99 protein-coding genes, 1 tRNA gene and 1 rRNA gene (1 of these 101 running past the window's edge) are annotated in these 115,343 nt (G+C 56.1%); 44 read left to right on the top strand and 57 right to left on the bottom strand.

Going from position 1 to position 115,343, the window contains the following annotated elements:
* Positions 1 to 1,363, top strand: the 3' portion of a protein-coding gene (cphA, locus tag H9I52_RS12030; protein ID WP_187454093.1) for a cyanophycin synthetase. The gene continues 1,283 nt to the left of window position 1, outside the view; the window shows 1,363 of its 2,646 coding nt (coding positions 1,284-2,646); its start codon lies off the left edge, out of view; its stop codon occupies positions 1,361 to 1,363.
* Positions 1,364 to 1,473: 110 nt separating this feature from the next.
* Here the strand turns inward: cphA and H9I52_RS12025 are convergent, their stop codons facing one another.
* Entirely contained in the window at positions 1,474 to 2,421 is a 948-nt protein-coding gene (locus H9I52_RS12025; protein ID WP_139516333.1) for a hypothetical protein, read from the bottom strand.
* 110 nt (positions 2,422 to 2,531) lie between these two features.
* Here H9I52_RS12025 and H9I52_RS12020 point away from each other — a divergent pair, with 110 nt between their 5' ends.
* Positions 2,532 to 3,140 carry a methyltransferase gene (locus H9I52_RS12020; RefSeq protein WP_187454092.1) on the top strand — a complete coding sequence of 203 codons (609 nt, stop codon included), beginning with the start codon at positions 2,532 to 2,534 and terminating at the stop codon, positions 3,138 to 3,140.
* A gap of 111 nt (positions 3,141 to 3,251) precedes the next feature.
* Entirely contained in the window at positions 3,252 to 4,106 is an 855-nt protein-coding gene (gene kdsA / locus H9I52_RS12015) for a 3-deoxy-8-phosphooctulonate synthase (RefSeq protein WP_187454091.1), read from the top strand.
* Positions 4,107 to 4,125: 19 nt separating this feature from the next.
* Here kdsA and H9I52_RS12010 read toward each other — a convergent pair whose 3' ends face one another.
* Positions 4,126 to 4,965 (bottom strand): O-methyltransferase, encoded by an 840-nt coding sequence (locus tag H9I52_RS12010; RefSeq protein ID WP_187454090.1) that lies wholly within the window; start codon positions 4,963 to 4,965, stop codon positions 4,126 to 4,128.
* Between the two features lie 12 nt (positions 4,966 to 4,977).
* Complete coding sequence (apaG, locus tag H9I52_RS12005; RefSeq protein ID WP_139516337.1) at positions 4,978 to 5,364, bottom strand: Co2+/Mg2+ efflux protein ApaG; 387 nt, start codon at positions 5,362 to 5,364, stop codon at positions 4,978 to 4,980.
* A gap of 111 nt (positions 5,365 to 5,475) precedes the next feature.
* Here apaG and ung point away from each other — a divergent pair, with 111 nt between their 5' ends.
* Positions 5,476 to 6,141 carry a uracil-DNA glycosylase gene (gene ung / locus H9I52_RS12000; RefSeq protein ID WP_187454089.1) on the top strand — a complete coding sequence of 222 codons (666 nt, stop codon included), beginning with the start codon at positions 5,476 to 5,478 and terminating at the stop codon, positions 6,139 to 6,141.
* 173 nt (positions 6,142 to 6,314) lie between these two features.
* Here the strand turns inward: ung and lepB are convergent, their stop codons facing one another.
* From lepB to H9I52_RS11970, 6 genes are all read right to left on the bottom strand, one after another.
* On the bottom strand, positions 6,315 to 7,487 hold the full coding sequence (gene lepB / locus H9I52_RS11995) for a signal peptidase I (RefSeq protein ID WP_139516339.1): 1,173 nt from the start codon (positions 7,485 to 7,487) through the stop codon (positions 6,315 to 6,317).
* A gap of 150 nt (positions 7,488 to 7,637) precedes the next feature.
* Positions 7,638 to 8,357, bottom strand: coding sequence for a 4-hydroxy-tetrahydrodipicolinate reductase (gene dapB, locus H9I52_RS11990; RefSeq protein ID WP_187454088.1), 720 nt, complete (start codon positions 8,355 to 8,357; stop codon positions 7,638 to 7,640).
* The gene (locus H9I52_RS11985) at positions 8,354 to 8,995 is read right to left on the bottom strand and encodes a DUF5683 domain-containing protein (RefSeq protein WP_187454087.1); all 642 of its coding nucleotides are present in this window, start codon (positions 8,993 to 8,995) and stop codon (positions 8,354 to 8,356) included. The genes dapB and H9I52_RS11985 overlap by 4 nt, the downstream gene beginning before the upstream one ends.
* A 188-nt stretch (positions 8,996 to 9,183) precedes the next feature.
* Positions 9,184 to 10,149 (bottom strand): ParB/RepB/Spo0J family partition protein, encoded by a 966-nt coding sequence (locus H9I52_RS11980; RefSeq protein WP_187454086.1) that lies wholly within the window; start codon positions 10,147 to 10,149, stop codon positions 9,184 to 9,186.
* A 159-nt stretch (positions 10,150 to 10,308) separates the two neighbouring features.
* Positions 10,309 to 11,115 carry a ParA family protein gene (locus tag H9I52_RS11975; protein ID WP_139516343.1) on the bottom strand — a complete coding sequence of 269 codons (807 nt, stop codon included), beginning with the start codon at positions 11,113 to 11,115 and terminating at the stop codon, positions 10,309 to 10,311.
* A gap of 87 nt (positions 11,116 to 11,202) precedes the next feature.
* Positions 11,203 to 11,883, bottom strand: a complete 681-nt coding sequence (locus H9I52_RS11970) for a metal-dependent hydrolase (RefSeq protein ID WP_187454085.1) — start codon at positions 11,881 to 11,883, stop codon at positions 11,203 to 11,205.
* A 173-nt stretch (positions 11,884 to 12,056) separates the two neighbouring features.
* Here H9I52_RS11970 and H9I52_RS11965 point away from each other — a divergent pair, with 173 nt between their 5' ends.
* A complete protein-coding gene (locus H9I52_RS11965) occupies positions 12,057 to 13,688 on the top strand; it encodes an ABC transporter substrate-binding protein (RefSeq protein WP_316248035.1) in 1,632 nt (543 codons plus the stop codon).
* Between the two features lie 116 nt (positions 13,689 to 13,804).
* On the opposite strand, the gene yidC is transcribed toward H9I52_RS11965, so the two are convergent.
* Entirely contained in the window at positions 13,805 to 15,655 is a 1,851-nt protein-coding gene (gene yidC, locus H9I52_RS11960; protein WP_187454083.1) for a membrane protein insertase YidC, read from the bottom strand.
* A gap of 208 nt (positions 15,656 to 15,863) precedes the next feature.
* Positions 15,864 to 17,510, bottom strand: coding sequence for a CTP synthase (locus H9I52_RS11955; RefSeq protein ID WP_222940496.1), 1,647 nt, complete (start codon positions 17,508 to 17,510; stop codon positions 15,864 to 15,866).
* A 288-nt stretch (positions 17,511 to 17,798) separates the two neighbouring features.
* Between H9I52_RS11955 and H9I52_RS11950 the strand changes: the two genes are divergently transcribed.
* On the top strand, positions 17,799 to 19,148 hold the full coding sequence (locus tag H9I52_RS11950; protein WP_187454082.1) for a D-alanyl-D-alanine carboxypeptidase/D-alanyl-D-alanine-endopeptidase: 1,350 nt from the start codon (positions 17,799 to 17,801) through the stop codon (positions 19,146 to 19,148).
* Between the two features lie 15 nt (positions 19,149 to 19,163).
* Here H9I52_RS11950 and H9I52_RS11945 read toward each other — a convergent pair whose 3' ends face one another.
* The 6 genes from H9I52_RS11945 to serA form a co-directional block, all read right to left on the bottom strand.
* Positions 19,164 to 20,066, bottom strand: a complete 903-nt coding sequence (locus tag H9I52_RS11945) for a hypothetical protein (RefSeq protein WP_187454081.1) — start codon at positions 20,064 to 20,066, stop codon at positions 19,164 to 19,166.
* Positions 20,067 to 20,244: 178 nt separating this feature from the next.
* Positions 20,245 to 20,568, bottom strand: a complete 324-nt coding sequence (locus H9I52_RS11940; protein WP_187454080.1) for a hypothetical protein — start codon at positions 20,566 to 20,568, stop codon at positions 20,245 to 20,247.
* On the bottom strand, positions 20,531 to 21,490 hold the full coding sequence (locus tag H9I52_RS11935; RefSeq protein WP_187454079.1) for a RimK family alpha-L-glutamate ligase: 960 nt from the start codon (positions 21,488 to 21,490) through the stop codon (positions 20,531 to 20,533). The genes H9I52_RS11940 and H9I52_RS11935 overlap by 38 nt, the downstream gene beginning before the upstream one ends.
* Positions 21,487 to 22,308 (bottom strand): hypothetical protein, encoded by an 822-nt coding sequence (locus H9I52_RS11930; RefSeq protein WP_187454078.1) that lies wholly within the window; start codon positions 22,306 to 22,308, stop codon positions 21,487 to 21,489. Before H9I52_RS11930 ends, H9I52_RS11935 begins: the two co-directional genes overlap by 4 nt.
* Positions 22,309 to 22,389: 81 nt before the next feature.
* The gene (locus tag H9I52_RS11925; RefSeq protein WP_222940495.1) at positions 22,390 to 24,285 is read right to left on the bottom strand and encodes a M6 family metalloprotease domain-containing protein; all 1,896 of its coding nucleotides are present in this window, start codon (positions 24,283 to 24,285) and stop codon (positions 22,390 to 22,392) included.
* Between the two features lie 544 nt (positions 24,286 to 24,829).
* Complete coding sequence (serA, locus tag H9I52_RS11920; RefSeq protein ID WP_187454077.1) at positions 24,830 to 26,725, bottom strand: phosphoglycerate dehydrogenase; 1,896 nt, start codon at positions 26,723 to 26,725, stop codon at positions 24,830 to 24,832.
* A gap of 131 nt (positions 26,726 to 26,856) precedes the next feature.
* Between serA and H9I52_RS11915 the strand changes: the two genes are divergently transcribed.
* From H9I52_RS11915 to H9I52_RS11905, 3 genes are all read left to right on the top strand, one after another.
* Positions 26,857 to 28,158 carry a helix-turn-helix domain-containing protein gene (locus tag H9I52_RS11915; protein WP_187454076.1) on the top strand — a complete coding sequence of 434 codons (1,302 nt, stop codon included), beginning with the start codon at positions 26,857 to 26,859 and terminating at the stop codon, positions 28,156 to 28,158.
* 102 nt (positions 28,159 to 28,260) lie between these two features.
* The gene (locus H9I52_RS11910) at positions 28,261 to 28,767 is read left to right on the top strand and encodes a hypothetical protein (protein WP_187454075.1); all 507 of its coding nucleotides are present in this window, start codon (positions 28,261 to 28,263) and stop codon (positions 28,765 to 28,767) included.
* A gap of 21 nt (positions 28,768 to 28,788) precedes the next feature.
* On the top strand, positions 28,789 to 29,355 hold the full coding sequence (locus H9I52_RS11905) for a YceI family protein (protein ID WP_187454074.1): 567 nt from the start codon (positions 28,789 to 28,791) through the stop codon (positions 29,353 to 29,355).
* Positions 29,356 to 29,378: 23 nt separating this feature from the next.
* On the opposite strand, the gene H9I52_RS11900 is transcribed toward H9I52_RS11905, so the two are convergent.
* Both H9I52_RS11900 and H9I52_RS11895 read right to left on the bottom strand, forming a co-directional pair.
* Positions 29,379 to 30,092, bottom strand: a complete 714-nt coding sequence (locus tag H9I52_RS11900; RefSeq protein WP_187454073.1) for a DUF421 domain-containing protein — start codon at positions 30,090 to 30,092, stop codon at positions 29,379 to 29,381.
* 287 nt (positions 30,093 to 30,379) lie between these two features.
* Positions 30,380 to 31,330, bottom strand: a complete 951-nt coding sequence (locus tag H9I52_RS11895) for an aldo/keto reductase (RefSeq protein WP_187454072.1) — start codon at positions 31,328 to 31,330, stop codon at positions 30,380 to 30,382.
* Positions 31,331 to 31,572: 242 nt separating this feature from the next.
* Here H9I52_RS11895 and H9I52_RS23245 point away from each other — a divergent pair, with 242 nt between their 5' ends.
* Entirely contained in the window at positions 31,573 to 31,920 is a 348-nt protein-coding gene (locus tag H9I52_RS23245; RefSeq protein ID WP_187454071.1) for a twin-arginine translocase TatA/TatE family subunit, read from the top strand.
* Between the two features lie 96 nt (positions 31,921 to 32,016).
* On the opposite strand, the gene H9I52_RS11885 is transcribed toward H9I52_RS23245, so the two are convergent.
* The gene (locus H9I52_RS11885; RefSeq protein WP_187454070.1) at positions 32,017 to 32,775 is read right to left on the bottom strand and encodes a LytR/AlgR family response regulator transcription factor; all 759 of its coding nucleotides are present in this window, start codon (positions 32,773 to 32,775) and stop codon (positions 32,017 to 32,019) included.
* Positions 32,772 to 33,848: a sensor histidine kinase gene (locus tag H9I52_RS11880; RefSeq protein ID WP_187454069.1), complete on the bottom strand. Its 1,077-nt coding sequence runs from the start codon at positions 33,846 to 33,848 to the stop codon at positions 32,772 to 32,774. The genes H9I52_RS11885 and H9I52_RS11880 overlap by 4 nt, the downstream gene beginning before the upstream one ends.
* A gap of 403 nt (positions 33,849 to 34,251) precedes the next feature.
* Here H9I52_RS11880 and H9I52_RS11875 point away from each other — a divergent pair, with 403 nt between their 5' ends.
* The gene (locus H9I52_RS11875) at positions 34,252 to 37,272 is read left to right on the top strand and encodes a TonB-dependent receptor domain-containing protein (RefSeq protein ID WP_222940494.1); all 3,021 of its coding nucleotides are present in this window, start codon (positions 34,252 to 34,254) and stop codon (positions 37,270 to 37,272) included.
* A 141-nt stretch (positions 37,273 to 37,413) separates the two neighbouring features.
* Here the strand turns inward: H9I52_RS11875 and H9I52_RS11870 are convergent, their stop codons facing one another.
* The 4 genes from H9I52_RS11870 to H9I52_RS11855 form a co-directional block, all read right to left on the bottom strand.
* The gene (locus H9I52_RS11870) at positions 37,414 to 37,824 is read right to left on the bottom strand and encodes a DUF983 domain-containing protein (RefSeq protein ID WP_230471130.1); all 411 of its coding nucleotides are present in this window, start codon (positions 37,822 to 37,824) and stop codon (positions 37,414 to 37,416) included.
* A gap of 186 nt (positions 37,825 to 38,010) precedes the next feature.
* The gene (locus tag H9I52_RS11865; RefSeq protein ID WP_187454068.1) at positions 38,011 to 38,874 is read right to left on the bottom strand and encodes a helix-turn-helix domain-containing protein; all 864 of its coding nucleotides are present in this window, start codon (positions 38,872 to 38,874) and stop codon (positions 38,011 to 38,013) included.
* Positions 38,875 to 38,924: 50 nt separating this feature from the next.
* Positions 38,925 to 40,280, bottom strand: coding sequence for an alpha-amylase family glycosyl hydrolase (locus tag H9I52_RS11860; protein ID WP_187454067.1), 1,356 nt, complete (start codon positions 40,278 to 40,280; stop codon positions 38,925 to 38,927).
* 247 nt (positions 40,281 to 40,527) lie between these two features.
* Complete coding sequence (locus tag H9I52_RS11855; RefSeq protein WP_187454066.1) at positions 40,528 to 41,973, bottom strand: alpha-amylase family glycosyl hydrolase; 1,446 nt, start codon at positions 41,971 to 41,973, stop codon at positions 40,528 to 40,530.
* A gap of 156 nt (positions 41,974 to 42,129) precedes the next feature.
* Here H9I52_RS11855 and H9I52_RS11850 point away from each other — a divergent pair, with 156 nt between their 5' ends.
* Positions 42,130 to 44,142 carry a M1 family metallopeptidase gene (locus H9I52_RS11850; RefSeq protein WP_187454065.1) on the top strand — a complete coding sequence of 671 codons (2,013 nt, stop codon included), beginning with the start codon at positions 42,130 to 42,132 and terminating at the stop codon, positions 44,140 to 44,142.
* 86 nt (positions 44,143 to 44,228) lie between these two features.
* Here the strand turns inward: H9I52_RS11850 and H9I52_RS11845 are convergent, their stop codons facing one another.
* Positions 44,229 to 44,684, bottom strand: coding sequence for a hypothetical protein (locus tag H9I52_RS11845; protein ID WP_187454064.1), 456 nt, complete (start codon positions 44,682 to 44,684; stop codon positions 44,229 to 44,231).
* Between the two features lie 147 nt (positions 44,685 to 44,831).
* Between H9I52_RS11845 and H9I52_RS11840 the strand changes: the two genes are divergently transcribed.
* Entirely contained in the window at positions 44,832 to 45,215 is a 384-nt protein-coding gene (locus H9I52_RS11840; protein ID WP_187454063.1) for a hypothetical protein, read from the top strand.
* 218 nt (positions 45,216 to 45,433) lie between these two features.
* The gene (locus H9I52_RS11835; RefSeq protein WP_187454062.1) at positions 45,434 to 45,775 is read left to right on the top strand and encodes a hypothetical protein; all 342 of its coding nucleotides are present in this window, start codon (positions 45,434 to 45,436) and stop codon (positions 45,773 to 45,775) included.
* Positions 45,776 to 45,905: 130 nt separating this feature from the next.
* Here H9I52_RS11835 and H9I52_RS11830 read toward each other — a convergent pair whose 3' ends face one another.
* Positions 45,906 to 46,205: a putative quinol monooxygenase gene (locus tag H9I52_RS11830; RefSeq protein WP_187454061.1), complete on the bottom strand. Its 300-nt coding sequence runs from the start codon at positions 46,203 to 46,205 to the stop codon at positions 45,906 to 45,908.
* 191 nt (positions 46,206 to 46,396) lie between these two features.
* Positions 46,397 to 48,148, bottom strand: coding sequence for a gamma-glutamyltransferase (ggt, locus tag H9I52_RS11825; RefSeq protein WP_187454060.1), 1,752 nt, complete (start codon positions 48,146 to 48,148; stop codon positions 46,397 to 46,399).
* A gap of 130 nt (positions 48,149 to 48,278) precedes the next feature.
* Here ggt and H9I52_RS11820 point away from each other — a divergent pair, with 130 nt between their 5' ends.
* A complete protein-coding gene (locus H9I52_RS11820) occupies positions 48,279 to 50,315 on the top strand; it encodes an alpha amylase C-terminal domain-containing protein (protein WP_187454059.1) in 2,037 nt (678 codons plus the stop codon).
* Between the two features lie 101 nt (positions 50,316 to 50,416).
* On the opposite strand, the gene H9I52_RS11815 is transcribed toward H9I52_RS11820, so the two are convergent.
* Both H9I52_RS11815 and H9I52_RS11810 read right to left on the bottom strand, forming a co-directional pair.
* Positions 50,417 to 50,890, bottom strand: coding sequence for a YdeI/OmpD-associated family protein (locus H9I52_RS11815; protein ID WP_139516370.1), 474 nt, complete (start codon positions 50,888 to 50,890; stop codon positions 50,417 to 50,419).
* Positions 50,891 to 51,024: 134 nt separating this feature from the next.
* Positions 51,025 to 52,002, bottom strand: coding sequence for a glycosyltransferase (locus H9I52_RS11810; RefSeq protein WP_187454058.1), 978 nt, complete (start codon positions 52,000 to 52,002; stop codon positions 51,025 to 51,027).
* A gap of 197 nt (positions 52,003 to 52,199) precedes the next feature.
* Here H9I52_RS11810 and H9I52_RS11805 point away from each other — a divergent pair, with 197 nt between their 5' ends.
* Positions 52,200 to 54,629, top strand: coding sequence for a glycoside hydrolase family 31 protein (locus H9I52_RS11805; RefSeq protein ID WP_262386053.1), 2,430 nt, complete (start codon positions 52,200 to 52,202; stop codon positions 54,627 to 54,629).
* A 102-nt stretch (positions 54,630 to 54,731) separates the two neighbouring features.
* Here H9I52_RS11805 and H9I52_RS11800 read toward each other — a convergent pair whose 3' ends face one another.
* The 4 genes from H9I52_RS11800 to H9I52_RS11785 all read right to left on the bottom strand — a co-directional run bounded on the left by H9I52_RS11800 (position 54,732) and on the right by H9I52_RS11785 (position 58,600).
* The gene (locus H9I52_RS11800; RefSeq protein ID WP_187454057.1) at positions 54,732 to 55,820 is read right to left on the bottom strand and encodes an esterase/lipase family protein; all 1,089 of its coding nucleotides are present in this window, start codon (positions 55,818 to 55,820) and stop codon (positions 54,732 to 54,734) included.
* Positions 55,817 to 56,692, bottom strand: coding sequence for a T9SS type A sorting domain-containing protein (locus H9I52_RS11795; RefSeq protein WP_187454056.1), 876 nt, complete (start codon positions 56,690 to 56,692; stop codon positions 55,817 to 55,819). Before H9I52_RS11795 ends, H9I52_RS11800 begins: the two co-directional genes overlap by 4 nt.
* Positions 56,693 to 56,905: 213 nt before the next feature.
* A complete protein-coding gene (locus H9I52_RS11790) occupies positions 56,906 to 57,766 on the bottom strand; it encodes a rhomboid family intramembrane serine protease (protein WP_187454055.1) in 861 nt (286 codons plus the stop codon).
* 24 nt (positions 57,767 to 57,790) lie between these two features.
* Complete coding sequence (locus tag H9I52_RS11785) at positions 57,791 to 58,600, bottom strand: hypothetical protein (protein WP_187454054.1); 810 nt, start codon at positions 58,598 to 58,600, stop codon at positions 57,791 to 57,793.
* Between the two features lie 154 nt (positions 58,601 to 58,754).
* On the opposite strand from H9I52_RS11785, the gene H9I52_RS11780 reads away from it, so the two are divergent.
* From H9I52_RS11780 to H9I52_RS11760, 5 genes are all read left to right on the top strand, one after another.
* Positions 58,755 to 59,078, top strand: a complete 324-nt coding sequence (locus H9I52_RS11780) for a hypothetical protein (RefSeq protein WP_187454053.1) — start codon at positions 58,755 to 58,757, stop codon at positions 59,076 to 59,078.
* A 71-nt stretch (positions 59,079 to 59,149) separates the two neighbouring features.
* Positions 59,150 to 59,431, top strand: a complete 282-nt coding sequence (locus H9I52_RS11775) for a hypothetical protein (protein ID WP_139516377.1) — start codon at positions 59,150 to 59,152, stop codon at positions 59,429 to 59,431.
* A 66-nt stretch (positions 59,432 to 59,497) separates the two neighbouring features.
* The gene (locus H9I52_RS11770) at positions 59,498 to 60,784 is read left to right on the top strand and encodes a class A beta-lactamase-related serine hydrolase (RefSeq protein WP_262386052.1); all 1,287 of its coding nucleotides are present in this window, start codon (positions 59,498 to 59,500) and stop codon (positions 60,782 to 60,784) included.
* Between the two features lie 11 nt (positions 60,785 to 60,795).
* A complete protein-coding gene (locus H9I52_RS11765) occupies positions 60,796 to 61,449 on the top strand; it encodes a M15 family metallopeptidase (protein ID WP_187454052.1) in 654 nt (217 codons plus the stop codon).
* A 110-nt stretch (positions 61,450 to 61,559) separates the two neighbouring features.
* Positions 61,560 to 63,323: a glycoside hydrolase family 10 protein gene (locus H9I52_RS11760; RefSeq protein WP_262386051.1), complete on the top strand. Its 1,764-nt coding sequence runs from the start codon at positions 61,560 to 61,562 to the stop codon at positions 63,321 to 63,323.
* An 84-nt stretch (positions 63,324 to 63,407) separates the two neighbouring features.
* Here the strand turns inward: H9I52_RS11760 and H9I52_RS11755 are convergent, their stop codons facing one another.
* From H9I52_RS11755 to H9I52_RS11745, 3 genes are all read right to left on the bottom strand, one after another.
* Positions 63,408 to 64,667, bottom strand: a complete 1,260-nt coding sequence (locus H9I52_RS11755) for a hypothetical protein (RefSeq protein ID WP_187454051.1) — start codon at positions 64,665 to 64,667, stop codon at positions 63,408 to 63,410.
* Between the two features lie 47 nt (positions 64,668 to 64,714).
* Positions 64,715 to 66,265 (bottom strand): SusD/RagB family nutrient-binding outer membrane lipoprotein, encoded by a 1,551-nt coding sequence (locus tag H9I52_RS11750; protein WP_187454050.1) that lies wholly within the window; start codon positions 66,263 to 66,265, stop codon positions 64,715 to 64,717.
* 126 nt (positions 66,266 to 66,391) lie between these two features.
* Complete coding sequence (locus H9I52_RS11745) at positions 66,392 to 69,547, bottom strand: SusC/RagA family TonB-linked outer membrane protein (protein WP_187454049.1); 3,156 nt, start codon at positions 69,545 to 69,547, stop codon at positions 66,392 to 66,394.
* A 431-nt stretch (positions 69,548 to 69,978) separates the two neighbouring features.
* Between H9I52_RS11745 and H9I52_RS11740 the strand changes: the two genes are divergently transcribed.
* From H9I52_RS11740 to H9I52_RS11730, 3 genes are all read left to right on the top strand, one after another.
* Positions 69,979 to 71,160 (top strand): acyltransferase family protein, encoded by a 1,182-nt coding sequence (locus H9I52_RS11740; protein ID WP_187454048.1) that lies wholly within the window; start codon positions 69,979 to 69,981, stop codon positions 71,158 to 71,160.
* 76 nt (positions 71,161 to 71,236) lie between these two features.
* Entirely contained in the window at positions 71,237 to 72,415 is a 1,179-nt protein-coding gene (locus H9I52_RS11735; RefSeq protein WP_316248034.1) for an acyltransferase family protein, read from the top strand.
* 53 nt (positions 72,416 to 72,468) lie between these two features.
* A complete protein-coding gene (locus H9I52_RS11730) occupies positions 72,469 to 72,966 on the top strand; it encodes a DUF2059 domain-containing protein (protein ID WP_187454047.1) in 498 nt (165 codons plus the stop codon).
* Between the two features lie 232 nt (positions 72,967 to 73,198).
* On the opposite strand, the gene H9I52_RS11725 is transcribed toward H9I52_RS11730, so the two are convergent.
* The gene (locus tag H9I52_RS11725; RefSeq protein WP_187454046.1) at positions 73,199 to 74,821 is read right to left on the bottom strand and encodes a 3-(methylthio)propionyl-CoA ligase; all 1,623 of its coding nucleotides are present in this window, start codon (positions 74,819 to 74,821) and stop codon (positions 73,199 to 73,201) included.
* 158 nt (positions 74,822 to 74,979) lie between these two features.
* Positions 74,980 to 78,165: a glycoside hydrolase family 3 N-terminal domain-containing protein gene (locus H9I52_RS11720; RefSeq protein WP_262386050.1), complete on the bottom strand. Its 3,186-nt coding sequence runs from the start codon at positions 78,163 to 78,165 to the stop codon at positions 74,980 to 74,982.
* A gap of 468 nt (positions 78,166 to 78,633) precedes the next feature.
* Here H9I52_RS11720 and H9I52_RS11715 point away from each other — a divergent pair, with 468 nt between their 5' ends.
* Positions 78,634 to 79,905 (top strand): carboxypeptidase-like regulatory domain-containing protein, encoded by a 1,272-nt coding sequence (locus H9I52_RS11715; RefSeq protein WP_187454045.1) that lies wholly within the window; start codon positions 78,634 to 78,636, stop codon positions 79,903 to 79,905.
* A gap of 193 nt (positions 79,906 to 80,098) precedes the next feature.
* Here the strand turns inward: H9I52_RS11715 and H9I52_RS11710 are convergent, their stop codons facing one another.
* On the bottom strand, positions 80,099 to 80,815 hold the full coding sequence (locus tag H9I52_RS11710; protein WP_187454044.1) for a 3-ketoacyl-ACP reductase: 717 nt from the start codon (positions 80,813 to 80,815) through the stop codon (positions 80,099 to 80,101).
* A 174-nt stretch (positions 80,816 to 80,989) separates the two neighbouring features.
* On the opposite strand from H9I52_RS11710, the gene H9I52_RS11705 reads away from it, so the two are divergent.
* Together H9I52_RS11705 and H9I52_RS11700 are read left to right on the top strand one after the other, a co-directional pair.
* The gene (locus H9I52_RS11705) at positions 80,990 to 81,658 is read left to right on the top strand and encodes an HAD family hydrolase (protein WP_187454043.1); all 669 of its coding nucleotides are present in this window, start codon (positions 80,990 to 80,992) and stop codon (positions 81,656 to 81,658) included.
* 47 nt (positions 81,659 to 81,705) lie between these two features.
* The gene (locus H9I52_RS11700; protein WP_187454042.1) at positions 81,706 to 82,566 is read left to right on the top strand and encodes an urease accessory protein UreD; all 861 of its coding nucleotides are present in this window, start codon (positions 81,706 to 81,708) and stop codon (positions 82,564 to 82,566) included.
* 136 nt (positions 82,567 to 82,702) lie between these two features.
* On the opposite strand, the gene ureG is transcribed toward H9I52_RS11700, so the two are convergent.
* The 6 genes from ureG to H9I52_RS11670 all read right to left on the bottom strand — a co-directional run bounded on the left by ureG (position 82,703) and on the right by H9I52_RS11670 (position 88,079).
* Complete coding sequence (gene ureG / locus H9I52_RS11695; protein ID WP_187454041.1) at positions 82,703 to 83,455, bottom strand: urease accessory protein UreG; 753 nt, start codon at positions 83,453 to 83,455, stop codon at positions 82,703 to 82,705.
* 6 nt (positions 83,456 to 83,461) lie between these two features.
* Positions 83,462 to 84,142 (bottom strand): urease accessory protein UreF, encoded by a 681-nt coding sequence (locus H9I52_RS11690; protein ID WP_139516391.1) that lies wholly within the window; start codon positions 84,140 to 84,142, stop codon positions 83,462 to 83,464.
* A gap of 273 nt (positions 84,143 to 84,415) precedes the next feature.
* Complete coding sequence (gene ureC / locus H9I52_RS11685) at positions 84,416 to 86,131, bottom strand: urease subunit alpha (protein ID WP_187454040.1); 1,716 nt, start codon at positions 86,129 to 86,131, stop codon at positions 84,416 to 84,418.
* 35 nt (positions 86,132 to 86,166) lie between these two features.
* Positions 86,167 to 86,721, bottom strand: a complete 555-nt coding sequence (locus tag H9I52_RS11680; protein WP_187454039.1) for a hypothetical protein — start codon at positions 86,719 to 86,721, stop codon at positions 86,167 to 86,169.
* A gap of 9 nt (positions 86,722 to 86,730) precedes the next feature.
* Positions 86,731 to 87,462 (bottom strand): urease subunit beta, encoded by a 732-nt coding sequence (gene ureB / locus H9I52_RS11675; RefSeq protein WP_187454038.1) that lies wholly within the window; start codon positions 87,460 to 87,462, stop codon positions 86,731 to 86,733.
* 11 nt (positions 87,463 to 87,473) lie between these two features.
* On the bottom strand, positions 87,474 to 88,079 hold the full coding sequence (locus H9I52_RS11670; RefSeq protein WP_187454037.1) for an urease accessory protein: 606 nt from the start codon (positions 88,077 to 88,079) through the stop codon (positions 87,474 to 87,476).
* 360 nt (positions 88,080 to 88,439) lie between these two features.
* Between H9I52_RS11670 and H9I52_RS11665 the strand changes: the two genes are divergently transcribed.
* The gene (locus H9I52_RS11665) at positions 88,440 to 88,715 is read left to right on the top strand and encodes a hypothetical protein (protein ID WP_187454036.1); all 276 of its coding nucleotides are present in this window, start codon (positions 88,440 to 88,442) and stop codon (positions 88,713 to 88,715) included.
* A gap of 236 nt (positions 88,716 to 88,951) precedes the next feature.
* Positions 88,952 to 90,754 (top strand): DUF885 domain-containing protein, encoded by a 1,803-nt coding sequence (locus tag H9I52_RS11660; protein WP_187454035.1) that lies wholly within the window; start codon positions 88,952 to 88,954, stop codon positions 90,752 to 90,754.
* 96 nt (positions 90,755 to 90,850) lie between these two features.
* Here H9I52_RS11660 and H9I52_RS11655 read toward each other — a convergent pair whose 3' ends face one another.
* On the bottom strand, positions 90,851 to 91,564 hold the full coding sequence (locus tag H9I52_RS11655; protein ID WP_187454034.1) for a hypothetical protein: 714 nt from the start codon (positions 91,562 to 91,564) through the stop codon (positions 90,851 to 90,853).
* A 352-nt stretch (positions 91,565 to 91,916) separates the two neighbouring features.
* Between H9I52_RS11655 and H9I52_RS11650 the strand changes: the two genes are divergently transcribed.
* On the top strand, positions 91,917 to 92,435 hold the full coding sequence (locus tag H9I52_RS11650) for a DUF4126 family protein (protein ID WP_187454033.1): 519 nt from the start codon (positions 91,917 to 91,919) through the stop codon (positions 92,433 to 92,435).
* Positions 92,436 to 92,516: 81 nt separating this feature from the next.
* Entirely contained in the window at positions 92,517 to 92,933 is a 417-nt protein-coding gene (locus H9I52_RS11645) for a DoxX family membrane protein (protein ID WP_187454032.1), read from the top strand.
* An 88-nt stretch (positions 92,934 to 93,021) separates the two neighbouring features.
* Here H9I52_RS11645 and H9I52_RS11640 read toward each other — a convergent pair whose 3' ends face one another.
* The 3 genes from H9I52_RS11640 to H9I52_RS11630 all read right to left on the bottom strand — a co-directional run bounded on the left by H9I52_RS11640 (position 93,022) and on the right by H9I52_RS11630 (position 96,240).
* On the bottom strand, positions 93,022 to 93,453 hold the full coding sequence (locus tag H9I52_RS11640) for a hypothetical protein (RefSeq protein WP_187454031.1): 432 nt from the start codon (positions 93,451 to 93,453) through the stop codon (positions 93,022 to 93,024).
* Between the two features lie 160 nt (positions 93,454 to 93,613).
* Positions 93,614 to 94,627 carry an MBL fold metallo-hydrolase gene (locus tag H9I52_RS11635; RefSeq protein ID WP_187454030.1) on the bottom strand — a complete coding sequence of 338 codons (1,014 nt, stop codon included), beginning with the start codon at positions 94,625 to 94,627 and terminating at the stop codon, positions 93,614 to 93,616.
* Between the two features lie 62 nt (positions 94,628 to 94,689).
* Positions 94,690 to 96,240, bottom strand: coding sequence for an HTTM domain-containing protein (locus H9I52_RS11630; RefSeq protein ID WP_187454029.1), 1,551 nt, complete (start codon positions 96,238 to 96,240; stop codon positions 94,690 to 94,692).
* Between the two features lie 142 nt (positions 96,241 to 96,382).
* Between H9I52_RS11630 and H9I52_RS11625 the strand changes: the two genes are divergently transcribed.
* Positions 96,383 to 96,784 carry a hypothetical protein gene (locus H9I52_RS11625; RefSeq protein WP_187454028.1) on the top strand — a complete coding sequence of 134 codons (402 nt, stop codon included), beginning with the start codon at positions 96,383 to 96,385 and terminating at the stop codon, positions 96,782 to 96,784.
* 240 nt (positions 96,785 to 97,024) lie between these two features.
* Here H9I52_RS11625 and H9I52_RS11620 read toward each other — a convergent pair whose 3' ends face one another.
* Complete coding sequence (locus H9I52_RS11620; protein ID WP_165699409.1) at positions 97,025 to 97,408, bottom strand: hypothetical protein; 384 nt, start codon at positions 97,406 to 97,408, stop codon at positions 97,025 to 97,027.
* A gap of 359 nt (positions 97,409 to 97,767) precedes the next feature.
* On the opposite strand from H9I52_RS11620, the gene H9I52_RS11615 reads away from it, so the two are divergent.
* The 3 genes from H9I52_RS11615 (at position 97,768) to H9I52_RS11605 (ending at position 99,621) form a co-directional block, all read left to right on the top strand.
* The gene (locus tag H9I52_RS11615) at positions 97,768 to 98,175 is read left to right on the top strand and encodes a thiol-disulfide oxidoreductase DCC family protein (RefSeq protein WP_187454027.1); all 408 of its coding nucleotides are present in this window, start codon (positions 97,768 to 97,770) and stop codon (positions 98,173 to 98,175) included.
* A 74-nt stretch (positions 98,176 to 98,249) separates the two neighbouring features.
* Positions 98,250 to 99,254 (top strand): zinc-binding dehydrogenase, encoded by a 1,005-nt coding sequence (locus H9I52_RS11610; RefSeq protein ID WP_187454026.1) that lies wholly within the window; start codon positions 98,250 to 98,252, stop codon positions 99,252 to 99,254.
* A gap of 118 nt (positions 99,255 to 99,372) precedes the next feature.
* Entirely contained in the window at positions 99,373 to 99,621 is a 249-nt protein-coding gene (locus tag H9I52_RS11605; protein WP_139516407.1) for a hypothetical protein, read from the top strand.
* A gap of 107 nt (positions 99,622 to 99,728) precedes the next feature.
* Here the strand turns inward: H9I52_RS11605 and H9I52_RS11600 are convergent, their stop codons facing one another.
* The gene (locus tag H9I52_RS11600; protein WP_316248033.1) at positions 99,729 to 101,129 is read right to left on the bottom strand and encodes an FAD/NAD(P)-binding protein; all 1,401 of its coding nucleotides are present in this window, start codon (positions 101,127 to 101,129) and stop codon (positions 99,729 to 99,731) included.
* 242 nt (positions 101,130 to 101,371) lie between these two features.
* Positions 101,372 to 102,337, bottom strand: a complete 966-nt coding sequence (gene rfaD, locus H9I52_RS11595) for an ADP-glyceromanno-heptose 6-epimerase (RefSeq protein WP_187454024.1) — start codon at positions 102,335 to 102,337, stop codon at positions 101,372 to 101,374.
* A 147-nt stretch (positions 102,338 to 102,484) separates the two neighbouring features.
* Between rfaD and H9I52_RS11590 the strand changes: the two genes are divergently transcribed.
* From H9I52_RS11590 to lpxB, 4 genes are all read left to right on the top strand, one after another.
* Positions 102,485 to 103,390, top strand: coding sequence for an ABC transporter substrate-binding protein (locus tag H9I52_RS11590; RefSeq protein ID WP_187454023.1), 906 nt, complete (start codon positions 102,485 to 102,487; stop codon positions 103,388 to 103,390).
* A complete protein-coding gene (locus H9I52_RS11585; protein WP_187454022.1) occupies positions 103,387 to 104,394 on the top strand; it encodes a FecCD family ABC transporter permease in 1,008 nt (335 codons plus the stop codon). Before H9I52_RS11590 ends, H9I52_RS11585 begins: the two co-directional genes overlap by 4 nt.
* Positions 104,395 to 104,498: 104 nt before the next feature.
* Positions 104,499 to 104,921 (top strand): 6-pyruvoyl trahydropterin synthase family protein, encoded by a 423-nt coding sequence (locus H9I52_RS11580; RefSeq protein WP_139516412.1) that lies wholly within the window; start codon positions 104,499 to 104,501, stop codon positions 104,919 to 104,921.
* A 90-nt stretch (positions 104,922 to 105,011) separates the two neighbouring features.
* Positions 105,012 to 106,121, top strand: coding sequence for a lipid-A-disaccharide synthase (gene lpxB, locus H9I52_RS11575; protein WP_139516413.1), 1,110 nt, complete (start codon positions 105,012 to 105,014; stop codon positions 106,119 to 106,121).
* 77 nt (positions 106,122 to 106,198) lie between these two features.
* Here the strand turns inward: lpxB and clpX are convergent, their stop codons facing one another.
* The 4 genes from clpX to H9I52_RS11555 all read right to left on the bottom strand — a co-directional run bounded on the left by clpX (position 106,199) and on the right by H9I52_RS11555 (position 109,973).
* Positions 106,199 to 107,422 (bottom strand): ATP-dependent Clp protease ATP-binding subunit ClpX, encoded by a 1,224-nt coding sequence (clpX, locus tag H9I52_RS11570; RefSeq protein ID WP_187454021.1) that lies wholly within the window; start codon positions 107,420 to 107,422, stop codon positions 106,199 to 106,201.
* A 212-nt stretch (positions 107,423 to 107,634) separates the two neighbouring features.
* Positions 107,635 to 108,336, bottom strand: a complete 702-nt coding sequence (locus H9I52_RS11565; RefSeq protein WP_230471136.1) for a ClpP family protease — start codon at positions 108,334 to 108,336, stop codon at positions 107,635 to 107,637.
* Between the two features lie 111 nt (positions 108,337 to 108,447).
* The gene (tig, locus tag H9I52_RS11560) at positions 108,448 to 109,779 is read right to left on the bottom strand and encodes a trigger factor (protein ID WP_187454020.1); all 1,332 of its coding nucleotides are present in this window, start codon (positions 109,777 to 109,779) and stop codon (positions 108,448 to 108,450) included.
* Positions 109,780 to 109,891: 112 nt separating this feature from the next.
* Positions 109,892 to 109,973 (bottom strand) — tRNA-Leu (locus tag H9I52_RS11555).
* 220 nt (positions 109,974 to 110,193) lie between these two features.
* Here H9I52_RS11555 and H9I52_RS11550 point away from each other — a divergent pair.
* From H9I52_RS11550 to H9I52_RS11530, 5 genes are all read left to right on the top strand, one after another.
* Positions 110,194 to 112,401: a RelA/SpoT family protein gene (locus tag H9I52_RS11550; RefSeq protein ID WP_139516416.1), complete on the top strand. Its 2,208-nt coding sequence runs from the start codon at positions 110,194 to 110,196 to the stop codon at positions 112,399 to 112,401.
* 184 nt (positions 112,402 to 112,585) lie between these two features.
* Complete coding sequence (locus tag H9I52_RS11545; RefSeq protein WP_139516417.1) at positions 112,586 to 113,059, top strand: Fur family transcriptional regulator; 474 nt, start codon at positions 112,586 to 112,588, stop codon at positions 113,057 to 113,059.
* Positions 113,056 to 113,403: an STAS domain-containing protein gene (locus H9I52_RS11540; RefSeq protein ID WP_139516418.1), complete on the top strand. Its 348-nt coding sequence runs from the start codon at positions 113,056 to 113,058 to the stop codon at positions 113,401 to 113,403. Before H9I52_RS11545 ends, H9I52_RS11540 begins: the two co-directional genes overlap by 4 nt.
* The gene (locus H9I52_RS11535) at positions 113,403 to 114,674 is read left to right on the top strand and encodes an adenylosuccinate synthase (protein ID WP_187454019.1); all 1,272 of its coding nucleotides are present in this window, start codon (positions 113,403 to 113,405) and stop codon (positions 114,672 to 114,674) included. The genes H9I52_RS11540 and H9I52_RS11535 overlap by 1 nt, the downstream gene beginning before the upstream one ends.
* Positions 114,675 to 115,270: 596 nt before the next feature.
* Positions 115,271 to 115,343, top strand: a 16S ribosomal RNA gene (locus H9I52_RS11530); the annotation flags it as partial.

Here is a 115,343-nt window from a genome sequence, read left to right as displayed (position 1 = left end):
CTGCGGCATCGACCTTCTGACCACAGATATTGCCATCCCGCTAAACGAAACCCGCGGCGCAGTGATCGAAGTAAATGCGGCGCCGGGCTTCCGGATGCACATTTCGCCTACGGAAGGGCTGCCCCGCAACGTGGCTGCTCCAGTGGTCGATATGCTGTTTCCGCCCACAAGCGAGTCACGCATTCCGATCATTGCCATTACGGGTACCAACGGCAAAACCACCACTACCCGCCTGATCGCGCACATTGTAGCAGCACAAGGCTATAAAGTAGGCTTCACCACCACAGATGGCATTTATATTCAGGGCAAACAACTGCAAAAAGGCGACTGTACCGGTGGCCAAAGTGCTGAGTTTGTGCTCAAAGACCCGACCGTCAACTATGCAGTGCTCGAAACCGCGCGCGGGGGCATGTTGCGCTCGGGGCTGGGCTTTACCAGCTGCGATATAGCCGTGGTTACCAACGTCGCAGCCGACCATTTGGGGATGCGCGACATCCATACGGTGGAAGAAATGGCCAACGTGAAAGCGGTGTTGCCGCGGACTGTCAAAAAGGATGGCTGGGCTGTGCTCAACGCCGACGACGAGCTGGTATTCGGTATGTGCCGCCAACTGGATTGCCGCGTGGCTTTGTTCAGCATGAATGAAAACAACCCCCGTATTCTCGATCATGTGGAGAACGGGGGAGTGGCCGCCGTGTACGAAGAAGGCTACATTACCATATACAAAAACAGCTACAAGCTCCGCATTGACCGGGCTGCGGAGTTTCCGATTACGTTCGGCGGCCGCGCGACATTCAACATCGAAAACAGCCTGGCAGCTGCGTTGGCGGCTTATCTGGCGGGCTTTGGCCGCGATGAGATCAAAACGGCGTTGCGCACGTTTGTGCCCTCGGCCACCAAGACTCCGGGCCGGATGAACGTCTACCGATTCCCGGATTTTGAAGTCATTGTAGATTACGCCCATAATACAGCCGGTATCGAGAAATTCGCGGAGTTTCTCGACAACACGCCCGCGACGCATAAAGTAGGCGTGGTATCGGGCCTGGGCGACCGTCGCGAGGAAGATACCATCGGTTTCTCCCGCGTGATCGGCCGTATTTGCGATGAGGTAATTCTACGCCAAGACCGCGATCTGCGCGGCAAAACTGCCGAAGAAATCCGGTCCTTGATGGAGCACGGCCTTCGCCTCGACAAACCCGATCTGCCGATCACCTACATCGAAGACGAAATGCAGGCCATTGACCACATACTCACAACGGCGCAGAAAGGCTCGGTGATCGTCATGCTCACCGAAAATATTTCGGGGACGCTCAAAAAGCTCGATTCGTACGAAGCTTCTCTTATGGAGAAAACGGGGAAGTAGAGAAAAATAACAAGGGTTTATATCTATTTGATAATCGAATAGATATAAAAATGGCCCGCTGCGTTAGCAGCGGGCCATTTTCGTTACTGAATCCAAGCCTAAGTAGAAGCTTACTTCAGCGTGAAGGTGGTTTTACCGATCATCACGCCGCCTGAATAAAGCTCAACAGTGTGCAAACCCGTTTTGTAAGCCGCGCCTTTGGCATAGATGAATTGCACTGGCTGGCGCGTGTTGTCGTACACGATGTCCTGCTTGGCTGTGTAGAAGGCTTCGGAGCCGTCGATCATGAAGGTGCCGCCGCCGGTGCTCAGGTTGTAGAGAGCTGAGCCGTCGGGCTCAATCAGGCGCATCATGATCTCTTTGGTTTCTTTCGGGGCCACGTCGTTGCGAGCCAAATTGAAAGTTACTTTTACCTTTTCTACTCGCTTGGCTTTGAACTCGTTATCGTCGTCGTCTTTCTCCTTGTTACGGGAGTTGATAACGCCCACGCGGATGTTTTCGGCCTGCAACCGCGACGCGATCGCTACCTTCTCCGACAAATCTTGGTTGGTGCGGGCGATGGTGGTGATGGTGTCGGTCAGCTTGTTTTGCCGTTCCTTCAGGGTGGTGGTTTCGGTGTAAAGTGCTTCGTTATCCGACTTCAGCTGAGCGATTTCTTCGTCTTTCTTTCTAAGCTGATTTTCGAAATTGGCGGCGCGCTCTTTAAAGCGGCGCTGCTCTGCAATAGAAAAGCTGCCGGCCCGGAATGAGCGAAGCTTAATCAAATCAGCATTGACGGCCGCAATGCGTGCTTCCAGCGAGTCGTTGGCTTGGCCCATGGCCTGTACCTCTTGGCTTTGGCGTTCAAAATCGGCTTTGATCGCTTCGTACTGCTTGATCTGCTCTTCCAGCTTAATGTCTTTTTCCTTGACCGTGGCGGTAAGCTGCTCGTTTTGCTTTCCCTTTTGCTGATTCATGTAAAACAGAAAGCCGTTGATGCCCAGCAGCACCAGAATCAGTGCCACAATCAGCAGCACTCGGTTGTTGTTCTTTGGCTCGGGGCTTTGGTTTTGTTCCATAGCAGGAGAATTAAGTTAAGCCGGACAATCCGGACGGTAAGTTACCTTTATGCACAAAAATAGAGGGATTGTCCACTCAGGCAAGTTTCACGCATAAATACTAAGTCTGCATGAAATCGGATTTACTATTCGGACAAGAGTATTGGAGCAGCCGCTACGCGACCGGCCGAACCGGATGGGATGCTGGTATTATAACGCCGCCGCTACGGGATTATTTTGCGCAACTGGGCCCACCCACCGCCCTACGTATTCTGATACCCGGCGCCGGCAAAGGGTATGAAGCTGAGTATCTGTATACTATGGGCTGGCCTAACGTGTTTGTGGCCGATTTGGCGCCCGAGGCATTACAGGCATTGCAGGCGCGGGTTCCGGATTTCCCCGCCGATCATTTGTTGCAGGAAGATTTTTTTGCACTAAGCCCAGAGCCGCCCTACGACCTCATTGTGGAGCAAACCTTTTTTTGTGCCATCGACCCGGCCCGCCGCGCCGACTACGCCCGCAAGTGCTCCGAGTTGCTGCGGCCGGGCGGCAAACTGATGGGTGTACTGTTCGACCGGGAGTTTGGCCCGGCTTCTGAGCCACCCTTCGGCGGTACCCGGGAAGAATATCGCGCTTATTTTGCTCCGTACTTCGAGTTCCTGCACTTCGAAACTGCGTATAACTCTCTTAAGCCTCGCCAAGGTCAGGAGCTGTTTATCTGCTTGAAAAACAGACATTAGCAGCAGGTCAAGTAGCGATAAAACACTACTTGACCTGCTGCCTTCCTTTTCTTTGAACCCCAAAATTGTCCTACCGCGCAGCTGTTACAGCTTGTGCTTTATTTCATTCTCATGCTCGAATCCTTAACCAACGTCCTGCCGCATTTCCGCAATACAAATTCTGGTCAGTTCTTTCTGATGGCAGGGCCCTGCGTCATCGAAGGCGAAGACATGGCCCTGCGCATTGCCGAAAAAGTGAAGCACATCACCGACAAGCTCCAGATTCCCTACATTTTCAAGGGTTCGTACCGCAAGGCCAATCGTTCGCGCATCGATTCGTTCACGGGCATCGGCGACGAAACGGCGTTGCGCATTCTGCAGAAAGTCAGTCAGGAAATTGGGGTTCCGACCGTGACCGACATCCACGAATCGGAAGAAGCCGCTTTTGCTGCCGAATACGTGGACGTACTTCAGATTCCGGCATTTCTGTGCCGCCAGACTGACTTGCTGATTGCGGCTGCCAAAACCGGTAAAGTAGTGAATATCAAGAAGGGGCAATTCCTGTCGGGCGAAGCGATGCAATTTGCCGTTGACAAAGTACGGCAGTCGGGTAATCCGCATGTCATCCTCACCGACCGCGGCAATTCCTTTGGCTATTCCGACCTGGTAGTGGATTTTCGCAACCTGCCCGCCATGCGCAGCTTCGACGTGCCCGTGGTAATGGACGTAACGCATTCGCTGCAACGTCCTAACCAAGCCAGCGGCGTAACGGGCGGCCAACCGGCTCTGATTGAGACCATTGCAAAAGCCGCCATTGCCGTGGGCGCCGATGGGCTGTTCATCGAAACGCATCCCACGCCAGCTACCGCCAAGTCGGATGGGGCGAACATGCTGGCGCTCGATCAATTGGAAGCCCTGCTGACGAAGCTAACCCGCATTCGCCAGGCTTTGCAGGACGAAGGCAGCATTGCGCCGATGCCTGCATAAGTATCTGTCTTTTAAATACTTATGCAGAAAACCATTTGGTGCTGTCCAGAAGCTTATCCAATGGATGGCCAAAGCGCAGCGAAAAGTCTTGTTTGGGTTGGTTCTTCCGGAAGAAAACCAAGCCGATAAAGTATAGGTCAACGGTCAGGCGCACTTCTGGGTGCTGCTTGATCGTTTGCCAGGCACGTTCCATTTCCGAAGACCAATGAATGTCGTCGAAAACGAATACGCTGTCGTCGGTACGGCGCGTGAGGCACTGCTCGAAGTAGCGCACAGTAGGCTCGTAGCGGTGGTTCCCGTCGAAAAAAGCGAAGTCTACCGGGCCGGGTAGCGCCGCAAGGGCAGGAGCCAAGGTGTCATCTAAGTTGCCCTCGACGAGTTGTACGTTGTTTAGCTTCAGCTTATTAAACGTCTGGCGAGCGACCGCGGCCGTATTGGGGCAACCCTCAAACGTCACCGTCTGCGCCCACAAGCAGGGCGAGGCCAGATACGCCGTGGTTAGGCCCAGCGAAGTTCCTAGCTCAAGAATAGTATGGGGCTGGAAATGATTGACCAGCCTGAAAAGCAATTGGCCAAACATGCGTGGCTTAGCCGCTGTGCGGGCAATATCCCGGATGCGGCGCTGACGGCCGGCTCCGGTATGCGAGCCCGCGCCGAAATCCCGGACAGCTATCGAATCGGGGGTGTGAAGCAGCTCACGCCGGCGGGCTTCAATGGGCGCAAAAGCTCGGTAGTTGCCGTCGTGGTTGATGACGTGGTTATAGAGCCCAAAAACGAACGGGGAATGCAGACCGTGCGCATTCCCCGAGCGGAGGTAAAATCGTAAGAAGCTGTATGCCTGAAAGATAAGAGGCGGCACGCGTAACGGATATTAATTCAAGCGGTAAGGCACCACAAGGGTAAATTCAGGAATGTCGACGGTAAACTCTTTGCCATCGACGAGGCGCTCCATCTGGTAGGTGCCCCGCATCTTGCCCAAGCCGCTTTTCAAGTTACAGCCCGATACATATTGGTGCGAATCGCCAGGCTCTAACGTGGGCTGCTGGCCCACCACGCCTTCGCCTTCCACTTCACGCGTCACGCCATTGGCATCGTAAATGTACCAGTGACGACGCAGTAGTTTTACGGTGTATTCGCCGTTATTACGAATATCAATCTTGTAGGCAAATACGTAATGCTCCTGGCCGGGGCTGGAATAATCTGGCAAGTAATTGGTCGTGACGGTTACCGTTACGCCCTGCGTCGTCGTCGTATTCATGGCTCCAATGCGATTCTTTTAAGAGGCTAACAGCCGTTTTCGGAATTTGGTTTATCTACGCAGCTTGCCCCAAAAAAGGCTTACTTAACTCGAAAAAAATCCAATCCTACTATGACCGTAAAGATAGAAGAAAGCTGGCGCAAGGTGTTGCAGTCGGAGTTTGAAAAACCGTATTTCCAGCAGCTCATCGCCTTTGTGCGCGACGAATACGCCAAAGGCCCTGTTTATCCGCCGGGACCACAAATTTTTCACGCTTTCGACGCCTGCCCTTTCGACAAGGTTAAGGTAGTAATCTTAGGGCAAGATCCATACCACGGGCGCGGGCAGGCGCACGGTTTAGCATTCTCCGTCAACCCGGGTGTGCGCACGCCGCCTTCTCTGCTCAATATCTTCAAAGAGTTGCAGTCTGACCTGCCGGGTACGCCGGCCCCGGCCAACGGCAACCTTGACCGCTGGGCACAACAAGGAGTTTTGTTGCTCAACGCTACCCTTACAGTGCGGGAAAGCGATGCAGGCTCGCACCAGAAAAAAGGCTGGGAACAATTTACCGATGCCGTTATTCAGAAGGTTGCCGAGCAAAAGCAGCACGTCGTGTTCATTCTCTGGGGCGCTTATGCCCAGAAAAAAGGCGACTTTATTGATCAGCGCAAACACTTGATTCTTAAAGCCGCCCATCCTTCGCCTTTCGCCGCCGACCGAGGTTTTTTCGGCTCGCGCCCGTTCAGCAAAACCAACGCGTATTTGCAAGATCACGGTGAACAACCTATTCAGTGGTGATCTGAACTACGGATTGCGTGTCATATTTGTAATGACTTGATAATCAATAAATTATAAATATGATGTAAGCAAACAAAAAAGCCTTGGCAGTCGGCCAAGGCTTTTTTGTTACTGAATTAACCGTCGACGAAGTCCGTGAACTCCGCAAAATCCGCCGCAATCCGTGGTCCGGATTAGTCGATGAAGTTGAACAGACGGTTCCAGCGAATTTTGTGGAAGAAGTCAGCATATGGATCAACCGACAGCCAGATGAGTACTGCCTTTCCCACAACGTGGTCTTCCGGAACGAAGCCCCAATACCGCGAATCCAGCGAATCGTGCCGGTTGTCGCCCATCATGAAGTAGTAATTCTGCTTGAAGGTGTAGCTGGTCATCGGCTTGCCATCTTGCAGGAGCACGCCGTTGGCAACGGTTACACCCTTGTTATGCTCGTAGCGGGTAATGATCTTCAGGTAGATGGGCGTGTTTTGCGGCGTGAGCTGTACCGTCTGGCCTTTCTTGGGGAGCTGCAACGGCCCGTAGTTGTCCATGTTCCACTTCAACGCAACGCTGCTTTCACTGGGAGGCGTGCTAGCCGGATAATCGGGGTTGTTGGGGAAAATAGTTGGATCGGGTTTGCCGGCCGGTACTTTATCCAACACAACTCCCTTTATGTAAGGCTGTTGCTTGAAGAAATTGGCAGAAGCGGGCGTAGCATCTACCATGTAGGCAGGGCCGTAGGGCGTGTATTGCGGTTGCGGTACACCGGTCGCGGCGTTGTTGAAATCCGTAATGCCCTGCTCCTTGAAAATCTTGTCGCGCACTGGCTCATTGACTTGCAGGTAATAACGGTTCTGGCTTTGCGGCGGGTTCTGCGCCGGCTTTCCGTTGATGTACACCTGCATGTCCTTGATCTCCAATACGTCGCCGGCTACGGCAATGCAGCGCTTGATGTAGTTGGTGCGCAAATCGGCCGGAAATTGGTTTTCAAACGGCACATTGAAAACGACCACATCGTTGCGCTTGATTTCCGAGAAACCGGGCAGGCGGTAGGAGGGCAGTTGAATGAGATCGGAGTAGCTTGGCAGGCTCGTCCCCCACAGGGTCTGGTGCGTGAGCGGAACCTGCAAGGGCGTCTGTGGCGTACGGGGCCCGTAGTGTAACTTGCTCACAAACAGATAGTCACCTACTAGCAGCGTATGCTCCATGGAGGGCGTCGGGATGGTATAGGCCTCGAACGTAGCCCACCGAATGAGCGTCGCCGCCACTACCGCGAACAGTATCGCATCGCCCCATTCCCGAAAAAAGCCTTTGGGCTTCTTAGGGGTTGCGGTCTCGGGTTGTTTTTCCCAGAATTTTACGGCCATAGGTAGATAGGCAAACAGAGGTACAGCAATGCCCGGCAAATGCGGACTACAAATGAGAAACGGAATATCCGATTAATTACGCGAATCCGATATTCTGGTGCAGTGTGCAACACGCACAACTTGAAAAGAATCCCGAAAAATAAGGCTTGGTTATAGGCCCAGCATATCCTTCATTCCAAACACGCCTTTGCGGCCCACCAGCCACTCGGCGGCTAATAAGGCGCCCTGCACGAAACCGTCGCGGGTGTGCGCTTCGTGCTTGAGTTCGATGGTATCGGCTTCAGAAGAATACGTAACGATATGCGTGCCCACGACCGAGCCCGTGCGCTCAGAAAGCACCGCCAACTCGTGGTCGGCTTGGGAGGGCTCGTTGCGCCACATGGTTTTGGCAGGGAAGTGCCGGATGATGCCTTCTGCTGCCGTAAGTGCCGTGCCGCTCGGCTGATCGACTTTCTGGGTATGGTGAATTTCGCGTACCTGCACATCGTAGCCGCCAAACTGGTGCATTTTGGCGGCGATGTACTCGTTGAAATGGAAGAATAAGTTGACGCCGACGCTGTAATTCGAGGCGTAAAACAGCGCTCCGCCCGTTTCCTTACATAAGTCTCGGGCTTCGGGAAAGTGGTGCAGCCACCCCGTAGACCCGCACACTACCGGCAAGCCCTGCTGCAGGCAGGCCATTACGTTGGCAAAAGCCGCATCGGGGTGCGTAAATTCGATGGCTGCATCAACAGAGGTCGCATCGAAGTCGGAAATATGAACACCGGGCCGCGAAGGGTCCACAATACCGGCAATTTGGTGGTCGCGTGCAATGGCTTGAGCCTCAATGGCTTTGCCCATTTTGCCGTGACCAATCAGCAACAGCTTCATTTGGTAGAGCGAGTAGATTTTAGGTTCAGCGTAATGGCCACGCCGGGTGCGCTTGGCGCCGTCGGAACGCGCAGCAGCGTTGGGTTCCAGTGCACGCTCAGGTCGTCGCTGACGTCGAAGTCGCGCAAATGAGCATCCACCAGTGCATCCACGATTGTCATGCCGTAAGCCAAGAGCGAATAGGCTATGAATTGGTCGCGGTAGCGCCGGTAAAAAATGATACCGGCGCGCACGTTTTCAGCACTGGTTTCTTGGCTCGACCGTGGGCCGGGGTCAGGCAACCCCTGTTGCCGCGCTCGGAAGCCCGTTACGTATTCTTTGTAGCGACTTTGGTAGAAGAATTCAACGCCCAACGTGCCACCGATAGCTCCGTACACGAGGGGAAGTTTCCAGTATTTGTGATTGTATACCTGGCCGGCACCCGGAATGAAAGCCGCCAGCAACACCGCCTTCGTAGGAGGCGTCACCTTCATGCCCAGTAGGCGAGCCGTCTTACGCAATGAATCGGGCACGGCCGGCGCGTCCACCTGAGTTGAGTCGGGCCCTGCGGTAACCACTTGCGCCTGCGCCGTGCCAAGCACAGAAGTTGCCAATACTAGCAACAGCATGAGTAGCAGAGCGCGCGAAGTGACTAACATACAAGGCGTTACCATACGTGGCAAACAAGGTTAAGAAGAAAGCCGACAGCTAAGCAGGTATGCAGGGCTGTGCAGCAGGCAAACGAAAGGCAGTAAGGTCAAAGTGTACCCAGAATGGCCTTGAACAGCAAAAAGCTTGGCACGCGAAGGCGCTAAGCTTTTTGAAGGCGTTCGCTTGCAAACTGCGCTTAGTCGGGGTGGAGGATGTGCAGGATGCGCTGCATGTCTTCCACCGAATCGAACGCGATCTTGATTTCACCGCGGCCTTGCGGACCGGGCTTTACCTGCACGCGACTGCCGAAGCGATCGGAGAGGTGGCGCTCGGTCCGGCGTAACTCTGCCACTGGAACGTGCATCTGCGCGTCTGCAGGTGGTTGAGCTGCAGGCGCATCCGTAGCCTTAGGCGCCGAAAGACCTCCGCGAACTAGTTGCTCTACGCGACGTACCGAAAGCTCTTCGTTTACAATACGCTGAAAGAGAGCTAGTTGCTGATCGGCGTCATCGATGTTGATCAGAGCCCGGGCGTGGCCCATGGAGATCACGGTGTCGCGCAGACCAATCTGGATATCCGGCGGCAGCTTCAACAGACGCAGATAATTGGTGACCGTCGAGCGGTTTTTGCCTACGCGGTCGCCCAGTTCTTCTTGCTTCAGGTTGCATTCGCTGACGAGGCGCTGGTAGCTCAGGGCAATTTCAATCGCGTTGAGGTTTTCGCGCTGAATGTTCTCGATCAAAGCCATTTCCAGCATCTGCTGGTCGTCGGCTTTGCGGATATAAGCCGGAATAGTGTCGAGGCCCGCTAGCTTAGAAGCCTGCAAACGCCGTTCGCCGCTGATAAGCTGATAGGCGTTGGTGCCCATCTGCCGAACCGTCACGGGCTGGATAATGCCCTGAATCTTAATGGATTCGGCCAGCTCCTGCAAGGCTTCCTGGTCAAAATGCGTGCGCGGCTGGTACGGGTTGGCCTCGATCATGCCCACCTGAATCATGCCCACCGAATTGACCGGATGCGGAACCAGACCCAAGCGTTCGCTTTTCTTCTCGTAGCTGCCTTCAATTAAGGCGTTTAACCCTCGGCCCAAGCCGCCGATTTTACGTTTGGCCGCCGCGGGAGCCGCTGCCGGAGTGGGTTTTTCTTCGTTCTTCTCTGACATACCTGCAATCAGCTTCCGCCCAATACCGAGCGAAAGCAGGATTCAAAAATACACAAACGGCGGGGAAGGGCCGGAAATTTTCTGCGACGGCGTGCCGTATAATGAAAAACGGCAGACCATTTTCGTCTGCCGTTTTCTAAGTGCTTCACACGGAAACCCTTATGCCGCCGTATCTTCTGCGGCTTCCGGGTTGGCTTCGATGCTGTTTTTCTCCACAATCTCGCGGGCCAGGTTCAGGTAGCTGATCGAGCCTTTGCTTTCGGCGTCGTGCAGGATCACCGGAATGCCAAAGCTCGGCGACTCGCTCAATTTTACGTTGCGCGGGATGATGGTATCAAACACAAGCTGTTGGAAGTGCAGTTTCACTTCTTCCACCACTTGGTTGGAAAGCCGCAGGCGCACGTCGTACATCGTGAGCAAGATGCCTTCGATTTCCAGGTTCGTGTTCAGGCGGCTCTGAATTATCTTGATGGTATTCAGCAGCTTCCCCAAGCCTTCCAAGGCGAAATATTCGCACTGAACCGGAATAATTACGGAGTGTGCGGCCGTCAGGGCGTTCACCGTAATCAGGCCCAGCGACGGCGAGCAGTCGATGATGATGAAGTCGTACTGATCGGCAAGTGGCCGCAGCGCTTCTTTCATCTTCTCTTCCCGGTTGGGCAAGTTGATCATCTCCACTTCAGCGCCCACCAGATCGATGTGGGAGGGCATAAGGTCGAGATGCGGTAACACATTGGTAGTCAAGATAATATCTTGGGCGTTAATGCCGTCTACCATGCATTCGTAAATGCTGTTCTCAATATCCTTCGGATCGAAACCTACCCCCGACGTCGCGTTGGCTTGGGGGTCGGCATCTACCAGAAGGGTACGGTATTCCAGAGCGGCTAAACTAGCCGCCAGGTTGATTGACGAAGTGGTTTTGCCCACCCCGCCCTTCTGATTGGCTACCGCGATAATTTTTCCCATTAGTACTTAGTTGTCAGTTGCGGGTTGTCAGTGGAGAGAAGCTAGCCGTGAGCGTTTTGAGCCCATATCCAGTTTCTAACTAACAACTTACAAATCAATTGTTTCGCCGATGCGCATGAGCACCAGTTCTTTACCGGCTTGCGTTGCTTTCGTACGGGCTTCGTCGTGGTCGATTTTGATAGGCGGGAAGGTATCGTAGTGCATGCCCACGATTTTAGTGGTGCCTATCCAGTCGGCCGCAATCAGTGCATCGTCGATGCCCATGGTGAAATTATCGCCAATGGGCAGAATGGCAAAATCCAGCTTGTATTGCTCCCCGATCAGCTTCATGTCGTAGGTGAGGGCAGTATCGCCGGCAAAATAAAAGGTTTTGCCTTCTGCTTCTATCACAAAGCCACCCGCCAAACCGCCATACGAACCGTCGGGCATGGAGCTGGAGTGCAGGGCGGCCACCAGTTTCACGGTGCCGAAAGGCAGCTTGGTTTTGCCGCCGATGTTCATGCCGTAGGTCGCTTTTAGTCCCTTCGGACCGAACCATCCCAGCACTTCAAACATTCCTACTAAGTCGGCGCCCGTGCGCTTCCCAATTTCCTCTGCGTCGGCAACGTGGTCGCCGTGGCCGTGGCTGAGCAGGATGAAATCAGCCTCAATTTTGTCCACGTCCACGTCTTTGGCTAACGCATTGGGACGAATAAAAGGATCGAAAAGCACTTTAGCGCCTCCGATTTCCGCCAGGAAGCAGGAGTGCCCGTAGTAGGTCAGTTTCATGGGTGAGTTGTGCGCGGTGGCCGGCGGGCTGTTCGGTTCAGGAAAGCTAAGCTTGCAATGGCAAAGACAAAGCGGATAGCTAAAAGCTAATTGCGATTAGCTTATTTCGTACAAATATACACTGTTTCGCCTTTCTCATGTTTTCGTTTTCACGTCGTTTTGCAGGTTTGGTTGTGCCAATACTCATAAGCTTGGCAAGTTGCAGCAGCCCTACCCAGTCGACCGACGACCGGCGGGTTTTTCGCTACAACCAGCCCGAATCCCTGACTTCCCTCGACCCGGCTTTTGCCCGCAACCAAGCCAACACCTGGGCGACCACGCAGCTATACAACGGGTTGGTCGAGCTCGACGATCAGCTTAAGCCCGGGCCGTCGATAGCACGTCGTTACGCTATTTCGCCCGATGGTTTGCGCTACACATTCACGCTCCGGCCCGACGTTCGTTTCCACGACAGCGAAGTATTTCCGGGCGGCAAAGGCCGGCCCGTGACAGCACAGGATTTTGTGTACAGCTTCAAACGCCTGCTCGACCCTGCTACCGCCAGCACCGGCGGCTGGATTTTTCGGGGCAAAGTGTTGGAAAATGCTGCCGGTGAGCCAGTGGATACGTGCTTTAAAGCCTTGAACGACAGTACGTTGCGTATTTACCTGAAAGAGCCTTTTATTCCGTTTTTAGGCATCCTGACCATGCCGTACGCGTACGTGGTGCCGCGCGAGGCAGTGCAGCGCTACGGCAAGGATTTTCGGGAGCACCCCGTAGGCACGGGGCCGTTTGTGTTTAAGCTCTGGGACGAAGGCAATGCCATCATTTATCACCGCAACCCGCACTACTGGAAAAAAGATGCGCAGGGCCGGCAGCTGCCGTACCTGGATGCCGTGCAGATCAGCTTCATTCAAGACCGCAAAACCGAATTTCTCACTTTTCAGCAGGGCAAGCTGGATTTTCTGTCGGGTATTCGGGCCGGTTCCCGCGATATGATTATGTATCCAGATGGTACTGTGCGTGAGGACTTTAGGGGTAAATTTCGATTGCAGAAGGTTCCGTATCTCAACACCGAATACCTTGGTATTCAGCAAGACCCGACTAACCTGCGCGGCGACAACAACAATCCGGCCTTGCGCGATAAGCGCGTGCGCCAAGCGCTCAATTATGCCCTAAACAAACCCGAACTTATCGCCTATTTCCTGAATAACGTAGGCCGTCCGGGCAATTCGGGTTTTGTGCCGGCGTCTCTGCCTTCGTTCAGCGAAAAGCTGGTGCCCGGCTACACCTATCAGCCCGATAAAGCGCGCCAACTGCTGCGGGCGGCGGGTTATGGTCCGGGCCATCCGTTGCATTTGCGGTTGAACACCGTAGCCGAGACCAAGGAATACTGCGAGTATTACCAGAAAAAGTGGGCGGAAGTAGGCGTACAGGTCGATATCGATGTAAACCAGGGCGCGGCCCACGGCGAAATGATCGACAACGGCCGGGCCGGCTTTTTTACGCGGTCGTGGCTCGGCGATTATCCGGATGCGGAGAACTATCTGGCCCTGTTCTACAGCAAAAACTTTGCGCCCGCTGGCCCCAACAAAACGCACTTCAAAAACGCCGCCTACGATCGCCTGTACGAGCAAGCCAAGCTAGAGCAGAATACCGAGAAGCGCTACGATCTCTACCGCCAGATGGACCGCATCATCGTGGAAGAATGCCCCGTCATTGCCGCCTACTACGACGAGGTGGTTCGGCTCACGCAAAACAACGTGCAAGGTCTCACGCCCAACCCGATGAATCAACTGGTGCTGGAACGGGTGCGGAAAGAGTAAAATGTTCTTTTGAATAAACCAAAAGCGAACGGCGCTCCAACGAAATGTTGAAGCGCCGTTCGCTTTTGATAAGGAAGGATAAATAATTAGATTTATTGTAATCGGCTGATAGTCAATTACTTGCCTTTTGCCTTCGAAGGGCCTTGCTTTTTGGCTTCGGCTTCACGTTCCTGAGCCGTTTTCATGGCTTCGGCGAGGCGGGCCTGGAAGCCGCCGGGCTTTTTGTCTTTGTTCTTTTCCTTGTTGGCTTCGAGTTGCGCGCGGATCTTGGTGTCGTCGACGAAGCGGCGGGTGAGCGCCTGCTGCGCCAGCGTTACAATGTTCGACACGAAGTAATACCACGTCAGGCCCGCCGCAAAGCTGTTGAGCACGAACAGGAAGATGATCGGCATCAAGTAGCTATAGAACTTCATCGGGCCCTGCATGGCCGTGTTGAGCTGGTTGCTCTGCCACGTCATGAGCAGCGTCGAAGCGGTCATGAGCAGCGTGAACAGGCTGACGTGGTCGCCGTACCACTTCACGTAGAAGGGCAGTTTAATGAACACGTCGTACGTGCTTAAGTCTTTGGCCCACAGGAAGTGCTCTTGCCGCAACTCGATGGCGTTGGGGAAGAACTGGTACATCGCGAACAGAATCGGGATGGTAAGTAGTGTGGGCACGCAACCGCTCAGCGGACTCACGCCCATCGAGGAGTACAGCTTCATGGTCTCGCTCTGCACCTTGGTCTGGTCATCGCCGTACTTTTCCTTGATCTGGTCAAGCTCCGGCTTCAGCACTTTCATGCGTGCCTGCGACACGTAGGTTTTGTAGGTCAAAGGCCACGTAACCAACTTGATAAGCACTACCAGCAGCGCGATGATCAGGCCGTAGGAGCTAATGAATTTCTCCAAAACGTGGAACACCGGAATCACCACAAACTGGTTGACCCAGCGGAACAAACCCCAGCCCAAATACACGTTGCGGTCAAAGCCCGGCGCTACTCCTTGCAGAATATTGAGCGTGTTAGGGCCGAAATAGAAGCGGAATTTGGCACCGCCATTTTCCGCATCGGCCACCGGAATGCCCAGCGTCGTGCTCAGCGACTTGATGTAGGTTGAATCTTCCAGATCGACAGTGGAGTTGAACTTACCGGTGCTGAACTGCTTGTCGGCAATGATGCCGGCCACGAAGAAATCGTGCTTGTGGGCAGCCCACTTCAGCGGCTCCGCAACTTTAACCTCTTCCGGCTTCTCCGAAGCCTCCGCCAGCGCGCCGTGGTCGTCGTTGGCGAGGTAGTGGTTGATGGTAGTGTGGTTGCGGTTTTGCTTCAGGTCCTGCTCCGTTTGGCGCACATTGTCCAGAAAGCTGAACGTGATGGGCTCTTGGGCAACAATGCTATTCAAACCTGTAAAACGCAGATTATAAGCCAGTTCGTAGGAGTCGTTGAACAGCGTATATTCTTGCTCGATGCGGCCGCCCGCAGCCTCGGCCGCAAACGTAAGGCGCTGGCCCTGGCGCTCGCCTTCCGTTACGGATTGCGGCGCGCCGGTAGGCTGGAAATACAAATCGGAGAAGCGAACGGTCTGGCCAGCAGTAGTGCGGAATTGCAAGTCAAGCTTGGCGCTTTTGGCGTCAAACAGGTCGAGCGGCTGGCCGAAAAATGTCTTGTAACCATTCAGGCGAACGGCTTCGATGCGGCCGCCTTTGCTGGAAAACGTAACCGAAATCTTGCCGTTCTGTAATTGTGCCTGCTCAGCCGTGCCTTGAGCCGCCGAAGCGAAGGAGCCCAGCGTGCGTGCAGCGGCTACCGAATCCAGCGGAGCGGCGGAAGCTACCGCGGTATCGGTTCGGGCGGCGGTGCTGGCGGCAGTCGTAGGCTTCTTGGCAGCGTCTGGGTTTTCTTTGGGAGGTTTCGGCTGAAAGAAAAACAGGTAGACGAGAAGCAAGGCCGAAATGATAAAGAGGCCTGTTGCTGAGTTTTTGTCCATTTAAAGAACTGGCTGGAAAGTAGAGAGGCGCAGGGCGCCGCGGAAAACAAATGGGAAAGATCGCCCTTCAAAAATCCGGCGAACTTCAGTAAAGTTCGTTGGTGGCAGGCTTTTTCGTTGAGTACCAGATATTTTGTCAGGGGAAGAGCAGAGAACGTCGGCTGCGCGCACGTCAAAAGGCGCTGCCAGACGTGCAAGTGCGCTTTTTCTAAATCTCGTTTTTATGATGCTGGATGGCCGCCTTCACGAAGCGCACAAACAGCGGATGCGGGGTTTGTACGGTGCTCTTGAGCTCGGGGTGAAACTGGCCGGCTACAAACCACGGATGGCCTTGCAGCTCAATGACTTCCACCAAACCCGTTTCTGGGTTGATGCCAGAAGCCACCATGCCCGCCTCTTCGAACTGCTTGAGATAGTCGTTGTTGAACTCGTAGCGGTGGCGATGGCGCTCGCTGATGTGGTTGCGGCCGTAAGCTTTGGCGGCCTTCGAACCTTTGCGCAGCTCGCAGTCGTAGGCGCCTAGGCGCATGGTGCCACCTTTCTGTGTGATGTTTTTCTGCTCCTCCATCATCGCAATGACGGGGTCGGGTGTGAGCGCGTCCATCTCCGTGGAGCTGGCTTGGGGCAAGCCCAACACGTTGCGGGCAAACTCTACGGCGGCGCATTGCATGCCCAGACAAATGCCGAAGAACGGGATGCCGTTTTCGCGCACGTACCGGATGGCCGTCACCTTGCCCTCAAAGCCACGCTCACCAAAACCGGGGGCCACCAACACGCCATCAACGCCGTGCAGCAGCTGGGTGATGTTTTCCGGCGTGATATGGTCCGATTGGATGCTGCGCACCGTCACTTTGCACTCGTTCTGAGCGCCAGCGTGCACAAACGACTCATTGATAGACTTATACGCGTCGGGTAGCTCTACGTACTTGCCTACCAGCGCGATGGTCACTTCCTCAGTTGGGTTCTTCAGCTTGCCCAGAAAGTCCTTCCACGCTTCAAGGTCGGGTATGGAGGCGCCGCCTACTAGCTTAAGCTTTTTGATAACCCGTTCGTCGAGGTGCTCTTTGAGCATTAGCAACGGCACCGAATAGATGCTGTCGGCATCCAGCGACTCGATAACGGAGTTGATTTTGACGTTGCAAAACAGCGCGATTTTCTTGCGCATCTCCAACGGGATCGGGTACTCGGAGCGACACACCAGAATGTCGGGTTGCAGACCCGCGCTGCGTAAATCGCGCACGGAGTGCTGCGTAGGCTTGGTTTTCAGCTCGCCAGCCGCTTTCAAATAAGGCAGCAGCGTGAGGTGAATTACCAGCGAGTCGTAAGGGGGCAATTCCCAACGCAGCTGGCGCACGGCCTCCACAAACGGCAGCGATTCGATGTCGCCGATGGAGCCGCCAATTTCGGTGATTACCACGTCGAACTCATCGCCTTGGCCGAGCAGCAACATGCGCCGCTTGATCTCGTCGGTGATGTGTGGCACGACCTGCACCGTCTTGCCGAGGTACGCGCCTTCGCGCTCCTTGCGGATGACGTGGTCGTAGATGCGGCCGGTCGTGACGTTGTTGGCCTGCGACGTGGGCGTGTTCAGAAAACGCTCATAATGACCCAGATCCAGATCGGTCTCGGCGCCGTCGTCGGTCACGAAGCACTCCCCGTGTTCGTACGGGTTCAGCGTACCGGGGTCAATGTTGATGTACGGGTCGAACTTTTGGATGGTGACGCGAAAGCCGCGGGCTTGCAGCAGCTTGGCCAAGGAAGCGGATATGATTCCTTTTCCCAGGGAGGAGGTCACCCCGCCCGTTACGAAGATGAACTTGGCGGTATTCACGGTTTGAGGGGCGCGGTCTGGCATAACAAATCGCGCGCAAAGGTAGAGGATTAAGTTGGAGAGGCCGCGGGTCGGCCGGTGATAAGCCGAAATGCCAGCCTTCGCCAGCACCCCCGTGGGCTGAAATGTAAAGGTACGACTTATAAACGTAACTACTTGATAATAAATATATTATAAATATTCGATTTCTCTTAACTCCGCGTTATCACCCTGCAACTCACGGCTTTGAATTACCTGTCCGGTGTATGGTTTAGCTACTATTTTATTCTACGCTTCCGCTTGCGCATCTTGCAAAGCCAAGCGCTACCCTAGATGTCCCTTCGTTTTCTTGTTCTGTTCTTTCTGGCTCTGTTGCCTTTGATGGGCGCAGCCGCACATTCCGATGAAGAAGCGGCCATCGACCGGGGCCACCGCGGCAAAGGTCCCAACTGGCTGGAGCGCATGATGGACAAGTCGGAGGTGCTGGCTAAACACAACGTAGGCGTGTGCATCACCGACGTCGCGACGGGCGAGCAACTATACGGGCTGAATGCCGAGCGCTACTTCACGCCGGCCAGCAACATGAAGCTGTTTAGTTTGTATGCCGGGTTGCATTTGTTGGGCGACTCGCTGCCGAGCCTGCGCTACGTGGTGCGCCACGATTCGCTGGTCTTCTGGGGTACCGGCGACCCTACGTTGCTGCACGGCGACGTACCCAGCCGGCGGCAATTCGATTTCCTGGAAAACCGGCCCGAAAAGCTGTTTTATTGTCAAATACCTTGTGTTGAACCCTTTGCGCCCGGCTGGACTTGGGACGACTACAACTATTATTACCAGCCCGAGCGCGGTCCGTTTCCCATTTATGGGCACACGGTGCGCTTTTACGCCAAAGCCGGGCAGGCCAAGCCGCGCATCGCGCCCCGCGACTTTGCCGCATCTGTGGAGCCGGCACCGCCGGGCTACCGAAGCAGCGACCATGTGCGCCGGGCCGTGCTCGAAAATCGGTTTTTCGTGTTGCCGTTTACCAAAAACTGGATTGACGAAACGCCTTTTCGTACCAGCCCGGAGTTGCTCCTGAAGCTCCTGCAAGACACGCTGCATCGGTCGGTCGGCACTGCGCCGTGGCGCCTGCTTCCGCAGGATTCGGTGCGCACGCTGGCGGGCTTGCCAGTCGATTCGCTGTATCGCCGGATGCTGCAAGTGAGCGACAACTTCCTGGCCGAACAGCTAGTGCTGATGTGCTCCTCGAAACTCGGCCGCGACTCGCTCGATACCAACCGCGTGATTCGGCTGGTAACGAAGCAGTATCTGCAAGACCTGCCCGACGCCCCACAGTGGGTCGATGGCTCCGGGCTTTCGCGCCTCAATCTCGTGACGCCGCGCACACTGGTAGCCTTGCTGCTCAAGCTACACCGAGAAGTGCCCGAGCCGCGCCTGCTGAGCTTATTGGCAGCAGGCGGCGGCCACGGTACGCTGCGCCGCGTGTACCACGATGCTAGCGGCCCGTGGTTTTGGGGCAAAACCGGTACGCTCACCAACAACCACAATGTGTGCGGCTACCTGCGTACTAAAAACGGCAATCTGCTGGCAGTCAGCTTCATGAATAACAACTTTTTGCAGGATACCGGCGACATCCGCAAAGAGATGGAGCGCATTCTAAAGGAAGTGCGCGAGCGAATGTAGCCGCTGGCGCGTGCGCTATTCTGCGCTGGCCGAAGTAGCCTTTTTCCTCTTAAACGTGGCCAGCAGCCACGTAATAAGGCCGCCCAACGCCCCGCCGGTCGTGATGATCCAGCCCTGGTTTTCTTTCCAATACGAAAGCACTCGTTCCGGCTTGGGCACAATTACGGCCTTCACCGGCACCACGCCGTTGTACACCTCCAAATCAATCCATTCGGCCACGTCGCCGTCGTAAACCCGCGCGCTGGCCTTGATGATCAGGTTTTGATTGCCGGCTTTCAGCGGGACAACCGACCATTCCCATTTCGTTTCCGTTGTGTCCTGCAGGTCAACGTATTGCTGGGCGTGCGACAACGGCTCAATGCGGAAGGCGGTACTGTCCATGGCGTACAGTTTGGCCACCATTTGTTTGGAAACCTTGATGCGGTCCAGCGTAATCCGCGAGGTGTCGGGCCGGGCCTCGTGCGCGATCGACGACTCCAGCGATCTTTTAAGCGCGGCAGCAGGCTTGTTTTTGGAAATTACCAACGACACCCGACTCGGCACGTTCACTTTCATCGAGTCGGGTACATAATATCCTAAGTTCCCCTTTTTCAAATAGTTATCCACTAAGTCGCGGGGTGTCTGTGGAGGTGGCGGCCCATCGGCTGAAGTAGGGGGAGGTGGCGGCGGGGGCGGCGGAACTGCGGCCGTATCCTCCGAGTCGCTGCCGGTAGCAGGCGGGGTGGCCCCAACAGCCATCGTATCCAAACTGCCCGATCCATCCGTTACTGCTGTGTCCTGCGTGACGGTTGCGGGGGATTCGGTAGCCGTGTCTTCGGTTTTGGCAGAGTTATTATTACAGCCGAACAAAGCCGCAAACAGCAACACCAGCACAGCCAGCCTCTGAAACACCCCCAGAATGTTTTGCCCGCTATTCATTTCGATCAGCACGTTTGTAGCCTTCGTATGAATATATTAAATTATATTTATAATTAAAATAATTATAATAAATTAGGTTATTGCAGTACATGCTTTGCGAAATCAGAGAACACAGCAAACCGCGCTTCGTAAAGCTTATGAGTTCATAAATTATTGATAAATAATAATTTATGAATAGCTAACGAATAGGTGCATCTAAGAAGAGTATTGAGTCGTCCTGCAAAAACAGCTTAGCCATCGGGGCCATCCGAACTGTCATTTCGACTCGCTTACCCGGCAGGCCAGTCGGTAAGCTGCTCCGACGGGCCAGCACTTCTGCGGTGGCAGGACTCTGTCTGGAAAGCAAATCAGCGAATCCGGTAACGGGTTGCACGGTGGCAACTTGCACGGTAAGCCGTACAAAATCAGGTAATTCGGTTTGCTCCTGAATGTCTTGCACAATGCCCGTCACACGGGAACGGTTTTCAATTATTTGCACCATTTGGGGCTTGGGCGGTTCCATATTCCAAATAACGGACGATGGCATCGGAGATGGGCAGGCTGGCTTCGTTCTGGAAGTAGCTGTAACCGGGGCAGGGGTTGGCTTCGAAGCAGAAAAAATCGCCGCCTTCGGTTTCAAACAGGTCGATGCCACACAGCGGCAGCCGCAGCGTGCTAGCCAGCCGGAAGCACTTTTCGGCCACTTCCTGGGGTAAGTTTACGGGCTGCATGGTGGTGCGGTTGCCGTCGTGGCTGGCGTAGCGGTAGTCCACCGATTCACTGCTGATTCGGGCTGCAAACAGCGCATCGCCCACCACGTGCACCCGCACGTTGTGCCCCTGCAAACACTCCTGAAACTGCGTAGGCAAGCTCCGCAAGTGGTGCAAACGACCTTTTTCGTCGATGGTCAGGGGCTTAACGATGGAGCGCACGCCGCTAATGGATTTGTAAATCAACGGACCGTGAACGTCCTCAAAATCCGCCACCGCTTCCGGCTCGTTGGTCAGCAGGGAAGCCGGAACTTCCAGGCCCGCTTCGCGAATGAACGCCAACTGATAAAGCTTGGAAAAGTTGGAGCCCATGTGGTGCGGGCGATTGAGCACGCGGCACGGCAGCACGTCGGCTAGTTGGGCAAACAGATCATTGACGAAGCGCAGCCGTTGCAGCTTGGGTGCCGGCAGCCGAAACGGCGTGGCCGCGTGGTTTTCGGGCAGCGAGGCCGAGTCCATCATGCGAAAATACACGCCCTGAAGCTGCATCAAATCGATGCGCTGGCCCCCCAGGCGCAGCTCAGCGCGAAGCTGCTGCCCCGAAAAATCGACTTGCAATTCGTAATGCAGGGCGTCGCGCTGGCTGAACACGACGTGCGCAATGCCCAGATTTTCAGCGCTTTCTATTACCCGCGCCACCGGCTCTTCTGACGGGATTCCAGCAATCAGGATCATGCTACAGGCTGTAAGTAAGAAGCCGAAACGGACTGGCGCAAGCGACTTTTGGCGAACTCCACAAAGGCGGCGCATTCTTCGTCGGTAGCCCAGTTGAGCAAGAAGTGATAGCCCACGGCTCGCCACGCGCCACCCGTATTGCGGGCAAACGGCACCGCTACAAAAGGCACATCCAACGACTCCTGCAGGCGCTGCAAAGGCGCAATCAACTCTGGGTCAGGAGCGTGAAAAATGGCCTTGTCCACTGCTACCGCCGTCGTGACATCGGGCAAAAGCGGTTCTTGCAGCCAAGTGCCGGTGCGGTTGGGCCACTCCGGGTGCAGGGCCGAAAACGGAATGTCGGGCAGGCCGGCCCACTGCTGCGGGGCCGTGAGGCAGGCAGTAGCGGGCACCGGCAAGCCCGCGGCGGCCATTTGCTGGAGCCGCAGCCAGCCGTTGGTGGGCGGTTGCGCCAACTGTACCGGCGATACTGGCCCCAGCAACGGCACTTCCGCGTTACGTAGCCAGCCCGTTATCAAGGCTTGCAGCTCCGACGCGGCGTAATTGGTGTCCTCGGGGGCCGCGAAGGCGTAGGGGCTCCACACGCCCAACAACCGACAGTATATGCCCGCCACCGTGAGCGGCGACAACACCGTGCCGTCGGCGAGGCCGATGCGCCACATGGTGCCCGCCGTGCTCGTTTGCACGTGCCAGGCAGGTGCGGCGGCCAACTCAACACCCGTTACGACAATAGTAGGTAAGTCGCGCCGACGGCAGAATTCCGCTAGGCGGAAAGCCGCTACGTCGTCGGGCTGACATAGGATAAGCAGAGATTTCATAGGCCTGTGCGGACGAAAAAGCCGGTGGAAGATGCACGCCGAAAGCGGCGGGGCTGCTACTCAAGCAGCCCCGCCGCCGGGCTACTGCGGCATATCCGGCGCCTTCGTATCCATGCTGCGCTTGGCGTGCGGGCCCAGCTCAGGGTTTTGGGCCGCGGCATCATCTTCCTGCGAATAAGCGCCCGTGCTCAGGTCGGGGCGCAGGGAGCGGCCGATGAAGGGCTCCAGCGTGTTCAGGCGGTGCTCCAGCTGATTGAGCCGGCCTTCGACGCTGGGGTGAAGGCCCCCGCCGCCTTCGCCTAATTTATTGTCACCCAGCTTGTTATCGCCAAGCTTGTGCTCGACCAGCCCTTTCTCACCGGCAACACCCTTCTCATGCACGAGGGACTTGTCGGAAATGACGGTTTTATCGTTCGCCGTCGCTTTGTCGCTGATCAGGGTCTTGTCGGGATGGATGTCCTTGATCGTTTCCTTGACGTCCTTGTGCAGGTCCTTGTTTTCCTTCGCGATTTCTTTGTCCTTAATATCCTTCTCCTTGATTTCCTTTCCGTCTTTAAACTCCTTGACAATCACTTTGCACTTCACCTGCAAGGCGGCCGTCATGGTGGCGCCGGGCGCGCTGATGCTCGTGACGCCCACGCAGGTACTCACGCCCGCATAGGAGTTGGAGTTGGGCGAAGAAGACCCGTTGAAGGTGTGGTTGTTGGCCGAGCCGGGGTAAGGGTCGCCGCCGTCGCCGCGGTTGTGGTTGAGCTCCAGGTCTTTTTTGTTATCTGCCTGAATAAGAGCCACTTGGTAATGCGCTTCGTTGGTGTTGCTGGTGACGGCATCGTCGATGTGCCAGATGAGCAGTCCGCCGGCCGGCAGGTTGTCGTCGAAGCCGGTTTTCTGGCGGTTTTCCACCAGGAAGTATTCGGTGCTGGCCGCGCCGTTTTTCCAGAGCCGGTACACTTTGTACCCCGATTTTACATCCTGAATGCTGACCGTAGCGTTGGTGGTCTGGTTGACGACGCTTACCCAGCCCTGCTTGGCTTTGCACCAGGCCGAAGGGTGGGCCGGGCGGTTGCCGCCGCCGTTCCAGCTGCCGCCCGACATCAGGCACCAGTTGCCGATGCCTTCACTCGAATAATCGCTGTCGTACAGGTCGGGGAAGCCAAACAGCAAGTGGCCCAACTCGTGGGCGCACACGCCGGTGCGGCAGTCTTCGGGCACGGTCAGGTACGCATAAATCGTTTTGCCATCGGCGGCGTAGGGCGAGGGAAGTACCCATTTGTGCGACCAGATGTCGTTGACATTGCCCGTCACTTCGCCGCCCGAGCCGGCATGGATCACAATGTAGGCATCGACGTAGCCGTCGCCATCGTTGTCGTACACACCGAAATTGGTGGTGGGATTGGCGAGCTGAGCCGCTTCCTGCGCCATGGTGCGGGCATTGGGCAGCGTGCCGCCCGTGCCGCTGGCACCGTGGGCGTAGTAGCTCATGGGGTGCGACAGCGTAACCGGCCCCACTACTTCGCCCTGAATATCAATGATGTTGTGGCTCACTTCGCGGTAATACTCGCGCACGCTGCCCGTACCGATGACGCCCAACGAGAAAAACAGATCGCTGAAGTGCTTGGCTGGTTGGCCGATGGCTTTATCGCTGAAATTGACGAGCACAACAATCACGCGTACCACGCCGGTGAGCGGCGCGCGTTCGGCCCCGGCACCTCGCGCAACGCTGGCCGATGTGCCCAGCGGAAACAAGTTGCCGGGGTAAATCAGGCCGTCGTCGAGGCCCACGTGTTCTTCGCGCTTGAAGGTGATGGTGTTAGACATCACGATGTCGCGCTTGCGGAGCTTCTCGAGTTCCTTATTCATTTTTTCTTTGAGCTCCGGAGCAGGCGGAACGGGCATGCAGCCTGCAGCCTGCAGTTTGGCGCGGCCAGCGGGCGTAACCAGCTGAGCGGCCAGTAAATCTTGCTTTGCGGTTTTCATGGTGAATAAAGGGTTAGTAAATAAGGAGTTAGCGCGCAATAGGAAGCGGGAAAGCAGTTTTTAGTAGCGCAAGCCGTGGGCTAGGCACGGGTTCGCTAGCCTTCCACGCGCCTTCCTGTCCTGACTGCAAAAGCACAGGGTGTTCCGCCCAGGCGTAGGCCAGCAGACAAATACCCGGTAACTGGGCACGTCGGAGCGGAGCAATAAGGAGGTGTGTAGAGGCTAGCGCAGGTGCAAGCGGGGCGGTAGCAAAGACGCTGGCCCGGCTAAACGTCCGTCAATCGAAGCAGTCAGGAAAACAGCCAGCCCGGCATTGGCCAGCACACGAAGCTCAGCAACTCAGGTCGCAACAGCTCAAGCGGTTACGGCAGACAAATATGTATATTTTAATACTGTAATATAACACCCAGCGCTCACATAATCATGTGATAGCACCTGAAATATATTTGGCCCAAAACCGCCAAAATGCCGGTGCCTGCCAACAAAAAGCGGCCCTTCGAAACACCGTTTCGAAGGGCCGCTTGAGGCATGGACGCGTCTAGGATTAATACAGCACCCGAAACTTAATGGTGTGCTCGACCTTGCGCAACTCGCCAATCACTTCCTGCTCGTATTCCTTGTCGATATCCGTGATCACGTAGCCGATGTGCTCGTTGGTTTTCAGGTATTGCCCCAGAATATTGACGTGGCGGTTGGCCAGCACGTTGTTGATGCGCGCCAGCACGCCGGGTACGTTAGCGTGAATGTGGATAAGTCTATGTGCTTGTTGCTGAGGCAGTTGGATATTAGGGAAATTGACGCTCTGCTGCGTGTTGCCCGTATTGATGTAGCTCATGATCCGTTCGGGCACAAATTCGGCAATGTTGCGCTGGGCTTCGGCCGTGCTGCCCCCAATGTGGGGCGTAATGAGCACGTTAGGCAGGCCACGCAACTCACTTTCAAATACCTCCTGGTTGGTTTTGGGCTCGTGCGGAAATACATCGACAGCGGCGCCGCCCAAGTGGCCGGAGCGCAGAGCAGCCGCCAAAGCCGGCACGTCCACCACGTGGCCGCGGGCATTGTTGAGGAAGAGCGCGCCGGGTTTCATCAGCGCAAATTCCTTGGCCCCAATGAGGTTGGTGTTGTCCTTGCGGCCATCGACGTGCAGCGTCACCACGTCCACCTGCTGGAGCAGCTCTTGCAGCGTGCGGCACTTCACGGCGTTGCCGAGCTGAAGCTTTTCGGCCACGTCGTAATAGTAAACTTGCATGCCCACGGCTTCGGCCACCACCGAAAGCTGCGAGCCGATGTTGCCGTAGCCCACGATGCCAAGCTTCTTGCCGCGAATCTCAAACGAGCCCTTGGCCGACTTGTCCCATTCGCCCTGGTGCATTTTGGGGTTCTTCTCCGGAATGCGGCGCGCCAACACAATGATCTCACCCAGAGCCAGTTCTACCACCGAGCGCGTGTTAGAGAATGGCGCATTAAATACGGCCACGCCCTTTTGCATGCAGCCCACCAGGTCGATCTGGTTGGTGCCGATGCAGAACGCGCCCACCGCAATGAGGCGGTTGGCTGCTTCGAGCACGCGCGGCGTCACGTTGGTTTTGCTGCGAATGCCCAGGATGCTCACGCCTTCGATGCGCTCCACGAGCTCATCCTCGTCGAGGCCACCGGGCACACTTTCCACTTGGTAGCCTTCGGCGCGAAACAGTTCGGCCGCGCGGGCATCGGGGTTTTCGAGCAACAGTACGCGGATGCGGTTTTTGGGGTAAGAGAGCGTCATGGGAAGCTTGTTCTGGTACAAAAACTCGTCGAAAGTAGGCACAACTTCGTCGGCGCGGGCCACCACGGCGTCGCGGCTGACGTTTTCAGTGAAGGCGTAAAAGCGGTCAGCAAGGCCCGATTCGCGCATCTGGTAATCGGTGTAGCCGTCGCCCATCACGTACACTTTGCCTTGCAGATCGAGGCGGCGGAGCTGCTCGATTTTGCCGCCGTCCTGGCTGAGCACGTTCTCAGGGTCGAAGCCCGTGATGCGGCCGTCGGCATCGTAAGTGAAGGTATTGGCCAGCACATGATCGGCGTCGATGCCAAAATCGGCCACTACCGGCTCAATAAACTCCCGAAATCCGCTGCTAACGATGTACACGCGGCCCCGAAACTGCTCGAAAAAGCCCCGGTTGCGCACAATGCTGTCCGAAACCTTGGTTTTAAGTTGCTCCACGAGCAACGGCAAGTGCTCGCGGCGCGCGCTAAGCAGGCCCAGGCGGCGGCGCAGCGATTCGCTGAACGAGATCGAGCCGTTCATGCCGCTATCGGTGAGGGCGCGGATTTCGCCCACAATGCGTTCGCGATCGGGATGGCCTTGCAGGGCAATGTCGGCCAGTTCGTCGAGGCCTTCTACTTGCGTAAACGTGCTGTCGAAGTCGATGAGGAGGTAGGGGAGTTGCGGGTCGGCCATAGTGCGGGCAATATCGGACGGAATCGCCTGACCGCCGCATTAAAAATTACCGAACAGCCAACTCCCACCCGTAGCAAGAGGCCGTTGCCCCGCTTATCTGGGGTTGAATGGGCGTTTGTTTTCATCCTAAAATGCCAGAGCAAATCCTCTTCCTGACCGGGCGTCTGAAGCAACAATTTAGTAGCAGCGATGCAACTGTAAATCAGTGCTTTGCCGAAGGCTTACTGCTTGTGTTTATGCAGGTTAAGGTTACGTTGCTGGTTGTGCTTCTTTTTGCCGTGGTGGCGCAGGCGGTGTTCGCGGCCGGCCTGTTGTGGGTTGCGCGTCACAACCGCTTGCCCAACCGTTTTCTGGCCCTGCTCATGCTGGCCATTGCACTGTGGCTGCTGGATGGCTTTTTTCGAGTTTCTGGGGTGTACAGCCAAGACCCCAATTGGTATTTCGCGCCCATTTTCTACTCGTTTGCGTTCGGGCCTCTGCTATATTTTTATGCACAAAGACTTGTTAAACAGAGCTTTGTATTTAGGCCTCGACACCTGTGGCATTTTGTGCCCGTGGCCATACAGGCGAGTTTGTACTGGTGGCTCCGGACCGAATCTTACGCGTTTCGCACTTGGTTCTGGCAAACGGTGCACCGGCCGTATACCTACCGGATCGAGTTTATCGGGACGTGGCTCTCGCTGCTGATTTACCTGGGGCTCAGCCTGCGGCTGTTGCGGCAGTACCGGCGTTGGCTGGCCGACAACTTTTCTGAAACCTCTCAGCTGCGGCTGCAATGGCTGCGCGTACTCCTGATTGCCTTGGCCGTCGTGAGCGCGCAGTGGCTGGGAGAAGTGGTGCTGCGCGAATTCTTTGGCCGGTATTACACCTACGACTACTCGACCGAGCTGCTGGGAATAGTGGTGTTTATGATCGGTGTCGTGGGCTTGCGGCAAGCGGATATGCAAGTAGTTGACTTTTCGCCCGCCCCCGAAGAGCCCGAGCCGACGAAGGATGCTGCCGCTTTAGCTACCGCCCCCGAATCGAGAACGGCATTTTCTACCACAACGCGGGCGCAGACGGTGGCCGCGTCGCCTGCCCGCGAACCGGCCACCGTCGATCCGGCGGTGATGGAACGGCTGCGGCGTGCGTTGGAAGACGAGCACTTGTACCGCAATCCCACGCTGACGTTGGCCGAGCTTGCGGCGCATCTCGGCTTGCCGCCGCGGCTGATCTCATCCACCATCAACAACGGCTTCAACCAGTCTTTCAACGACTTAGTTAACAGCTACCGAGTGGCGGAAGTGAAGCGCCGCCTCACCACCACCGACGATGCCGCCCGGCTTACGCTGCTGGGCATTGCGTTTGAGAGCGGCTTCAATTCAAAAACCACTTTCAACCGCATCTTCAAGCAGTTTACGGGCGTGGCGCCCCGCGATTTCAGCCGCACGTAGTCCCACATCATGCATCGGTACGCCCCACATCCGGAAGTGGGGCGCGCGGCCTTCCCGGATCTGCCACATTCGGACCGTATTCATCCTCAACACAATACGGTCATGAAAAACTGCTTTTTGGTGCTGGCGCTGGCACTGTCGGCCAGCGCCTCTTTTGCCCAGTCGGCTTGGTCCGACAAGACCCGCGTGCTGCCTGATAAGCTCCGGCAGGTGCCCGTGGGCATCACGCTTTGGCACACGCCCAACCCCAATTATCCGCAGCCCGATTCGGCCCAAGCCGGTCACTACGTTTGGAAACACCAGACTATGGTGCGCAGCGAAGTAGCTGATCTGCAAGTGGTTGAATGCGGGAGCTTTATCTGGTACGACCAACAGGGATGGAAGGCGAACATGCGAGAAACGCCCGAGGAGTTCGCGCAGCTCTTCCATTGTCCGAAAGCCGAGCTGCGCGCTGGCACCACGTACACGTTTGCCAAAAACTACCGCTACGCCACCAGCGCCAAGAGCCTGTATGGAGGTGATGCCCTATGGTATGTGCTGGCAAAAGATAAAAACGGCAACCTCTACAAAGGCATGGGCCTGGTAGAGACAGAAGCTAACGTAAGATAAATAATTGATAATCAAAAAGTTATGAAACATGTATTTCTTATCGTGTTAGCAGTAGTCTGCCTGGCGTTTCGGCCGGTTGCGAGCACCTACCAAATTCAACCTGCTACGAGCCAACTCACCTGGACGGGCTACGCCGAAGTGGGCACGTGGGCTCCTTCCGGCACGCTAAAGCTGCACAGCGGCACTTTCGAGTATGCGGGCAATGCGCTGCGTCAAGCCCGTTTGGAGTTCGACATGACCTCCGTGGCCCACGCCGACGCCAAGTTGCAGGAACACCTGCGAAGCGCAGATTTCTTTGATGTTCAACGCTTTCCCACCGCCGTTTTTGTGTTGCGCAGCGTGTCGCAGGGGCAGGCCTCGGGGCTACTGACGGTAAAAGGCATCACCCGGCCCGTCCGGTTTCCCATGGCCGTGGTTGCGCAAGCCGACGGTTTGCACGTGCAGGGCACAGCCCTGATTGACCGTACGCAGTTTGGTGTCAACTACAATTCGAGCAGCTTTTTCCAGAACCTCGGCAGCTACGCCGTTCGCAACGAATTTCAGCTGAAATTTGACGTGGTTGGCGTTCCGGTCAGCATGAATAAGTAGTTGATTATCAATTGTATATTTTACTACGTTATGCGCTTGGTAGCGCACGTCAGCACCCAAGTGTCCTCTTCGCAATTGAGGCACGCGTGTTGCGAAGCCGGCTCCAGGCGTTCGACGTGGCCGCAAGTGCTGCACGCGTAGCTGCCGGTTTGCTCGATCGCCTGCTTGGCTCTGGCGATCACCTCAGGAAATACCGGCAGACCGGGCCGCATTTGCTCATCCGGGAAGAAGAACACGCTGATGTCGCCGGTGGCTTCGAGGTAGATTTTGTGCACTTGCCCCAAGTGCTCTACCTGCTGCTGGCGAAGCTCCCCGAAAAGCTCCTTTTGGGTAAGATTCTGACCGTCAAGGGCCTTCTTGACAATAACGCCGTCGGCGAGCAGGCACACCGGCTTGCCTTCCAGCCAGTCGCTGAACTTCGGATATACCTCGGTCAGGCGATTGAACAGCAGATACAGCGCCACCACCACCACAAACACCACCAGAATGTGCAGCAGCGGCACGTCGGGGTAAAACATGGCGTCGCCGGCGGCCGAGCCCAGGGCCAGAATAATGCTTAACTCAAAGAGCGACAGCTGCTTAACCTGTCGCCGCCCTGTGATGCGCATCGTGGCAATGATGAGCAGATAGGTCACGATGCAGCGAAAAGCTACTTCCAGCAGAAAAAGCGGCGGCTCCGTTTCGGACCACCAGATGCGGTGCCAATCGAATGGGGTAGTGAGGTCGTCGGCTTGCATGAATTGCTTGTTGGGAAAAAACGCACAAGGAATTTAACGCATAACGCGGTATCGCTCGTCCCTGTTGAGCTCAAGGAAAAACGAGCCTTTATTATTTGTTATAGTACTGATAAAGAGAATATTATGAAAGTGCGACGCTGATGCAGTTAAGCATAATCTACTGCGAAGGAAGAAACGGAAGCATTGCCAAACGCTTGCCGGCAACTTTCGCCTACGGCATTTGACAAAAGCCAAAAGGCCCGCTGCACATGTGCAGCGGGCCTTTTGGCATTGGGGTAATCACCGTTTTAGGCGCTGGCTTGATTGAGTTGCTCCATATCTTCGGCGGTAAGCTGCAACTCCGTGGCTTTCAGCAACTCGGTCACCTGCTCGGGGCTGGTAGCACTGGCGATGGGCGCTGTGAGGCCGGGGCGCGCCATGATCCAGGCGAGCGCTACCTGGGCCGGCGAAGCATGCAGATGCTCAGCGACTTTGTCAAGCGCCGCCAGAATCTTTAATCCTTTGTCATTCAGATACTTCTGGCCCACCCCGCCACCGCGGGCACTTTTCTTCAAATCTTCCTGCGAGCGGTATTTGCCGGTCAGGAAGCCGGAAGCGAGGCCGTAGTACGGAATCACGCCGACGTTGAATTCCTGGCACAGCGGCAACAGGTCTTTTTCAAACTCGGCGCGGTCGTAGAGGTTGTAGAGCGGCTGCAACGATTCGTAGCGCGGAAACCCGTGCTGCTGGCTGGCTTCCAGCGACTCGCGCAGGCGTGCCGCCGAAAAATTGGACGCCCCGATCACGCGCACTTTGCCCTCCTGCACGAGCTGGGCGTAGGCTTCGAGGGTTTCTTCTACGGGCACCGTGGGGTCGTCTTTGTGCGACTGATACAGGTCGATGTAGTCGGTTTGGAGACGTTTGAGCGAGCCTTCCACGGCGCGCAGAATATAGTTCTTAGCCAATCCTTTGTCCTCGGCGTTCACTTCCCAGCCTACTTTGGTGGCTATTACGAGCTCGTCGCGGCGGCCGTGCTGCCGAAGCCATTTGCCGATGATGGTTTCCGACTCGCCGCCCTGGTGGCCAGGCACCCAGACCGAGTAGCCATCGGCCGTGTCGATGGCATTGCCGCCGCCGGCCACAAACGCGTCGAGGACGCAAAACGACGTAGCTTCGTCGGCCGTCCAGCCAAATACATTGCCGCCCAGCACGAGCGGGGCTATTGAGAGGGAGGAGTTTCCTAATTTACGCTGTTGCATAAGTACTTCTGAAATGAATGTTTGCGGGCCGCAAGGCGGTTGGCACCCTTTGTGGCGCAACCACCAGCCCAAACCCGGGTTATACTACTAGCAACCCGGCAAGTTGTTTTGGACGTGGAGAGCACGAAAACGGATGTTCACGTGTTCCTCATCTGCTAGGCGCTAGCTTTCAGCAAATTAGACCGCTGCCGCAGCGTACGTGCCGGGCAGGCATCTTCTCTCACCCACATTTTCATTTTCCTATGCACACGTCCCTTTTGCTTTTCCTCGGCGACATCGGTGGCAGCGAACTAATCCTGATTCTGGTCGTTTTTCTGATGTTTTTTGGCGCTAACAAAATTCCGGAACTCGCCCGCGGCTTGGGCAAGGGCATTCGCGAATTCAAGGATGCTACCCAGGAAATTCGCAGCGAAATTGAGAATTCTGGCCAGCCGCAACCCACGCACTATCAGGCGCCTCCGGTGCCACAGAGCTATCCGGTGACTCCGCCTGCTCCGGCCTACACGGCTCCTCAAACCGAGCTGCCAACGGTAGAGCCCGTGCTCTCGCCTGCACAAGAGCACAACAAGGACTTTAATCCAACTGTTTGATTATCAAATAGATATAATTACAAGCAAAAGGCCTCTGAGCATGCTCAGAGGCCTTTTGCTTGTAGCGCGGATTCGTACCCGGCGCAAGTAGGTAATTTACGTCCAGCGGCTGAGGAACTGCGTGAAGACTTCTTTGTACTGATCGCTGACGGGAATTGTGACTTCGCCGATCTGCACGGAATTGCGCGTCACGGCGTGGATCTGGTCGAGGGCCACGATAAACGAGCGGTGAATGCGCATGAAGCGCCGGGGCGGCAGTTTTTCTTCCAGTGCTTTGAGGCTGGTAAGCGACAGAATGGGCTTCGGGGCGCTTTGCAGATGCACTTTCACGTAGTCCTTTAGCCCTTCGACGTACAGAATATCGTTGAAAGCCACCCGCACCAGCTGGTATTCAACCTTCAAAAACAGGTATTCGTCTTCGGGCTCCGGAGCCGGAGCAGGGAGCGCCGCCGCTGGCGTAGCGGGCACTTGCAGCAGCCCGGCGTAAGCATGGGCTTTAGTGGCCGCCCGCAAAAACTCCTCATAATTAAAAGGTTTCACGAGGTAATCGAGTGCATCGACGCGGTAGCCTTCTAGGGCAAATTGGTTGAACGCCGTCGTGAAAATAATGCGCGGCCCTGTGCCCGGCCGGCCGCGGTCGAGGACGCGCGCCAGCTCGATGCCGTTGAGGTCGGGCATTTGGATGTCCAGGAAAATCAGGTCGATGGCGCCCAACTCGTGCAAACCCCGGAGCGCTTCTACGGCGCTGGCGTAGCGGCCTACCAGCTCCAGAAACGGCGTTTGTTCGATGAAAGCGCATACCAGTCCGAGGGCCAGCGGCTCGTCGTCGACGGCGATGCAACGGAGCTTGTTCATAGGGTTTGCAGGGTTAAATGCACCAGATACTCTTGTTCGGGCGTCTGTTCGGTGACGGCGAGCTGGTACTGACCGGAGTACAACAAGTCGAGGCGGCGGCGCGTGTTGGTCAGCCCGATGCCGTTGCTTTCGTCCAGCGACAGCCGCTTGTCGGAGAATACGGTATTACGCACTTCCAGCTCCAATGTCGGTCCGAATTGGCGCACCGCCACGTAAATGCGGCTGGGCAGCGTGGCGCTCACGCCGTGCTTAAACGCATTTTCTACGAAAGGCAGCAGCAACATGGGCGCGATGGGCACGTCGTGCATGGGTTCGGGGCGCTCAAAGGAAACGGTTACTTTGTCGGTCAGGCGCAACTGCATCAGGGCGATGTAGTCCTGCAAAAACAACAGCTCCTGGCTGAGCAGCGTAGTGCCCGTTTGGGTTTCGTAGAGCACGTAGCGCATCATGCGCGAGAGCGTGTGCAAGGCCTGCCGGGCCAGCTCCACATTTACCACCGTCAGGGCATAGATGTTGTTGAGCGTATTGAAAAAGAAGTGCGGATTGATCTGGGCTTTTAGAAACGAGAGTTCGGAGGTAACCTTTTGCTGCTCAAGGTCTTGCCTGATCTGGGCGTCTTTTTGCCACTTCTGCACCGCCGTCACGCTGGTACTGATGCCCAGCACCAGCAGCGTAATGAGCAAAGCCCCCATGTCGAACCATGGGCCGCCCCGGCGCATGCCGCGGGGCCGGCCTCCTTCGGGGTGAAAAGCTCGGTACATGAGGTCGGGGAGATGCAGCCACGACTCGACCAAGTTGTTGAGCCCCAAAACGATAACGATCGAAACGCTGATGGCCACGATAAACCATGCCGTATGGCCCCGAAACAGCAGCCGCGGCACCCACACAAACGCATTGACATAAAACAGCCCTACCCACAGGCAAAACAGCACGCCCTGCTTCACCCAGAACTGATCGGGCAGCGTCACGCGCCACGACAAGGGCTGAAACAAGAGCAGCATCAGGCCGAGCACACCCCACGCCAGCACCTGAATGAGCGGGGAGATGTAGCGTCGGATGGAGAAAGAAGCCATTAGCGAGAATATAAGGACCGTAGCAAAAACCAGTCGCTAAACTTACGCCAACCTCCGGATAAGCAGTTTCCTGACCGTTCGCCGGGCCGAATGTGCCGACCGAACGCCGGGTTTTATCTGCCAAATGGCCCGTCGAAGCTGGGCTTTACTAGCGACTCAATTTGATCGGCTGGCGCGCCCAAACCATCGGCGTTTGCGGGGTTGCTGTCTATTAGGCTTCTTTCTTGGGAACGCGAGCAGTTGCTTTGAGTCGTCAATCGCGTATTGCTTCGGTACGGAGCGAACGCAAATCGCTCTTGCTCTGCGAAGTGTAAAAAAACCGATTCTACAAGCCGTTGTTGATATGCCGACGGCGCAACCTGAGCCAGGCAATGCCGTCCCTTGGCGCGTGAATACCAAATCCATGAAGAAGCTTTTATTCCTTTTGACGCTGGCCGGTAGTGGCCAACTAGCGTTTGCCCAAATGCCGCAAGTCGGTAGTCCTGCCGGGCCAGCCCGACCCCAGATGCCCGCCGGCGCCATGCCGGCCGCCGAGGGCAGCGGCCGCATCACCGGCACGGTAGTAGACGCCGGTACGCAAAAGCCGGTGCCTTTTGCCACGGTAGCCCTCATCAATGCGGCCACGGGCAAGCCCATCGACGGCACGGCCGCTGATGACGATGGCAAGTTTATCCTCACCAAGGTGCCGGCCGGTACTTATAAGCTCCAGTACAGTTTCATTGGCTACAAAACCATTGAAAAAGAAGGCATTGTCGTAACCGAAAAAGGCGGTGCCTTTCCGCAGGGTACCATTCAGCTGGCTTCCACGAGCCAGCAGCTCAAAGAAGTAGTGGTGCAAGGTCAGCGCGCGCTGATCACGGAGAAAGTGGACCGCACGGTGTACAACGCCGAAAACGACCAGACCACCCGCGGCGGCGACGCCACCGACGTGCTCAAGCGCGTGCCTGCGCTCTCCGTCGACCTCGACGGCAATGTGAGCCTGCGCGGCAACCAAAACGTGCGGGTGCTCATCAACAACAAGCCTTCGTCCATTGCGGCCAGCAGCATTGCCGACGCCCTGAAGCAGATTCCGGCCGACCAGATCAAGTCAGTGGAGGTAATTACTTCACCATCAGCCAAATATGATGCAGAGGGCTCGGGCGGCATTATCAACATCATCACCAAGAAAGACAACCTACAGGGCAAAAGCCTGGGCGTAGACGTCAGCGGTGGTACCCGCGGTGCCAACCTGGGCCTCAACGGCAGCTACCGGGTGGGCAAAATGGCCTTTTCGCTGGGCGGCTTCGGCCGGGCCGGCTACAACACGCCCGGCAGCTTTTCCAACGACCAGCGCACTTACAGCATCCTGAACAATGACCTAAGCACGCGCACGCTGCGAACGCGCACCACGCAAGAGGCCGATACGCGCCAGAATCAGGTATTTGGCCGCTATAACTTCGGCTGGGACTACGACATCAACAAGTACAACTCCATTTCGGCCTCGGTGCAGTATGGACTGCGAAACTCGGTTAACTACCAGGATAACCTGTTGTCTAACACGTACTTGCAAAACGAAACGCAGGCTGCCAGTGGCAGCAATCGTAATGTGCGGACCAACGACAAGTCGAACAACGTTGACCTGAGCCTGGGCTACACGCACACTTCCGAAACGCCGCAGAAGGAATTTAGCCTGCTGGGCGTGTACAGCCGCAACAACCGCAACAACGACTTCACGAGCAACATCCTCAGCGAGTTTGGCAACGCCAACATCAGCACGCTGGCGGCACCCTATCGGCTTCGAAACCTGAACGATAGCTACAACCAGGAACTAACCCTGCAAGCTGACTATCAGACGCCTATCGGAACCAATCAGCTGCTGGAATTTGGGGGCAAAGACATCATGCGGAAGGTGAACAGCACCTACACCTATCTGCAATCGCCGGGTCTGGATGGAGAATTTGAGCCATTGGCCACCGGCGGCACGCGCGGCATCAACCTGAACAACGAGTTCAACTACAATCAAAACGTGGCCGCGGCCTATGCGGCGTATACGGTTAGCTTCCTGAAGAGCTACACGCTGAAAGCCGGCGCTCGTTACGAATACACGACGATCGACGCGAACTTCCGGACCAACGACACGACTTCTATTCCGTCGTATGGCGTGCTGGTACCCAGCCTGAACCTGTCGCGCAAGCTAGCCAACGGCAACGTGCTAAAGGCCTCGTTCAACCGGCGCATTCAGCGGCCTTCCATTCAGTTCCTGAATCCTAACCTGCAGGCCTCTAACCCCAAGAGTGCTACCAAAGGCGAGCCGCAGCTCCGCCCCGAGTACACCAACAACTACGAGCTCGGCTACAATACCTTCCTGAAGAGCGTTTCGCTTAACATGTCGGCGTTCGTGCGCAACACCACGGGTTCGATTCAACCGGTGCGCCGGCCCGTTACGGCCAATGAAATTCTTGCCTATTCCCTGTCTCCAGACGCCATTCTTACGAGCTATGCCAACATTGGCCAGGAGAATGCCTACGGTGTGAGCCTGTTTGCCAACGTGAACGTGGGCAACAAATTTACCCTCAGCGGTGGCCCCGACATGTATTACGCCACCCTGCGCAACAACGTAAGCGACGTAACTCTGAACGCCCGCAACGAGGGCTGGGTCGTGAGCGGCCGCGCATTTGGTAACTACAACTTCAGCAAGGGCTGGGGCGTGCAGGCCTTCGGGTTTATGCGCGGTCGGCAGGTGCAGCTGCAAGGCTACCAAGGGGCATTCGGCATCTATAGTCTGAGCCTGAAGAAAGATTTTGCCGAGAAAAAAGGCAGCATCGGTTTTGGGGCTGAGAACTTCTTTACGCCCAATACCCGCATTCGCAACGAGGTAAACTCGGCGTTGGTGTCGCAGAACAGCACCAACGTGCTGAACCGCATGAACTTCAAAATCAACATCAACTACCGCATTGGTAAGTTGAGCGTGGCTGACCAACGTCCGCGCCGTAAGAAGTCCGTCAACAACGACGACCTGAAAGAAGGCGGTGACGACGCTTCGGGCGGTGGTCTGCAAGGCGGCGGCGGTGCGCAAGGCGGCGGTGCTCCGGCAGGCGGCGCTCGCCCAAGCGGTGCCCCGAGTGGCGCCGGTGGGCAGCGTACCGGTAGCTATCCGGGCACGGGCGCTCCGAGCGGAGTACGACCCAATGCAGCTCCGGCTTCCGGTACGGTACCCGCTTCCGGTACTGCCCCGGCTTCTAACGTAGCTCCTGCCTCCGATAGCACTGCCGCGCCCGTAGCGGCCCCTGCTACTGATAGCACAGCCACGCCCACTACTACGCCGGCTACGCCCGCTCAGCCAGTGGTAACGCCTACCCAAACCGGCACACCCGTACCGACTTCGGCACCTGCTACCACACCGGCCCCAGTTAGTACTCCAGTTCCAACGAAGCTCCAGCCCTAAAACGGCTGATTAGCTAAAAAACAAAAAGGAGCCATCTCATAGCGAGATGGCTCCTTTTTTGTAAATATCTTATAATCAAATATTTACATAGGAGGCTCGTGCCAGCGCCTGTATTGGGAGAGCTGTAAGCAAAAGCGCTTTCTAGTTTCCCGTTTGCGTCAGCATCACCTGATCGTTCCAGTGCGGGTCGTAGTCAACGCCGCCGAACCAATACAGCATGAGGGCGCGGGAATAACGAAATGCCAGCGGCATCGTCACGACGGAGGCTACTGCCACCGTCAGCACATACACCCACACGGCAGGGTCGCCAGCTAGGTAGTAAAGCAGCACGCCGCTGATGGCAAAGATGGCCACCGAGAAGGCGAAGCTTACGTACATCGCACCCCAATAAAAGCCGGGTTCGGGCTCGTAGCGCTGGCCGCAAACGGGGCAGGCTTCAGGCATTTCGGCAAAACCGGTACTGAATGCCGGCCGCGAAAACAGCGGCCCTTCGTGGCAGCGCGGGCAGCGCAACGCCAACAAAGCCAACGTGGAAGAATCTATTCTAGCCATGAGTTTCAGGTGAGTTAAATCGCGGTCGGTAACGTACTATCCTACGCACCCCGCCGAAAAAGGGCGTGTTGCGTTGCCCATTTTTGCGGTAGCGGGCGCCGTCGTCCCAAGCCGCTGATCACCTTACAAAATTACGCGTGCGTTCGCTGCCGGGCACGGACGACATCCGGGTTTGTACAGGACAAATCACGGATGCAGGCGAAAAGCTTCGGGCGTAAGGCCGGTATGCTTCCGGAAATAGCGGCTGAAGTACGACGTATCCTCAAACCCGAGCGCGTATGCCACTTCTGCCACCGTTTGCGACGAGTACTGAAGCAGGCGCTGCGCCTCCACAATCACGCGCTCCTGAATGAGCGCACTGGCAGTTTTGTTGAGCAGGCGCCGACATACTGCATTCAGGTGGTTGGCCGTAATATGCAGCATATCAGCGTATTCGCTTACCGTGCGCTGGGTGCGAAAATGCTGGTTGAGCAAGCTGCTGAACGCCCTGATTTGCTCCTGTCCGTGCGTGGGCGCGTGGCGCGGCTGGCCTTGGTAGTGTCGGGCCGCTAACTCCAAACTCAGGTACAGATAAGAGCGAAACACCTCTGCTTGGTTGTCGTAGGCGCTGGCGTTTTCTGCAAACATCCGCTCGAACAGCAGCCGAAAATCCGGTTCGTCGGGCGGCAGGTACAGCACCGGCGCGTGCGCATTGTCGAAAAACGGGTACTCGTACAGACGGCTGCCCGGATAGCGGAACAGGTAAAAATCGGCGTCGAAAAATACGATAAAGCCCCGTGCCGCTTCCGACAGCGACCAGTTGTGCACCTGCCCCGGCGTCATGAAGAAAAAGCTGCCCGCGCGCAGCTCGTACGGCACCAAGTCGATGGTGTGCTGCCCGTGCCCAGCCGTAACGTACAGCAGCAGGTAAAAGTCGTGGGCATGCGGCACGCTCACGCCCGGAAACTTCGCCACGTGCGTTTCCAGCCGTTCGATGTAGTAGGGTTTGCGCGGCTTCGGCTGCTGCGGAAACGATTCGAGCGCAAAAATCGGGAGGGCCGGAGCTTTCATCGGGTGGAGTCTGCTGCGAAGGTAGTAGTTGCCGAAAACCCACTCGTCGGTTACTCCAAAAGCCGCTCAAATACGCGATAACTGTGGGCCGGCACCTCAACCGACGTGCCCGGAGTCAGTGAAACCACTGCACCCGTAAAAACATCGCGGTAAGAAGTGTTCGGTAAATCGTTGATAATAAGATGATTATCAGCATCACCCAAATTGACTACTGCCACCACAGCTGCTTCTGCTTTCTCGCGCACAAACGCATACAAGCCCGCATCAGATGGCGTAGCAAGCCTCTGAAACCGGCTGGCCCGATCGCCGTTGAGCAGCGCCGGATGACGCTTTTTCATTTGCAGCAGCGTAGTGTAAAAGGCCTCCAGCGGATAGCCCTTCCAGTCGATGGTGTCCTTGTCGAAAAAGGCTAGCCGCTTTTGCAGCGCCGCTTCCTGGCCACTGTAGACGAGCGGCATGCCCGGCAGCAGCACCGTGAGCACAGCCATCGGCAGCACGTTCGGGCCCAGGCGCTCGTACTCGGTACCGTCCCAGCTGTTCACGTCGTGGTTGCTGGTGAAGTGCATCAAATACACGCTCGGCGGGTAAGCCGCGCGCTCGGCGGCCAGGTACGTATCGATCTCATCAACAGACTGTTTGCCTTCCGCGATATGATCGAGCAGGTAATGCAGGCGCAGCCCAAACGTCATGTCGAAGGCTTGCTCCAATAGGCGCGTATTGGGGTCGAAGTTCTCGAAAGTAAGTCCGCCCGACGGGTACAGCTCGTCCCATTCGGCCAGCATAAACACGGGCTTAATCTGCTCCAGCTCCGGGCGCACGGCATTCCAGAAATCCGTAGGCACCAAGCCGGCCACGTCGCATCGATACCCGTCGATGCCCACTTCGCGCACCCAGTAGCACAGGGCGTCGGTCATGTAGCGACGCAGGGCCGGCTGGCGGTAGTCGAGCGCAATAACATCCTGCCAATCCGGTACGGGGGGCACAAACTGGCCCGTTGCGTCCCGCACGTACCACTCGGGGTGCGCTTGGGCCAGCGGGTTATCCCAACTGGTGTGGTTGGCCACCCAATCGAGCAGCACATACAGGCCCAGCGCGTGCGCCGTCTGCACCAAATGCCGCAAATCGTCGAGCGTCCCAAACTCCGGATTAACGCCGTAGTAATCCTGCACCGCGTATTGACTGCCCAGCGTACCCTTGCGGTGCACTTGCCCAATAGGATGAACCGGCATCAGCCAAACGATGGTAATGCCCATCTTTTGCAAACGCGGCAAATGAGCCTCAAAGGCCCGAAAGGTGCCTTCGGGCGTGTACTGGCGCACGTTTACCTCGTAAATGCTGGCGTTTTGCGCCCAGCTCGGGTGTTTGACCTGAAAAAAAGAATCGTCGGAACGGATGAAATCGGGCACGGTAGGGAAGGCTGAGCAGTGAGGAAACCGAAGCCTGCATACGTGAAAAACCGCCCGATAGCTTATGCGCGCCGGCTGGCTTTTTTTTCAATCGGGTGTAATTTGAAAACAGTTGTCATCCTGAGCAGAGCGAAGGACCTTATCGTGCAGCAACGACTTGTTCTGCTGTGATAGAGTCCTTCGCTCTGCTCAGGATGACAACTGTATATTAGGGTAACAGTGATGTAATATTATGATAATCAAGAATTTACCAAAACAACCCTTGTTTCTTCGGATCGGGGAGACGCTCGTACACGCGATAGCCGTGCGCTGGTACCAGCACCTTCGAGCCTGAGCCCATGCGGTTTACCTGCTCGCTGAACACCTCGCGGTAGGTGCCCGGCCCCAGCGTGCGCAGCGCAACCTCGTGGGGCTGATTGCCAAGATTCACGGCTACCAGCACCGCCGCCAACTCTTTGCGCCGCACAAAGGCGTATACCTCAGGGCTTGAACTGGCCGGCAAGCGCACAAATTCACTGCACGGATCGCCGTTGAGCAGGGCGGGGTTGCGTTTTTTGAGCGTGAGCAGCCGGGTGTAAAAATCCTGCAACGGGTAGCCGTTCCAGTCAATCGTGTCCTTGTCGAAGAAGCGCAGCCGCTTTTTCATAGCCGCTTCTTGGCCGCTGTATACCATTGGCATGCCCGGCAGCGTGGCGGTGAGTACAGCCATCGGCAACGCGTTGGTTTTCAGGCGTTCATATTCGCTGCCGTCCCAGCTGTTGATGTCGTGGCTGGTCGTGAACGTCATCAGGTACACGCTGGGCGGATACAGCTTGCGCTCGGCCGCGAGGTATTTGTCGATGGCGTTGGTGGGCTGCTTACCTTGGGCTACGCTGTCGAGCAAGCCGTGCAGACGCAGGGCGTACGTCATGTCGAAGGCACGCTCCAGCAGGCGCGTGTTGGCGTCGAACTCGCTGCGTTTGAGGAAAGTAGGCGGGTAGAGTTCGTCCCATTCGGCCAACATGAATACGGGTTTGGTCTTTTCCAGTTCCTGGCGGGCTTTGTTCCAGAACGCCGTGGGCACAAGGCCCGCCACGTCGCACCGGAAGCCATCGACGTCGGCCTCGCGCACCCAGTATTGCAGCGACCCAATCATGTACTGCTGCAACTCCGGCTTGCTGTAGTCGAGGTCGATAACATCCTGCCAATCAGGCACCGGCGGGCGAAAATGGCCCGCCTTGTCTTTGGTAAACCATTCGGGGTGCTCGCGCGATAGCTTGCTGTCCCAGCTGGTGTGGTTGGCCACCCAGTCCAGAATCACGTGCATGCCGCGCCGGTGGGCCTCCTGCACCAAATGCCGCAGATCGTCGAGCGTCCCCAACTCCGGGTTCACTGCCCGGTAGTCCTGCACCGAATACTGGCTGCCGAGCGTGCCTTTGCGTTTTTCCTGGCCCACGGGGTTAACGGGCATCAGCCACAAAATGCCCACCCCCATCTTTTGCAAACGCGGCAAGTGGGCTTCAAAGGCCCGAAAGGTGCCTTCGGGCGTGTACTGGCGCACGTTTACCTCGTAAATGCTGGCGTTTTGCGCCCAGCTCGGGTGCTTGACCTGGAACTGCGGCGGAATGTCGGCGCAATGCTGGGTAGTGGGCTGGCAGGCCCCAAGCACAATCAGCGACGCGAAGAGTAGGGCAGAAGCAAGGCGGTGAAGCATGCGGAAAAATACAGGTTTCTGGTAGCAGGCACCCGACCGGAGCGGTGCGTGCCGTAAGAAAGCTTCGGGTGTTCATCAAATACTTACGTCGGAACGCGTCTTTTTGTGGGCGCTTTTCGTCTATCTGTTTCTTTGCCCTCCTCGTCTTCTGTCTGCATGAACAAAGCCTCTTTGCTCGGCCTCTTCCTGAGTGCCGCGGCGCCGTTGTTGCCTAATCTGGCAACGGCCCAAACCACTCCAGCTGCCGCCTCCAATTACGACGCGCACACGTTGTTTTCGCCACTTTTTCTGAACGAGCCCAGCACAGCCACCCGCACCGCCGGGGGCCAACCGGGCGCGGCGTACTGGCAAAACTCGGCCGATTACAAAATCAACGCGACGCTGGATGAAAAGCAGAAGTCCGTGCGCGCCGACGTGGACATTACCTACACCAACCGCAGCCCTGATCGGCTGCCATTTGTGTGGCTCCAACTCGATCAGAATCTGTTTAAAGCCAACTCCCGGGGCTCCGCCGCAACGCCCGTACAAGGCGCTCGCAACGGCTCGCGCTTTGGCAGCTCGGCGGCCGGTTTTCAGGGCGGCGACAGCATCCGGACGGTGAATATTGAGCTGCACGGCAAAAAGACAAAGGCCGATTACCGCATCACCGACACACGCATGCAGATTCGGTTGCCCGAAGCCCTGAAGCCCAACGGCGATCAGTTGCACATTCGCATCGCGTATTCCTTCAACATTCCGGAGTACGGCTCCGACCGCCTGGGCCGCAAGATGACCCAGAACGGCGAGATCTTCGAAGTGGCGCAGTGGTATCCGCGCATGGCCGTCTACGACGACATAGAAGGCTGGAATACACTGCCTTACCTCGGGGCCGGCGAGTTTTACCTCGAATACGGCAACTTCGATTACACCCTCAACGTGCCCGCCAACTTCCTGGTGGGCGGCTCCGGCGAATTAGTAAACCCGGCTGAAGTGCTCACCAGCGAGCAGCAGCGCCGCCTGGCCAAAGCCGCCACCAGCAACCAGACCGTGCTCATTCGCACGCCCGCTGAAGTAATGCAGCGCGAGTCGCGGCCGACGGGCAAAAACGGGCGCCTGACTTGGCATTTTCGCTGCAAACAGGCCCGCGACGTGGCCTGGGGCGCGTCGGCGGCTTTTGTGTGGGACGCGGCCAAAATGAACCTGCCCAGCGGCCGTAAAGCGTTGGCCATGTCGATGTACCCCACGGAAGTAGCCCGCGATACGGCCTGGAATCGCTCGACGGAATACGTCAAGAATAGCATCGAATACAACTCGCGCCAGTGGTACGAATACACCTACCCGGTGGCCACCAACATTGCCGGCATCGTGGGCGGCATGGAGTATCCGGGCATCGTGTTTTGCGGGCAGGACGCCTCGAAAGGCTCGTTGTGGAGCGTAACCGACCACGAGTTTGGCCACAACTGGTTTCCGATGATTGTGGGCTCCAACGAGCGCAAGTACCCGTGGATGGATGAAGGCTTTAATACCTTTATTAACATTCTGTCTACCAAGAACTTCCACCAGGGCGAGTACAAGCCTACCGACGACAAGCCGGCCTACGTGCTCGGCAGCATTCTGAGCCCGACTACCGACGTGCCCTTCACCGTGCCCGACGTGACGCAGGCGCGCAACCTGGGGTTTGCGGCGTATTCCAAGACGGGTTTTGGCCTGTATCTGCTGCGCGAAACCATCCTGGGACCCGACCGCTTCGACTACGCGTTCCGTACCTACATCAAGCGCTGGGCGTTTAAGCACCCGCAGCCGCACGACTTTTTCCGGACGATGAACGAGGCCTCGGGCGAAGACCTGACGTGGTTTTGGCGCGAGTGGTTCTACGAAAACTGGAAGCTCGACCAAGCCGTCCAGACCGTGGAATACGTGAACCAGGACCCCACGAAAGGCGCCCTCATTACCATCGAAAACCGCGAGAAAGCCGCCATGCCCGTGATTGTGGAAGTGCGCGAAACCAACGGCAAAACCAGCCGCACGACCCTGCCCGTGGAAATATGGCAGCGCGGCGGCACCTGGACGTTCCGCTACAATTCTACCTCGCCGCTGGCTTTCGTCATCCTCAACCCCGACAACGCCATGCCCGACGTCAACCTCTACAACAACATCTGGCGTCCGCTCCAACTACCCGACGGTAAATAGCTTTTGTAAGTAGTTTATAATCAATTATTTGCGAAACAGCCTCGGCGCCATAAGCGTCGGGGCTGTTTCGTGTTTAGGCGGGTGATTTAGTGAAATTTCCGCAGTCGATTTTTGCTCAATTCGTAGCTGATAATGGCGGGCACATAGAACGTTACGTCCGCCAGCGCTTTCGCCAGCAAAATGCCTCCCGAGAAACTACCGAGCCAAAGCGGCAAGTAATACATCAGGGCCGGGCGAATGAGAAAACTATCGGCCAGCTCGGCCATGCCAAACTCGACGGCCAGCGCGCGTACGTTCTTCAACAACGTGTTTGTAGTGTACGGCTTGCCCAAGGCAAATCCTTGTTGGTGAGTACGATACACGTCACTTGCCAAAATGTAGCCGAAGTACGCCACGTTGCCGCTCCAAGTGCCCGCCAGCGCCGCTGTTACGCGGCTGCCGGTGCCGTGCCACGCCAGCCACGCGGCCACCAACGTCGCTAGCAGCGAGAGCGCTTCGGCCGGCAGATAGCGTTTGAGCCATTCCTTGATTTTGGGCTTCATCTAAATCGGGGGAGTAGCAAGTGGTTGTTATATGTAAGTATTTGATAATAAGCTATTTATATAAAATAGATTTTTGTGCGCCGTTCCCTCAACAACGCAGAGCTTTTTTACGGCGTACAGAGAACCTCAACCAAACTTCCTACCTCCATGGCCGACCACTCCGAGAACCTCAACGACCACCTGTACGCAACCAACTTAGGCTTGGGCAGCATTCTCAGCAACGATACCTTCGCCCACGATCCGACTACTTTTATTGCTACCATCGACGGCTGGCTGCCCATGCTTCAGAACGCCGACAATGCCAAGTTGAAGGCCGCCGCTGCTGATTTACAGCAGCTTAAAGAGTACATGCGCAACGGCGACAAAACCCAGACCGGCGAGTTGCTTCAGCGCTTGGGCGAACAGGCTTCGCGCGAGGCAAGCCACATTCATACGTGGGCCGGCGATCATCTGCACAACGGCATCGGCGACCAGCTGCGCCACTTGGGCCAGATCCTGATCATGGCTTCCGGCAATCTGAAGGTTTCGTAGGGCGAGCTTATTACCACCGAGCGCCGATAAGATTTTGGCCTTTCGGGCCGAGCCATTTTAACCTGTAACGGACTTTCACGCTTGTCAGCATGCGTCTGGCTGCGCGGTGGCTATGCCCGAAGTTTTTTTGCTGGGGATAATGTCGTTTCGCATCAACAAATAAGCGGATGGGGGGTATAGAAGGAAGTACTTGCTTTCCACCCAAGCCCCTGGCTCTTATGAATTCTTCAACTCCCACCGGCAGCGACCAGCTCGAGGCTACCCTAAGTGCGCTCAGTGGCGGCCTCGACGGCGCCGCTGCCGTGGCAGACAGCAACCTTGATGGCTGGATTCAGATTCTGCAAGATTCTGATAACGTTGCGCTTACCGATATCGCCCACGAGCTGGAAAACCTGCAAGGCTACCTCCGCGGCGGCGATCGCGCCCAGATCAGCAGCTCCCTGCACACCTTAGGTCAGCACACAGCCAACGCCGCCAGTGCCGCCGAAGGCGCGACGGTGGAGAAGCTCCACCAGCTAGGGCAAGCCCTTACCTCAGCGGCTAATCAACTGCGCTTCTAACGAGAAAGGGCCGGTGCTGTACAGCACCGGCCCTTTCTCGTTACATGGCTCATTACAAAGTGCTTATGTAGGAGAACGACATTCGGTTTTCCAAGCGTCTTGTAAGCGCCGACACGTTTTTTAGGTGGTCTTAAGCACCTTTAGACGCCAGAATATCTACCATTTCAATGGTCGGCGGAGCCGAAAATAAGTCGTCGGCGCTGGCCATGAGCGCTGCCGCGACTTTGCCTCCGAGGTGGGCTTTACGGCCTGCTTCATCGGGAAAGGTATCGAAGATGCCGAAAGTGCTGGGTCCGAGCTGGATGCCGTACCACGTAAGCGTAGCGGGCTCATCTTCTACCAACGGCAAGCCGCCGCGCAGAAACTCGGCAACGGCTTGTTCTTTTCCGGGCTTGGCTTCCAGCCGTACTAGCAATCCTACTTTGACCATGATGGTGGGGTTGAGGGTAAATGGTGTAACAAGTAAGCCCGGCAGCTACTGAATTGTTTGTGTAGAGCTAGGCTCCAGCAGCAGGCTACGATAAGCCGCTTGTCGGCTAGTACTGCCCAACTCGATGCACCCATTCAAGCAAAAACGGCACTCCTGCTGAGGAGTGCCGTTTTTGCTTTGCAAACGCTTGATTAGTAGCCTCTTGTGGTGTCGTCGCCGCGGGGGTCGGCTCCTCCTTCGAGATGGCCGTCGGGTAGCACTCTTATTTCTTCCATGCGTCCCCACTTACCGCCCGGATTGATGGTATAGCCGCGCCGGCGAAGCGTATCGGCGGCGGCGGGCAACAGCGCCTTTTCCTCCGCGTCAATCTGATCGGGGAGCCACTGATGGTGCAAGCGCGGCGCGGCCACTGCCTGTTGGGCGTTCATGCCGTAGTCCAGGGTATTGATGATGCCTTGCAACACGCTGGTAATGATGGTGCTACCGCCCGGCGTGCCAATGGCCATCTGAAGCTTGCCGTTTTTGGTCAGGAGCGCGGGCGTCATCGAAGACAGCATGCGCTTGCCCGGTGCGATGGCGTTGGCAGCCCCGCCTACCAAGCCATAGGAGTTAGGCGTGCCGGGCTTGGAAGAAAAGTCATCCATCTCATTATTAAGCAAAAAGCCTGCGCCGGCTACCACTACTTTGCTGCCGTATGCGCCGTTGAGCGTAGTCGTGCACGACACGGCATTGCCCTGGGCATCCACCACGTTGTAGTGGGTAGTCTGGTCGCTCTCGTAGCCGGGAAGGCCGGTGCCGGCCGTCACCTCTTTGCTGGGCGTGGCACGGCCATTGGCATGTATAGTGCTCATCCTCTGGCGGTTGTATTTCGGGTCGAGGAGTTGGGCTACCGGCACCCGGCCAAAGTCAGGGTCGCCGAGGTAGGTGGCACGGTCGGCGTACACACGGCGTTCGGCCTCGGTCAGCCAATGCACCGCCTGCGGCGAATGCCAGCCTGCTTTGCCCAAATCGTAAGGCTCCAGCATTTGCAGCATTTGCAGCAGGGCCACGCCGCCACTGCTGGGCGGCGGAAACGTGAGCACGTCGTAGCCACGGTATTGGCCGTGCAGCGGCGTGCGCCATTTGGCCTGATAGCCCTGGAGATCCTGCTTGGTAATCAGTCCGTTGCCGCGCTTCATCTCGGCCACGATCAGCGTAGCGGTTTCGCCTTCGTAAAAGCCCGCCCGGCCTTTGTCGCGGATGCGCTGCAAGGTGCGGGCGAGGTCGGGGTATTGCACCACATCGCCTTCCTGCCATGGGCGGGTTTCACCATCGGCCCGCACGTAAGCCGGTGCCAAGCTGGCGTTGTACTTGACAAACTCGGGACGAACGCGGTTGAAGCCGGCAGCTTCTTTGGCGGTGAGGCGCACGCCCCGCGCAGCCAAGTCGAGCGCGGGCTGCACGAGGTCGGCCCAGGGGAGTTTGCCCAGTTTTTTATGCACGACTTCCATGCCCGCCACAGTGCCGGGGATGCCCACCGCCAGATGGCCAGCGGTGCTACGTCCTTCTACCACATTACCTTGCGCGTCGAGGTACATATCGCGGGTGGCTGCGGCGGGCGCTGTTTCGCGGAAATCAAGCGCCCCCTCAGTGCCATCAGCGCCGCGGTAGAGCAAGAAGCCGCCGCCGCCTAAGTTGCCGGCCACGGGGAAGCACACGGCCAGCGCAAACTGCACGGCCACGGCCGCGTCGTAGGCGTTGCCGCCTTTCTGCAAAATTTCCAGCCCAATTCGCGAAGCCTCAGGATGTGCCGAGATGACCATGGCCTTGGTGGCCGTAACAGGAGCCGCCGCAGTGGGTGGCGTAGCCGCTAGCACGGCCGCGGCCTCGGGCGCAGCTGTGCGCGTAGCCGTAGTACAAGAGAGCAGCGCAGCGAGCGCTACGGGGTAAAAACGAACCTTCATAAGGGTGAAGATAGCCGACAAAGCGGCAATTGCGTTGGAATAGGTCTTACTGATTTCGGTTATACTTTTGATTTGGTTCGTGCAATTTCGCTAACTACGTAGCTTTACCTTCGCTTCAACCTTCAACGCTATGGAACCTACTGTATCTCCTTTCACGCCGGCGCTGGCCCTCGTCGAACAAGACCCGTGGCTGGCGCCTTACGAACCGGTGCTGCTGGCCCGGCAACAGCGCCTCAAGCAGCGCCTCGAAGCCATTGCGCAGGAACATGGTTCACTGGCCAAATTTGCGACCGCCCACCAACGCCTAGGCCTGAACTACGATTCGCGCCGCAAAGGGTATTGGTACCGCGAGTGGGCACCGGCCGCGCAGGCCCTGTCGCTGGTCGGCGACTTCAACGGCTGGGACCGCCAAGCGACGCCGCTCCAAAAAGGCGCCGATGGCGTGTGGGAGGTGTTTTTGCCCGACAAGCAATACCGCGACGTGCTCACCCACGGCAGCCACTACAAAGTGCATGTCGTGACGGCGAAAGGAGCCAAAGATCGCTTGCCGGCCACGTTGCGCCGCGCCGTGCAAAACGACCAAACCAAAGATTTTTCGGGTCAGGTCTGGCGCCCCGAAACACCGTTCATATGGACTGATCAGAAGTTTCGGGTGCAGAACTACGTGCGGGAACCCTTCATCTACGAATGCCACGTCGGCATGGCTACCGAAGAAGCGCGGATCGGCACGTACGTAGAATTCGCCGAAAACGTGCTCCCGCGGGTGCAGGCGCTGGGCTACAACTGCATCCAGCTGATGGCCGTGATGGAGCATCCGTATTACGGGTCGTTTGGGTACCACGTAGCCAACTTTTTCGGGGTGTCGTCGCGGTTCGGTACGCCCGAAGAGCTTAAGCATCTGGTGAACGAGGCACACAACCGCGGCATTGCGGTGCTGCTGGATGTGGTTCATTCTCATGCTGTTAAGAACGAAGCTGAAGGCCTGGCCGACTTCGACGGCTCGGGCGGGCAGTACTTTCACGAAGGGGGTCGGGGAAACCACCCCGGCTGGGATTCCAAGCTGTTTGACTACGGAAAGACCGAGGTGCAGCAGTTTTTGCTCTCCAACCTGCGCTACTGGCTCGAAGAATTTCACTTCGACGGCTTTCGCTTCGACGGTGTCACGTCGATGCTGTACCACCACCACGGCGAGGGCACTGCTTTCTCAAATTACGACCAATACTTTGGCCCTGAAGTAGATGACGATGCCATTCTGTATCTGCAACTGGCCACTACGCTGGTGCACGAGCTGCGCCGCGGGGCGTTGCTCATCGCCGAAGACATGAGCGGTATGCCCGGCTTGTGCCGCCCGGTGGCCGAAGGCGGCGTCGGGTTTGACTACCGGTTGGGCATGGGCATTCCGGATTTCTGGATCAAGCTGCTCAAGCACACCCGCGACGAAAACTGGAACTTGGGCGAACTCTGGTACACGCTCACCAACCGCCGAACCGGTGAAAAAACCGTCGCCTACGCCGAATCGCACGACCAGGCGTTGGTCGGCGATAAAACCTTGTCGCACTGGTTGATAGATGCTGACATCTACACCCACATGCAGCGCAACGACCCCAGCCCGGTGGTGGCGCGGGGCATTGCCTTGCACAAAATGATTCGGTTGGTGACGCTGGCCCTGGGCGGCGAGGCGTACCTGAACTTTATCGGCAACGAATTTGGCCACCCCGAATGGGTCGATTTTCCGCGGGAGGGCAACAACTGGAGCCACCATTACGCCCGGCGGCAGTGGTCGCTGGCCGACAACCCCGACCTGAAATACCAATGCTTGCTCGCCTTCGACAAAGCCATGGTGCTGATGGCGCGGCAGCGGCGCCTGCTCGCGGCCCCTCATGCGCACCAGTTGAACATGGACACCAACAACCAAGTGCTCATTTTCGAGCGCGCCGGCCTGATTTTCATCTTCAACTTCCACGTCGATCGAAGCATTCCGGACTACCGCTTCTTTGTGCCCCACCCCGGCCGCTACCGCATCATCCTCAACTCCGACGACTCGGCCTTCGATGGCTTCAACCGCGTCGACTCTACCCTGACCTACGATACCTTCGTCGAAGACGAGGTCAACAAGCTGAGCCTCTACATTACCAGCCGTACGGCATTGGTGCTCTCCTTGGGGTAACTAATTGATAATAAAGTACTTGCAAAATAAAAGTGGGCGGCTTCCCTTTATTTTAGGGAAGCCGCCCACTTTTATTTTGTAAACTATTTGTAAACCAGAACTTAGCTCAGTTTGCGTCCTTCAGCAACGAGGTTGATCGCCTCTTGGATGCGTTTGAAACGGGCTTCTGGCTTTTTGGCGCGGCTAATCCAGAGGGCGAATTTCTGCCGCTGGTTGTAGGCCAATTGGTCAAACTTGGTGCGCAGACCGGCTTTGTCGAGGGCGCGGGCCAGATCTTCGGGTACTTCGATGGCGCTTTCCTCGGTGTCGGGAGCCAGCACGACGTGCACCGTTTCACCCCAGGTTTTGCCAATTGTGTTGCGGATTTGCTTGCGGATGGTCAGGATGTGCTCGCCGTCGGCGGCAGGAGTGAGGGGCAAGCGAAACGGAAAGCCATCGATGGTGCCGCGTACGTGCAGCAAGCCGCGCTGTCCATACACATCGGGCACGCTAAACGGCACCGTTAAAAACACACCTCCATCCGCGTTGTGCAGTTCGAGAGGCGCGTCAAACGCTTGTTCTTGGGAATCAGACATAAAAGCGAAAAGCAGAAATCAGCTGGCAAGGCAATAAGGCACTTGAGCGCCGAAGGTAACGCCTTTCCGCGGCGTTCGCTGCGCCGTGGGGTGCGCCTAAAAGCCGAGCCAGGGGGTAAGCGCTTGATCCATAATTAGATACCGTTATGCGCTGATGCTCTTTGCAAGATGCCCTGCACCACGCCGCCCAGGTTTTCAGCCGAAATATTGGCGGGTTGCACGCTGATACGTTGTGCCGGCACTGCGTAGCTGTTTTGGAGGCGCTGCGAGATCTCCTCGGTAGCCGCCAGCACAACGTCGGCACGGCGCAACGCAAGGCGCTCGAGAGCCAGCACCCAGCCGCGGTCGTCGTGCGAGTCGCGGTCGAGGGCCAGCGATTGCACGTGCAGCACCAGTGGGCGCCCCGTCAACTGACGGATTTCCAGCGCCGCCAGCCACGACTGCCAGTCTGCCGCGTAGATCACGCCGAAGCTCTGGTTGGTGGCCAAGCGCGTAGCAAACCGGGCGTACTGAATGACTTTGAAATTGAGTCCGGAGCCATCCGAGAGGTCGGAGCGCAGAATGGCCACCGCTTCTTCTGCCGACGCATGCTCAGCCACCGTCAGAATAGACGTTAGCGGCGATGCTACGGTGTCGGTAGCCGGCGGTATGTCGGTTTCGTTCGGAATAACATCCGGGGTGATGTTGTCCTCCGGTTGCGATAAGTCGTTGGCTTCGCCCGCGTCGGGCTCGGCTGGCTGAGCAAATTCATCGCTGTTTTGCAGATCAAGCAGGGCGACGGAGCTAGCTTCGCTGGCTTGAGCAAGATCTTCGGAGCCTGAAGCACTGCTGCCCACATAAGGCGCCGAGGGACTTTGCCAGGCGCCGGCCGTATCGCGAACGGGGAAAAGCTGCAAGGCCTCCAGTTCTGCCATCGACAAGTCGCCGAGGCCAATGACGCGGCCATTTGGCAGCGAGTAACCCGACGCAGGCAGGTGAGGTAATACGAGCGACAGATCGGTTTGGGCGGCCAGGGCTTGCGCCAAGGGGAGAGTAGCCAGATGGGACCGATCTTGGGTCTTCGGCGTATCATCCCAGCCCAACAACAGCACCTTCAGACTTGGCATTTCCATGAGCAGGCGAAACAGAGATAGGGGGATAGGGACAAGGTAGATAAAAAAATGTGTTGCAATGACGCCACAAGGTCTTTTATATCAAGCTCAGCAGCAGGATAAATATTTTCGTCCCAATCGTTTTTACCTTGCGGTCTTAACTGGGCAGTACGAACCGATTTACACCCTTTTAGCCCACCCTTCTCGATAGCATACCCATGGCGGATACAGTCCAGGAACACAATTACATGATCAACGACCTGGCCACCCGGGGGAAGCAGGAGCACTTCCCCGGTCAGGTTTTAACTTGTCAGCAGGATGGCAACACGTTCATTTTCATATGCAATAACGGGGTAAAGCTGAGCTTATCCGTCGTGACGGACAAAATTCTGCGGTTTCGCTACGCCACCGACGGCCGTTTTGCACCCGACTTTAGCTACGCCGTGCCCGCCGACCTGCCGCGGCCGAAAGTAGAATTTCTGGAGTTTCGCGAAAAGCCTGATCACTACCGCATTACCACCGACCGCCTCATCTGCACCATTGCCAAGCAGGATACGCACACCCGCGTGCTCGACCGCTCGGGCAACGTGCTGTGCGAAGACGAAAAAGGCTTTCACTGGGAACACAACGACGACACCGGCAACGACATCGTGAAGATGAGCAAGCAGGTGCAAAGCGGCGTGCATTACTACGGCCTCGGGGATAAGCCCGACAACATGAACCTGCGCGGCAAGCGCTTCACCAACTGGGGCTCCGATACTTACGGCTACGTCAAAGGCTCCGACCCGCTGTACAAGAACATTCCGTTTTATCTGGTTCTGCATCAGAAGATTGCGCACGGCATCTTCTTCGATAACACGTTCAAGTCGTTCTTCGACTTTGCCGCCGAGCGCGCCGATGTGACCAGCTTCTGGGCTCAGGGCGGCGAGATGAACTACTACTTCATCTACGGCCCCGCGCTCACCGAAGTCACCCAGGAATATACGCGCCTGACGTGCCCACCCGAACTGCCCCCGCTGTGGGCGCTGGGCTACCACCAGTGCAAATGGAGCTACTTCCCGGAAAGCACGGTCAAGCAGATTACGAATGGGTTTCGGGAACGCAGCATCCCCTGCGACGCCATCTACCTCGACATCGACTACATGGACGGCTACCGCTGCTTTACGTGGTCGCCGGCACATTTTCCGGAGCCGAAGCGCATGGTGCAGGAGCTGGCGAAGGACGGCTTCAAAACCATCGTCATCATCGATCCGGGCATTAAAATCGACCCGAACTATTCGGTGTACACCGAGGGCTTGGAGAAAGATTATTTCTGTCGCCGCGCCGATGGGCCGCTGATGAAAGGTTCAGTGTGGCCCGGCTTGTGCAACTTCCCCGATTTCACCCGCCCCGATGTGCGCGAATGGTGGGCTGGCCTGTTCAAAGGCCTGGTTGCCGAAGACGGCGTGAAAGGCGTGTGGAACGACATGAACGAACCCGCTGTATTTGAGCGCGGTACCTTCCCCGACGACGTACGTTTCGACTACGACGGCCACCCCAGCTCGCACGCCAAAGCGCACAACATCTACGGCATGCAGATGGCACGCGCCACGGCCGATGGCGTCAAGCGGTTTAGCTATCCCAACCGGCCGTTTACCATCACACGCAGTACCTATTCTGGCGGGCAGCGGTATTCGTCGGCCTGGACTGGCGACAACCTGGCTTCTTGGGAGCATTTGTGGCTGGCCAACATTCAGTGTCAGCGCCTGAGTATCAGCGGGTTCTCGTTTGTGGGCTCCGACGTGGGCGGCTTTATCGACACGCCCGATGCGGAACTGTACGTTCGCTGGATAGCGCTGGCGGCGTTTCATCCGTTCTTCCGCACGCACAGCTCCGGCGACCACGGCGACCAAGAACCTTGGTCGTTTGGCGAGCAAGCTACCGATCTAGCGAAGCGCTTCATTGAGCTGCGCTACCAGCTGCTGCCCTACATCTACACGGCTTTTTGGCAGTACGTGCAGGAAGGTACGCCCATGCTGCGCCCGCTCACATTCATCGACCAGGCCGATACCGAAACGTACCTGCGCATGGCCGAATTTGCCCTCGGCGATCATCTGTTGGTGTGCCCCATCACGCAAGCCGGCGCCGACGGCCGCTGGATGTACCTGCCCCGCGGGGACTGGTATTACTACTGGACCGACGAGCCCAAATCGGGCGGCGCCGAAGTATGGGCCAGCGCGCCCGTCGATCGTATTCCACTGTTCATCAAGGCTGGAGCCGTAATTCCGTTCTACCCGGTGATGCAATTTGTGGGCGAAAAAGTAGTGGAAGAAGTGACTCTGCACGTCTACTACAAAAACGGCGCGGAAAGCAGCGTCCTCTACGACGACGGCGGCGAAGGCTACGGCTACCAGGAAGGCAACAGTACCACCCGGCGCTTCACCGTAACGGGTAATGATAATCAATTGACTGTCAAACAGATAGCAGAGGGTGGATATCAGCCCACATACAAAACCTACAAGCTGATTGTGCACGGACTGCCTTTTGCGCCGGCCACCATCACAGCGGACGGGACGGAAGTGGAAATCACTGAGTTTGCTTCGGAAAGTGGCTTTACGCTACCTCAGGCCGTAATGACAGTGGATTTTAAAGAAGTTATCCTAAGATAATATATTGATAATCAGTGGATTAACAGAAGCCCCGATTCCATTGGAATCGGGGCTTCTGTTTTGCTGCTAGCAGCAGTAAGCAATAAGGGGGCGGCGTTATTGCTATATGTGTTCCTGCAAATACTGATATACCTCGGGGTTTGAGAGCAGCGTGCCGTGATTGAGCTTGGGAAATACCTTGGTAGCAACTTGGTTATCAGCGGGTAAAGCTGGGTTTCCGAAGATGCGACCAATGGCGCTGCCACCGCCCACGAGGCCGTCGCCGAAGTAGTGATCGAGGGCCGAGCCGGCCGTTTTGAGCAGCGAGCCCACCAATACGTGATAATGCACGCCGGGCAGCGGCGGCACCGTGGTGCGCGGCGGAAACAAGTCGTCGGCGTGCGGATTTTGCCAGTCGTCGTCCACCAGAAAAGCGTGGCGCAAGTCCTTGATGCCGCTGCTGCGCTGGTCCATGGCTTTGCTTAGCAGGCGCGTGGGCACAATGTCGATTTTGCGCAGCACTACGGAAGTCAGGTGGCTGTTTTGCTCCAGGAAAGAGCCTTCGTTGGGCACGCCCAGCAAAAATACCGACCGCAGCCGTGCTATCCAGGGCGCGGGTTGTTTTGGCTCGCGGGTGCCGTAGTAACCCGCGCTGCGAATTACCAAGCCTCCCATTGAGTGCCCGATCAGCACTAGCTCGCTAATCAGCTCGGGATAAGTGGTAACTAAACCGGTCAGCAACTCATTTAATAACTGGCCGTTATGCGATATGTGTAAGCCGCTGTTATAGCGCACATACAGACACCGAACTCCAGCTTCGCGTTGTAGCAAAGGGCCGTAGCGGGGCGCGTTGGGGGCTCCTGCCTGCCAGATCTGTTCATCGCCCATTAGGCCGTGTAGAAACACCACCGTTTTTTGCCGTTCACGGCCCAACTGCAACCGGGCCACCGGCACATCGGCGTTGTGCTGGCGGAAGCTCATCTGGATGGCGCGCCGATCGTGGCGCGCCGCCAGCTGGTCGCCGATGGCACCATTGAGAATAGGGAGGGTGAAGTGCTGGTAAGTTTGCCCGGTGCGGTACAAATAATCGAGCCCGTTGAATGGCAAGCTCACGGCGCGCCGGGCGGCAGCCGTAGCGCGGCGCCACCGGGAGGGTTTTCCGGCTCCTTCCGAATCGGGAGCAGAATCGGCGGCGGAATCTTCTTCGGTCACTGAATCAGGAGTTTGCGCGTCAGCGGACCAGCGGGCGTGCTAAGGTGCAGCAGGTACAGACCGGCCGGCTGGCCCCGCAAATCGATGGTGCGGCCGCCGTTGGTGTTAAGCGCGCGCTCTTCTTGCCGCACCACGCGTCCCATGGGATCCGTAACGGTAAAAGGCGCAGTCGCCACGCCCAAAGCCGTGGGAGAGGTCAGCCGAAACTCGCCGGCAGCGCTGGGGTTGGGGTACACACTCAGGGCGGCTTCCAGTTGCGGGTTTTTTGCGGCCGTAACGGTGCCCGTCAGTGTGATGTCGTCTACGAAAAGAGCGGTACCGGCAGTGCGTTTGACTGCCACACCCGACGCAAACGCAATGCGCAGGGTATCAGGAGTATCGGTACGGCGGTAACGGATAGGTAGATCAGTCAGGGAATACGTAGCCGTGGGTTTGAGCAATAAAATAGTGTCGCCCACGATCAGCGGCACGCGGTTTACGGTGCGGGTAAGTACGATGAGCACAAATGCCGAATCGGTGGCGGCCGTGGTACCGGTCAGCTTGTACGAGAATTGAAGCCGAGTCGGGCGAGAGGTGTAAGGCAAGCCCCCAAAACCGTTGATGCTGGCGGCGGCGCTGGCAAGGTTGGTGAACGTGACAGGCTTAAGCTTGGAGCCCAACAGCAAAATACCCGGCACGGGCCCCAGCAAGGCACTTAGGATGGTGGTTTTGGTTTCCAGCTTAGCCGCAAAGCTGCCACCCTGATGATCCGTTGATTTGGAAACAGTACCGGTATTTAGCAGCGACGGAATTCCTGCGGCGGCAAGCGCGTCATCGGTCGTGAGCCAGCTCTGCGGAACGTCGCCGCCGTTGCGCGTTTGCCAGGTTTCCATGGTGCCGTTGGGTACGGCCTGTTGCGCCTGGGCGCTAGGTGCAGCTGCTAATAATATGGTAATCAGAGAAATACAAATGTGTAGAAATGCTTTCATCATCGAACGTGAAATAATGACAGAGAACCAACGGCTGAATAAGGCAGGTTACCAAATGTACCTTATCACATGATAAATAGCATTCTTCAGGCAAAAAGAAATCGTTAAGCCCTTCTGCTACGCAGATATGTCCTGCTTAGGAGGTTTGGGGAGGCCACATAGACTCAACAAGGCGCCTGCGAATAATCCTGTTATCAGTCCCCCTACGTGCGCGGCGTTGTCTGTGTTGGCTTCGAGGCCCGCAACCAAGCTGTTGAGCACCATATACAGCATAAACCACAGCAAGCTCAGCCGCTCCGCGCGGCTCATGGGCACTGCGCGTAGGGCCGCCAGCGCCAGCAGCAGGCCGTATAGCCCAAAAATGGCGCCCGAGGCTCCAACCGAATTGACGCCCTGCGTATGCCACGCCAAGCTGAATAAGCTGCCGCCCACGCCGCTACACACATACACCAGCAATAGGCGCCCGCGCCCAACCAAGGGTTCGCTGAGCAGCCCCAGAAACAGCAACGCGCTCAGGTTCAACAGCAAATGCGCGGGTCCGCCGTGCAGAAAGCAGCTGGTAAGCAGCCGCCAGGGCTGCCCAGGCAGCGTGAGCGGAGAAAAATTGGAGCCCCAAGCCACCAAATCCACGCCAGCAGGGGTGAAGACGTTTACACCGCTCAAGGCCATCAGGGCGAAAACCAGCAGGTTAGTGTCGATCAGCAGCGGCGTGACGAAATATGTTTTGGTGGGCCAAAACACGGTTTGCAACAATTTGCGCGCAAGCTGACCGGTGCTCTCATCGGGTGGGGCAACGGGGGCCAATGCTGGCTTTTCTGCGTCCGGAAGCTCCCGCGGAATCAGCTCGCGGCGCTGAAGCTCCTGCACGGCGGCCTGCACCAGCCCTTGCGGATACCGCTGGGGGTTTTGCACCAAATACAGGAGTTCTGCATCCGATTTTTGCGCAAAGTGCTCGTTGGGAGCCGCCGGTTCAGCCATGGTAAATAGTTGGCTGCGAATTAGTTATAAATCGACGTGTTTCATGATGAGCGCCGTGGTTGTGGTGTCGCGCAGGGCCCGCAGCATGTCGTCGACGGGGGCTACGGCGTCGGCTACTTGCTTGTCCAGCACGGGTTGGCCGTTGAGGTAGTTGGTACGCATGTAGCTTAACGCCGACATACGGCGGTTGGCAACGTCGTGCATTACATCGACGCGGTCTTTCATCACCGGGCCCAGCTTGTGGCTGTAGAGCAGGGCTTTGGTGAGGTAGTGCCACTTTTCGTACACCAGCGCGGCCTGGCCAGGGAAAGCCGAATCGAGCTTGGCGGCGCTAATTTGCTTGAGCAGGTAATCTGACTGATGCTCCGCTGACCAGAAGCGCCGGCTCAGTTCCAGATAGTTTTTCTTAAACGACGGGTTGGCGCGCTCCGCTTTGGGTACATGCCGCAAATCACGCTGAACTTGCTTTTCAGTAAGCGCCTCGAAACCAGGTATTTGGTGCGATTCCACGGTTTCCAACACAATGGGCTTGCTGCTGTACACGACCGGTGGCGGAGAGCGGTGAAAGAGAAAATAGGCCGCCACAGCCACCACCAGAATGCCAATGCCCAGTGCCGGCCCTAGCCACGTCCGGTCGGGCGTTTCTTCCTCCGCGTACTGTGGCACCGGAATCTCGGCTTGCGGCGGGCCCAGCGTCAGAATATTTACGCCGCGGCGCTGGAGCTCGCGGCGGGCGGCGGCAATGATATCGGCGTGGTAATAATCAGGATTGCGCGCCAGAAAAATCAGCTCGTCGGTGGTTTTTTGGCTAAGAGAATCGGACTCGGATTGCATGCTGGAACAAGGAGGAAAAGCGTAATTCTTCGGCTTAAACGAAGTTCCAAGTTGGGCAAAAGAAGCGGCAAAACCACAACCCCAAATCCGAACCGACACGGCGGGGGCGCGTATAGGAGAAGGACTCGTGCGTATTCACCTTACCACCCCGATCATGCAAGACGACGAACCAGTACAAGACGCCCGCGACCAAGAGCAGCCCACTGCTTCTCAATCCAATCAAGCCGGCTTGGCCGACAAGCGCCAGCCCGAAGGACGACAGTTTGCCGGCAGTTCCGAAGCCCTCCGCGGCAACAACGCCGACGACAACTCCGGTAGCGGCGGCACCGAAGGCGGCAAAGAAATCAAAGGCCGCAACGTTGCCCACGGCACCCACTACGAAGCGCCCGGCAACGCCGACGAAGGCGACGTAGGCGGCAGCACTACCAGCAGCGGCACCGGCGTGTCGGGTGGCGAAACGGGGAAAGTCAACCTGTAGGCTTAGTTTTTAATCACTTATTGATAATTCACAAATAATTGATTATCAATAAATTATATAAATGAAAAATCATGGCAGATAATTCGCAGAACAATAGCCAGAGCACGCCCAATGAAGAGGACGAGCAAGCCGTAACCCGCGGTCAGAACGTGGATAGCCAAAACGCCATCAGCAACCAGCGCGGCACGCCTAACCACCCGATCGACACCGAAAGCACCCAGCAACACATGGGCAGCGGAGCCGGCATTCGGGGCGATTACGGCAACAGCAGCGAGACCAATGCCCTGAATTCCAGCGCCGATAAGGACGAGGAAAGCCTAGAGGATGGCGTTAATGACCAACCCAATAGCTAACGGCGTATCGGCCCTCGCTAAGATTTCAGCCTTTTACATCGCGCCGGGAGTGTATCTTCCGGCGCGATGATTTTTTATATCCCTTCCCGACTTGCCGGACTGCTCGCCGCCGCGAGCGTGCTGCTAACCGTGCCCGCACAAGCACAAGTGGGCAGCCCGTTGCGGCGCGTGCTGCGCACCGATACGTCGGCGGTGATGCGCAAAGTGCTGGCCCACCCCGATGCGTATCGGCTACAAGTTTTGTACACCCAAATCGACCGCGATGCGCAGAACCAGCCGCATTTTCGCACCTATAAATACCGTGTGCACCCGCGGCGCTATTTTTATCCGGCCAGCACCGTAAAGCTGCCCGCGGCCGTTCTAGCGCTGGAAAAGCTGCGCGCCCTACGCAGCCAGATTCCAGAGCTCACTCCTGAGTCGCCTCTACGCATCGATTCGGCCTACGAAGGCCAAACGCGAGTAGTGCGCGATACGTCGGCGGCAACGGGGCGCGCCAGCATTGCGCAATACGTGCGTAAAGTCTTGCTGGTCAGCGACAACGATGCGTTTAATAGGCTATATGAGTTTGTAGGACGAAGCCAGTTGCGGTACGGGCTGCGTCGGCGTGGCTACCACAATACCCGATTGTTGCATCGGTTGTCAGTCGGCGATAAGGGGTTTAATGCCTTGCATACCAATCCGTTCGCATTTTACGCCGACACGGCTCTGGAGCGGCCTATTTATGTGCAGCCTGCGGCCGCCGCCAAGGCAGAGGTAATGCAGGAATTGCCGCGCCGGGGCGAGAAAATCGGGAAAGCTTACATGGATGGCGATAAGCTCATTAACGAGCCCATGGACTTCAGCCAAAAGAATTTTGTTTCGCTGGCCGATCAGCAAAATATCCTCAAATCGGTGTTATTTCCCGGCGCGGTACCGGCCAAAAATCGCTTCGCGCTGGCTCCCGACGATTATCAGTTTTTGCGGGGCTACCTATCGATGTTGCCTCGCGAGAGCGATCACCCGCGCTACGACGCGGCCCATTACCCCGACAACTACGCCAAATTCTTGCTGGCAGGCGGCTCTCCCGCGCCGTTGCCGCCCAACGTGCGCATCTTCAACAAGATAGGGCAGGCCTACGGCTTTTTGATTGACAACGCGTATATAGTTGATTATGAGCACAATATAGAATTTATGCTCAGTGCCGTTATCTACGTCAACTCCGATGAAGTACTCAACGACGACCACTACGATTACGACGCCGTTGGCTTCCCGTTTTTGCACGATCTGGGCCACGCCGTGTATCGGCGGGAGCTAGTTCGTACCCGCAAGCACCGGCCCGACTTGCGCGAGTTTCAACTGAAGTATTCGCAGTAGATATTCCGCCTATGCTTGCGCCAAATGCTCATGGGCTGTACGTGCTAAGTTCCACAGCTCATTATCAACAGGAAATCGATGAAAATCCTGATAATGAGTTAGTTGAACTAGTTGCTTATGTGCCCGATTTGGTGCTGGATATCCGTTATGCCACCGCTAATAACGTATTGGCGGAAGCCATATACGATCGGCCGGCTGCTTACCTGCGGCGGCCGGTGGCCGCCGCTTTGCGGGAAGTGCAGGAGGAGCTTCGCAAGCTGGGTATCGGGCTCCAACTCTTCGATGCGTACCGACCCTACAGCGCTACCGTGCGGTTTTACGAGAAAATCGGGGACGAAACGTATGCGGCCCCACCGTGGCGTGGGTCGCGGCACAACCGTGGCTGCTCCGTCGATGTGGCGCTGGTGGAGTTGGCTAACGGCCGCACCCTGCCGATGCCCACTGATTTTGATGATCTGACGCCAGCGGCGCACACCACGTATGAGCCGGTCACGGAGGAAGTTCGACGCAACCGGGCCACGCTGCTGGGTGCCATGACGCAGCATGGGTTTGTCAATTACTCGGGTGAATGGTGGCATTTTGACCATCAGCGGTGGGCCGATTTTACCCTGCTCGACCTGTCGTTTGCGCAGCTGGCCGCCTGCCAATCCGGCCGTTTGGAATAGACGAACGGTACCTCAATGGTGTGGGTATCCGAGGCTAGCCCGCAGATTTCGTAGGACTACAGCGCTGGTAGTGCGTAATTTGCGGCGGTTTTCCCTCTGTTTGTGTGCTGATGCTTCGATTTTCTTCCGCTGGTTACGCTGTCCTATTTTGTCTTCTGTGTTCGCTGTTGTGGGGGCTGCCTCGCACAAGCAACGCGCAGGACGCGCCGCCTAAACGCGAGATGCGGGGCGTCTGGATTGCAACCGTGGAAAACATCGACTGGCCCAGTAGCCGCTCCCTGACGCCCGATCAGCAACGGCGCGAGTACCGGCGTATGCTCGACATACAGAAACGCAACGGCATCAACGCGGTGTTTGTGCAAATTCGGCCCGCGGCGGATGCCTTTTACCAAAGCGACCTGGAGCCGTGGTCGAAGTGGTTGACGGGCCAACAGGGCAAAGGCCCCAATCCGCCCTACGACCCGTTGCCATTTCTGATTGAAGAGGCCCACGCCCGCGGCATGGAATTTCACGCGTGGTTCAACCCGTACCGTGCTACCATGGATTCGGTGACGCGCCGCTTGGCGCCCAACCACCCGTATCGGCAGCATCCCGAGTGGTTTTTCCGCTACGGCGGGCAACTGCTGTTCAACCCCGGCCTGCCCGAAGTGCGCCAATACATCACACAGGTGATTCTGGATGTAGTCGAGCGATACGACATCGACGGCGTGCACTTCGACGACTACTTTTACCCCTATCCGGAGGCTGGCCGTGTCATCCACGACGAACAAGCTTTTCAGCAGTATAATCCTGGTAATCTGAAACTTGCCGATTGGCGTCGCCAAAACGTAAACCTGCTCGTGGAGGGGCTGCATAACTCGATCCGCAAGACGAAGCGCTGGGTGAAGTTTGGCATTTCGCCGTTTGGCGTCTGGATGAACCAATCGGAACACGCCGAAGGCTCGGCTACCAAAGCCTTCCAAGGGTATTCGGGGCTGTATGCCGATGCGCGCGAATGGATGAAGCAGGGCTGGGTTGACTACATTTTGCCCCAGCTTTACTGGAGTTCCAACTTTAAGGCCGCCCCTTATCCCACGTTGGTGGAGTGGTGGTCGCGCAACCACTACGGCCGGCACCTGTACATCGGGCAAGGCACTTACCGAATGCTCGAAAGCACGAAGGCGGATACAACGTGGCGCAACCCGCGCGAACTGCCCCGGCAGGTTCGCGTGAATCGCTCGTACCCGACGGAAGTGGCTGGTAGTGTGTTCTTTAGCTCTAGGTCGGTGATGGCCAACCCCTTGCACACTTCCGATTCGTTGCGCCAAAACCTGTTTCGCTACCCGGCCCTGATCCCAACAATGCCGTGGATGGACGCCGTACCGCCCATGCCGGCCCAAAATCTGGTACTGACGCGGGCCGGCTCGGTGGTAACGCTTAACTGGCAGCCCGGCTCAGTGGCCAAAGACGGGGACTTGGCTCGCTACTTTGTGGTGTATCGTTTTGCCGAAGGCGAAACGCCTTCGCCCGACGATCCCCGCCATATCTTGGCCTTGGTGCCCAAAATGGCGAACCAAGCTTCGGTACTGGTGGATACTTCCGCCCGCGCTGGCACCGAGTATGCCTATTACGTCACGGCCGTCGACCGCCTGCACAACGAAAGCACGCCGATTCGGGTGACGACGCTGGGCCGCCAGGCGGAAGTGATTGTGGCGCAAGCGCCTGAGCCTGAGGTGCCGCCTACGCGCGTGCCTACGGCACCCATGGCTCCGCGCACTTCTTCTCCCATACCGCCCCGACCAAGCGTGCACCGCCCCGAAACAACGACTACCAAGACCAAAATCAAAACCAAGAAGCGCCGCCGCGGTGGCTTCTTCCAGCGGATATTTGGCTGATTCTATTGGCCTAAGGCTGTATTACTGCAACAAAAAAGCCCCGCCCTAAACAGGGCGGGGCTTTTTAATAAACTCAGTGGCTGCTTACAGTGCCTTCACGTCCATCGTCAGCGACACGCCCGAAGTAGTACGGGTGATGCCCGTGACGGTGAAAATTGCATATTGATCGGCATTGCGCAGGCGTGCGATGTACACATCGCCTACCAGCACGCCATCCACTGTAGCTACCTGGGCCGTGGTGGCGGCATTGAGGTAGGTCTGGCGGATGCTGTTCAAGGTAGCGGCGTTGTAGATCGCGGCGGTGGTCTTCACAAATTTCGTTGTGTTCAACGCCTTGATTTGCACGGCGTTGCTGGCAATGCTCGTAATGGCTACGTCCTTTGTATCGACTGGGCTCGCGGCCGCGACTGCGGTGAAGTTAGTCAGGTCGAAAGCCGCTTGGTCGCCGCCGGTAGTGCCGGTAAAGGCAAGCGTAGCCGCGCGCACAGCCGCCAGACTCGTGGTAGTGCCGGGCGTAACCACGGCGCTGGTCGCAGAACTGGCTCGGAAGTTTGGCGTGCCGGCAAAGCGGCTTTTTACCTCAAATCGGAACGAAACGGCCTGGCCGCTGGTGCTTGACGGAATGGTTACGGGGACGTCCAGCGTAGTAGCGGCGCCCGTTTGCGTACCGGCGGTAGGCACCCGTTGCCGCAAGTAGCGGCGCTCGGCTTGCGTGCCTACGGTCACGTAGGTGATCAGACTGTCGATGTCTTTATACAGCGTGCCAGCGGTGGTGAGGCTGGTGGCGCTCGTAATGCCGCCGTTGTTCAGCGTCAGGTTGTAGCGCACCACATCGCCCGGGACGGGGGTGCTGGTACCGGGCGCCGTAACGTTGGTGGCCGAGTTGATGCGCACGGTAGGTGTAGGCTCGGCCAACCGATACGTGAAAGCCCGGACTTTGCTTTGCCCATTCTCCGCCGTTGCAATCGCCGATACGCGCACGTTGGCTTTGTTCACGCCTTGCGGCACCACGTAGGTTACCACCAGCGTGTCGGCATTTTTAGTACGCGAAAAAGTGGAGCGGTACGGCACCGTCTGCACCAGCGTGGAATCGGTGCTCGGTTCGATGCGCTGGTAGATGCGCACGTCTTTGAGCATGGATGTCTGCTGGGCGTATTGCAACTCGAACGTCACGGTTTCGCCGGTGGCGTACTTGGTGGTAGTGCCCAGAGCGTTGGCCAGAAATGTCGGAATCTGTCCGCCTACCTCGGTGTAGTAGGTGTCGATCTCTTTCTCGCAGCCGGCTAGCCCTGCTCCGGCAAGGAGCAGAAGCAGCGAACCGCGAAGTTTTTTATAGTAAGTCATTGAATGTCAAGTATTTATGTGAAGACAGCTTTGGCTAACCCAGGCACTTACTGCTGGTCGAACCACAGCGGGCGCGTGATGTAGTCGGGGTCGTTGCCGCCGATGCGCGCGATCTCGTTGGGGTTGTAAAGTACCTCCGTCGCACCCGGCAACATGCGCCGTGGGAAGCGGTCTTTGTAATTAGGCTTGGTGGCCAGCACCGGGTTTACGTTGTTGGTGGGGTACACCAGATTCACGTAAATAGCCGGGTCAAAGTCCAGACGGCGCATATCCGACCACGTGTCGGGGTTCAGGAACATGGCGATGTACTTCTGCTCCATGATGCGACGCAGGTCGAGTTCATCTTCGCTCTGGGCCACGGCGGCGCTGTTCAGGTAAGCCGTAATCTGGGCCTCTGTAATCGTGGGGAACGTAACGGCCGGGGGCGAAAAAGTGCCGCCCACACCGATCTTGCGCATGTGCGCCCGAATGCCTTCCCGATAGGCGGCCAAAGCCTGTGCTTTTTTGCCGGCCCGGAAGGCAGCTTCCGCCTCGATAAACTTCTGCTCGTGGTAGGTAATCACCTCGAAGTAGCCTAGGTCGCGGGCATACCAGCTGGCATAAAAGTCAGTAACCGTGGTAGAGCCCGGCGTCAGGTTGACGGTTGCCGTCGTGCCCGCACCCGGCTCGATGCCGGTGCTGGTAGTGGGCGCAATGATGCCGAACCGCGGATCAATCACGCCGGGGTACGTCGTGCCGTTGAGGTACTTGATGATGTTGGTCGAGTAGGTAGCCCCACCGAAGTTGGCGCGCGTCGGCCCGAAGATATTGGTTGTGTTGCTCAGAGGCGCCACCGCCGTCTGAAACTGGATCTGGGCGTCGTCGGCCGTGCCGGTAAAGCCTTTGGCACACAGCGCCAACACGGCATTGGGGTCGTAAGAGGACTTCTTGGTCAAATGCTGAAGCTGACGGGCTTTCAAGGCATTTGCCATTTTCACCCAGCGCGATGCGTTGCCTTTGTACAGGATGTCGCCGCTTTCGCTGGGTGAGGTGCTGTACAGGGCGCGGAAGTTTTCGGAAGCCGGCCGGCTCATCTCCACAATGCCTTCGTCGAGCAGTTGGTTGATGGTCGCATAAATCGACTCCTGCGTGTCGTACTTAGGCGTGTAGTTGGCACCGCCCTGGTACGCTTCGGTGTACGGGATGTCGCCGAGCATGTCGGTAGCGTGCGCCAAGATCATGGCTTGCATGATTTTGCCCGCGCCCACGTAGTAGGGCGAACCTTCGTCCTGCGCCGCCTTGATCATGGGCGGAATGTTGCCGCCCGACTGAAAGTAGGAGTAGTTGAACGTGTTGGTACTCTGCGCGTTGGTGAAGTAGTACTGGTCGTTGCCGCCGCTGTTGCGGGTGCGGCTCACCACGTACTGCGTGATGTAAGGCACGCGCAACGACGTGAACATCTGCGTCTGGATGCCGTTGCTGATGATGCCCGGCAGCAGGAAGTTCGGGGTGGAAGTGACAGGGTTGTTAGGGTTGTCGTTTACGTTGAGGTAGTCCTCACACGACGTAAGCGCACCGCCGCCCAGCAGCAGCCCTAACGCCAGAAGATATCTTTTCATTGGAAGAAGCATTGCTATTTATCGAGATGCCAACGCCTTGATTAGCAAGCGGTTATGCAGAAAGCTGATCAAGAATCAAATCTTTGCTAATCAGCGGCTTAACCAGCCAGTGCGTCAGCTATTCAGTTAGAAGTTAACCCGTAGGCCCATGTCGACGCCGCGCGTGGCGGGCACGTTGCCGTAGTCGAAGCCGTTGGAGCCGCCGCCGCGCACACCGGCACCCGCCGCTGCGGTTTCGGGGTCAGCGCCCGAGTATTTGGTCAGCAGCACCAGGTTGCGACCCGTCACGCTCAGCTCCACGCCTTTGATGAATTTGCTGTTGCCCAGCATCGTCGCCGGCAGGGCGTAGCTCAGCGTCACGTAGCGCAGACGGGCCCAGGAAGCGTCTTCCACGAAAGCCGTACCCACGTTCGACAACGTCGACACGAAGTACGATTGGGTTAGCTCCACCGGGCGCGTGTTGGGGGCATAAGTAACGGTGCCGTCGGGGTTAGTAGTGGCCACCACGCCGTCAAACACCACTTGCTTGTAACGGTCGAGGGTACGTTCGGCAGTACCCACGCTCGTTTGGTACAAATCGTTACCGTTCACCACTACGCCGCCCTTGCGGAAGTCGAGCAAGGAGGTCAGGGATAATCCCTTGTACGTGAAGGTGTTGGTGAGCTGCACCGTGTAGCGTGGTGCCCGGTTACCGGCGTATACAAACGTCGGGTTGGCCGAGGGATAACCGTTGGCACCGATGATGATCTTGCCAAAATCCGGGCTGTTGCGGTCCGTTACGCGGTTGAAGTCGGTAGCGGCTACGCCCGTGATCGGCCGGCCAGGAAATGCGCCGCCTTGGTGCACGTTCGTGATAAAAGCGTCGGACTGATACACCACCGTGAGCGGGAAAGGCAGCGACTCGGTGCGGTTGGTGTTGTGGTAGAAGTTGAGCAGCACGTCCCAGGTAAAGCCGCTTGGCGTCTTAACCGGCGTACCATTGATAGCCAATTCTTGGCCTTGGTTGGTCACTACGCCGCCGTTGATGTACTGCAGAATGAAGCCCGTGGCCTGGCTCACGCGGGGTGCGATCAACTGGTCGCGGGTGCGCGTGTAGTAGTAGTTGAAGTCGAGGCCCAGGCGGTTCTTGAGGAACTGCAGGTTGATGCCGCCTTCGTACGAACGGGTATGCTCGGGCTTCAAAATGGGGTTCGAGCCGAAGAAGTCGTTGCGGAAACCACCGCCGATGTAGGTGTTGGTCGTCAGCGGCGACTCTACCCGGTAAGGACCCGTATCCCGACCTACTTCTGCTACCGAGGCCCGCAGCTTGCCGTAGTTCAGGATGGGGTTCTGATCGAGGCCCAGGGTTTTGGTAAACTCATAGCCCAAGCCGAGCGAGCCGTAAGCGAAACCTTTGCCGAAGTTTTTGCCTTCGCTGGGACGGGGAAGCGTCGATGACTGGTCGTAACGGCCCTGCAACTCCACGAACACCTGGTCGAACAGCGTCACGTTGGCGCGGGCAAAATTACCGATCAGCCGCCGGATCGAGTTGCGCTCTAGGGCGCTACGGTTGGCGGTGTTGTTGAGGCCGATGAAATCCTGGTTCTGGAACACCAAACCGATGTAGTCGACAACGTCGCTGCGGTTTTGCTCAATCGTGTTGCCGATTACCAGCGAACCGTTGAAGTTTTCGTTGAACCGATGCGTAAAAGTAGCCAGCGTCGTAGCCGTCAGCAGGCGCGTCTGGTCCACGGTATAAGCCAGGCCGCCGTTTTGGTTGCTGACCTGCGACGTGCCCACGGCCCGCACCGATTGCGAACGCGACGTGTAAAAGTCCGTGCCGATGTTATGGCTCAAGGTCAGCCACTTAAAGGGCGTGAAGCTCAGCTGCGTATTGCCGATGAAACGGTTGATGCGCTCGGTTTGTGGATTTTTCTCCACCGACCAGTACGCGTTGTCGGCGTCGGCGTCGGTGCCGCTGCCCAAGGGCAATAAGCGGCGGCGCGAGCCATCGGGATTGAGGTAGTTGCGGGCGTCGTCGTTGCGGGGCCAGTTGAGCAAGCTCAGCATAAAGCCACCCGACGACGTGCCGGCCGTGGTGAGCAGGCCGGGGCCTTGCAGCGGGCGTTCGGCGCCGGAGTTGATGTACTGCGCCGAGCCAGTCACGGCGACTTTAGGCGAAATCTGGGCGGTGCCGGAGGCGCGCACCGTGGTTTTGTCGAAGTGGCTTTGGGGCGTTACGCCCGATTGCTCCAGGTTGGAAGCCGAAACGAAGAAGCTTGCCTTGTCCGAGCCGCCCGACATGTTCAGGAAGTTCTGGTACGTGTAGCCCTTCTGGAAGAAGTCTTCGAGGTTGTTGTAAATCGTTTGGCCCGGCGCAAAGCGTGGTCCCCACGAGTTGCGCGTGGTCAGGTCGGTGATGCCGCCCGAGCCGCGCTGGTATTGGTCTTGCATTTTGGGCAGGCGATTCACTTCATCTACCGAAAACTGCGTGCGGAAGTTGAGCGTAGTAGCGCCGCTTTTGCCTTTTTTGGTCGTGATAATCACGGCGCCATTGGCTGCGTTCAGGCCGTAGAGGGCCGCGGCGGCCGGACCTTTCAGCACCGTGATGCTGGCAATGTCTTCGGGGTTGATGTCGCCGGCCCGGTTGGAAGCGCCCACCGAGCGACCCAACAAACCATTAAACTGCGAACCACCACCCGGCGCCGTGCTCTCCTGAAACGACGAGTTATCCATGATCATACCATCGATCACGAACAGGGGCTGGTTGTTGCCGTCGAGCGAAGTACCGCCGCGAATCACAATGGCTGCACCTTCGCCGGCTCCACCACCCGAGCTGGTGATGTTTACCCCCGCAACTTTGCCCTGCAAGGCATTTACCACGTTGGTTTGGCGCGAATCGATAATGTCCTTCGCGGCTACAGTCTGCACGCTGGTCACGATTTCGCGCCGGTCCTGGGCAATGTTGTAGCCCGTTACGACTACTTCACTCAGGCTGCGCGTGTCGGTAGCCAAGCTCACGTTGTAGGTGGAGCCATCGTCTATTGCGCGCTCTTGGGGCGTGTAGCCTACAAAGCTGAATACCACCACGTTACCCGTCGAAACGTTCGTGAGTGTGAAGCGGCCTTCAGCATTGGTCTGGGTGCCATTGGTAGTGCCTTTTACCACCACGTTCACCCCCGGGATGGGCGACTTATCAGCAGCACCCGTCACAACCCCCGTAATGGTGCGGGCTGTTTGGGCGTAGCTTCGGGGCGCCAGCAGCACGCCGAGAGCTAAGAAAAACCATAAAAGTTTTTTCATAGGGAAAGAATGGAAATGAAGAAAAGGAAGAAGTTTAGAAATGCGAAAGGCCGAAATTCACTGGATGTGCGCAGTTGAATTCCGGCCAGAGGATGTCCGAAGAAAAAGGTAGCCCAAACAACACAAGCTGTTGATTCTCACAAATAACCAGGCTTACGACTTGCCGAAGAAGAAGGGATTCTGACGCTTAAACAAGGATTTTGGAGCCTTGCAATCTCAAAGGAAAGGTTTTAAAGCTAATACGCTGCAAAAGTCCAGTCAACTATATATGTAATTTAATTCAGGAATACTTAGCTTTTGAATACCGACTGCTGACAGCCGACCTTGCTTTTAAACTATTTCTTGGCAAGCAGAATCTTACATTCGGCGCGGCAAAGCGGCCGCATTCCAGCAAGTTGGCGCAGACTTCCTCTTAACATTCTAAACTCCTCATGCAAACTACCACCCAGGCCGCCGTCGAAACGACGGGTGCAGTGCCGCTGGCCGAAGCCTTCCAGCCCGGCCGGCTGATCTCCTTGGATGTGTTTCGGGGCCTTACCGTGATGGCCATGATTCTGGTGAACAACCCCGGCGACTGGGGCCACATCTACGCGCCTCTGGAGCACGCCGCCTGGAACGGCTGCACGCCCACCGACCTGATTTTTCCATTCTTCCTGTTCATCGTCGGGGTGTCGTTGGTGTACGCCCTTGATACGGCCCGTCGCAATCGTGATCAGCATAATAAATTGATAATCAAAATCTTACGAAGGTCGGCGATTTTGTATGGGTTGGGCTTATTTTCGGCGCTGTTTCCGGCTTTTGACTTCACCACCGTCCGCATTCCGGGGGTGCTGGCGCGCATTGCGCTGGTGTTTCTGATCTGCGGCCTACTCTTTCTCAAAACCACCTGGCGCCAACAGGCCTGGCTGCTAATTGGCATTTTGGTAGGCTACAACCTGCTGATGCAAGTGGTACCCGTACCCGGCGTTGGGCCGGCTAACCTAGAGCCAGCCACCAACTTGGGCGCTTGGCTCGACCGCCTGCTCCTCGGCGAAGCCCACCTCTGGAAGCAAAGCAAAACCTGGGACCCCGAGGGAATTTTGGGAACGCTGCCGGCCGTTGGCACCGGTTTGTTGGGCATGCTTACGGCGCAGTGGTTGCGGCGGCGCACCGTGGACGCGGCCACGAAAGTGGCGTGGCTGTTTGTGGCCGCTGGGGTGGCCATTGTGCTGGGCATGATCTGGAATGGCTGGTTTCCCATCAATAAAGCCCTCTGGACGAGTTCTTACGTGCTCTACGTCGGCGGTATTGCGGCGGCTGGCTTAGCCGCGCTGTATTGGCTGTGCGACGTGCAAGGCTACCGCGGTGCCTGGACCAAGCCGTTTCTGGTGTACGGCGTCAATGCCATTACCGTATTCTTCCTGTCGGGGCTGGTGCCACGCTTACTCAATATGATTAAGCTGCGGGAAGCCAACGGCCAAGAAGTGGGCCTGCGTACCTGGCTGTACGACACGTTGTTCGTCCCGAATTTCAGCCCGATTAATGCCTCCCTGGCCGGTGCTATCGTCTGCGTTCTGATCTGGTTGGGTATTCTGTGGGTGATGTATCAAAAGCGCATCATCATCAAGGTCTGACCGCGGATTGGGATGCATCCACTCAATGGGTGTATAACAATTCACAAGTATCTTATTATTAAATAGTTATAGTAAAGTGCAATCTGCTACGCAAGACGCGCAACAACTTACTGCCGCTACTCCCATAGCCGAAGCTTCCGGCCGCCTGCTTTCGCTCGATGTGTTTCGGGGCATGGCGGTGCTGCTCATGCTGCTGGTGAATAACCCCGGCGACTGGAACCACTACGTCACGCCGTTTAAGCACGTCGCCTGGAACGGCTGCCGTGCCGCCGACTTGGTGTATCCGGCATTCCTGTTCATCGTGGGCGTGTCGTTGGTGTACGCCTTGGATAGCGTCCGGAATCAGCCGGAGCGGCACAACAAAGCCATGCTGCGCGTGGTGCGCCGCGCCGTAACCATTTGCTTGATAGGGCTTTTGATAAGCTTGCTGCCGCATTTTTACTTCACCTCGTTCCGCATTCCAGGCGTGTTGCAGCGCATTGCGGTGGTGTATTTAGTGTGTAGCCTCCTGTTTCTAAAAACGACTTGGCGCACACAGGCTTGGCTGACCGTAGGGATCTTGTTGCTATACAGTGTGTTGCTACAAGTAGTGCCGGTTCCCGGAATTGGTCCCGCTAACCTAGAGCCTTCCACAAACCTCGGGGCTTGGCTTGACCGGCTTGTATTCGGGAAAAGCCACCTATTCGACGACCAAAAGGCTTGGGACCCCGAAGGACTGCTCAGCACCTTGCCGGCCATCGGAACCGGCTTATTGGGCATGCTCACGGCGCGGTGGCTGCGGCGGCGCACCGTGGACGCGGCCACGAAAGTGGCGTGGCTGTTTGTGGCAGGTGGGGCCGGCATCGTGCTGGGTATGGTCTGGAACGGCTGGTTTCCGATCAATAAAAACCTCTGGACCAGCTCGTTTGTGCTCTACGTGGGGGGCATCAGCATTGTGGTGCTGGCGGCGCTGTATTGGCTGTGCGACGTGCAGGGCTACCGCGGTGCCTGGACCAAGATTTTTCTGGTGTGCGGCGTGAACGCGTTGCCGGTTTTCTTCTTCACCGAAGCCCTCGAACGCCTCTGGACGCGCCTGAAAATGCACAACGCCGCTGGCGAAAAGGTGTACCCGCGCGACTGGCTCTACGACACGTTCTTCGTCCCGACTTTCTCGAACCCCTATCATGCCTCGCTGGCGTGGGCACTGCTCTATACAGCAATTTGCGTCGCGATTTTGTGGGTATTGTATCGGCGGCACATCATTATCAAAGTCTGAAGCAAGTAGCCGCCCGCCGCGCCGGACTCCGGTTTTTCTCGTACCTCTGTGGTATGAAGAAGAACCTGCTCGTTCTCGCCGCCAGCTTGTTGCTGGCTGCGCCGGCCGCTCTGGCCCAAACCACCGCGACTCCCGCAGTTTCCGCCACCACGGCCGTTTCGGCCGGTCAGCGCAAAGCTGCGGAAGACCTCCTGACCACCATGAAAGCCGAGGCCAACATCAATTCGGCCGTCGATCAAATGCTGACTATGCAGATTCAGCAGCGGCCCGAAATGAAGGCCGTAGAACCCGAAATGCGCTCTTTTCTTACCAAATACATGAGTTGGCCCGTCATTAAAGACGACATGGTGGCCCTGTACGCCCGCGAATTCACGGAGAAAGAACTGCGCGACATCAACAAATTTTACCAGACACCCGCCGGCCAGAAGTTCGTGTCGAAACAAAGCACGCTCATGCAAGCCGGCATGGAAATCGGGCAGCGCCGGGTACAGGAAAACCTGCCCGAGCTGCAAAAAATGATCGAAACCAAGATGAAGCCCGCCGGGCAGTAGTCCTCTAACCCACGGATTCGGGCGGATTTCGTGTATTTCACGGATTTCGTGTACGATTGGCTATTTTGCCTCTGCCTTGTAAGTGATTATCAATCAAATGATTACAAAAAAGCCTCACTGGACGCCCAGTGAGGCTTTTTTGTAAGGCTTGTTACGGCCTCTATTTCCTGGAAAAGGAAGTGAGCCGTTCACAAAACTCGCGAAATACACGAAATCCGCCCGAATCCGTGGGTTAGAAAGAGTAGTCAGCAAAATCCTGCCGGAGCTTGGTTTTCAGGAGTTTGCCAGTGGCGGTGTGCGGAAGTTGGTCCACAAATTCCACGGCGTTGGGTATCCACCAATGCGCGACTTTGCCTTCGTAAAAGGCCAGCAGTTCTTCCTTGCTCACCTGCGCGTCGGGCTTGCGCACGACTACCAGCAGCGGCCGCTCGCTCCATTTGGGGTGCGGCACGCCAATGACGGCCGCTTCAGCGACGGCGGGATGCGCGATGGCCAGGTTTTCCAAGTCGATGGAGCTGATCCATTCGCCGCCCGATTTGATCACGTCCTTCGAGCGATCGGTAATTTGCATGAAACCGTTGGAGTCGATGGTGGCTACGTCGCCGGTGCGAAACCAGCCGCTTTTGGTCAGCTCGCCGGGGTGCTCGGTGCGGAAGTAGTCGCCGACGATAAACGGACCGCGCACCAGCAAATCGCCAAACGCGACGCCGTCGTGGGGCAGTTCATTGCCAGCATCGTCCACGATCTTCATATCAACGCCGAAGATGGCGCGGCCTTGCTTAGTCTGAATTGCAAATTGCTCATCATCAGATAGTTGCAAATGCAGCGCTTTGAGCGTGCAAACCGTGCCCAACGGGCTGGTTTCGGTCATGCCCCAGGCATGGCGAATCTGGACGCCCAACTCCTCGTCGAACGCTTTCAGCAGCGCCGGTGGGCAGGATGCGCCGCCCACAATCATTTGGCGCAGCGTCGAGAACTGGGCTTTTTGTTGGCGCATAAACGTCAGCAGCCCAAACCAGATGGTAGGCACACCGGCGCTGAAGGTAACCTGCTCTTGTTCAAATAGTTCGTACAGGCTAGCCGCATCCAGACCTGGGCCGGGCAGTACGAGTTTGCACCCGTTCAGGGCAGCCATGTAGGGCGAGCCCCACGCGTTGACGTGAAACATGGGCACGACCGGCAAAATCACGTCGCGGGCTGAGCAGTTGAAGCAATCGGGCAGCGAAGCCGCGTAGCTGTGCAGCAACGTGGAGCGGTGCGAGTACAGCACGCCTTTGGGCTCGTCGGTGGTGCCGGAAGTGTAGCACAGCGAGGAAGCCGTGTTTTCGTCAAATATCGGCCACTCGTAGTCCTCGGACTGAGCGTCAAGCAATTCTTCGTAGCAAAGCAAGCCCGGCAACGACGATTCGGCGGGCATGTGGGCGCGGTCGGTCATAAGCACCCAGCCCAGCACCGTGGGGCAGTGCGGCGCCAGCTTCTCGGCCAGGGGCAGAAAGGTGAGGTCGAGAAAAATGTAGCGGTCTTCGGCGTGGTTGATGATGAACACCAGTTGCTCCGCAAACAGCCGCGGGTTGATGGTATGGCACACTGCGCCCATGCCCGAAATGCCGTAATACAGCTCGAAATGACGGTAATTGTTCCACGCCAGCGTTCCGACGCGGTCGCTCATCTTGATGCCCAGGGCCGTGAGCGCATTAGCGAGCTGCTTCGAGCGCCGGTGCGCGTCGGCGTAGGTGTAGCGGTGGATGCCGCCTTCGGTTTTCCGCGACACAATTTCGGTGTCGCGGTGCCATTTGGCGGCGTGCTCGATCAGCCCTGCGATGCGCAGCGGCTGGTTCATCATCAGACCCAGCATAGGGAGTTGCGTTAGGTGGGAAATGCCCGGTGGAAGGCACTTTCCAAGCTAACAAGAAATACGCGATGATGGATGGGGTATAGCGTTTTTTGCCGCGTGGTAGCGCGTCAAAAAACGCTGTCCCGGCTTGCTTGCCAGGACAGCGGGGAATAAGTTGCCTATTCTTCTTTTGGCACTGTCGACTCGACTTGTGGCCGCTCTGATTTCACGGCATCGATGGCCGTCTGGAGCAGGCGGCTGCGTACGCTCAGGTCGGAAATCTTGTTGTTGCGTCGTGTCGGATTGACGCGGTTGGAGAGCATTACCACCACCAGATCATACTGCGGATCGACCCAGAAATAAGTGCCGGTGTAGCCCGTATGCCCAAAGCTGCGAGGCGAAGCGTCCTTGGCCGAGTTGATGCTGGGGTTGTTGGCCGGGCGGTCGAAGCCGAGGGCGCGGCGGTTGTCGGGGCAAAACTGGCACCGTTCGTACTCGGCCATCGTCTCGGCCTTGATAATCTGCTGTCCGCCGTAGCGGCCGTTCCAAGCGTACATCTGCACCACTTTGGCCAAGTCGTTGGCGTTGCCGAACATGCCCGCGTGGCCCGAGACACCGCCTAGTAAGGATGCGCCTTCGTCGTGCACGGTGCCGTGAAGCTGCGTGTGCCGAAACAGCGAATCGTACTCGGTAGGTGCGATGCGGGCGAGTGGGAAACGGTACGTGGGGTTGTAGCCCATCGTGGTGGCGCCCAAGGGCTTATAGATCGCGTCCTGCACAAACTGGTTGATGGGTTTGCCCGAAGCCGATTTGATAAACGCCGGATACATGATAAACGACAAGTCGGAGTACACATAGCCGGGCTTCTCGTTGAGCGGCGACTCGCCGATTTCTTTGTGAATGCGCTGCGGGAAATCTTTCCGCGCCCAGAGGTCATCGGCTACTTGCAGCGGGAACCGACCCGACGAATCGGGGCGGAAGAAACGACGGCTCATCTCCGAAGGCTGCTTGGCCGAGACCGTTGCGGCTTCGGGGCGCTTGCCAAACAGGCGGTTGAAGAAGCCTTTTGGGCGTGTGTATTCCTGCCAAAACGGAATCCAGGCCTTCAGGCGGGCTTGGTGCGTCAGTACGTCGCGCAGCTTTAGGTCTTGCTTGTTGGTGCCCCCAAACTCCGGAAACAGCTGGCCCATCGTCATATCGGGGTTAAACTTGCCTTCGTCCTGTAGCTTCATCAGCGAAGGCAGCGTCGCCGAGACTTTCGTTACGGAAGCCAAGTCGTATATGTCGGTATTGAGTACCGGGCGGCTGGGTTTGCCGGCTTGGCTCGGCGAATCGGCGAAGCTGTGGGTGCCGTAGCTTTTGCGCAGTACTACCCGGCCTTTGCGGGCCACCAATACTTCGCAACCCGGAAATGCCTTCGCCGCAAGCGCCTGATTCATAAGCGAATCGACGCGCAGCTCGAAGTTGGGGTTCATGCCGGCATCTTCGGGGTAGCCGTAGCTCAGACGAATGCCGCCTTTTGTGGTCAATCCATAACCGTTTGTGTATCTGTCAGTTACTGAAACCGGTAATTTGCCCACCGCCGAGATGCCGCCGAAGATGATTTCGGCCGTTACGTCCTGCGCGTTTTTGCTTTCCTGATAAGCCAGCAACACGGCGTCGGCGCGCTCCAAATCGCGGATTTTAGCCACGGCATACGCGTTGCCAAACACGCTCACGATCACCTTTTGCTTCTGACCCGTGAGCTCGCGAAGCAGGATGTTGGTTTCGGGCGTCACGCCGAAGTTGGTGGCGGGCAGGCGGCCCAAGTTATTAATCCCGATCAGGAGGGTGTTGTACGGCTTCAGCGTTTCACGCATTTGCGTCAGCTCGTTCAGCGTTGCCGTCGCCGACAGCCAATAGTGGTGCACCGTGGCATAGTCGGCGGCCATGCGCTGAAAATCAGTGGTATCGCGCGTGCCAATGGTGAGCGTGGCAATACGCAGGGTATCAAGTCGTTGGAGCGGCAGCAGATCCTTCTGGTTGCGCAGTACCGTTACCGATAGCTCCGAAAGCTTGTGCGTCAGGTAGTTGGCATGCGACGTGTTGAGGTCTTGGTAAAGATTCTTAAGCTCGATGGGCTTGTAGTGATCCAGTCCGGCCCATTGCTTGAGCGCCAGCACTTTGCGGCAGCGCGCGTCGATGTCGGCCTGGCTCAGCTCTTTGCGGTTGATGGCTTCGCGCACCATTTGCAGCGCCAACGGAATGTTCTTGGAGAACTCCAGCACGTCGTTGCCCGCTATCAGGGCCCGCACGTCGGCGTCGCCGGGCGGGTACTTGCTGATCACGCCCTTCATGTTCATGGCATCGGTAAAAACGACGCCTTCAAATCCCATTTTCTGCTTCACCATGCCCGTCACGATGGGTTTGGAAAGGGTAGAAGGCATGCCGGTGCTGTCGAGGGCCGGAATATTGAGGTGCGCGATCATGATGCCACCGAGGCCACGACGCATCAGGTTGCGGAACGGGAAAATCTCGAGCGTGTCGAGGCGGCGCTGATCTACGCGAATCAGGGGCAGCGCCAAGTGCGAATCGGTGTCGGTGTCGCCGTGGCCGGGGAAGTGCTTGGCTACGGCCAGCACGCCCGCATCCTGCATGCCCTTCATGTACTGGTAGCTTTTCGCGGTCACGTTTTCGCGGTTTTCGCCCCACGAGCGGTAGCCGATGACCGGATTGGCGGCGTTGTTGTTCACGTCCACGACCGGCGCAAAATTGACGTGCATGCCGGTGCGCTTAAACTGCCGCGCAATTTCCTGGCCCATGTCGTACAAAAGCTGCGTATCGCGGACGCCGCCCATGCTCATCTGGTACGGAAAGCGCGTGGTGCTGTCGAGGCGCATGCCCAGGCCCCATTCGGCGTCCATGGCGACCAGCAACGGCACTTTTGCCTGGCTTTGGTAGCGGTTCAGTAGCTTCGACTGGCGCACCGGTCCGCCCTGAAAAAAGATCAGGCCGCCGATGCCGTATTGTTGGATCAGCGTCGATACCGAATCCTCGTCGATGCGGGTTTTGTTGGAATACGCGGCTACCATAAACAGCTGCGCCACCCGTTGGTCGGGCGTGAGCGTGGCCATCACCGAATCGACCCAACGCGATTTGGCCAGCTGCGCCGCGAACGGCACCGGGCCGTTCTTCGGCTTGGCCGCCGCAGATTTTGATTTTTTTGTATTTGACTTATAATCAGATACTTGTCTTTTGGATGTTGCCTCCGAAGAATGCCGATGCACAGCGGCATGATGGGCCGCCGTGTGCGTTGTTTTCTTCTTTTTAGGGTGCTTTTTATGCCCTTGTGCCGAGCCAGCGGCCGGATGAAGAAGCAGGATCAAAAGCAGGAACAGCGGAAAATTTCGGAGCGTCAGCAATTTGGAAGGTAGCTTTCAAAGACGAGTGATTTGCGAAAATACGGTAACCGCAGAAGTATTGCCGCAACTTATCTCAGCGGCGGTTTGGGTAGGGCCGTAATCATGGGCCGAAGCGGCTACGGCTCTGCTTTTAGTAAGCCACTTTTACTTACTGAGCCGTCCTATCTTTCCAGCGCTGCAAATGAAAAAAGCCTGTGATGGGCCTGCGCGCGCATGGAAGCTGGCATAATTCTAGTGTCGAGCCGGCCGCGCATCAACCGGGCTGGCTTCTCGACGCGTTTTCGAGGCGAGCCCAAGCAGGATGTTTTCCTGCGGAAACCTGTTCCAGTTGACCGGGTGGAAGCCTAATTTTGTGCGTCCGGCATATGGCCGGGCGACGGTTGCGCGTTATTCTATTCCAGCTATCTCTCTCGACATCAAACCCTTTCGACCTTGAATATCTTCCCTAGCCAATCCAAGATTCAGCACGCGTTTGTCCACCCAGGCAAGCTGCCTGCGGCTTTTTGCCTGGTCGTTCTGCTGTTTGTCGGCCTAAGCCACTCGGCGCAGGCACAGTACCAACTGCACGGCACCGTAATCGACAAAGACACGCAGCAGCCGTTGCCCTTCGCCAGCATCGGCGTGAAAAACACCGGCAACGGCACAGCCAGCAACGAAAACGGCGAGTTTGTACTGAATCTCAAATCGTTGCCCCAAACGCTGATCGTGTCGGAGCTAGCGCACGTCCGCGACACGGTGCGCATCACCAGCGTCGACAAGCCCATCCAGATCGCGCTGGGCACGGCGACCATTGCCTTGCCAGAAGTGAAAGTCGGCAGCTACGCGTTTCAGCTAGTCGATCGGGCCTACCGGCAAATGCAGAAGAATTACGATAAGAAGTTCTACGGCAAGGCTTTTTACCGCCAAGTGACGCGCATCAACGACGAGCCGACCGAGTTGCAGGAAGTAGTCTGGAACGTGAAGTCGAACAACGCCCGCATCGAGGGCACCGACATCGCGCAGGGCCGTTACGCGGCTAAGCCTTCGCTGATGAACTTCAGCAACTTCTCGCTCTACACCAAGTCCTACGGCCTGTATGACGCGCAAGCCGACAGCACCAAATCGTTGGCGCTGCTGAGCCCCAACTTGGTCAAGAATTACTATTTGGAGCTGGTCGGCATCCTGGAGCAAGGCGAGGGCGGCATTGCCGAAATCAAGTTTGAAACGCGCCCCGAACTGACCAAGTACCACGCCGAAGGCACCATCTGGCTCGACGTGGATACTTACAAAGTAGTGCGTTTCAAGATCGCAACGCCCAACTTTACAGCCAACGCCAGCAACCCAGCGTACAAGTTCAAGAACACCAAACTGGAGTTCGACATGGCCTTTCAGAACTCCGAAGAGCCCGCCTCGCCACTCGATTACATCAAGACCAACCTCACTTTCGACATCCTACAGCCCGGCAAGCCGGTAGCGAAAATGAACGTCTCGTCATTCACGTTTTTCTACGAAACCAGCGAAACGCCCGCCGACGTAAGTTACGCCAAGGTAAGCACCCGCGACCGCGACCTCGAAGCCATCAAAAGCACCAAGTACGACCCCGAATTCTGGGCCAATAACTCCGTGGTGAAGCGCACGCCGCTCGAAGACGAAGTAATCGAGTCGTTTGAGCAAAAAGGAGCTTTCGGTACGATGGTGCCGCCCAAAGCCAAGTCTTCTAAGTAACTGATTGATAATGGATTATAGGTAGGCGCACACAGAAAATCAAAGCGCAATAATCTGCGCCCCGGCCCGACGGCACAAGCACTCGGGTCGGGGCACCCGTACTCAGTAGCGCCCGTTCATTTGAAAGATTATTTCAGATGAACGGGCGCTTTTCTTGTTAGAATATTTATGTAAATATCTGATAATCAAATTATTATGGATTGGTTGACCACAGGCCCGCTTCCTTGATAAACACGCGGCGGTTGAGTTTAAGCTGCGCAATGATCAATTCGGCTAAGTCTTCGGTTTGCATCACCTTTTCGGGGTTGCCATCGGTCAGTTTTAGCTCCACGGCCAGCTCTGTCGCAACGGTGCTGGGCGTGAGGGCGCTAACGCGGATGTTGTGTTTGCGCACTTCCTGCATCAGCGATTCGGTGAGGCCCAGCACGGCAAACTTCGAGGCGCTGTAGGCGCTGGTAGCCGCCGCGCCGCGCTGTCCGGCCGTCGAGGAAATGTTGATGATATCGCCGCTCTGCCGCTCAATCATGCCCGGCAACACGGCGCGTGTAGCATAATAGGTGCCCATCAGATTTACCCGGATGATGTTTTCCCACTGGCTGGGCTCCAACTCCAAAAACTTGCCAAACGCCGCCGTCCCGGCGTTGTTGATAAGAATATCGATGGTGCCCAGCTCGGCGCGCACTTGCTCCACGGCCCTGTTAACCGATTCAATATCAGTAATATCGGCGACGGCTACTGCGGCTTTCACGCCCAGCGCTGTTACCTCCGTTGCTACCTCCTGCAACTGGCTTTCGGTGCGGGCCAGCAACCCTACATTTACGCCTTCCTGAGCCAGTGCAAGGGCTACTGCGCGCCCGATTCCTTTGCCGGCACCCGTCACGAGTGCGTTTTTGCCTTTGAGTGATTCCATGTAAAAATGCTCTTTCGAATGTACGAGATGCTATAACCGGAACAGCCGGGCAAGGTTGCAGCTTGCGCTCCTGCGGCGCGTCGGCGGGCCGTTTCGAGCGGGCAGCGTTACCTTTGTCCGGAAGCCTTGGTGTTGTACTGCCGGCGGGCCGGGCTGTGTCTTTGATTCTGTCTTATGACTTACTCTCTTCTGCTGTTTGATTACGACGGCACCCTCTGCGATTCGCGCCAAGCCATTCAACACAGCATCCAGCAGTTTTTTCTAGAATCGGCGCTGCCTGTGCCGCCACCGGCTGAGATTCAGCGCATTCTGGAAATGGGGTTTCCCACTTTCTCGACGCTGAAAGCCTTGCAGCCCAACACGCCGCCCGAAACGGTGGCCGGCTGGGTGCCCACCTACCGCGCCATCTACGCCGAGCAGGGCGAGCCGCTTGTGCGGCCGTTTCCAGGCGCGCGCGAGGTGCTGGCCCAAGCTACGGCGCAAGGCGCTGCGGTGGTGGTTCTGAGCAACAAAGGCGCCGCTATTCTCGAAAGTTCGCTCGACCGGCTGGGGTTGTTGCCGTACGTTTCCTTGCTCATCGGCGACGGCAGCTTTCCCGATAAACAGTTGCAAATGAAGCCCAACCCCATGATTTTCCACGAGGTTGTGCAGCCGCGGTATCCGCAGGTTCGGGCTCAGGAAATCCTGATGATCGGCGACACTTCCGCCGACCTGGAGTTTGCGCGCAACAGCGGCATTGATTCGTGCTGGGCTCGGTTTGGCTTTGGGAACGCGGAAGAATGCCTCGCCTTGGACCCAACCCACCAAATTGACGAGTTAAGCGGTGTCCTGACGCTGGTATAGGGGCTGGTGATGTGGGGCCACCTATTTTAGCGCCAAAAAAGCAGCGAATGAACAACGCGCCTACTGAGTGGAGCGAGCTGGAAGTGGCCGAAGTACAAGGCAAATCCCGGCTCATTAGCTGCAAAAACGTCCAGCCCCTCAAGATCCTCAACCCGCGCTCGCCTGCGGCCGGGTGCCACGCGGTGCTGTCGAGCTACGGCGGCGGCATGGTAGCCGGCGACAAAATCTGGCTGCGCCTGACGGGCCACGCCAACTCCCGCCTGTTTCTGGGTTCGCAGGCTAACACCAAGATATTCAAGTCGTTGCAAGGAGCCACTGCCGAGCACGTTATCGAAGGAAAGTTAGGCGCAGGCGCTTTGGCCGTCGTGTTTCCCGACCCCGTAGTGATGCAGGAGCACAGCCAGTACCGCCAAGTTCAGCAGTGGGACCTGCAACCCGATTCGCTGCTGCTGGTGATCGACTGGTTTCATTCCGGCCGCATGGACATCGGCGAGAAGTTCGTATTCACCGCATTCCACTCCGAGCTAAAAGTCGCTGTCAACCAGCGGGTTGTATTGCTGGATCGGTTTGCTTTTGCGCCACAGCACCATATTGCCACGTCGCCCGCCAACTTCGACCAGTACCAGACCATGTTTTCGGCCTATTTGGTTGGCAACCCCACCGACGCCCGTTTTCAGTACCTCGCTGATGCGCTGCTACAGCTAAAAATGAGCGACCGCACCGACCTGCATTTCGCCATAACCAATCCGGAATGCATGATTTCGGTGACCAAAGTGAAACAAGAGGCCTACATCTTGCGCGCAATGGCCCACACCCGAATGGCCCTGCAACCCCTCTGCGATCATCTGTTGCAAGCGTTGAGCGGTGAAGAGTTTTTTGGCTATAATCCCTTGAAACGCAAGTATTAAAGGGTGATCAAGAAAACCGACGCCTGTCATCCTGAGCTTGCGAAGGACCTTATCACGCCTGAGTAGTAGATGTTAGCAACCCTAATAAGGTCCTTCGCAAGCTCAGGATGACAGGCAGGAATTAGATTGGAACCGCTTACCGCCGATCCTCGCGGACCGATTGCAACGCTCGCTCCTTGGCTTTTTCGATGTGATCAATAATCACATCCAGGTTGTAGCCATCCAGCGCGCGGGCAAACACAAACGGACCTTCGCCGCGCATTTTTTTGGAGTCGCGCTCCATTACGCCCAAGTCGGCGCGGACGAGTGCGGCAATGTCTATCTTGTTGATAACCAGTAAGTCAGACTGCGTGATGCCGGGCCCGCCTTTGCGTGGGATTTTGTCGCCGCCCGATACATCAATGACATAAATGGAGTAATCGACTAGCTCGCGGCTGAAATGCGCCGCCAAGTTGTCGCCGCCGCTTTCCACAAACAGGAAATCGATGTTGTAGTCGAAGCGCGTCATGAGCCCTTCCAACGCGTTCATATTCAAGGAGATATCTTCGCGGATTGCTGCGTGCGGGCAGCCGCCCGTTTCGACGCCTACAATGCGGTCTTCGCTCAGGGCACTGTTGCGGATCAGAAATTCGGCGTCCTCGCGGGTGAAAATATCGTTGGTGACCACGCCCAGCTCGTACTGGTTGCGCAGACGCTCGCACAGGGCCTTGAGCAGCGCCGTTTTGCCCGTACCCACCGGCCCGCCGATGCCCACCGTGAAGGCCCGCTTGCGGAAGTTGCGGTAGGAGGGCAGCTTGCGGGTTTCGCGCTCATTGTAGTCGCCTGGTGATTCGTACGCTTCGTGGGTGTGGCCGTGGAGCAACAAAGCCAACTTCTCTACAAATGCCATAATGCGTTAATTCTGAAATAGTTTGGAGTAAACGTCTTCGTGAAAAACCTGGGCCGCGTCCAGCAAAAACGCCGAGCGCGAAGCCTGAAAATACTCCGTCTCGGCGTGGCTGGCCATGAGATTTTCGAAGATGGAATAGAAATCGTGCTGCAACTTATGGCCTTCCATCGGCCCCATAAACCCCAACCGAATGGCCGCGCTGATCTGGTCGCGCAGGGCCATGTGCAGGTACATGGTCTGCACGTCGGGCAATGAAAAGCCCATGCGCTTCAGGCACAGCGCAAAGCCAAGCACGAAGTGCAGCGGAATTTGCTCCTGCACAAACCATTGGTTTACAACGTCTAAGCCTGCCTCCGGATAAAATGATTCGAGCAGCTTGAGCCAATTTTTGCCCTGGGCCACGCTGGCCCGGTGCAGCGTAGGCACCAGCATCATGGCATCGTATTCGGTGGCTATGGTGGCCAATTCTGTATTCAGATCTGGGAGCGCGAGCTTATAGCAGGAATTTATAAAAGGAAATTCCATGCTAACTGCTTGTTGCAGAAATGAATACAAATAATTGCGCAACCCAAACGGCGTCTTCACCAAACCAAACGTGATGCTGCTTTCCAAGCCATACGAATAAGCAAACGACCCCGTAGGGATCGCCGAATCGACAAGGTGCAGCAGCCGAGCGAGTTGAGTCATGGTAGGAAGCTAGAGCTAAGAAATTCCCATGCTTGTTGATGGGAGGGAAGGCCAAAGGTTGGGGTGGTTAGCTAAAGTTAGAAGCTTGGACTAGAAACCTGTCTGTCATGCAGAGCGCAGCGAAGCATCTCTCCCGCTTCGTTGAGATATGTAACCAGTAGAGATGCTGCGCTGCGCTCTGCATGACCGCCTTTCAGAATAACTAGACAACGGCCTTTACCACCCCCAGCCCCTCCTTAAAAAAGGAGGGGAGCTTAGCTCTAGCTCTAATTTCTAAAACAAGTTGTACAGCTGCGCCAGCGGCAGCTTGGTCGCAGGCTCGCAGGTCAGGTGTACGCCGTCGACGGTGACTTTGTAAGTTTCCGGATCTACTTGAATGTTAGGTAGATAGTCGTTCAATGCCATGTCCTTCTTCGAGATGTTACGGCAATTCTTGACGGCTACAATCCGCTTCTGCAAGCCGTAATGCTGTTGCACATGCGCAACCGATGCCTGCGACACAAACGCCATCGACGTTTTGCCAATGGCCGCACCGAAAGAACCAAACATCGGCCTAGAGATAGAGGGCTGCGGCGTCGGGATAGAGGCGTTGGCGTCGCCCATCTGCGATTGCACGATGATGCCGCCTTTGATGATCATTTCGGGTCGAGAACCGAAAAACGCTGGTTTCCAGAGCACTAAATCAGCCAACTTGCCAAGCTCCACCGAACCGATTTCCTCTGAAAAGCCGTGCGCACGGGCCGGATTGATGGTGTATTTGGCGACGTAGCGCTTGGCTCTGAAGTTATCTGTTTGGGTATCAGAGTCTTCTGGAAGCAGGCCGCGTTGCTGTTTCATCTTGTGCGCGGTTTGCCAGGTACGCGTCAGGACTTCGCCCACGCGGCCCATCGCTTGCGAGTCGGAGGAGATGATGCTGAGCGCGCCCAAATCGTGCAGAATGTCCTCAGCAGCAATGGTTTCGCCCCGGATGCGGCTTTCGGCAAAGGCCACGTCTTCAGGAATGTTGCGATCAAGATGGTGGCAAACCATGAGCATGTCGAGGTGCTCGTCGATGGTGTTCACCGTGAAGGGCCGCGTCGGGTTCGTAGACGACGGAATGACGTTCGGTTCCCCGCAGATTTTGATGATGTCGGGGGCGTGACCGCCGCCGGCGCCTTCGGTGTGGTAGGCGTGTATCGTTCTGCTTTTGAACGCGTTGGTGGAAGTTTCGACGAAGCCGCTTTCATTCAGCGTATCGGTATGAATGCACACCTGCACGTCGTATTGGTCGGCGATGGTGAGGCAGTTGTCGATGGCAGCGGGCGTAGTGCCCCAGTCTTCGTGCAGCTTAAACCCTAGAGCGCCAGCCTCGACCTGCTCGATCAGGCCTTCGGGCTTGGAGGAGTTGCCTTTGCCCAGAAAACCGAAATTCAGCGGATACGCTTCGGTCGCCTTCAGCATCATTTCGATGTAGAAAGCACCGGGCGTGCAGGTCGTGGCGGTGGTGCCCGCCGCCGGGCCGGTGCCGCCGCCTACCATCGTGGTCACGCCCGACGCCAAGGCTTCGTTAATCTGCTGAGGGCTAATAAAATGGATGTGGCAATCGATGCCGCCCGCCGTCAAGATCTGGCCTTCACCAGCAATTACTTCCGTGGTCACGCCGACTACCATACCGGGCGTAACGCCGGGCATAATGTGCGGGTTGCCGGCCTTGCCAATCCCAACGATCCGACCGCCTTTAATGCCGATATCGGCCTTGTAAATGCCGGTGTAGTCGATTACTAATGCGTTGGTAATGAGCAAGTCCAGCGCGTCGGCCTGCCCGATGCCGGCGGCTTGGCCCATGCCGTCGCGCAGCACTTTGCCACCGCCAAACTTGCACTCCTCGCCGTAGACGCAGTAGTCCTTTTCGACTTCTACGACTAGGTCGGTATCGCCTAGGCGCACTTTGTCGCCTACTGTGGGGCCGTACATATCGGCGTACGCGCGCCGGTCGATGGGTAGGGACATAGAATATGTTTAATGTGTTGATTCCTGAATCAGTGCTAGAACTCACGCATTACTTCAGCGACAAGTGCCGCTGAATCACTGCTTAACCGTCGGAAGTGACCTTGTAAACCTACATGGGATATTTTCCCCTCTTCATTGATTGAAAGCCTTTTCTCAAAGCCAGGTTTCTGACCAAAGCGGAGGTTGCTCACTATCTCAGTTGATAGATTAAAATCAAATCTTAAACCTGTTCCAGTCCCTAGAGCAACATTTTCAATACAACTCCTAGGAATACGATGTCCTAGCTCAGGGTTCTGCTTTAGTAGCTTAGGGGCCGAAGTGTCCCATAATTCGTTGTTGAACCTGGATATGTTTTGTCCTTTTAGGTACTCTTCAGCGTCAAGAATGCTCGCCACCCGCATTCGGCCAATTATAAATAGTTGGCCATTTTTTATCGACACAGGATGGATGATGTCGCCGACCGTAACTCGGCCTAATGGTGGAACGGACGTATGAGAGCCACCATAAATTGCTTGTAATGGTCCCTGATCATGGGCTTGTGTCAAGCGCTTACACCAATCTGTAGGCCAAAGGATGAAATAGGAATTCATTAGCAGAGCTTAGATTTTGTTCATTGCCGCCTGCTTATTTTCCTCATCCAGCTTCCCATCAATCAACCCATTCCCGCCGTACACAATGCGCTCACCAGCCAGTGCCACCAGCGTCACACGTTTGCGCTCGCCGGGCTCGAAGCGGACGGCCGTGCCGGCCGGGATGTTGAGCCGGAACCCAAAGGCTTTTTCGCGGTCGAATTGCAGGGCGGCGTTGGTTTCGAAGAACGGGTAATGCGAGCCGACCTGCACCGGGCGGTCGCCGAGGTTGGTAACTTCCAGCTCCACCGTAGCGCGGCCTTCGTTTAATATAATGTCTTCATTATGAAGTAGATACTCGCCGGGGTTGGCGCTGAGCAAGTTGTCGGGCGAGGGCGTTTGCGACGCGTTAAGTATGAGTCCGGAACCGTACAAAGCCAGTTCGGGTATGCCATGCTGACGGCAGATGGGTTGGTGCACGGTCACGAGCTTGGTGCCGTCGGGGAAGGTGCCCTCCACCTGCACTTCGGCCACTAACTCGGCCACGCCTTCCATCACATCATCGAGGCCCAGGATCTTTTTGCCTTTGTCCATGAGCGTGGCCACGCGCTCGCCGTCGCGGATAAACTCGAGCAGTTGGGTCGCGATGAGCGCCACGGCTTCGGGGTAGTTGAGGCGCAGGCCGCGGGCGTACCGCTTCTGCGCCACCACGCCCGCGTTGTGCAGCACCAGCTTATCGATGTCTTTGGGAGAAAGATGCATGCGCTAACGCGTTAGAAATGAAGGTTTTCGTAAATCATGCGGCCGCCGTACACGATGCAGATCCCGGAGGATACCACGACGGCACTCAGCCGCAGCGAGCGGTTTATTTTCATGCGCTTCGTGAATGGGATGCTGAACAAGCCGGCCACCGTGAGCATGCCCAGCATCGAGCCGAGCCCAAAAATGAGAATGTAGACTACGCCCCAAACGGGGTCGCTGATGCCGCTCATCACGAACAGCACCAACGCGCCGCTGCCCGCCAAGCCGTGGATCAGCCCAACGGTGTAGGCAAAGCTGTGCTGGTAACGCGGGCTGCGGCTCGTGGTGAAGGTGTCTTTGCCAACCAAGCGGCTGATGCCCATGACTACGAGCATGGCACCTACCGCAGCCTCGAAGTAGCTGGAATTTAGGAAAGTAGCCCGGCTGAAAATAATCACGGAGCCCAGCACGACCAGCGTGGTCGTGTGGCCCAGTCCCCAATACAAGCCGTCTTTGATGGCTAGCAAGGTGCTGTCGCGCTTGGAGATGATGGTGCCGACGGCTAGCAGATGGTCGGCCTCAAACGCGTGGCCCATGCCGGCCACCGAGGCGAATAAGATAGGTAAGAGTGTTTTCATCGGTACGGTGCGGCCCTGCTGCAATGTCGGTAGCTAAATATAGAAGTTATTTATTGTGGTGGAATTAGCCGGTAAGTTGTTCAGATTTGGTTGCTGCCTAGCTTTAGTAAGTATATTTTTAAATGCTTGATAATCAAATACTTATGATTATTAGAATACGAAAACGATTGATATTTTAGCTCATTGATTTAAGCTGAGCTTTAATTGTTGGGGGTAGAGCGGAGCCGAAGCTGTCAGCAAGATCCAAACTCGTGCGGTATGCGGCGAGGCGGGCACGGTACTTGCCATCCGGGCTGCGTACGCTTCAGCTTGACTACAGTACGCGGCTGGCGATTTCCTTTTTTCTTTTCTCCGAAGTTTATGGATCAAGATTTACAACTCAGCTTGGCCAACAATGCAAAGCAGTGGCTGGCGCTGTCATTGTCCATTTCATCGGCGGAAAAAATATCCTTTGACACGATTCACGACCAGTTTTTTGTCACGTACGGGGCCCACTTCATGGCGCATGTGTACCGTACCACGTTCGAACGAGTATTGCAGAACACACCGGATGCCGAGCGTAGCAAGCTGTTGGTGGCGTTTCGGCACGCTCTGGATCAGGCCCTCGACGATCATTATTCCGCTGCCGTAGGCTAAGCAGCAGGAGCAAGCGCTCAAGCTCGCTTTGTGCCTTGCAGTAGCCTACAGGAATGCACACAAGCCCCGGTGCCTTTTCACTGGGGCTTTTTGCGTTGAATAACTTAGACCAAAGCCTGTTTTAGCCGAGGCGCTTTCAAGAGGGGGAGAAGATTTTACGGCTGTTCTATGGGTGCTTTGCCGGCATTGCACCCGGATCTGCTTAGCTTTAAAGCTCCACTTCAACCTCATCTTAAATGAAACAACTAGCACTTGCCGGGATGCTGGCATGTACGCTGATGGGCTGCAACCAGCAGACCAAAACCGAGAGCAACGGCGCTGCTACCAGCGCCACCAGCGAAAGCAACAAAGACCTGACATCGCTTTTCGACAGCTACTGGGAGAAAAACAACAAGCTGTTTCCGCTGGCCGCCACCACGCAAGGCGACAACCGCTACAACGACCAGCTCCCCAACGACCAGACCAAAGCCTTCCGCGATACACTGCAGTCATTCTACACGAATTACCAGACGCGGTTGAAGTCTTTTGATCGTAACGCGCTGTCTGATAACGACAAAATCAGCTACGACATCTTTCAGTATGAGATGAACATGCGGCTGGCCGGCCTGAAGCTGAATACCTGGATGATGCCCTTTCAGCAGTTTTGGGGCCTACCCATCACGATGGGGCAATACGGCTCGGGTGAGGGTATTCAGCCGTTTAAAAATGCGAAGGATTACGACAACTGGTTGGGCCGCGTGAAGGGCTTTACGGTGTGGAGCGACTCGGCCATCGCCAATTTCCGTAAGGGCATGGCGGCCGGTGTAGTGTTGCCGCGCGCGCTGGTGGTAAAAATGATTCCGCAGATGGAAGCGCTAGTCGTGTCGGACCCGACGAAGAGTTTATTTTACGGGCCTGTCAATAAGTTTCCGGAGGGCGTTTCGGCTGACGATCAGAAACGGATCACGGCAGCGTACAAAGACGCGATTGCCAATCAGTTGGTACCGACATATAAGAAGCTGGGGGCATTTTTGAAAAACGAGTATTTGCCCAAAACGCGCTCTACCACAGGTATTTCGGCAATCCCCGGCGGTAAGGAAGACTACACGTATTACGTGAAGTACTGGACTACCACCGACAAGACCCCGGAAGAAATCTACCAGACGGGCTTGAGTGAAGTGAAGCGTATTCGCACGGAAATGGAGCGCGTTAAAACCGAGACGGGTTTCAAAGGTGACTTGCCGGCGTTCTTCGAATACATGAAGTCGAACCCGAAGTTTATGCCTTACAAAACGCCCCAGGACGTACTTGCGGCCTTCGAAGCCATTCACAAGCGCATGGAGCCAAACTTGAAAAAGATGTTTGGCCGCACGCCCAAAACGCCGTTTGAAGTGCGCCAAACGGAGGCTTTCCGGGCAGCTTCGGCTTCGGCTGAGTACAACCAAGGTTCGCCGGATGGCTCGCGTCCGGGCATTTTCTATGTGCCCATTCTGGATGCCACGAAGTACAACACCACGTCGGGCATGGAATCGCTGTTTTTGCACGAAGCCATTCCGGGACACCACTACCAGTTTTCGCTGCAACAGGAAAACGAAGGACTGCCGAAATTCCGGCGCTTTGCTGAGTACGGTGCCATGATCGAAGGGTGGGCTCTCTACACCGAGTCGTTGGGTAAGGAACTCGGTCTCTACACCGATCCGTATCAGTATATGGGCGCGCTGGGCGACGAAATTCACCGCGCCATTCGGTTGGTAGTGGACGTGGGTATGCACACCAAAAACATGACCCGCGAGCAAGCCATCAAGTACATGATGGATAACGAAGCCATCAACGAGCAAGGCGCCACTGCCGAAATTGAGCGCTACATGGCCATTCCGGGGCAGGCGCTGTCGTACAAAGTGGGCGCCCTCAAGATTCGGGAGCTTCGCAGCCGTTACGAGAAGGAGCTAGGCAACAAATTCAAGCTCAGCGACTTCCACGACGAGCTGCTCAAAGACGGCGTCATGCCGCTGGCCGTGCTCGAACAAAAAATGGATGCCTGGGCCGCCAAACAGAAATAGTTGATAAAAAATTGTTAATCAGATATTTATCATAAAGCGATAAAACAAAAAAGCCCGGCGCAACTGCGCCGGGCTTTTTTAATGATGCAAGAATTATCAGGTGGTGCTACCGCCAGTAGTGCCACTCGTTGTGCTACCCGTGGTAGTGCCCGAAGTAGTGGTACCGGTAGTCGTACCGCTAGTCGTCGTGCCCGTGGTCGTGCCGGTCGTAGTACCAGTGGTGGTACCTGTGGTAGTCGTGCCAGTAGTTGTACCAGTTGTGGTAGTACCGGTAGTCGTGCCACTAGTAGTAGTTCCGGTTGTGGTACCAGCGGTGGTTGTGCCGGTGGTAGTACCAGCTGTTGTTGTACCAGTAGTGGTACCGGTAGTGGTACCCGTCGTGGTACCTGTTGTGGTTCCGGTAGTCGTGCCGCTAGTGGTTGTGCCGGTTGTGCCGGTTGTAGTAGTACCAGCGGTTGTGGTGCCAGTCGTAGTGGTGCCGGTAGTGGTACCTGTGGTAGTCGTGCCGGTTGTCGTACCCGTCGTAGTGCCCGTTGTGGTACCGGTAGTGGTCGTACCAGTAGTCGTACCGGTTGTGGTCGTGCCCGTGGTGCCGCTGGTAGTGGTGCCCGCGGTCGTGCCGGAAGTAGTAGTACCTGTAGTTGTTGTACCTGCGGTCGTGCTGGTTGTCGTACCCGTGGTGGTGCCTGCTGTCGTGCCGCTGGTAGTGGTGGTTGGGCCAGTGCCATTGTCATCGTCGTGGCAGCCAGTAAAGGCAAGGGTAGCGCATAACAAGGATCCAGCGATGATAGGAATCCATTTTTTTTTCATGATTAACGGGTTAAGGTGAAAGATCTTAAGGTGTTTATCTCCCGTATTGTACGGCTTTGAGCAGCCCTCTTACCGCCCTGAACGCACTGAAAAAACACTGGATTTTTGTTGCGGCCTGCGGGTTATACTTAAAAATGCCTCCGAAAAATCCTGATTCAGCCTACGATTTTAGGAATAGAACAAGGCTGGGCTAACTACAAACGAGCTGTTTGATAAGCAGGGCGCAGAAATAAATCGTCCGGACGTTCGTCTGCCCCGTTTAAGCTAAGCGCACCCAATTTGGGCGCGGAAAACGCGGTCATGCCCTGAAAAGCAGCCGGTTTCCCTTCATTGTTCTACGAAAACAAGCTTTATGTCACAGCAATTTTGGCAAACCCTAGCCTTGGGTTCGTTGGCCGGTATGCGGAGCATGAGTGCGCCCGCCGCGCTCAGCCACGGCCTTCAGAAAAATCGTTCGGCGGCGTTGGGTAGCTCGCTGCTTCGCTTCATGCAAACGCCTACTGCCGCAACCACTTTGAAAGTAGCGGCCGGCGCCGAAATGATCGGCGACAAACTTCCCGGCATGCCCGACCGCACCGCCCCGGCGATTCTGGGCGGCCGCATTTTGTCGGGCGCTCTGGTTGGGGCAACGGCTTATAAGGCCAAGGGTGCGAACGCGGCGGTAGGAGCCGCGTTGGGGGGCGTAATGGCGGTAGCGGCCACCTTCGGGGCGCTGTTCCTGCGCAAAAGTCTGGACAAAGCCACCGGCTTTCCGGATGTGGTGTGGGGCCTCGCCGAAGATGGCTTGGTGCTGACCAGTGCCCAAGCCATTGCCAAAGACGTGCGTGGTAAAAAGAAAAAGGGAACGAAAGCTAAGAAGATAAAATCTTGATTAATAAATAGTTATAAAATAGTCGGGCCTTAACTAGCGTCCGGCTTTTTTGTATTCAAGCCAATTTTATCCGGCCATCCTATGAAACTCACCACTCCCGAACAGGCTTTCGTGCTGGGCCGCCTGCTGATGGGCGCCAATATGCTGACCCACGGCCTCGTCCGACTGCCCAAAGTGGAAGGGGTGCGCGCCGGCATGGTAAAGATGTTTGAGCCCACGTGGCTGCCGGCCGCGCTGGTTGGTGTTTTTGCGTCGGCACTGCCGTACATCGAGTTCGGAATCGGCCTGCTCCTGATCCTGGGGTTGTTTACACGGTATGCCCTCACGGCCGGCATGCTCCTGATGATGGTGCTTGTCTTCGGAACTTCCTTACGCGAAGACTGGAACACAGTGGGCGTACAGATGGTGTATGGGCTCTTTTTCTTCCTGCTTATTCTGTATTCCAATCACAATCCCTACAGCCTCGATTTTTGGCGCCGGGGACAAATAAAAAGCTGAAAGACGTTGAAAACCAATATGCTAAAGCAAAAAAAAGGCCCGCAACGGAATAGTTGCGTGCCTTTTTTGTAAATCGTTGTATATAAGCCTATTGGGCGCCGGGCTTCACGTTTTGGTTACGGGCCTTCGAATCATTGACGGGCGTGGTTGCCTGCGTGCTGTTCTCGGAAGGCGCTTTCGTGGCATTCTGGTTTTGGCCCTGCACCGTTTTGTTGACAGCAGCTGGCGCGCCCGATGCCGACTGTGGCGTGGTGGCGCTGCTGCCGCCGGGGGCAGAGTTGAGGGCCGCGTCGGTTGAGGTGTTTATGTCAGCTGCGGAGCCTTTGCCGGCCGGCATTTGCACGTTTTGCTCGCCGTTTACACTGTCCTGCTCAGTTTCAATCCGGCGGGCAGGCGGAGCCGTGGAAAAATCGTTCACGTTTTGGCGGTCGGTACCGGGAGAGTTAGCCCGGTCGCAGGCGGCCAGCGACGCCGTAGCACCCAGCAGCAAAGTCAGCGAATAGCGCTGTGTCAGTTTCATAAAAGAGGTGTTTGGAGTAGAAGGAGAAGGTACACGGACGGTATACGCAAGCGGCGTCTACAAGGCCAAATGGAACAGTAGCAGTACTTCGAGCAGCGGGCACCAGATAAACCATGGTGCCCTTTTGGCGCGCTGCCCACGCATGCCAGGTAAGCGCCGCCTATAAATCGTGGATGTCGTACTTCTTGTGCTTTTTGAGGCGTTCGCCATACACGCTGTAGGCCTCGGGTTGCTTCTTTTTACGCAGCAACAAATACCCCAGGCCGCCGGCCAGCGCCGCACCTGCTACCCACCAAGGCAAGCTGGCCGATGTTTCGGGTGGCACCGATACGACGCCGTTTTCGTTGGTCACGGCGGGCTCGCGCACGTAGCGGCCATGCGCCGGGACGGCTTTTTCCTGAAAGTGACTGGCTAGGTCTTGCAGCTGCCGCCGCAGCTCGTCGCCGTGCATCGGGATGCCGTGGCCCGTGGCGGCTACTTGCGGTTGTAGCTCGGCCAGGATCTCCACGGAGCGCCGCGCCTGTTCCCAGTCGGGCGTGAAATAGGCGGGCGGTCCGTGCACCTCTTGGCGCTGCGTCCACACCGCCGTCACCGATTCCTGCTTGACCGTCACGAAGGCATCACCGGCCAGCAGCGTGCGGTCGGAATCGCGGAAAAACGATACGTGCCCGGCCGTATGGCCCGGCGTATGAATCCAGCGCCAGCCGGGCAGGAAGGGCACCGAATGGTCGGCGGGCAGGGGCTGCACGCGGCTGCCCAAATCAATAGGCTTTTTAGGATACAGCACCGACATCGCGGCCATGCCTCCGCCGCCTACCGTGGGGTCGGGTGGCGGATACGACGATTTGCCGGTCAGATAAGGCAGCTCCAGCGGATGCGCGTACACGGGCACGTCCCATTCTTCGGCCAACTTGAGGGCTCCGATGTGGTCGAAGTGCCCGTGAGTCAGAATAATTGCTTCGGGGCGGGCATTAGGCCCAAAAAGGGCTTCTGCGGTGTGGCGCACTTTGCCCGCCGATCCTGGCAAGCCCGCATCGATCAGCACCCACGAGCCCGTCGGGGCTTCGGTGGTGCGCACAAAATAGAGGTTGACGAAGACATTGCGTAGGCCCCAAACTCCGGGCACTACAGCCTGTAGGGCAGGAGTAGTAGCCCGATTAGCGTGATTTGGCATGCTAGATAGCGTTTTGATGGTCGGTTTGTAGACCTCAAACGCAGTTTTCCCGCCAAAGGCTGCTACTGCCCAGCTGCCACTTTGGCCGGCGGTGCAATAGGCGTAGGTACTTCGCACGAGCACAGATTCTCGTGTGTAGGCACTACCGGTTTGTAATCGGGCTGGGTTACCTCTTTCATGTAGATCACATCTAAGTGATTTACAGGTGGATGCGATTTGTCTTCGTTCCAGATGCGCAACAGGTAATTGCAGTAGTAGGGCCGCATATACATGTTGTCGATGAAGAGGTAATTCTCGCTGTATTTGCGCCAGCGGTCGTTCTTAAACAGCCGCATTACCGAACGCGGCTTCTGCTCGGTTGTGGGCCGGCCTTTGCGGTTGAGGTCGATGTGCTGGCCGGTGGGGGTGGTGCCGTCCAGAATGTACCAGCCGTCGTCTTTGAACACGGCCGGCGCAAACATGCCCCAGTGCTGGTCGGTGCGGAACAAATAGCCGAACCATCGCATCCTGTCCGACATCAGCCACTTCTCGTTGGCAATGCTGTCGAGGTTCCACCAGCAGACATACACCAGCAGCACGCTCACAAAGGTGTCGCGTACGTAGCGCAGCAGCTCGCGGCTTTCGTTGGTGTGGTGCACGGTGGCTTCAAAGCGAATCTGTACGGGCAGGCGCCAAGCCGGCAAGTGAGGTCGCAGGCGGGCCAGTCGCGGGCCCAGTCGTTTGGCTCGCGGCAACAGCTTGTCTTCGAGCCAGTTAATCGCCAAGGGCGGCAACAAGCCCAGAATCGAAGCCCAGTTGATCAGGAAAAATAACCCCACAAACAGCGTAAGACTGATGCCGAGGTGGAAGAAGAAAATGACCGTCACGAACAGCAGCCGCCACCACGTCACGCGGAAGGGGATGAACAACGCAAACGGAATCAGCATTTCGGTGTAGTACACGCCCAACGTCATGTACTTCAGTAGCATAGGATAAGGATAAATCAGTTTCCCGCCGGGCATCAACACCTGATCGAGGCTGAGGGCGTAGTAGATGGCAGTGCCGTCTTTGCTCCATTCGGGCGCGCTTTTCAGCAGCGCCGTGCACCAATACACCAGCGCGATCTGCACGATATATGCTACCGTGGCCGGGCTGAAGTAGTTGTAGGTTTCGGGTAAGGGCTTGTCTTTGCTATCGACGGAATACACACGGCCCCACGGCAGAAAGATGCCCCAAAACAGCAGCATTCGCAGCAAATCGTCGCCGCCTTGCCCGATCAGTACGTTGCGATTCTGCACCGACACGAGCATGATCCAAGCCAGGATGGTGGACAGGCGCGTTTTGTAACCCACCAGCAAGGCCACCGCAAACGCTCCCGACAGCAGAAATAATACCGCCTGCACCTGCCACAACCCGCTGATGGTGTGCAGCGAAAACATGTAGGGGTTCCAGACGTGCTCGTACAGCACCTGCAGCGGCAGCACCCCCATGTTGGAGTAATGCGCCTCCAGATCGGTACTGCGGATAACCAGATCAATCAGAATAACGGTTGCAATGCCCGCTCGCAGCATGGCCAGCGCGCGCAGATCAACAACAAAAGGACGACGGATAAAAGCCAGTGCTCGAGGCAGCATAAATGGCTATGGCAGAAGTGGTTATATATGAAAATGGCGGAAAGTACAACTGCTCGCATCCGGAGCAATTGGCCTTTCCGCCTTTCTTACGAGCATTTGCGAAAAATGCTCAACCTAGAATCGGTTGTATTAGCGAGTCGTAGTGCCCGACGTGGTGCCACTGGTCGTGCCCGAAGTCGTGCTGCTAGTGGTCGAGCCCGTGGTGGTGCTAGAAGTGGTCGAACCGGAAGTAGTACCGCTGGTCGTGCTCATCGAGCCCGAAGTAGAAGCGCCCGAAGTAGAAGCGCCGCTTGTGGTACTCATCGAGCCCGAAGTTGAACCTGAGGTTGACCCTGAAGTCGAGCCGCTGGTTGTGCCCATATCAGAGCTGGAAGTGGTGCTTCCGCTGCCTGCTGCCGGCGACGTGCTCGAACAAGAAGACATGGACAAAGTGGTCGACAGAAGCAAAGCAACTAGTGCTGCACCCGACATTGCAAAAGCGTTCTTTTTCATAACATTTTGGAAAGTGGTGGTTGGAAAGGAAAATAAGTCGCGAAGCAACTGACGAGATGGAAGTGGCTTGTCTCTACGCAGAACGTTGAGAAAATGCTGCAAAATGCCGCCTGAAAAAATACGTAATTTTCACTCAGGCAAGTAGTTAGCATTCACTCCAGACGCCGATTTCATGAGAAAACCAGTACGTGTTTATACTGTTTTTTAGCCTGAATCTTCGCTGATCAAAAAGGCGATTACTTCGCTGGTAATCGCCCTTCTGAGTGTGCTTAACGTGTTTGCTTACAGAGGGTTATAAGCCGCCTGTGGTCGTGCCAGCCGTAGAGCCGCCACCTGTGGTTGTGCCAGCAGTTGTGCTGCCGGTTGTCGTGCCGGCTGTTGTAGTGCCCGCCGTCGAGCTACCAGCAGTCGAGCCGGCCGTAGCACCACCAGTAGTTGACCCAGCGGTCGAGCCGGAGGTCGAACTCATGGCATCGGTTGCGCCCGTCGTCGAGCCGCTTGTGCTGCTCATGCTGGAGTCGCTGCTCATAGAGCCGCTCGAATCAGCCGACATGGTAGAAGAGCTGGACTCGGTAGAAGTCTCGCTCGTGCTAGTTTTGTCGCCCCCACAAGAGGTCATTGCGAAGGAGGCGCCTGCAAGTGCGGCGGCCATCAGGGTTACCTGGAATTTTTTCATAACTAAGAAAGAATTGGAAAGAACAGAGAAATTGGTGTTTGGCCATGTATACGGCAGATAATCAAGAAGTAACCCAACACATTGGGGCGAAGAAATACGCATTTTCTGCGATTTATTCGTATTCAGTACTTACGGAACGGCACCGTCTGCTCAGGTTTATCTGCCGTCCTGCAGCCCCTGCACCATGGGTTGCGAGCAGAATACTACAGAATAGCGTTGTTATGTAAAATATTGTATATCAACAGTTTATGCAAAGAAGGGTTGTCCTGATCAAACTCCTTGCCTCAGCGCGCGTACCGCCGATGCGTGTAGACCTTTTGTCGTTACACTTGTTGTATCAAAAAGGCGGTTTGATTTCTATGGCCCAGTCGTCCGGCACTATTCTCTTCGATGGCGTTTGCAACCTCTGCAATGGCTTCGTGCAATTCGTCATTGAGCACGATGCACAGGGGCGGTTTCGCTTTGCCTCGCTGCAATCGGAAGCGGCTCGCGTGCTGCTGAGCGCGCACGGCACTACGGTAGCTGCCACGCCCGAAACCATCGTGCTGGTCGAAGACGGGACCGTGTACACGCACTCCGGCGCTGTGCTGCGCATCTTGCGTCAGATGAGCGGGTTATGGCCTTTGCTGTACGTGGGCATCGTATTGCCTGCTGCCTTCCGCGACGCGATGTACCGCTTCGTGGCGCGCCATCGCTACCAATGGTTTGGCCGTCAAGAAGCCTGTATGCTGCCTACTCCTGAGCTTACCCAGCGCTTCCTGAAATAAAGCTGTGCTGGCGCAGATTTCATGTTCTACTCCCAATCTTCTTATCGCTGCTCAGCAGCCTTTTCTCCTTACACATGAAGGCACTTGTCCTCGATGGCATCAACCAACCGCTGCAACTCCGCGACGTTCCGACTCCCACGCCCGCACCCGGTGAGGTGCTGGTGCAGCTTCGCGCCGCCGCGCTCAACCACCGCGACGTCTGGATTCAGAAGGGGCAATATGCGGGCTTAAAGTTTCCCTGCATTCTTGGGTCCGACGGCGCGGGCATTGTGGCTGAGCTAGGCGAAGGGGTGGATGAAGCGCTACGTGGGCAGGCCGTCATCATCAATGCTGGCCACGATTGGGGCGACAACCCGCGCGCGCAAGGCAAAAGCTTCAAGATTTTGGGCTTGCCCGAACAGGGCACGTTTGCTGAGTACGTGAGCGTGGCTGCACACTACGTGCACCCGAAGCCCGAGCATCTGAGTTTCGAGCAAGCCGCTACCTTGCCTCTGGGGGGCGCGACGGCTTACCGGGCCGCCTTCACGCGCGCTGGCATAGTGGCTGGCGAGCGGGTACTGATAACGGGCGTGGGTGGTGGCGTGGCTTTGCTGGCGCTGCAATTGGCGCTGGCCCGTGGGGCCGAAGTATGGGTGACTTCTAGCTCGGCCGAAAAAATAGCGAGTGCCCAAGCACTCGGCGCAAAAGGAGGCGCTAACTACAAAGATGAAAACTGGGCCGCCACGCTAAGCAAGCAAGCGGGTGGGCCTTTTGACGTAATTATTGATAGCGCGGCTGGTCCTGGCTTCGGGGCGTTGCTTGACGCAGCTGCGCCGGGCGGACGCATTGTGTTTTACGGCGCTACGCAAGGCGACATCCCGCAGGTTGCGGCCCGCAAAATCTTCTGGAAACAGCTTTCCGTGTTGGGCTCAACGATGGGTACCGAGCAAGATTTTGCTGATTTTGTGCGCCTGGTGCAGGAGAGCAAACTGGTACCCGTTGTGGACGAGGTTTTTGCTTTGGCCGACGGTGAAGCGGCCATGCGCCGCATGGACAACGGCCAACAATTCGGCAAGCTTGTGCTGCGGATAACCGAGTAGAAACGCTTATCGTATCGCCGAAATATTTTATTTATTCTGGCAAAAATCGGAATGAAGCCGCGGTAGTTTCTGTTCTATATCCAGCTTGGTTATTGACAGTTGAAACTCCGTTGCTGAAATGAAAAATCCTGCTGAATACCTTGAGGGCCACGTTTTTGAAGCTCGTCGTCCGCGCCGTGAGCTGCAACCTGTGGTAGCCTATGCCGATGCCGTGCAGGCTATTGAGACTGCGCTCGCCGACGCAGAAAAATACAAATACCTGCTTATGCGCGCCTTGCGCCGCCACGCCGACGAGTTGCTGACGCACCCGATTGTTCCGGCCGAGGAGGCTGTCGTACGCCCGATGTATAACGAGATGGCTGCTTAGGAAAAGGCTGCGCATCCACTACTAAAAAGAGAGGGCTCACGTATGTGAGCCCTCTCTTTTTATGTATTTTGCAAGGTGTTGGTTATCAAGTGCTTGTGTAAAATAGCTTAGTGTGCGTGTTCAATGACCATTTTCTGACCGAGGTACTGGGCCAGCGCCACCGCTTGCTCGCGCAGTTCGGGCACCGAAGTTGACTCAAAGTAAGCTGGGCGGCGGCTTGGGCCAAGCGTGAAAAACAACTCCGAGGCTTCGCCCTTCGGGTTGAGCAACGCGCCGTTTTCGTCGGTAAGAATGCCCAGATGCAACGGGTCGGGGACCAAATAGCCTTCTTCGCGCATACTCTTTACCAGTGGATCGGCAATTATGCTGTAGTCGAGCAAGGGACCGGTACACGAAATTACGTGGCGGGCCAGGAGCCACTCCTGCGTTTGGCCTTTTTCCACCAGTACCGCTAGGTCGTCGCCGCGCTCTTCGATCTGCTTGACTCGGCCAGCCTGCATCACTACGGATCCTTTCCCGACCATTTCGCGCACGATGGTCGCGTTCTGTGGCGGGCTCCGATGACGCAGCACGGTCCAGAGCGAAACGAGGTGGCGCAGGAAGCGCTTTTGCTCCTGCAACGGCCAAGCCGCCCAAATCTTGCCGGTGTCGGGCCGGAGCGAGTCGAGTACGGGGCGCCAGTCAATGCCTTGTTCGGCGGCTTCCCGCACGTGTTTTCGCACTACCCGCAGCACTTCCACTACCGTTGTGAGCCCGGCTAACTCTGCTTCGTAAAAGCTTGGGTAGGATACGTCGGCACGCACATGCGCGGCTGGCCAACGCTTATGGCGCGACACCACCTTGATTGGTGCCCGGTGGCCATCGTCGCGCAAGCCCAAGAGAATGTCGACAGCAGTAAGGCCAGAGCCAATGAGCAACACCGAATCCTGGGGGCCGATGTCGCGGAGGGCGCCCGGTGCCCAGGGGTTGCCATGATAGCGCGGATGCACCAGATGCTGATCGCCGTGGCCGGTGGGCGCGATCGGTGGGAAGTTGCCGAGCGCCAGTACCACCATATCGCTGCGCAGCTCACGACCGCTGCTAAAGCGCACTTGAGCCGATTGTCCGTCAGGAGCAACTTTCGCCAAAACACCAGCCTGCGGGTGCCAGCTAAATTGCATGCCGTTGGCAGCCGGCTTCGGCAAAATAGCCGAAACCATTTCCTGCAAATAGCGCCCATAGAGTTGTCGAGGACAAAAATGATCCTCACATACCGCCATGTGATTTTCCTGCAGCCATTCCACAAAGTGGTTTGGCTGATCTGGAAACGGGCTCAGGAACTCCGACTGCACGTTAAGCAAATATTCTGGGCGGCGTGCCGTGTAAGCAAGCCCAGGACCCAGCAGCGGCCGCGGCTCGACTAGGTGTACGTTCCAGTCGTAAGGGCCACCGGGTAGCTGTGCCAGCTGCACTGCTAACATGGAGCCTGAGAAGCCGCCGCCAAGAATAGTTATAGTTCTTCGTTGCACTGTGCTTGTGTAGATAGGTAAGCCAGAGGGGATACGGTAAAACCACTAATTAATATTTATTAATATAAATTCATGGAAATATTATAGAAAGTGCTTTTCTAAAATTGAAGATCAACAATAAAAACCCGACCGCAAGAATACGGTCGGGCTCGATAACAAAAGTGCAATGTGAGGCCTTGGTAGCCTAATATAGGCTAAAACCGCAGGGCGGTCAAGAGGTAGGGCAGAAGGTAACCGAGCGATTACAGGTAGCTTCCTGGCACCAGATAATTGCGTACGTAATCGTTTATGCCGTCCTCCAGGCGCGTAAAGGGCTTGTCGTAGCCAATGTTGCGCAGTTTCTGCATCTCGGCCTGCGTGAAGTATTGATAGGTATCGCGAATGTCCTCCGGGGTGTCTTTGAAGGTGATGTCAGCAGTTCGGTCGAGGGCGGCGAAGGTATTCAGGGTCAGATCCATGAAAGTGCGCGCCTCGCCCGTTCCCAGATTATAGATACCGGAGTTTTTGCGGTTTTGCATCAGGAAGAAACACACTTCCACCACATCTTTTACATAAACAAAATCCCGTTTTTGCTCGCCATCGGCATAATCGGGGTTGTGCGACCGAAACAGCTGCATGGACCCCGTGCGGCGGATTTGCTCAAAGGCATGAAATATTACGGAGGCCATCCGGCCCTTGTGGTACTCGTTGGGGCCGTACACATTAAAAAACTTCAGCCCCGCCCAGAAAAACGGCTTTTCGGGCTGCGCAATTGCCCAGTTGTCGAAATCGTTTTTCGAGTCGCCGTAGGGGTTGAGCGGCCGCAATAGGGGCAGCAGTGCGTCGTCGTCGGAGTAACCGAGTGTGCCCGATCCGTAAGTGGCTGCTGATGAGGCATATACCAAAGGCAACTGATAACGGCAGCAAGCCAGCCACATCTGCTTCGAGTAGTCGAGATTGAGCACATTCAGCACGTCGCGGTTTTGCTCGGTGGTGTCGGTGCGGGCTCCGATATGGAAGATGAACTCGACCTGTTCGTGGTTTTTATCCAGCCACTCAAAAAACTCTTCCCGGTCGACGTATTCCGACAGGCGTTTGCCTTTCAGATTGATGAGCTTGCGCTCAACGGTGAAGTTGTCGACCACCACGATATCATTGAAATTGGCGGCATTGAGGCGGGTAACAAGGCAGCTGGCGATGAAGCCGGCCGCGCCGGTGACGACGATCATAAGGCAGTAATTTTGATCCAAAAGTAGGTAAAAGCTCTGTAGCGTACGTTTGGACTTGCGCGAGCGCCGGCCTTATTGCCCACATTGTTGCAGAAGTCGGACTGGCTGGGGCTGCAAAAGCTTCGGCTACTTCGCCATCTTTGCTGCATGCTCCATTCGTTCCGCCGTTTGCTGCCGTTGCTTGCGCTCTTGATTGCCTGCCATCCCGACCGGAAACCGGCTGCAAAGGCTCCTGCCGCTTCCCAAAAGCTCACCGATGATCTGGGCCGTAGTGTGACGGTGCCCGCGCAGCCGCGACGCATCATGGCGTTGGCAGCTTCCATGACGGAGATGCTGTATGCGGTGGCCGATACGGCTGGTATCATTGCCCGTACGCAAGTCTGCAACTATCCGGCGGCTGTGCTCCGAAAGCCCGTGGTTGGTAGCTACCCGCTCGATATGGAGCGGTTGGTGGCCCTGCATCCCGATGTGGTGTTTACCATAGAAGGCATCACTTCCCTCGACGATGCCGCCCGCCTGCAACAATTGGGCGTGCCCGTATATTATCAACGTTATGAGCGGGTTACGGATATTTTTCGGGGTCTGCGTGATCTGGGGCGCATTCTGCACCGCGAGCCACAAGCCCGCCACCTCACCGATTCGCTGAGTGCGGAATTAGAAAAGATAAAACGCAACCAGCCTGTTACTGGCCCAATTCCGCGGGTGCTGGCCATCACTTGGCAAGACCCGATTTACGTGTATGGGCAAAATACACTGTTCACGGACCGGATTCGGCTGGCAGGCGGTGAGAACGCCGTGACGGAGAAGTTTGCCCAGCCGTATCCGGCGCTCACGCGCGAGTACATTCTTAAGCTCAACCCCGACGTGCTGCTGGGCGGCCGCTTTGGCAAACTGGACAGTACTTTTTTTCGGATGTACCCAGAGCTGCGCCGCATCAAAGCCTACCAGACACGCCGCGTCTTTGCCATTACCGGCGACCTGATGGAACGCCCCAGCCCACGGGTAGTCGAGTCGGTGCGCGAATTGCAGCGGTTGCTCCAGCAGAAACCATGAATCGCTCTGCCGCTCCCTGGATTTTGCTGAGCCTGCTGCTCACGGCTGCTCTCATGGCAGCGGGCCTGCGCATTGGCAGCTTCGACACGAGCTACGCCTTGATCTGGAAGGCTTTAACGCAATACAACTCCGCCGATCCGGCTCAGCTAGTGCTGGTGCAACTGCGGTTGCCGCGTTTGCTTCTGGCCTTTTTGGCCGGTGGTGGGCTGGCATTCAGCGGCTATCTGATGCAGGCCATGGTCAATAATTCGCTGGCCGATCCTTACTTGATCGGGACGGCATCGGGCGCGTCCTTAGGCGCTATTATCTGCTTTTCACTTTTCAATACACTTACGCTGGCGGGCTTTTATCTGCCTCCCGTGGCCGCTTTGGCAGGCGGGCTGGTCACAACGCTGGTAGTAGTCGTGCTCGGAACGCAGCGCGGGCAGCTCATTCCGGCGCAACTGCTACTGGCTGGAGTAGCCGTCAGTTCGCTCACCACGGCCTTGGGCGGCCTGCTGACGTTTCGGTCTACTGCCGAAGGCAAGCTCCGGACGGTCGTATTCTGGGCCATGGGCAGCTTCGAGCGAGCCGGCTGGGATTTGCTGCCCTATCCGGCCGTGGCTTTGGTAGTTGCCTTGGTGCTGTTTCTGTTTTTGCAAAAAGACCTGAGCATCTTGCTGTTAGGCGAAGAACGCGCCCAAGCCTTAGGCGTAAACGTAGCGCGCACCCGATGGCTGCTGGTCATTACGGCCTCGGCGCTTACAGGCTGCGTAGTGGCATTGTGCGGACCGATTGGGTTTGTAGGGCTTACCATTCCGCACGTCACGCGGTGGCTGCTGGGCGTTACCGGACGGGCCAACCTGCTGTTTTGCGCCCTGCTCGGTGGTAATTTTTTGCTCGCTTGCGATCTGTTGGCGCGCTTGCTCTACCCGCCTGCCGGCTTGCCTGTGGGGCTGGTAACGGCCCTGTTCGGCGTACCGTTCTTTGTATATTTGCTGCGGAAAAGGGATTTAAGGACCTAAAGCAAAGAAGTTTTAGGTATAAGCATTTGATAATCAAATGCTTGTGATCTGGCCGAATTTACAGCCAAGTCCTTAATTCCCTCATTGTATAAGACCCCGCACAAATGATTTACGTCAGCCGTCAGGAGCACTTTAACGCCGCTCACAAGCTGCACAACCCCAATTGGTCCGACGAGCGCAACCGCGAGGTGTTTGGCCCCTGCGCCAACGTCAACTGGCACGGGCACAACTACGACCTCATTATTACGGTGAAAGGCCAACCCGACCCCGAAACGGGTTTTGTGGTCGACCTCAAGCAACTCAGCTCGGTGATTCGCGAAAGTATTGTAGATCAGGTAGATCACAAAAATCTCAACCTCGACGTGCCTTTCATGCAGGGCAAACTGGCCAGCACCGAAAACCTGGTAGTGGCTTTTTGGGAAATTCTCTACCGCGAATTGCCGCGCATCACGACCGCGCAGCTGCATTGCATCAAGCTCTACGAAACGCCTCGCAACTTCGTAGAATACTACGGCGAGGCCAATTAAAAATTATGAATTGGAAAGATAGTCCGCGGCAGGTCCGCACTTCGGTTTCCGGCGTTCATAATTCATAATTTTTAGCTCACAGTTCTACGAATGAAATATTATCTGATTGCTGGGGAGCGTTCCGGCGACTTTCACGCCTCGCGCCTGATGCACGAATTGCGTCAGCAAGATCCAGAAGCCGAATTTCGGGGCTGGGGCGGCGATATGATGCAGGCAGAAGGCGGCACGCTCGTTCATCATTACCAGGAAATGGCCATCATGGGCTTCTGGGAGGCTGCTACCAGCGTTTTGAAGTTCCGCGGCTATCTAAAGGAATGCCAGCGCGACATCATGGCCTACCAGCCCGACGTCGTGATTCTGGTCGACTACGCCGGATTTAACCTGCGGGTAGCCAAATTTGCCAAGCAGAAGGGGCTAAAGGTGTTCTATTACATCTCGCCCAAGATCTGGGCCTGGAATCAGGGCCGCGTGCATACCGTGAAAGCCTTGGTAGACAAGATGTTCGTGATTCTGCCTTTCGAGTCGGAGTTCTACAAGCGTTTTGGTTACGATGTCGATTACATCGGCAACCCGACCGTCGATGCCGTGGCAGAACACCAGCCGTCGTCCGATTTTTTTGTGCGGCATCAGCTTGACCCTCAGCGGCCTATCATCGCAGTATTGCCGGGCAGCCGCAAGCAGGAAATCGAAGAGATGCTTTACGAGATGGTAGCCATTCTGCCGCCATTCTTAGACTATCAGTTCGTGATCGCGGCTGTTTCCAACCTCGATCCCAATTATTACCGCAATTTCGAGCGTAACAACGTCCGCATCCTCTTCGACGAAACCTACGACTTGCTGCACCATGCCACAGCCGCCTTGGTCACCAGCGGCACAGCCACGCTCGAAACGGCGCTTTTTGATGTGCCCCAAGTTGTATGTTACCGTACCAGTGCTGTTTCGTACGCTATCGGCAAGGCCGTAATCAAGGTTCCCTACATTTCCCTCGTCAACCTGATTGCAGGCAAAGAAGTCGTGAAAGAGTTGATTCAGAGTGATTTTAACTCCCGAAACTTAGTGCAGGAGCTAAAGCGAATCCTCAACGACGACGATTTCTTGGCCCAGCAAAAAGCCGGTTATGCGGAGTTGCGCGAAAAATTAGGTCGTAGCAACGCCGCTCAAAATGCCGCTAAGCTGATGGTTGGCTATTTGAATAAGTAACCAACCCGCCTCTAACAACAAAAAGGCCAACCGCTTACGGTTGGCCTTTTTGTTGTAATTGATTGATTATAAACTATTTATGCAGCGCGCAATTGCTTTAGAGAAGACTTCTCAAATTTGCTCTGTGCGTAATCCAGGTCAATCACCAATTCGCTGACATCTGGTGCCGAAGGCATCTCGAACATGGCATCCGTCATGATGCTTTCGCAGATCGAGCGTAGGCCACGGGCCCCCAAGCGATATTCATCGGCTTTCACCACGATGTATTCGAGCGCTTCTTCCGAGAAGGTGAGCTGAATGCCTTCCATCTCGAACAAGCGGTTGTATTGCTTCACGATGGAGTTCTTCGGCTCGGTCAGGATTTTGCGCAGTGTAGCGTGATCCAGCGGGTTGAGGTGGGTAAGTACAGGTAAGCGGCCAATCAGTTCGGGAATCAAACCAAACGCTTTCAGATCCTGTGCCGTGATGTAGCGCAGGAAGTTGCCCGTATCGATGTTCTCCTCCAGCATGGTTTTGGAGAAGCCAATTGGCTTGGCGTTCAGGCGGCTCTTGATGATGCGGTCGATGCCCACAAAAGCGCCCCCGCAGATAAACAGGATGTTTTCGGTGTTTACCGTAATCATCTTCTGCTCAGGGTGTTTGCGGCCACCATGCGGCGGTACGTTCACGGTAGTGCCCTCCAGCAGCTTCAGCATAGCCTGCTGTACGCCTTCGCCACTCACGTCGCGGGTGATACTGGGATTGTCGCTTTTGCGTGCGATTTTGTCGATCTCGTCGATGTAAACGATGCCGCGCTCTGCAGCTTCTACGTTGTAGTCAGCTGCTTGCAGCAGGCGTGTCAGAATGCTTTCTACATCTTCGCCTACATAACCGGCTTCGGTGAGCACCGTAGCGTCGGCAATGCAGAAAGGAACCTGCAAGATATTGGCTAACATTCTGGCTAAGAATGTCTTACCGGTGCCAGTTTCGCCTACCATAATGATGTTCGATTTTTCAATCACAACATCGTCCTTGGCAGGTTTTTGCATCAGGCGCTTGTAGTGGTTGTATACGGCCACCGACATCACCTTTTTGGCTTCATCTTGCCCTACCACATACTGATCAAGGTACTCCTTCATCTCGCGAGGTTTCACGAGGTTGAACTTCGGAGTTTTGCTGTTCGAGCGAATCTTGTTCTCCTCGTTCAAAATCTGCTGAGCCTGACCCACGCATCGCTCGCAAATGTGTGCGTTGATGCCGGAAATCATGACTGAGACGTCTTTTTTGCTCTTACCGCAGAAGGAGCACGTAATATCTGCCATTGGTAGAAATATTCTCAGGATAGGGTAGGGGAAACTTACTGCTAGAAAGCTCCGCCCAAAGGTACGAAAAGGCAAACGCCCTTTGCACAGAAAAAAGTTGCTCCGTGCAGAGGCTTCTACTTAAAGATACAAAAGCCCGTTCTTGGTTTTGAGGCCAAAAACGGGCTTGTAACAAAGAGTTTACGCAACTTACTAAAGTTGCATAAGGCAAATTAAAGAGCCGCTTTCCGCTCTAATACTTCGTCGATGAGGCCGTATTCTTTGGCTTCGTCGGCGCGCATCCAGTAATCGCGATCCGAGTTGTCGTGGATTTCCTGGTAGGTTTTGCCGGTGTGCTGAGCCAAGATGTCGTAAAGCTCCTTGCGCAACTTCAGGATTTCGCGGGCCGTGATCTCGATGTCCGAGCTCTGGCCTTGTGCGCCACCAGAAGGCTGGTGAATCATGACCCGGGCATGCGGCAATGCCGAACGCTTGTCTTTGGCGCCACCTGCTAACAGTACCGCACCCATCGAAGCAGCTAGGCCTGTGCAGATAGTTGCTACGTCGGGGCTCACATACTGCATGGTATCATAGATGCCCAAGCCAGCGTACACCGAGCCACCCGGTGAGTTGATGTACAACAGGATATCTTTCTTCGCGTCCGCTGACTCGAGGAAGAGCAGTTGTGCTGTGATGATGTTGGCAATATAATCGTCTACGGGCGTGCCCAGGAACACGATGCGGTCCATGATCAGGCGCGAAAACACGTCGATTTCGGCAAAACGCGTGGGACGTTCCTCAATTACCGAACGCGTCATGCCCGTTATGGAATGGGTCATCTGACCTTCCATATGTTGCAGGTACTGGTCGACACCCAAGCCGCTGAGGCCTTGACCTTTGACGGCGAACTTGCGGAATTCTTGTTTATTCAGCATGATAAAATTTGTGGGAGAAGAAAGAGTCAAAAACAGATTCGGCAGGGCAACAAAAAAGCCCTAACGGCAAGTAAGGGCTTTTTTGTTGGTTAGAAAACCGGGCGCCAACGTTTAGCTGGCAGCCTGATTGCGGAAGTCCTCAGCCGAAATCTCTTTGTCGTTAACAACAACTTTGCCGCGGAGGTTTTCGAGTACTTTCTCTGCCAGAATGGCTTCATACTCGTTTACGTAGTTCTTACCGTTCTCCTGACGCAGGTAGCTGTCAGCAAAAGTGCGCATCTGGCCTTGCATCTCCTCGTCCATATCAGGCATGTTGAACTGGCCCATGAACTTCTGCACCGTACGGTCTACGATTTCGTCGTTCGATACTTTCAGGCCTTGCTCTTCCACCACCTTGTTGCGGATCATTGACCACTTCAGCTCGCGCTCATAGTCAGCATAATGCTCCTCAACTTGCTCGGGGGTAAGCTTGCCTTCGTTAGCGCGTACCAGCCACTTCTTGAAAAACTCCTTCGGAACCTCAATTTTGGTGTTGTCCACCATCTGATTGATAATCTGACGGTTAACCAGATTGTCGGATTCGCGGTCGTAGTTTTCCTGTACCGTAGCACGTACCTTCTCGTCAAACTCTTCTTTTGACGTTACGATGTCTTTGCCGAATACTTTGTCGAACAACTCCTGATCGAATTCAGCTTGCTCCGTACGGTTGATTTTCTCTACCGACAGCATGTAGTCGCCGCTCACTTCGGCAGCTTCGTCCTTCGACAAGCCCGAGAAGTTCGCGATAGCAGAAGCGTCACCTGCGAAAGCATCCTTTAGATCGAAAGTGATCGTGTCACCTGACTTCACACCAACAAACTTGTCAGCGCCATTCTTCACTTTGTTGATTGGCAGCAATACAGTCTTGCCTTCGCCTTCTTCGTCGGCTTTCTTCAGCTTACCGTAGAGGTAATCAGTAGCCTCGGATACTTCGGGGTTGGTGCTCTTGCCAAACTGGCGGCCGAGCTGCTCGTAGGTTTCGCCCAGCGTGTTCTCGTCAACGGCTACCTGATGGCGGTCTACGTTTAACGATTGGTCAGCCGGCAGCTCAAAGTCAGGCAGCAGGCCCAGTTCAAACTGAAAATCAAAATCTTTCTGCGCGTCAAAATCCACACTGGATTCCATCGGAATGGGTTCACCCAGGATTTTGATGTTGTTTTCTTTGATGTAGCCATCGACAGCTTTGCCTAGAATGCTGTTGATTTCTTCGACGAGCAGGCTCTTGCCGTACATCTTCCGCACCAGTGCCGGTGGTACTTTGCCCGGCCGGAACCCTTTAAGCTGCGCCTTCTTGCTGTAATCCTTGATCTTCTCTTCTACGGCCGCGCTGTAGTCAGCTTCGGTGAGGTGAACTGTCAGGATGGCACTCAGCTGGTCGTCTTTCTTGTCGAGGGTAATATCCAAAACGGGTCGTCGGTTAAGGGTAAACGAAATCGAATGTCGTTGAAAAAGAAACCCCCAACGGGTGGGTTGAGGGTTTGGGGTGTTGTTCTTGCTAAAGCAAAAACGAATAAAGTGCGGATGGAGGGACTCGAACCCACACGCCTTGCGGCACCAGATCCTAAGTCTGGCACGTCTACCAATTTCGCCACATCCGCATGCAAGGCCGTTTGCCTTGGGGGCGCAAAGCTAAGCAACGAGGCTTGAAATTCAAACAACAGAAAAAAATGAGCAGCAACCTTATCGGCTGGTTGGCTCCAAACCCAGATCTTTTCTGGCCGCCCGCATGTTATAAACCCAGTAAAGCGCGGCAAAACCTCTCCGTGCTTTCGTACTTTAGCAGATATCACCACGGAGCCCCGGCTCCGATTCGCACCCATGGCAACCCTCATTGATCCCGAAGTAGAGCGTAACGAGATCCTTCGGCAATACCGTCGTCTGCTCCGTACGGCCAAGCCTTACCTGCACGGCAACGACGCCAAACTCATCAAGAAAGCGTTCAACACTTCGTTGGAGGCCCACAAAGACATGCGCCGGAAGTCCGGCGAACCCTACATCCTGCATCCGCTGGCCGTCGCCCAGATTGCGGTGGAGGAAATCGGCTTGGGCACTACCAGCATCGTTTCGGCGCTGCTGCACGATGTAGTCGAAGACACGCCGATGGAGATCTCCGACGTGGAGCGCGAATTCGGGACCAAAGTCGCCCGCATCATCGATGGCCTGACGAAGATTTCGGGCGTTTTTGAATACGGCACTTCCGAGCAAGCCGAAAACTTCCGCAAGATGCTGCTGACGCTTTCGGAAGATGTACGCGTGATCCTGATCAAGATTGCCGACCGCTTGCACAACATGCGCACTCTCGACTCGATGCCGCGCCACAAGCAGCTCAAGATAGCTTCCGAAACCATTTACCTCTATGCGCCCCTAGCACACCGCCTCGGGCTATATGCGATAAAAAGCGAGTTGGAAGATCTTTATCTAAAATACACTGATACAGAGGTTTACAACGAGCTGGTAAATAAGGTCCGGCAGAGCCGTAGTGCGCGTAACCGGTTCATCAAAGAATTTGTCGCGCCCATTGATGAAGAGCTGAAGATGCAAGGCTTCGACTTTGAGATCAAAGGCCGGCCCAAGTCCATCTACTCCATACTGCGCAAAATGCGCAAACAGAACGTCACGTTCGACGAGGTATATGACCTGTTTGCTATTCGGGTAATCTTGGATGTGCCGCAGGAGCAGGAAAAGGCAGCGTGTTGGCAGGTGTATTCCATCGTTACCGATTTTTATCAGCCCAACCCCGATAGGCTGCGCGATTGGGTCAGCACCCCCAAAGCCAATGGCTATGAGAGCCTGCACACTACCGTAATGTCGCGCAGCGGCCAGTGGGTGGAAGTACAGATTCGCTCGCGCCGCATGGACGACATTGCCGAAAAAGGCTACGCTGCCCACTGGAAATACAAGGACACTGGTTCGGTACAGCCCGAATCCAGCTTGGAAGCCTGGATCAACAAGGTGCGCGAGATGCTCGAAACGAACAATTCAAGTGCGCTCGAGTTCATGGATGAATTCCGCCAGAACCTTTTCGTGAAAGAGGTTTACGCCTTTACGCCCAAAGGAAAGCTGGTAATTCTGCCGGATAAGGCTACGGCTTTAGACTTCGCGTTCGAAATTCATACGCATATCGGCCTGCAATGCTTGGGCGCAAAGGTCAACCAAAAGCTGGAGCCGCTAAGCTATCAACTGCGCAACGGCGACCAAGTCGAGATTTTAACCTCGCAAAAACAGCGCCCCACCGAGGAATGGCTGCAATACGTCATCACATCGAAAGCACGTACCCGAATTAAAGATTACCTGCGCGACGACAAACGCACGAAAGCCGAAGATGGCCGCTTTCTTGTCGAGAAGCGGCTGGAACTGCTTGGCGTAGAGTTTACTCCCGATAACCTCAACCGCCTGCTAACCCATTTTAACATTTACAATCCGCAGGACTTTTTTTATCGGTTGGCAGTCGGGCAGATCGACGGGCGCGAAATCAAAGAAAACCTGTTCGACTCAGCCACGGCATCGCCACGGCAGCCGTCTAGGCTTGAGCCCAAGGCATTTGACCAGGAAGTGCAAAAGATCCGTGGGGTGCGGGCTGACATGCTGGTGATCGGAGAGCACACCAACAAGTTCGATTACACCATAGCACCTTGCTGCAACCCGATTCCGGGCGATGATGTATTCGGTTTTGAAACAGAGACGGGCATTGTCATTCACCGGACGTCTTGCCCTAAAGCTGTGCAGCTGATGTCTAATTATGGCAACCGCATTGTGCGCGCCAAATGGACTGATCAATTGGAGCTGGCTTTCTTAGCTGGTATCCGCATCAAAGGTTCGGACCGAGTTGGCTTGGTAAACGACGTTACCAGAATTATCTCCAACAGCCTGAAAGTCAACATGCGCTCCATCACCATCGACTCCAACGACGGCATGTTCGAAGGCCAGATCATGGTATTTGTCAATGACACGGACCATCTCAATAAACTCATTCAGCGCCTGTCTAGGGTGAATGGCGTATTAGGGGTCGAGCGTTTTGATTCTTAAGCCAATAAAAGTCTTAGGTGGTATATAAAGTATGTGAGGGAATAACTTAGTATTAAGAGTATTTATATAAACAGTTGATTATCAGATGTTTATATAAATAATCAAAATAAGTGGTTCCTAGTTACTATCTGACTTATGCTGTTGCAATGCTTACCTTTGCCACTCCTTATATATATGGTGCAAAATGCTTGACCAAGAGAAGTATGAAGAGGTGAAAAAAATCTTCACCGCCTACTTAGAAAATAAAGGTTTGCGAAAAACGTCGGAACGCTACGCTATTCTGGAAGAAATCTATTCGCGTACAGGCCACTTTGATGTCGAGGAGTTGTTTGCCGGCATGAAGGAGCAGGGCTTGCAAGTAAGCCGTGCAACCGTCTATAACACTCTCGATTTGCTAGTAGAGCACGGTTTGGTAAGTAAGCACCAGTTTGGTCGAAACCTTGCCCAATACGAGAAATCTTATGGCTACCGGCAGCACGACCACGTGATCTGCACCGAATGCCATAAGGTAGTCGAGTTCTGCGACCCACGCATTCACGGTATCCAGACGATGGTCGGCGACCTTTTGAATTTCCATATCTTGCACCACTCTTTAAATCTTTACGGCGTGTGCGGCGATTGCCGCGCCAAAGCCGCTGCCCGTTCTCAAGCTGAATGAAAACTGAATCTGCCCTGCAAAATGGCATCCTGTACGTCCGCCTAGCCGGCGACCTGATCGGTAGCCCCGATACCCAACCGCTTCTCCAAACTGTAAATGACCACCTCGGCGACGCTATCACGCTCTGCGCGGTCGATTTGTCAAACGTACGCTTTATCAACAGCACCGGTATTGGCGTCTTGGTTTCGATCCTAACCAAGTTTCGCAACCAAGGAGGGGAGTTAGTGCTGATCAATCCTTCCGAGCATATTCGTAAGCTGCTACTCATCACCAAGCTAAATTCAATTTTCACGATTGCGGACGACGACGTAACGGCCGCTCAACAACTGAAAGCCGTAAGCTAATGCCCGTTGACGTACTTGTTGGATTACAGTGGGGTGACGAAGGAAAAGGCAAAATTGTCGATGTCTTAGCCCCCACTTACGATGTGGTAGCCCGTTTCCAAGGTGGCCCGAATGCTGGACACACGCTTACCTTCGACGGACAAAAACATGTGCTGCACCAAGTGCCCTCCGGCATCTTTCATCCGCACATTATAAATGTTGTTGGCAATGGGGTCGTCTTAGATCCTGTCGTATTCCGAGCTGAATTTCAGAAGCTTACCGATAGAGGGATAGATGCCTCTCGTAATCTTTACGTTTCAAAAAAGGCTCAGCTTATTCTGCCATCGCACCGTGCCCTCGATCGTATCTCGGAAGAAGCTCGTGGCGGCGGTAAAATCGGCTCAACTTTGAAGGGTATCGGACCGACCTATCAAGACAAGATTGGCCGGACTGGTTTGCGAGTAGGAGACATACTGCATCCTAATTTTCGGGAGCGTTACGCAGAGGCCGTCGCCCGCCATGCTAAGCTCGCCGCTTTTCACGGCCGTGAACTAGAAATCGAGGCGTTTGAAGATGATTTCTTTTCGGCCGTTGACTTCCTACGTACGCTTCGTTTAGCCGATACCGAATACTTGCTCAACGATCTTCTTCGGCAAGGCAAACGCATATTAGCTGAGGGAGCTCAAGGCTCACTGTTGGACATTGACTTCGGCACATATCCGTTTGTTACCTCATCCAGCACTGTTGTAGCAGGAGCTTGCACAGGCTTAGGCATTGCTCCTGCTCACATTGATCGTGTGTATGGCATTAGCAAAGCTTATTGCACACGCGTGGGAAGCGGACCATTTCCTACCGAATTACATGATGAAATAGGGGAGCGGATCAGACAAGCAGGCCGTGAGTTTGGTTCTACTACCGGTCGTCCACGCCGCTGCGGCTGGATTGATATACCTTCTCTACGCTATAGCATCATGCTTAACGGAGTCACTGAACTCCACTTGATGAAGGCAGACGTACTCGACGAGTTCGACGAGCTCAAGGTTTGTACGCATTATCTTACTCCTTCGGGAGAAGAAACCACGCAACTCCCAGACCTAAGCTTGCTTGAAACACTCACTCCAGTCTACATAACATTACCCGGCTGGCGTACTGAGTTGCAAAATATTTCAGATCCTGAAATGTTGCCTATAGAGCTTAAGCAGTATTTGCAATTCCTTGAGGGACAGCTACAAGTGCCTATCCGAATTGTGAGTGTAGGTCCTGACCGAGTCAGTACTCTTCATCTGAGCTAGAAAAAAGAATACGGCGAGCCTTGACATCATCAGGACTCGCCGTATCTTTGTCATCCTGTTTTGGCAATCGGCCAACAAAAAGATGCTACTAGTACTCTTAAGAAGTAGATCGAAAAAAAGTCAAGAAAAACTCTTGACAATCATCAATTGATGTTCTAGTTTTGCACTCCCAAATCGAAAGGATGCGGGTAAAAGAAAAGAAATTCTGCTTGCTGTTTTAAACAGCAAAAAGTTTTTTACCTTTGCACCCCAGCTTGCATAAGGGAACAATAATTGAGGGATTAAAAATAAATTCTCCCCTTTATTTGAAAAGTTTAAAAAGGTTTTTACCTTTGCAACCCCGAACGAAAAGACGCTCGGTTAAAAGATTAAAAAAGGGCTAAATAAGTAGCCGCTCTGCTTCTTTAAAAGAAAGAAGCTCATGTTCTTTGAATGTTTGGAATGAACGAATGGTAAGTATACTACCGCTTTTGGGCAACCAGAATGTAGGAATACTAAATAAGACCAAGCGACGCGAATTAAATGACAACGTCAGTAATGAGCAAGATCAGCACTCGACATGGTCTTTGCTTCGGCAAAGGCAGCAAGTAATTTATACAATGGAGAGTTTGATCCTGGCTCAGGATGAACGCTAGCGGCAGGCCTAATACATGCAAGTCGAACGGGCGG

It is taken from the genome of Hymenobacter sp. BT491, assembly GCF_014349165.1.
Lineage (GTDB): Bacteria > Bacteroidota > Bacteroidia > Cytophagales > Hymenobacteraceae > Hymenobacter > Hymenobacter jejuensis.
The sequence above is the reverse complement of the archived record's forward strand: the minus strand, read 5'-3'. Positions and strand labels throughout refer to the sequence as shown.

Coding starts and splice junctions, on each gene's coding strand:
- H9I52_RS11835 (WP_187454062.1), top strand. CDS start 45,434: ATGAATTCTTCAACTCCCACCGGCAGCGACCAGCTCGAGGCTACCCTA.
- H9I52_RS11980 (WP_187454086.1), bottom strand. CDS start 10,149: ATGTCAGAGAAGAACGAAGAAAAACCCACTCCGGCAGCGGCTCCCGCG.
- H9I52_RS11585 (WP_187454022.1), top strand. CDS start 103,387: ATGAATCGCTCTGCCGCTCCCTGGATTTTGCTGAGCCTGCTGCTCACG.
- H9I52_RS11565 (WP_230471136.1), bottom strand. CDS start 108,336: ATGCTGAATAAACAAGAATTCCGCAAGTTCGCCGTCAAAGGTCAAGGC.
- H9I52_RS11535 (WP_187454019.1), top strand. CDS start 113,403: ATGCCCGTTGACGTACTTGTTGGATTACAGTGGGGTGACGAAGGAAAA.
- H9I52_RS11775 (WP_139516377.1), top strand. CDS start 59,150: ATGGCAGATAATTCGCAGAACAATAGCCAGAGCACGCCCAATGAAGAG.
- H9I52_RS12020 (WP_187454092.1), top strand. CDS start 2,532: ATGAAATCGGATTTACTATTCGGACAAGAGTATTGGAGCAGCCGCTAC.
- H9I52_RS11620 (WP_165699409.1), bottom strand. CDS start 97,408: ATGAAAAAATTCCAGGTAACCCTGATGGCCGCCGCACTTGCAGGCGCC.
- yidC (WP_187454083.1), bottom strand. CDS start 15,655: ATGGACAAAAACTCAGCAACAGGCCTCTTTATCATTTCGGCCTTGCTT.
- serA (WP_187454077.1), bottom strand. CDS start 26,725: ATGGCCGACCCGCAACTCCCCTACCTCCTCATCGACTTCGACAGCACG.
- H9I52_RS11955 (WP_222940496.1), bottom strand. CDS start 17,510: ATGCCAGACCGCGCCCCTCAAACCGTGAATACCGCCAAGTTCATCTTC.
- H9I52_RS11905 (WP_187454074.1), top strand. CDS start 28,789: ATGAAACATGTATTTCTTATCGTGTTAGCAGTAGTCTGCCTGGCGTTT.
- H9I52_RS11700 (WP_187454042.1), top strand. CDS start 81,706: ATGAACAACGCGCCTACTGAGTGGAGCGAGCTGGAAGTGGCCGAAGTA.
- H9I52_RS11820 (WP_187454059.1), top strand. CDS start 48,279: ATGGAACCTACTGTATCTCCTTTCACGCCGGCGCTGGCCCTCGTCGAA.
- kdsA (WP_187454091.1), top strand. CDS start 3,252: ATGCTCGAATCCTTAACCAACGTCCTGCCGCATTTCCGCAATACAAAT.
- H9I52_RS11785 (WP_187454054.1), bottom strand. CDS start 58,600: ATGCAATCCGAGTCCGATTCTCTTAGCCAAAAAACCACCGACGAGCTG.
- H9I52_RS11840 (WP_187454063.1), top strand. CDS start 44,832: ATGGCCGACCACTCCGAGAACCTCAACGACCACCTGTACGCAACCAAC.
- H9I52_RS11760 (WP_262386051.1), top strand. CDS start 61,560: ATGCTTCGATTTTCTTCCGCTGGTTACGCTGTCCTATTTTGTCTTCTG.
- H9I52_RS11765 (WP_187454052.1), top strand. CDS start 60,796: ATGCTTGCGCCAAATGCTCATGGGCTGTACGTGCTAAGTTCCACAGCT.
- H9I52_RS11770 (WP_262386052.1), top strand. CDS start 59,498: ATGATTTTTTATATCCCTTCCCGACTTGCCGGACTGCTCGCCGCCGCG.
- H9I52_RS11590 (WP_187454023.1), top strand. CDS start 102,485: ATGCTCCATTCGTTCCGCCGTTTGCTGCCGTTGCTTGCGCTCTTGATT.
- H9I52_RS11790 (WP_187454055.1), bottom strand. CDS start 57,766: ATGGCTGAACCGGCGGCTCCCAACGAGCACTTTGCGCAAAAATCGGAT.
- H9I52_RS11845 (WP_187454064.1), bottom strand. CDS start 44,684: ATGAAGCCCAAAATCAAGGAATGGCTCAAACGCTATCTGCCGGCCGAA.
- H9I52_RS11780 (WP_187454053.1), top strand. CDS start 58,755: ATGCAAGACGACGAACCAGTACAAGACGCCCGCGACCAAGAGCAGCCC.
- H9I52_RS11885 (WP_187454070.1), bottom strand. CDS start 32,775: ATGAACAAGCTCCGTTGCATCGCCGTCGACGACGAGCCGCTGGCCCTC.
- clpX (WP_187454021.1), bottom strand. CDS start 107,422: ATGGCAGATATTACGTGCTCCTTCTGCGGTAAGAGCAAAAAAGACGTC.
- H9I52_RS11630 (WP_187454029.1), bottom strand. CDS start 96,240: ATGCTGCCTCGAGCACTGGCTTTTATCCGTCGTCCTTTTGTTGTTGAT.
- H9I52_RS11880 (WP_187454069.1), bottom strand. CDS start 33,848: ATGGCTTCTTTCTCCATCCGACGCTACATCTCCCCGCTCATTCAGGTG.
- H9I52_RS11935 (WP_187454079.1), bottom strand. CDS start 21,490: ATGATCCTGATTGCTGGAATCCCGTCAGAAGAGCCGGTGGCGCGGGTA.
- H9I52_RS11635 (WP_187454030.1), bottom strand. CDS start 94,627: ATGCCAAATCACGCTAATCGGGCTACTACTCCTGCCCTACAGGCTGTA.
- ureC (WP_187454040.1), bottom strand. CDS start 86,131: ATGTCCCTACCCATCGACCGGCGCGCGTACGCCGATATGTACGGCCCC.
- H9I52_RS11915 (WP_187454076.1), top strand. CDS start 26,857: ATGCCAGAGCAAATCCTCTTCCTGACCGGGCGTCTGAAGCAACAATTT.
- H9I52_RS11705 (WP_187454043.1), top strand. CDS start 80,990: ATGACTTACTCTCTTCTGCTGTTTGATTACGACGGCACCCTCTGCGAT.
- H9I52_RS11925 (WP_222940495.1), bottom strand. CDS start 24,285: ATGAAAACCGCAAAGCAAGATTTACTGGCCGCTCAGCTGGTTACGCCC.
- H9I52_RS11750 (WP_187454050.1), bottom strand. CDS start 66,265: ATGAAAAGATATCTTCTGGCGTTAGGGCTGCTGCTGGGCGGCGGTGCG.
- H9I52_RS11545 (WP_139516417.1), top strand. CDS start 112,586: ATGCTTGACCAAGAGAAGTATGAAGAGGTGAAAAAAATCTTCACCGCC.
- ureB (WP_187454038.1), bottom strand. CDS start 87,462: ATGCATCTTTCTCCCAAAGACATCGATAAGCTGGTGCTGCACAACGCG.
- H9I52_RS11615 (WP_187454027.1), top strand. CDS start 97,768: ATGGCCCAGTCGTCCGGCACTATTCTCTTCGATGGCGTTTGCAACCTC.
- lepB (WP_139516339.1), bottom strand. CDS start 7,487: ATGGCCGTAAAATTCTGGGAAAAACAACCCGAGACCGCAACCCCTAAG.
- H9I52_RS12025 (WP_139516333.1), bottom strand. CDS start 2,421: ATGGAACAAAACCAAAGCCCCGAGCCAAAGAACAACAACCGAGTGCTG.
- H9I52_RS11805 (WP_262386053.1), top strand. CDS start 52,200: ATGGCGGATACAGTCCAGGAACACAATTACATGATCAACGACCTGGCC.
- H9I52_RS11830 (WP_187454061.1), bottom strand. CDS start 46,205: ATGGTCAAAGTAGGATTGCTAGTACGGCTGGAAGCCAAGCCCGGAAAA.
- H9I52_RS11950 (WP_187454082.1), top strand. CDS start 17,799: ATGTCCCTTCGTTTTCTTGTTCTGTTCTTTCTGGCTCTGTTGCCTTTG.
- H9I52_RS11865 (WP_187454068.1), bottom strand. CDS start 38,874: ATGAAAGCTCCGGCCCTCCCGATTTTTGCGCTCGAATCGTTTCCGCAG.
- H9I52_RS11795 (WP_187454056.1), bottom strand. CDS start 56,692: ATGGAAACCTGGCAAACGCGCAACGGCGGCGACGTTCCGCAGAGCTGG.
- H9I52_RS11985 (WP_187454087.1), bottom strand. CDS start 8,995: ATGTTAGTCACTTCGCGCGCTCTGCTACTCATGCTGTTGCTAGTATTG.
- ureG (WP_187454041.1), bottom strand. CDS start 83,455: ATGGCATTTGTAGAGAAGTTGGCTTTGTTGCTCCACGGCCACACCCAC.
- H9I52_RS11680 (WP_187454039.1), bottom strand. CDS start 86,721: ATGAATTCCTATTTCATCCTTTGGCCTACAGATTGGTGTAAGCGCTTG.
- H9I52_RS11580 (WP_139516412.1), top strand. CDS start 104,499: ATGATTTACGTCAGCCGTCAGGAGCACTTTAACGCCGCTCACAAGCTG.
- H9I52_RS11895 (WP_187454072.1), bottom strand. CDS start 31,330: ATGCAACAGCGTAAATTAGGAAACTCCTCCCTCTCAATAGCCCCGCTC.
- H9I52_RS11870 (WP_230471130.1), bottom strand. CDS start 37,824: ATGGCTAGAATAGATTCTTCCACGTTGGCTTTGTTGGCGTTGCGCTGC.
- H9I52_RS11670 (WP_187454037.1), bottom strand. CDS start 88,079: ATGAAAACACTCTTACCTATCTTATTCGCCTCGGTGGCCGGCATGGGC.
- H9I52_RS11910 (WP_187454075.1), top strand. CDS start 28,261: ATGAAAAACTGCTTTTTGGTGCTGGCGCTGGCACTGTCGGCCAGCGCC.
- H9I52_RS11690 (WP_139516391.1), bottom strand. CDS start 84,142: ATGACTCAACTCGCTCGGCTGCTGCACCTTGTCGATTCGGCGATCCCT.
- H9I52_RS11755 (WP_187454051.1), bottom strand. CDS start 64,667: ATGACTTACTATAAAAAACTTCGCGGTTCGCTGCTTCTGCTCCTTGCC.
- H9I52_RS11815 (WP_139516370.1), bottom strand. CDS start 50,890: ATGTCTGATTCCCAAGAACAAGCGTTTGACGCGCCTCTCGAACTGCAC.
- H9I52_RS11855 (WP_187454066.1), bottom strand. CDS start 41,973: ATGCTTCACCGCCTTGCTTCTGCCCTACTCTTCGCGTCGCTGATTGTG.
- H9I52_RS11665 (WP_187454036.1), top strand. CDS start 88,440: ATGGATCAAGATTTACAACTCAGCTTGGCCAACAATGCAAAGCAGTGG.
- H9I52_RS11945 (WP_187454081.1), bottom strand. CDS start 20,066: ATGAATAGCGGGCAAAACATTCTGGGGGTGTTTCAGAGGCTGGCTGTG.
- H9I52_RS11975 (WP_139516343.1), bottom strand. CDS start 11,115: ATGGGAAAAATTATCGCGGTAGCCAATCAGAAGGGCGGGGTGGGCAAA.
- H9I52_RS11745 (WP_187454049.1), bottom strand. CDS start 69,547: ATGAAAAAACTTTTATGGTTTTTCTTAGCTCTCGGCGTGCTGCTGGCG.
- H9I52_RS11605 (WP_139516407.1), top strand. CDS start 99,373: ATGAAAAATCCTGCTGAATACCTTGAGGGCCACGTTTTTGAAGCTCGT.
- H9I52_RS11725 (WP_187454046.1), bottom strand. CDS start 74,821: ATGCTGGGTCTGATGATGAACCAGCCGCTGCGCATCGCAGGGCTGATC.
- H9I52_RS11740 (WP_187454048.1), top strand. CDS start 69,979: ATGCAAACTACCACCCAGGCCGCCGTCGAAACGACGGGTGCAGTGCCG.
- ggt (WP_187454060.1), bottom strand. CDS start 48,148: ATGAAGGTTCGTTTTTACCCCGTAGCGCTCGCTGCGCTGCTCTCTTGT.
- H9I52_RS11650 (WP_187454033.1), top strand. CDS start 91,917: ATGTCACAGCAATTTTGGCAAACCCTAGCCTTGGGTTCGTTGGCCGGT.
- lpxB (WP_139516413.1), top strand. CDS start 105,012: ATGAAATATTATCTGATTGCTGGGGAGCGTTCCGGCGACTTTCACGCC.
- H9I52_RS11655 (WP_187454034.1), bottom strand. CDS start 91,564: ATGAAAAAAAAATGGATTCCTATCATCGCTGGATCCTTGTTATGCGCT.
- H9I52_RS11940 (WP_187454080.1), bottom strand. CDS start 20,568: ATGGAACCGCCCAAGCCCCAAATGGTGCAAATAATTGAAAACCGTTCC.
- ung (WP_187454089.1), top strand. CDS start 5,476: ATGACCGTAAAGATAGAAGAAAGCTGGCGCAAGGTGTTGCAGTCGGAG.
- H9I52_RS11970 (WP_187454085.1), bottom strand. CDS start 11,883: ATGAAACTGACCTACTACGGGCACTCCTGCTTCCTGGCGGAAATCGGA.
- apaG (WP_139516337.1), bottom strand. CDS start 5,364: ATGAATACGACGACGACGCAGGGCGTAACGGTAACCGTCACGACCAAT.
- H9I52_RS11640 (WP_187454031.1), bottom strand. CDS start 93,453: ATGAAACTGACACAGCGCTATTCGCTGACTTTGCTGCTGGGTGCTACG.
- H9I52_RS11550 (WP_139516416.1), top strand. CDS start 110,194: ATGGCAACCCTCATTGATCCCGAAGTAGAGCGTAACGAGATCCTTCGG.
- H9I52_RS11810 (WP_187454058.1), bottom strand. CDS start 52,002: ATGGAAATGCCAAGTCTGAAGGTGCTGTTGTTGGGCTGGGATGATACG.
- H9I52_RS11900 (WP_187454073.1), bottom strand. CDS start 30,092: ATGCAAGCCGACGACCTCACTACCCCATTCGATTGGCACCGCATCTGG.
- rfaD (WP_187454024.1), bottom strand. CDS start 102,337: ATGATCGTCGTCACCGGCGCGGCCGGCTTCATCGCCAGCTGCCTTGTT.
- dapB (WP_187454088.1), bottom strand. CDS start 8,357: ATGAAGCTGTTGCTGATTGGTCACGGCAAAATGGGCAAAGCCATTGAG.
- H9I52_RS11660 (WP_187454035.1), top strand. CDS start 88,952: ATGAAACAACTAGCACTTGCCGGGATGCTGGCATGTACGCTGATGGGC.
- H9I52_RS11610 (WP_187454026.1), top strand. CDS start 98,250: ATGAAGGCACTTGTCCTCGATGGCATCAACCAACCGCTGCAACTCCGC.
- H9I52_RS11930 (WP_187454078.1), bottom strand. CDS start 22,308: ATGAAATCTCTGCTTATCCTATGTCAGCCCGACGACGTAGCGGCTTTC.
- H9I52_RS11850 (WP_187454065.1), top strand. CDS start 42,130: ATGAACAAAGCCTCTTTGCTCGGCCTCTTCCTGAGTGCCGCGGCGCCG.
- H9I52_RS11730 (WP_187454047.1), top strand. CDS start 72,469: ATGAAGAAGAACCTGCTCGTTCTCGCCGCCAGCTTGTTGCTGGCTGCG.
- H9I52_RS11645 (WP_187454032.1), top strand. CDS start 92,517: ATGAAACTCACCACTCCCGAACAGGCTTTCGTGCTGGGCCGCCTGCTG.
- H9I52_RS11710 (WP_187454044.1), bottom strand. CDS start 80,815: ATGGAATCACTCAAAGGCAAAAACGCACTCGTGACGGGTGCCGGCAAA.
- H9I52_RS11540 (WP_139516418.1), top strand. CDS start 113,056: ATGAAAACTGAATCTGCCCTGCAAAATGGCATCCTGTACGTCCGCCTA.
- H9I52_RS11875 (WP_222940494.1), top strand. CDS start 34,252: ATGAAGAAGCTTTTATTCCTTTTGACGCTGGCCGGTAGTGGCCAACTA.
- H9I52_RS23245 (WP_187454071.1), top strand. CDS start 31,573: ATGCACACGTCCCTTTTGCTTTTCCTCGGCGACATCGGTGGCAGCGAA.